Annotated in this window: 97 protein-coding genes and 5 pseudogenes (1 of these 102 running past the window's edge); 41 read left to right on the forward strand and 61 right to left on the reverse strand. The window is 58.5% G+C overall.

What is annotated here, in order from left to right; genetic code table 11:
- Positions 1-1412 carry the 3' portion of an S-type pyocin domain-containing protein gene (locus ACYZT3_RS13920; protein ID WP_462032307.1) on the forward strand. The gene continues 112 nt to the left of window position 1, outside the view, so the window shows 1412 of its 1524 coding nt (coding positions 113-1524); the start codon falls outside the window, past its left edge; its stop codon occupies positions 1410-1412.
- Between the two features lie 72 nt (positions 1413-1484).
- Here the strand turns inward: ACYZT3_RS13920 and ACYZT3_RS13925 are convergent, their stop codons facing one another.
- Positions 1485-1910 carry a YciI family protein gene (locus tag ACYZT3_RS13925; RefSeq protein ID WP_462032308.1) on the reverse strand — a complete coding sequence of 142 codons (426 nt, stop codon included), beginning with the start codon at positions 1908-1910 and terminating at the stop codon, positions 1485-1487.
- A gap of 265 nt (positions 1911-2175) precedes the next feature.
- Between ACYZT3_RS13925 and tpx the strand changes: the two genes are divergently transcribed.
- The 7 genes from tpx to ACYZT3_RS13960 all read left to right on the forward strand — a co-directional run bounded on the left by tpx (position 2176) and on the right by ACYZT3_RS13960 (position 15022).
- Positions 2176-2676 carry a thiol peroxidase gene (gene tpx, locus ACYZT3_RS13930; protein WP_282379507.1) on the forward strand — a complete coding sequence of 167 codons (501 nt, stop codon included), beginning with the start codon at positions 2176-2178 and terminating at the stop codon, positions 2674-2676.
- 179 nt (positions 2677-2855) lie between these two features.
- Positions 2856-4172: an MdtA/MuxA family multidrug efflux RND transporter periplasmic adaptor subunit gene (locus ACYZT3_RS13935; RefSeq protein WP_462032309.1), complete on the forward strand. Its 1317-nt coding sequence runs from the start codon at positions 2856-2858 to the stop codon at positions 4170-4172.
- A complete protein-coding gene (locus ACYZT3_RS13940) occupies positions 4169-7273 on the forward strand; it encodes an MdtB/MuxB family multidrug efflux RND transporter permease subunit (RefSeq protein ID WP_462032310.1) in 3105 nt (1034 codons plus the stop codon). Before ACYZT3_RS13935 ends, ACYZT3_RS13940 begins: the two co-directional genes overlap by 4 nt.
- Positions 7270-10377 carry an efflux RND transporter permease subunit gene (locus ACYZT3_RS13945; protein WP_462032311.1) on the forward strand — a complete coding sequence of 1036 codons (3108 nt, stop codon included), beginning with the start codon at positions 7270-7272 and terminating at the stop codon, positions 10375-10377. The genes ACYZT3_RS13940 and ACYZT3_RS13945 overlap by 4 nt, the downstream gene beginning before the upstream one ends.
- A complete protein-coding gene (locus ACYZT3_RS13950) occupies positions 10374-11855 on the forward strand; it encodes an efflux transporter outer membrane subunit (RefSeq protein ID WP_282379500.1) in 1482 nt (493 codons plus the stop codon). Before ACYZT3_RS13945 ends, ACYZT3_RS13950 begins: the two co-directional genes overlap by 4 nt.
- 245 nt (positions 11856-12100) lie before the next feature.
- Complete coding sequence (locus ACYZT3_RS13955) at positions 12101-14182, forward strand: putative bifunctional diguanylate cyclase/phosphodiesterase (protein ID WP_462032312.1); 2082 nt, start codon at positions 12101-12103, stop codon at positions 14180-14182.
- A 93-nt stretch (positions 14183-14275) separates the two neighbouring features.
- A complete protein-coding gene (locus tag ACYZT3_RS13960; protein ID WP_282379498.1) occupies positions 14276-15022 on the forward strand; it encodes an SDR family oxidoreductase in 747 nt (248 codons plus the stop codon).
- Between the two features lie 102 nt (positions 15023-15124).
- Here the strand turns inward: ACYZT3_RS13960 and ACYZT3_RS13965 are convergent, their stop codons facing one another.
- The 4 genes from ACYZT3_RS13965 to ACYZT3_RS13980 all read right to left on the reverse strand — a co-directional run bounded on the left by ACYZT3_RS13965 (position 15125) and on the right by ACYZT3_RS13980 (position 19129).
- Positions 15125-15568 carry a hypothetical protein gene (locus tag ACYZT3_RS13965; protein ID WP_462032313.1) on the reverse strand — a complete coding sequence of 148 codons (444 nt, stop codon included), beginning with the start codon at positions 15566-15568 and terminating at the stop codon, positions 15125-15127.
- 230 nt (positions 15569-15798) lie between these two features.
- Entirely contained in the window at positions 15799-17208 is a 1410-nt protein-coding gene (mapR, locus tag ACYZT3_RS13970; RefSeq protein WP_282379494.1) for a GntR family transcriptional regulator MpaR, read from the reverse strand.
- 64 nt (positions 17209-17272) lie between these two features.
- Complete coding sequence (gene ccoG / locus ACYZT3_RS13975; RefSeq protein WP_462032314.1) at positions 17273-18703, reverse strand: cytochrome c oxidase accessory protein CcoG; 1431 nt, start codon at positions 18701-18703, stop codon at positions 17273-17275.
- A 192-nt stretch (positions 18704-18895) separates the two neighbouring features.
- Positions 18896-19129 carry a DUF3203 family protein gene (locus tag ACYZT3_RS13980; RefSeq protein ID WP_282379490.1) on the reverse strand — a complete coding sequence of 78 codons (234 nt, stop codon included), beginning with the start codon at positions 19127-19129 and terminating at the stop codon, positions 18896-18898.
- Between the two features lie 137 nt (positions 19130-19266).
- Between ACYZT3_RS13980 and ACYZT3_RS13985 the strand changes: the two genes are divergently transcribed.
- Positions 19267-19767 carry an MgtC/SapB family protein gene (locus tag ACYZT3_RS13985; RefSeq protein ID WP_282379488.1) on the forward strand — a complete coding sequence of 167 codons (501 nt, stop codon included), beginning with the start codon at positions 19267-19269 and terminating at the stop codon, positions 19765-19767.
- A 4-nt stretch (positions 19768-19771) separates the two neighbouring features.
- Here ACYZT3_RS13985 and ACYZT3_RS13990 read toward each other — a convergent pair whose 3' ends face one another.
- Positions 19772-19942 carry a hypothetical protein gene (locus ACYZT3_RS13990; RefSeq protein ID WP_282379486.1) on the reverse strand — a complete coding sequence of 57 codons (171 nt, stop codon included), beginning with the start codon at positions 19940-19942 and terminating at the stop codon, positions 19772-19774.
- A gap of 229 nt (positions 19943-20171) precedes the next feature.
- Between ACYZT3_RS13990 and ACYZT3_RS13995 the strand changes: the two genes are divergently transcribed.
- From ACYZT3_RS13995 to glgB, 3 genes are all read left to right on the forward strand, one after another.
- Positions 20172-22166 carry an alpha-1,4-glucan--maltose-1-phosphate maltosyltransferase gene (locus ACYZT3_RS13995; RefSeq protein WP_282379484.1) on the forward strand — a complete coding sequence of 665 codons (1995 nt, stop codon included), beginning with the start codon at positions 20172-20174 and terminating at the stop codon, positions 22164-22166.
- Between the two features lie 65 nt (positions 22167-22231).
- Positions 22232-25573, forward strand: a complete 3342-nt coding sequence (gene treS, locus ACYZT3_RS14000; protein ID WP_462032315.1) for a maltose alpha-D-glucosyltransferase — start codon at positions 22232-22234, stop codon at positions 25571-25573.
- Positions 25574-25575: 2 nt separating this feature from the next.
- Positions 25576-27807: a 1,4-alpha-glucan branching protein GlgB gene (gene glgB / locus ACYZT3_RS14005; RefSeq protein WP_282379480.1), complete on the forward strand. Its 2232-nt coding sequence runs from the start codon at positions 25576-25578 to the stop codon at positions 27805-27807.
- 65 nt (positions 27808-27872) lie between these two features.
- On the opposite strand, the gene ACYZT3_RS14010 is transcribed toward glgB, so the two are convergent.
- From ACYZT3_RS14010 to ACYZT3_RS14030, 5 genes are all read right to left on the reverse strand, one after another.
- On the reverse strand, positions 27873-28826 hold the full coding sequence (locus ACYZT3_RS14010) for a D-2-hydroxyacid dehydrogenase family protein (protein ID WP_462032316.1): 954 nt from the start codon (positions 28824-28826) through the stop codon (positions 27873-27875).
- Positions 28827-28841: 15 nt separating this feature from the next.
- Positions 28842-29867: an alpha/beta fold hydrolase gene (locus ACYZT3_RS14015; RefSeq protein ID WP_282379476.1), complete on the reverse strand. Its 1026-nt coding sequence runs from the start codon at positions 29865-29867 to the stop codon at positions 28842-28844.
- 85 nt (positions 29868-29952) lie between these two features.
- Complete coding sequence (locus ACYZT3_RS14020) at positions 29953-30387, reverse strand: YqaA family protein (RefSeq protein ID WP_282379474.1); 435 nt, start codon at positions 30385-30387, stop codon at positions 29953-29955.
- A complete protein-coding gene (locus ACYZT3_RS14025; RefSeq protein WP_462032317.1) occupies positions 30387-30833 on the reverse strand; it encodes a DUF411 domain-containing protein in 447 nt (148 codons plus the stop codon). The genes ACYZT3_RS14020 and ACYZT3_RS14025 overlap by 1 nt, the downstream gene beginning before the upstream one ends.
- Positions 30834-31006: 173 nt before the next feature.
- Entirely contained in the window at positions 31007-32998 is a 1992-nt protein-coding gene (locus ACYZT3_RS14030; RefSeq protein WP_462032318.1) for a methyl-accepting chemotaxis protein, read from the reverse strand.
- Positions 32999-33229: 231 nt separating this feature from the next.
- Here ACYZT3_RS14030 and ACYZT3_RS14035 point away from each other — a divergent pair, with 231 nt between their 5' ends.
- On the forward strand, positions 33230-33406 hold the full coding sequence (locus ACYZT3_RS14035; protein WP_462032446.1) for a hypothetical protein: 177 nt from the start codon (positions 33230-33232) through the stop codon (positions 33404-33406).
- Here ACYZT3_RS14035 and ACYZT3_RS14040 read toward each other — a convergent pair.
- From ACYZT3_RS14040 to ACYZT3_RS14060, 5 genes are all read right to left on the reverse strand, one after another.
- Positions 33395-34348 carry a GNAT family N-acetyltransferase gene (locus ACYZT3_RS14040; protein WP_282379466.1) on the reverse strand — a complete coding sequence of 318 codons (954 nt, stop codon included), beginning with the start codon at positions 34346-34348 and terminating at the stop codon, positions 33395-33397. The two genes, ACYZT3_RS14035 and ACYZT3_RS14040, sit on opposite strands and share 12 nt — an antisense overlap.
- Positions 34348-35637, reverse strand: coding sequence for a phenylacetate--CoA ligase family protein (locus tag ACYZT3_RS14045; RefSeq protein WP_462032319.1), 1290 nt, complete (start codon positions 35635-35637; stop codon positions 34348-34350). The genes ACYZT3_RS14040 and ACYZT3_RS14045 overlap by 1 nt, the downstream gene beginning before the upstream one ends.
- 64 nt (positions 35638-35701) lie before the next feature.
- A complete protein-coding gene (locus ACYZT3_RS14050) occupies positions 35702-38104 on the reverse strand; it encodes an aldehyde dehydrogenase family protein (RefSeq protein WP_462032320.1) in 2403 nt (800 codons plus the stop codon).
- 1 nt (position 38105) lies between these two features.
- The gene (locus ACYZT3_RS14055) at positions 38106-39236 is read right to left on the reverse strand and encodes a LuxE/PaaK family acyltransferase (RefSeq protein ID WP_462032321.1); all 1131 of its coding nucleotides are present in this window, start codon (positions 39234-39236) and stop codon (positions 38106-38108) included.
- Between the two features lie 21 nt (positions 39237-39257).
- Positions 39258-40499 carry an MFS transporter gene (locus ACYZT3_RS14060; RefSeq protein ID WP_462032322.1) on the reverse strand — a complete coding sequence of 414 codons (1242 nt, stop codon included), beginning with the start codon at positions 40497-40499 and terminating at the stop codon, positions 39258-39260.
- Positions 40500-41042: 543 nt separating this feature from the next.
- Between ACYZT3_RS14060 and ACYZT3_RS14065 the strand changes: the two genes are divergently transcribed.
- Positions 41043-41231 (forward strand): hypothetical protein, encoded by a 189-nt coding sequence (locus tag ACYZT3_RS14065; RefSeq protein WP_033055104.1) that lies wholly within the window; start codon positions 41043-41045, stop codon positions 41229-41231.
- A gap of 19 nt (positions 41232-41250) precedes the next feature.
- On the opposite strand, the gene ACYZT3_RS14070 is transcribed toward ACYZT3_RS14065, so the two are convergent.
- Positions 41251-41622 carry a fe2+ zn2+ uptake regulation protein gene (locus ACYZT3_RS14070; protein ID WP_282379451.1) on the reverse strand — a complete coding sequence of 124 codons (372 nt, stop codon included), beginning with the start codon at positions 41620-41622 and terminating at the stop codon, positions 41251-41253.
- Positions 41623-41867: 245 nt separating this feature from the next.
- Here ACYZT3_RS14070 and pvdQ point away from each other — a divergent pair, with 245 nt between their 5' ends.
- Positions 41868-44213 (forward strand): bifunctional acylase PvdQ, encoded by a 2346-nt coding sequence (gene pvdQ, locus ACYZT3_RS14075; RefSeq protein WP_462032323.1) that lies wholly within the window; start codon positions 41868-41870, stop codon positions 44211-44213.
- A gap of 55 nt (positions 44214-44268) precedes the next feature.
- Here pvdQ and ACYZT3_RS14080 read toward each other — a convergent pair whose 3' ends face one another.
- On the reverse strand, positions 44269-45270 hold the full coding sequence (locus tag ACYZT3_RS14080) for a FecR family protein (RefSeq protein ID WP_282379446.1): 1002 nt from the start codon (positions 45268-45270) through the stop codon (positions 44269-44271).
- Between the two features lie 97 nt (positions 45271-45367).
- Positions 45368-50197: a dermonecrotic toxin domain-containing protein gene (locus ACYZT3_RS14085; RefSeq protein WP_462032324.1), complete on the reverse strand. Its 4830-nt coding sequence runs from the start codon at positions 50195-50197 to the stop codon at positions 45368-45370.
- 231 nt (positions 50198-50428) lie between these two features.
- Here ACYZT3_RS14085 and ACYZT3_RS14090 point away from each other — a divergent pair, with 231 nt between their 5' ends.
- Entirely contained in the window at positions 50429-51469 is a 1041-nt protein-coding gene (locus ACYZT3_RS14090; protein WP_282379442.1) for an Ldh family oxidoreductase, read from the forward strand.
- Positions 51470-51548: 79 nt separating this feature from the next.
- Here ACYZT3_RS14090 and ACYZT3_RS14095 read toward each other — a convergent pair whose 3' ends face one another.
- Entirely contained in the window at positions 51549-51866 is a 318-nt protein-coding gene (locus ACYZT3_RS14095) for an ElaB/YgaM/YqjD family protein (protein WP_123364977.1), read from the reverse strand.
- Positions 51867-52031: 165 nt separating this feature from the next.
- Between ACYZT3_RS14095 and ACYZT3_RS14100 the strand changes: the two genes are divergently transcribed.
- On the forward strand, positions 52032-52283 hold the full coding sequence (locus ACYZT3_RS14100; protein WP_282379433.1) for a hypothetical protein: 252 nt from the start codon (positions 52032-52034) through the stop codon (positions 52281-52283).
- Here the strand turns inward: ACYZT3_RS14100 and ACYZT3_RS14105 are convergent.
- Positions 52267-53070, reverse strand: a pseudogene (locus tag ACYZT3_RS14105) (LysR substrate-binding domain-containing protein); the annotation flags it as partial. The gene ACYZT3_RS14100 and the pseudogene ACYZT3_RS14105 overlap by 17 nt on opposite strands.
- Between ACYZT3_RS14105 and ACYZT3_RS14110 the strand changes: the two are divergent.
- Positions 53067-53474, forward strand: a pseudogene (locus tag ACYZT3_RS14110) (nitrilase-related carbon-nitrogen hydrolase); the annotation flags it as partial. The pseudogenes ACYZT3_RS14105 and ACYZT3_RS14110 sit on opposite strands and share 4 nt — an antisense overlap.
- Here ACYZT3_RS14110 and ACYZT3_RS14115 read toward each other — a convergent pair.
- The 3 genes from ACYZT3_RS14115 to ACYZT3_RS14125 form a co-directional block, all read right to left on the reverse strand.
- Positions 53464-54030 (reverse strand): GNAT family N-acetyltransferase, encoded by a 567-nt coding sequence (locus ACYZT3_RS14115; protein WP_282379431.1) that lies wholly within the window; start codon positions 54028-54030, stop codon positions 53464-53466. The pseudogene ACYZT3_RS14110 and the gene ACYZT3_RS14115 overlap by 11 nt on opposite strands.
- A gap of 26 nt (positions 54031-54056) precedes the next feature.
- Positions 54057-54530: an LEA/WHy family protein gene (locus tag ACYZT3_RS14120; protein ID WP_282379429.1), complete on the reverse strand. Its 474-nt coding sequence runs from the start codon at positions 54528-54530 to the stop codon at positions 54057-54059.
- Positions 54531-54655: 125 nt separating this feature from the next.
- On the reverse strand, positions 54656-55558 hold the full coding sequence (locus ACYZT3_RS14125; RefSeq protein WP_462032325.1) for a LysR family transcriptional regulator: 903 nt from the start codon (positions 55556-55558) through the stop codon (positions 54656-54658).
- A 102-nt stretch (positions 55559-55660) separates the two neighbouring features.
- Between ACYZT3_RS14125 and ACYZT3_RS14130 the strand changes: the two genes are divergently transcribed.
- From ACYZT3_RS14130 to ACYZT3_RS14160, 7 genes and pseudogenes are all read left to right on the forward strand, one after another.
- The gene (locus ACYZT3_RS14130) at positions 55661-56752 is read left to right on the forward strand and encodes a polyamine ABC transporter substrate-binding protein (RefSeq protein ID WP_282379426.1); all 1092 of its coding nucleotides are present in this window, start codon (positions 55661-55663) and stop codon (positions 56750-56752) included.
- Between the two features lie 13 nt (positions 56753-56765).
- On the forward strand, positions 56766-57725 hold the full coding sequence (gene speB, locus ACYZT3_RS14135) for an agmatinase (RefSeq protein WP_282379425.1): 960 nt from the start codon (positions 56766-56768) through the stop codon (positions 57723-57725).
- A gap of 324 nt (positions 57726-58049) precedes the next feature.
- A complete protein-coding gene (locus tag ACYZT3_RS14140) occupies positions 58050-58766 on the forward strand; it encodes a helix-turn-helix transcriptional regulator (protein WP_282379424.1) in 717 nt (238 codons plus the stop codon).
- 52 nt (positions 58767-58818) lie between these two features.
- Positions 58819-59160: a nuclear transport factor 2 family protein gene (locus ACYZT3_RS14145; RefSeq protein ID WP_282379422.1), complete on the forward strand. Its 342-nt coding sequence runs from the start codon at positions 58819-58821 to the stop codon at positions 59158-59160.
- A gap of 26 nt (positions 59161-59186) precedes the next feature.
- Entirely contained in the window at positions 59187-60305 is a 1119-nt protein-coding gene (gene zapE / locus ACYZT3_RS14150) for a cell division protein ZapE (RefSeq protein ID WP_282379420.1), read from the forward strand.
- Between the two features lie 18 nt (positions 60306-60323).
- Positions 60324-60905, forward strand: a complete 582-nt coding sequence (locus ACYZT3_RS14155; protein ID WP_462032326.1) for a DinB family protein — start codon at positions 60324-60326, stop codon at positions 60903-60905.
- A 100-nt stretch (positions 60906-61005) separates the two neighbouring features.
- Positions 61006-61497: pseudogene (locus ACYZT3_RS14160) on the forward strand (GNAT family N-acetyltransferase).
- 47 nt (positions 61498-61544) lie between these two features.
- Here ACYZT3_RS14160 and ACYZT3_RS14165 read toward each other — a convergent pair.
- The 4 genes from ACYZT3_RS14165 to ACYZT3_RS14180 form a co-directional block, all read right to left on the reverse strand.
- Positions 61545-61760, reverse strand: a complete 216-nt coding sequence (locus ACYZT3_RS14165; RefSeq protein ID WP_282379414.1) for a hypothetical protein — start codon at positions 61758-61760, stop codon at positions 61545-61547.
- Positions 61761-61858: 98 nt separating this feature from the next.
- Entirely contained in the window at positions 61859-64096 is a 2238-nt protein-coding gene (locus ACYZT3_RS14170) for a TonB-dependent siderophore receptor (protein WP_462032327.1), read from the reverse strand.
- Between the two features lie 167 nt (positions 64097-64263).
- Positions 64264-66009: a phosphoethanolamine transferase CptA gene (locus ACYZT3_RS14175; protein WP_282379410.1), complete on the reverse strand. Its 1746-nt coding sequence runs from the start codon at positions 66007-66009 to the stop codon at positions 64264-64266.
- A 201-nt stretch (positions 66010-66210) separates the two neighbouring features.
- Entirely contained in the window at positions 66211-66393 is a 183-nt protein-coding gene (locus tag ACYZT3_RS14180) for a DUF6026 family protein (protein WP_282379408.1), read from the reverse strand.
- A 271-nt stretch (positions 66394-66664) separates the two neighbouring features.
- On the opposite strand from ACYZT3_RS14180, the gene gnd reads away from it, so the two are divergent.
- From gnd to ACYZT3_RS14195, 3 genes are read left to right on the forward strand one after another with little or no spacing between them, the layout of a single operon-like run.
- Positions 66665-67645 carry a phosphogluconate dehydrogenase (NAD(+)-dependent, decarboxylating) gene (gnd, locus tag ACYZT3_RS14185; protein ID WP_462030130.1) on the forward strand — a complete coding sequence of 327 codons (981 nt, stop codon included), beginning with the start codon at positions 66665-66667 and terminating at the stop codon, positions 67643-67645.
- Positions 67642-69165 (forward strand): glucose-6-phosphate dehydrogenase, encoded by a 1524-nt coding sequence (gene zwf / locus ACYZT3_RS14190; RefSeq protein WP_282379404.1) that lies wholly within the window; start codon positions 67642-67644, stop codon positions 69163-69165. The genes gnd and zwf overlap by 4 nt, the downstream gene beginning before the upstream one ends.
- Complete coding sequence (locus ACYZT3_RS14195) at positions 69162-69986, forward strand: HAD family hydrolase (protein WP_282379402.1); 825 nt, start codon at positions 69162-69164, stop codon at positions 69984-69986. The genes zwf and ACYZT3_RS14195 overlap by 4 nt, the downstream gene beginning before the upstream one ends.
- Before the next feature lie 122 nt (positions 69987-70108).
- Here the strand turns inward: ACYZT3_RS14195 and nhaB are convergent, their stop codons facing one another.
- The 3 genes from nhaB to ACYZT3_RS14210 all read right to left on the reverse strand — a co-directional run bounded on the left by nhaB (position 70109) and on the right by ACYZT3_RS14210 (position 73484).
- A complete protein-coding gene (gene nhaB, locus ACYZT3_RS14200; RefSeq protein WP_282379400.1) occupies positions 70109-71611 on the reverse strand; it encodes a sodium/proton antiporter NhaB in 1503 nt (500 codons plus the stop codon).
- A 78-nt stretch (positions 71612-71689) separates the two neighbouring features.
- On the reverse strand, positions 71690-72979 hold the full coding sequence (locus ACYZT3_RS14205; RefSeq protein WP_282379398.1) for an NHL repeat-containing protein: 1290 nt from the start codon (positions 72977-72979) through the stop codon (positions 71690-71692).
- A 238-nt stretch (positions 72980-73217) separates the two neighbouring features.
- A complete protein-coding gene (locus ACYZT3_RS14210; protein ID WP_282379396.1) occupies positions 73218-73484 on the reverse strand; it encodes a hypothetical protein in 267 nt (88 codons plus the stop codon).
- 343 nt (positions 73485-73827) lie between these two features.
- Here ACYZT3_RS14210 and ACYZT3_RS14215 point away from each other — a divergent pair, with 343 nt between their 5' ends.
- Positions 73828-75153: a sigma-54 dependent transcriptional regulator gene (locus tag ACYZT3_RS14215; protein ID WP_282379394.1), complete on the forward strand. Its 1326-nt coding sequence runs from the start codon at positions 73828-73830 to the stop codon at positions 75151-75153.
- Between the two features lie 169 nt (positions 75154-75322).
- On the opposite strand, the gene ACYZT3_RS14220 is transcribed toward ACYZT3_RS14215, so the two are convergent.
- The 9 genes from ACYZT3_RS14220 to ACYZT3_RS14260 form a co-directional block, all read right to left on the reverse strand.
- A complete protein-coding gene (locus ACYZT3_RS14220; RefSeq protein ID WP_282379392.1) occupies positions 75323-76603 on the reverse strand; it encodes a coiled-coil domain-containing protein in 1281 nt (426 codons plus the stop codon).
- Between the two features lie 46 nt (positions 76604-76649).
- Positions 76650-77390 carry a hypothetical protein gene (locus ACYZT3_RS14225; protein WP_462030131.1) on the reverse strand — a complete coding sequence of 247 codons (741 nt, stop codon included), beginning with the start codon at positions 77388-77390 and terminating at the stop codon, positions 76650-76652.
- A gap of 34 nt (positions 77391-77424) precedes the next feature.
- The gene (locus ACYZT3_RS14230; RefSeq protein ID WP_282379388.1) at positions 77425-78105 is read right to left on the reverse strand and encodes a C39 family peptidase; all 681 of its coding nucleotides are present in this window, start codon (positions 78103-78105) and stop codon (positions 77425-77427) included.
- A gap of 63 nt (positions 78106-78168) precedes the next feature.
- Positions 78169-79617: a heme utilization protein gene (locus ACYZT3_RS14235; protein ID WP_282379387.1), complete on the reverse strand. Its 1449-nt coding sequence runs from the start codon at positions 79615-79617 to the stop codon at positions 78169-78171.
- Positions 79618-79668: 51 nt separating this feature from the next.
- Positions 79669-80241, reverse strand: a complete 573-nt coding sequence (locus ACYZT3_RS14240; protein WP_462030132.1) for an adhesin — start codon at positions 80239-80241, stop codon at positions 79669-79671.
- Position 80242: 1 nt separating this feature from the next.
- Entirely contained in the window at positions 80243-80680 is a 438-nt protein-coding gene (locus ACYZT3_RS14245) for a hypothetical protein (protein WP_282379385.1), read from the reverse strand.
- 331 nt (positions 80681-81011) lie between these two features.
- The gene (locus ACYZT3_RS14250) at positions 81012-81536 is read right to left on the reverse strand and encodes an AAA family ATPase (protein WP_282379571.1); all 525 of its coding nucleotides are present in this window, start codon (positions 81534-81536) and stop codon (positions 81012-81014) included.
- Positions 81533-82096, reverse strand: coding sequence for a nicotinamide riboside transporter PnuC (gene pnuC, locus ACYZT3_RS14255; protein ID WP_282379383.1), 564 nt, complete (start codon positions 82094-82096; stop codon positions 81533-81535). Before pnuC ends, ACYZT3_RS14250 begins: the two co-directional genes overlap by 4 nt.
- A 122-nt stretch (positions 82097-82218) precedes the next feature.
- On the reverse strand, positions 82219-83853 hold the full coding sequence (locus ACYZT3_RS14260; RefSeq protein WP_282379381.1) for a methyl-accepting chemotaxis protein: 1635 nt from the start codon (positions 83851-83853) through the stop codon (positions 82219-82221).
- 290 nt (positions 83854-84143) lie between these two features.
- Here ACYZT3_RS14260 and ACYZT3_RS14265 point away from each other — a divergent pair, with 290 nt between their 5' ends.
- Together ACYZT3_RS14265 and ACYZT3_RS14270 are read left to right on the forward strand one after the other, a co-directional pair.
- Positions 84144-84974, forward strand: a complete 831-nt coding sequence (locus ACYZT3_RS14265) for an undecaprenyl-diphosphate phosphatase (RefSeq protein WP_282379378.1) — start codon at positions 84144-84146, stop codon at positions 84972-84974.
- Positions 84971-85399, forward strand: a complete 429-nt coding sequence (locus ACYZT3_RS14270; protein ID WP_462030133.1) for a DUF1294 domain-containing protein — start codon at positions 84971-84973, stop codon at positions 85397-85399. The genes ACYZT3_RS14265 and ACYZT3_RS14270 overlap by 4 nt, the downstream gene beginning before the upstream one ends.
- Here ACYZT3_RS14270 and ACYZT3_RS14275 read toward each other — a convergent pair.
- Positions 85396-85755: an MmcQ/YjbR family DNA-binding protein gene (locus ACYZT3_RS14275; RefSeq protein WP_282379374.1), complete on the reverse strand. Its 360-nt coding sequence runs from the start codon at positions 85753-85755 to the stop codon at positions 85396-85398. The two genes, ACYZT3_RS14270 and ACYZT3_RS14275, sit on opposite strands and share 4 nt — an antisense overlap.
- Positions 85752-86660 (reverse strand): LysR substrate-binding domain-containing protein, encoded by a 909-nt coding sequence (locus tag ACYZT3_RS14280; RefSeq protein WP_462030134.1) that lies wholly within the window; start codon positions 86658-86660, stop codon positions 85752-85754. The genes ACYZT3_RS14275 and ACYZT3_RS14280 overlap by 4 nt, the downstream gene beginning before the upstream one ends.
- Before the next feature lie 128 nt (positions 86661-86788).
- On the opposite strand from ACYZT3_RS14280, the gene ACYZT3_RS14285 reads away from it, so the two are divergent.
- Entirely contained in the window at positions 86789-87400 is a 612-nt protein-coding gene (locus tag ACYZT3_RS14285) for an FMN-dependent NADH-azoreductase (protein ID WP_282379370.1), read from the forward strand.
- Positions 87401-87568: 168 nt separating this feature from the next.
- Complete coding sequence (locus ACYZT3_RS14290; protein WP_282379368.1) at positions 87569-88606, forward strand: alpha/beta hydrolase family protein; 1038 nt, start codon at positions 87569-87571, stop codon at positions 88604-88606.
- On the opposite strand, the gene ACYZT3_RS14295 is transcribed toward ACYZT3_RS14290, so the two are convergent.
- Positions 88607-89797, reverse strand: a complete 1191-nt coding sequence (locus ACYZT3_RS14295; protein WP_282379366.1) for an MFS transporter — start codon at positions 89795-89797, stop codon at positions 88607-88609.
- 147 nt (positions 89798-89944) lie between these two features.
- Positions 89945-91534 carry an ABC-F family ATPase gene (locus ACYZT3_RS14300; protein ID WP_282379364.1) on the reverse strand — a complete coding sequence of 530 codons (1590 nt, stop codon included), beginning with the start codon at positions 91532-91534 and terminating at the stop codon, positions 89945-89947.
- A gap of 401 nt (positions 91535-91935) precedes the next feature.
- Here ACYZT3_RS14300 and lpxO point away from each other — a divergent pair, with 401 nt between their 5' ends.
- Positions 91936-92835 (forward strand): lipid A hydroxylase LpxO, encoded by a 900-nt coding sequence (lpxO, locus tag ACYZT3_RS14305; protein WP_282379362.1) that lies wholly within the window; start codon positions 91936-91938, stop codon positions 92833-92835.
- A 131-nt stretch (positions 92836-92966) separates the two neighbouring features.
- Here lpxO and ku read toward each other — a convergent pair whose 3' ends face one another.
- Positions 92967-93833, reverse strand: a complete 867-nt coding sequence (gene ku / locus ACYZT3_RS14310; RefSeq protein ID WP_462030135.1) for a non-homologous end joining protein Ku — start codon at positions 93831-93833, stop codon at positions 92967-92969.
- Positions 93834-94036: 203 nt separating this feature from the next.
- Between ku and ACYZT3_RS14315 the strand changes: the two genes are divergently transcribed.
- Both ACYZT3_RS14315 and ACYZT3_RS14320 read left to right on the forward strand, forming a co-directional pair.
- Positions 94037-94393, forward strand: a complete 357-nt coding sequence (locus ACYZT3_RS14315; protein WP_282379357.1) for a hypothetical protein — start codon at positions 94037-94039, stop codon at positions 94391-94393.
- A 51-nt stretch (positions 94394-94444) separates the two neighbouring features.
- A complete protein-coding gene (locus ACYZT3_RS14320; RefSeq protein ID WP_462030136.1) occupies positions 94445-95596 on the forward strand; it encodes a PQQ-dependent sugar dehydrogenase in 1152 nt (383 codons plus the stop codon).
- Between the two features lie 145 nt (positions 95597-95741).
- Here the strand turns inward: ACYZT3_RS14320 and rimI are convergent, their stop codons facing one another.
- Positions 95742-96839 (reverse strand): ribosomal protein S18-alanine N-acetyltransferase, encoded by a 1098-nt coding sequence (gene rimI, locus ACYZT3_RS14325; protein ID WP_282379352.1) that lies wholly within the window; start codon positions 96837-96839, stop codon positions 95742-95744.
- Positions 96840-96931: 92 nt separating this feature from the next.
- Between rimI and ACYZT3_RS14330 the strand changes: the two genes are divergently transcribed.
- Positions 96932-98506: a RimK family protein gene (locus ACYZT3_RS14330; RefSeq protein ID WP_462030137.1), complete on the forward strand. Its 1575-nt coding sequence runs from the start codon at positions 96932-96934 to the stop codon at positions 98504-98506.
- 7 nt (positions 98507-98513) lie between these two features.
- Positions 98514-99437, forward strand: coding sequence for a magnesium transporter CorA family protein (locus ACYZT3_RS14335; protein ID WP_462030138.1), 924 nt, complete (start codon positions 98514-98516; stop codon positions 99435-99437).
- On the opposite strand, the gene ACYZT3_RS14340 is transcribed toward ACYZT3_RS14335, so the two are convergent.
- Positions 99418-99750 (reverse strand): DUF2834 domain-containing protein, encoded by a 333-nt coding sequence (locus ACYZT3_RS14340; protein WP_282379349.1) that lies wholly within the window; start codon positions 99748-99750, stop codon positions 99418-99420. The two genes, ACYZT3_RS14335 and ACYZT3_RS14340, sit on opposite strands and share 20 nt — an antisense overlap.
- Positions 99751-99998: 248 nt before the next feature.
- Between ACYZT3_RS14340 and ilvA the strand changes: the two are divergent.
- Positions 99999-100994 (forward strand): annotated as a pseudogene (gene ilvA, locus ACYZT3_RS14345) (threonine ammonia-lyase, biosynthetic); the annotation flags it as partial.
- Between the two features lie 24 nt (positions 100995-101018).
- Here ilvA and ACYZT3_RS14350 read toward each other — a convergent pair.
- A complete protein-coding gene (locus tag ACYZT3_RS14350; RefSeq protein ID WP_282379347.1) occupies positions 101019-101324 on the reverse strand; it encodes an NIPSNAP family protein in 306 nt (101 codons plus the stop codon).
- Positions 101325-101355: 31 nt separating this feature from the next.
- A pseudogene (locus ACYZT3_RS14355) lies at positions 101356-101538 on the reverse strand (ecotin family protein); the annotation flags it as partial.
- Positions 101539-101888: 350 nt separating this feature from the next.
- Between ACYZT3_RS14355 and ACYZT3_RS14360 the strand changes: the two are divergent.
- The gene (locus tag ACYZT3_RS14360; protein WP_282379346.1) at positions 101889-102158 is read left to right on the forward strand and encodes a DUF1652 domain-containing protein; all 270 of its coding nucleotides are present in this window, start codon (positions 101889-101891) and stop codon (positions 102156-102158) included.
- On the opposite strand, the gene ACYZT3_RS14365 is transcribed toward ACYZT3_RS14360, so the two are convergent.
- A complete protein-coding gene (locus tag ACYZT3_RS14365; protein ID WP_282379345.1) occupies positions 102155-102550 on the reverse strand; it encodes a hypothetical protein in 396 nt (131 codons plus the stop codon). The two genes, ACYZT3_RS14360 and ACYZT3_RS14365, sit on opposite strands and share 4 nt — an antisense overlap.
- 91 nt (positions 102551-102641) lie before the next feature.
- A complete protein-coding gene (locus ACYZT3_RS14370; protein ID WP_282379344.1) occupies positions 102642-102908 on the reverse strand; it encodes a DUF2790 domain-containing protein in 267 nt (88 codons plus the stop codon).
- 508 nt (positions 102909-103416) lie between these two features.
- Here ACYZT3_RS14370 and ACYZT3_RS14375 point away from each other — a divergent pair.
- Positions 103417-103713, forward strand: a complete 297-nt coding sequence (locus ACYZT3_RS14375) for a hypothetical protein (RefSeq protein ID WP_282379343.1) — start codon at positions 103417-103419, stop codon at positions 103711-103713.
- A gap of 65 nt (positions 103714-103778) precedes the next feature.
- Here the strand turns inward: ACYZT3_RS14375 and ACYZT3_RS14380 are convergent, their stop codons facing one another.
- The 10 genes from ACYZT3_RS14380 to ACYZT3_RS14425 form a co-directional block, all read right to left on the reverse strand.
- A complete protein-coding gene (locus ACYZT3_RS14380; RefSeq protein ID WP_282379342.1) occupies positions 103779-104717 on the reverse strand; it encodes a carbohydrate kinase family protein in 939 nt (312 codons plus the stop codon).
- Between the two features lie 13 nt (positions 104718-104730).
- A complete protein-coding gene (gene xylB / locus ACYZT3_RS14385; protein WP_462030139.1) occupies positions 104731-106227 on the reverse strand; it encodes a xylulokinase in 1497 nt (498 codons plus the stop codon).
- A 123-nt stretch (positions 106228-106350) separates the two neighbouring features.
- The gene (locus tag ACYZT3_RS14390) at positions 106351-107826 is read right to left on the reverse strand and encodes a mannitol dehydrogenase family protein (protein WP_462030140.1); all 1476 of its coding nucleotides are present in this window, start codon (positions 107824-107826) and stop codon (positions 106351-106353) included.
- 30 nt (positions 107827-107856) lie between these two features.
- The gene (locus ACYZT3_RS14395; RefSeq protein ID WP_462030141.1) at positions 107857-108960 is read right to left on the reverse strand and encodes an ABC transporter ATP-binding protein; all 1104 of its coding nucleotides are present in this window, start codon (positions 108958-108960) and stop codon (positions 107857-107859) included.
- Between the two features lie 145 nt (positions 108961-109105).
- Positions 109106-109936 carry a carbohydrate ABC transporter permease gene (locus ACYZT3_RS14400; protein WP_462030142.1) on the reverse strand — a complete coding sequence of 277 codons (831 nt, stop codon included), beginning with the start codon at positions 109934-109936 and terminating at the stop codon, positions 109106-109108.
- A gap of 10 nt (positions 109937-109946) precedes the next feature.
- Entirely contained in the window at positions 109947-110846 is a 900-nt protein-coding gene (locus tag ACYZT3_RS14405; protein WP_282383457.1) for a carbohydrate ABC transporter permease, read from the reverse strand.
- Between the two features lie 169 nt (positions 110847-111015).
- Positions 111016-112326 (reverse strand): ABC transporter substrate-binding protein, encoded by a 1311-nt coding sequence (locus tag ACYZT3_RS14410; RefSeq protein ID WP_462030143.1) that lies wholly within the window; start codon positions 112324-112326, stop codon positions 111016-111018.
- Between the two features lie 228 nt (positions 112327-112554).
- Positions 112555-113460 (reverse strand): AraC family transcriptional regulator, encoded by a 906-nt coding sequence (locus ACYZT3_RS14415; protein WP_462030144.1) that lies wholly within the window; start codon positions 113458-113460, stop codon positions 112555-112557.
- A 157-nt stretch (positions 113461-113617) separates the two neighbouring features.
- Entirely contained in the window at positions 113618-114913 is a 1296-nt protein-coding gene (locus ACYZT3_RS14420) for a glycosyltransferase (RefSeq protein WP_282377923.1), read from the reverse strand.
- Between the two features lie 66 nt (positions 114914-114979).
- The gene (locus ACYZT3_RS14425; RefSeq protein ID WP_282377925.1) at positions 114980-115339 is read right to left on the reverse strand and encodes a response regulator; all 360 of its coding nucleotides are present in this window, start codon (positions 115337-115339) and stop codon (positions 114980-114982) included.
- Positions 115340-115343 lie beyond the last annotated feature (4 nt).

Here is a 115343-nt window from a genome sequence, read left to right on the forward strand (position 1 = left end):
ATTTCGACCGGATCGTCGGCCACCCCAAAGGTGCGGACCTGTTTTTTTACCCTGACGACCAAGTCAATACGAATGGTGCTGGATCGATTGTCTTTTTCGTCAAGAATTGGCATCGCAAACGGGGTATGGCGGCGTTTAAGGACGAGAATGTTTCCGTATCGGCTCCACCGGTACAGCTAAGCGATGTCGCCCGGAGTCTGGCAGAAGTACAAGAAATCGCCGCTGATGTGGCCGTATCGGAGCGGGCTGTCGAAACGGCCTTCAGCTTTTTCGAGCAAGGTATCAAGCGCTTGCGAAGTCAACAGAGCCTTCGCCTGGATATCCCTGAGCAAGACACGAATATCCGGGCTCTGGAACGTACTCAGCATGAAACACTCATGGCAATCAGTAAGTTCGAATTCTGCAAAATGCGCGTGGAGTTCGCCAAACGCGGTGCTCAGCGCGACATGACCTATGCCCGGTCGGAGCAAGCACGGTGGCAGAGCCTCGTGCAACAGATCAACTCAACACACGACCGGTACATTGCGCGATTGGCCGGCATTACTCAGCGCCATCGCGTTCTACATGACGAGGCTGAAGCGCTGTTGATAGCGGCGCAGGAACAGTTGATTCGGTCACGTAATCTGGCAGGGACCGGTCCGGCTCAAGCTGCCTGCGCGATGACCGCATCATTGGATTTTGCCGATAAACGTCCCGATGTATTGCTGGAGGGTGGGCCATCGGCATTGTTGGTGTCGCAACGGACATATTTACAAAAAGCCATTCGTTCGGCCGTTGCGCAATTCGCTTGGCAGAACACGTCAGGCGAACCGCCCGATGATGTCCAGTGCGCTGCGGTGTTGCGCTTTGAGTTTTCCAGTCGCGCCGATACGCAGGTATACGGTCTCAGTGTTCCCTTGGCTGAGCTTCTACCAATCGAAGGTCAGGATTGGCAAAGTCTGGCGGCGAACAGGGCTGAGGTCGATGTTCCTTTCAGGATGACTACCGCCCTAGTACCTGCCGAACCTGGAACGATGTTTCAGGGATTACGCGAAATCAAAACGCTGTCACAGGTTCACATCACACCGTCCAAAGGCAGTCATCCGGCATCTGGGGTTCGGGTCAGAGCAGCGCAACTCAATGAACGACTGAATACTTTCAGTTTTACGGCTGATGGCGCCGCACCGATCACCGTTTACTGGTCTGCCCCGGTCACTCTTGAAGCTAGCCCGCCCGTGGCCCCGGCCCCTTCGCATCGTTTGGGTTTTGTTCGATCCTTACCGGTGCCAATACTCGAAACCTCGACGGGAGAGGAAGATGCCCGGTTTGACGACTACATCGTTGTCTTCCCCATCGCGGCAGGACTGGACCCGGTGTACGTCACGTTCAGAGATCGGCGCGAATATCCTGATATGACAATTGCTGAAGCATAACCTTAACCCCGACGTCGGACACAACCGGCTGCGCCGAATATTCCAGTCGCGGCACCGCATTCTGTTGCGCGCTCAGCGTTTCTTCACCTGCTCGCGCAGCCGTTCTTCCTGCTCCCGCAGTTCCGGCGTGAACTCAGCCCCAAAATCTTCAGCCTCGAACACCTGGCGAATTTCGATCTCGGCATCGGTGCCTGGCATCGGGTTGGGGCATCGCTTGACCCACTCGATCGCCTCTTGTTTCGACTTCACCTGCCAGAGCCAGTAGCCGGCGATCAGCTCCTTGGTTTCGGCGAACGGGCCGTCGATCACCGTGCGCTGCTCACCCGAGAAACGCACGCGGGCGCCTTTGCTGCTCGGTTGCAGGCCATCGCACTCGATGAGGATGCCGGCCTTGGCCAGTTCCTCGTTGTAGTTGCCCATCGCGGTCATCAGTTCCTCGCTGGGCATCACACCGGCCTCGGAATCCTGGCTGGCTTTCACAATGATCATGAATCGCATGGTCCTTATCTCCGCTGGATTTGAGTGACTCACTTCCTAGTCGAATGGCCGTCATCTGAATCGACAACGTTTCTTACGGAAAATCGCCGAAAAAGCAGATTTGTTTCTCGACAGTAAGCTCGCTATACGGTTGTTGAGACGGGTTGTATCCAATGTGTGCGACGAGACATCACAATTTGTATCTGGGCATAGGTCGTCGGACCATTTCGTGGTTAACTTCGGCCTCTTCAAAATTCTCTACAACAACGTCAGAAGGACTCCGTTCATGGCTCAAGTCACCCTTAAAGGCTCCCCGGTTCAAGTCAACGGCCAACTGCCACAAGCCGGTTCCAAGGCGCCAGCCTTTTCCCTGGTTGCCGGCAATCTGTCCGACGTGACCCTAGCGAGCTTCGCCGGCAAGCGCAAAGTGCTGAACATCTTCCCAAGCGTTGATACCCCGACCTGCGCGACGTCGGTTCGCAAGTTCAACGCCCAGGCCAGTGATTTCGCCAACACTGTCGTGCTGTGCATCTCCGCTGACCTGCCGTTCGCTCAAGCGCGCTTCTGCGGCGCCGAAGGCCTGGAAAACGTACAGAACCTGTCGACCCTGCGCGGTGCCGAGTTCATCGAGAACTACGGTGTTGCCATCGCTGACGGCCCGCTGAAAGGCCTGACTGCCCGTGCCGTCGTGGTGCTGGACGAAAACGACAACGTTCTGCACAGCGAACTGGTCGGTGAAATCGCTGAAGAGCCGAACTACGAAGCGGCACTTGCCGTTCTGAAATAAGCGTACTTTTACAATTGTTAACGGCCTGGCCTTGTCCAGGCCGTTTTCATTTGCGATTCAGTGTCTTGGCCAAACATCCTGTTACGTAAGCCGAAGGTAAATTGCCGGTAAAGGCGCTTTGCTTAATACCCACCAGTGCTTATCGTTCAGCCTCCTGTAGAAAGAAGCTCACGCGCCCAATGGTTGATCATTCCATGCAATCCTCCGTTTCCCGTAGTCCCCGTCGCTGGCTGTTTGGCCTGCTTGTCCTGTTGGTCATCGCTGGCCTGTGCTGGAAATTCTGGCCCACCGGCACTGCCCAAAAAGAGGGCGCAGGGCAAAAAGCCGTTGCCGGACAGACCGGCAGGTCGGGAGGGATGCGTCCGGGTTTTGGCGGGGCGACCGGGCCCGTTCCAGTGCGTGTCGCTCCAGCGGTCAAGGGCGACTTCCCGCTGTACTACAAGGCGCTGGGCACCGTGACGGCGCTGAACACCATTAATGTGCGCAGCCGCGTCGGTGGTGAGCTGATGAAGATCTCCTTCGAGGAAGGGCAGATGGTCAAGGCTGGCGATCTGCTGGCTGAAATCGACCCGCGTCCTTACCAGAACGCCTTGCTTCAGGCCGAAGGCACGTTGTTGCAGAACCAGGCACAACTGAAAAACGCCCAGGTCGATGTGGAGCGCTATCGCGGCTTGTACCGCGAAGACAGTATTGCCAAGCAGACCCTGGACACCGCCGAAGCGCTGGTGGGCCAGTATCAGGGCACGGTCAAAACCAATCAGGCGGCGGTCAACGACGCCAAGCTCAATCTGGAATTCACCAAGATCCGCGCCCCGATTGCCGGGCGTGTGGGCTTGCGTCAGCTGGATGTCGGCAACCTGGTGGCAGCCAACGACACCACGGCGCTGGTGATCATCACCCAGACCCAACCGATCAGCGTTGCCTTCACCTTGCCGGAAAACAGCCTGGAAACCGTGCTGGCCCGTTATCGCACTGGCGCCAAATTGCCCGCCGAAGCCTGGGATCGTGGCGACACCAAGTTGCAGGCCACTGGCGTCTTGCAGAGCCTGGACAACCAGATCGATGTCACCACCGGCACCCTGAAATTCAAGGCTCGTTATGAGAACCGTGATCAGGCGCTGTTCCCGAATCAGTTCGTCAACGTTCATCTGCTGGCCGACACCCTCAAAGACGTGGTGCTCGCACCTTCAGCAGCGATTCAGTTCGGCACCAACGGCACGTTTGTCTACGCCCTGGACGGCGACAAGAAAGTCACGATTCGTCAGTTGAAAGTCGGCGCCAGTGACGGTGAAAACACTGTGATTACCGAAGGCCTGGTCCCTGGGGATCGCGTTGTCCTTGAAGGCACCGACCGCTTGAAGGAAGGCAGCGAAGTGGAAGTGGTCAACGACACCAAGGACGTGCCGACGACCCCGACCGGCCATCTGCAAGGCAAGTCGGCGGCCAACGCGACAGAGCCGGCGACCACCGACAAGGCGAAAAAGGGCGGCGCATGAACATCTCGCGGCTGTTCATCCTTCGCCCGGTAGCCACCACCCTGAGCATGCTGGCCATTATCCTCGCTGGCGTGATCGCCTATCGGCTGCTGCCGGTGTCGGCATTGCCTCAGGTCGATTACCCGACCATCCGCGTCATGACGCTGTATCCCGGCGCCAGCCCGGATGTCATGACCAGCGCCGTGACCGCGCCCCTTGAACGTCAATTCGGGCAGATGCCTGGCCTGACGCAGATGGCGTCGACCAGTTCCGGCGGTGCCTCGGTGCTGACTCTGCGTTTCAGCCTCGACATCAACATGGACGTCGCCGAGCAGCAGGTGCAGGCCGCGATCAATGCCGCGACCAATTTGCTGCCCAAGGACCTGCCGGCGCCGCCGGTGTACAACAAGGTGAACCCGGCGGACACCCCGGTGCTGACCCTGGCCATCACCTCCAAGACCATGCTGCTGCCCAAGCTCAATGACTTGGTCGACACGCGGATGGCGCAGAAAATCGCCCAGATCAGCGGTGTCGGCATGGTCAGCATTGCCGGTGGCCAGCGTCAGGCGGTGCGGATCAAGGTTAACCCTGAAGCCCTGGCGGCCAATGGCTTGAACCTCTCCGACGTGCGAACCCTGATCGGCGCATCCAACGTCAACCAGCCCAAGGGCAACTTCGACGGCCCGACCCGGGTGTCGATGCTCGATGCAAACGATCAACTGACCTCGCCCAAGGACTACGCCAACCTGATTCTCGCCTACGCCAACGGCGCGCCGTTGCGGCTCAAGGATGTGGCGGAAATCGTCGATGGCGCGGAAAACGAACGTCTGGCGGCGTGGGCCAATGAAAACCAGGCGGTGCTGTTGAACATCCAGCGTCAGCCCGGTGCCAACGTCATCGAAGTGGTCGACCGGATCAAAGCCCTGCTGCCAAGCATCACCGACAACCTGCCGGCGGGTCTCGAAGTCACCGTGCTGACCGACCGCACCCAGACCATCCGCGCCTCGGTCACCGACGTGCAACACGAATTGTTGATCGCCATTGCGCTGGTCGTGATGGTGACCTTCCTGTTCCTGCGTCGAGCCAGCGCCACAATTATTCCGTCGGTCGCGGTACCGCTGTCGCTGATCGGCACCTTCGGCGTGATGTACCTCGCGGGTTTCTCGGTCAATAACCTGACCCTGATGGCACTGACCATCGCCACCGGTTTCGTGGTGGACGATGCGATCGTCATGCTGGAGAACATCTCCCGATTTATTGAAGAGGGCGACAGCCCCCTTAATGCGGCGCTCAAGGGCGCCGAACAGATCGGTTTCACTCTTATTTCCCTGACCCTGTCGCTAATCGCCGTGTTGATTCCACTGCTGTTCATGGCCGACGTGGTGGGGCGGCTGTTCCGCGAATTTGCCATCACCCTGGCGGTGGCAATCCTGATTTCCCTTGTCGTCTCCCTGACACTGACGCCAATGATGTGCGCGCGGCTGCTCAAGCGTGAACCCAAGGAAGAAGAACAGGGCCGTTTCTACCGGGCCAGCGGCGCCACAATTGATTGGATGATTGCGGCTTACGGGCGCAAGTTAAAGTGGGTTCTCAAGCATCAACCGTTGACCCTGATGGTGGCCATCGGGACGCTGGCGTTGACCGTGTTCCTTTACATGGTGGTGCCCAAGGGGTTTTTCCCGGTGCAGGATACCGGGGTGATCCAGGGCATATCCGAGGCGCCGCAGTCGATTTCCTTCGCCGCCATGAGCGAGCGTCAGCAGGCATTGGCCAAAGTGATCCTGACGGATCCGGCGGTGGAAAGCCTGTCGTCCTATATCGGTGTGGACGGTGACAACTCGACGCTCAATAGCGGTCGTCTGCTGATCAACCTCAAATCGCACAGCAATCGCGACTTGAGCGCAACCGAGGTGATCGCACGTCTGCAACCGGAACTGGACAAGCTCACCGGCATTCGCCTGTTCATGCAGCCGGTGCAGGACCTGACCATTGAAGACCGCATCAGCCGTACTCAATACCAGTTCAGCATGTCGTCGCCGGACTCGGCGTTGCTGAGTTTGTGGAGCGGTCGTCTGGTGGACGCACTGGCCCAACGGCCTGAGCTGACCGATGTCGCCAGCGATTTGCAGGACAAGGGCTTGCAGGTCTATCTGGTGATTGACCGCGATGCGGCGTCGCGGATCGGTGTGTCGGTGTCGAACATCACCGATGCGCTGTACGACGCCTTCGGTCAGCGGCAGATTTCCACCATCTACACCCAGGCCAGCCAATACCGCGTGGTGCTGCAATCGCAGTCCGGCGAGAAGATCGGCCCGGATGCGCTAAACCAGATTCACGTGAAAACCACCGACGGCGGGCAAGTGCGCCTGACCAGTCTGGCGCACATCGAGGAGCGTCAGGCCCAACTGGCGATCACTCACATCGGTCAGTTCCCGGCGGTGATGATGTCTTTCAACCTCGCACCCAGCGTGGCGCTGGGGCACGCGGTGGAGATCATCGACCAGGTGCAGAAAGACATCGGCATGCCGATTGGCGTGCAGACCCAGTTCCAGGGCGCGGCCGAAGCGTTCCAGGCGTCGCTGTCGAGCACCTTGCTGCTGATTCTGGCGGCGGTGGTCACCATGTACATCGTGCTTGGCGTGCTTTACGAGAGTTATATCCACCCGATCACCATTCTTTCGACCTTGCCCTCGGCGGCGGTCGGCGCCTTGTTGGCGCTGCTGTTGAGCGGCAATGACCTGGGCATGATTGCGATCATCGGCATCATTTTGTTGATCGGTATCGTGAAAAAGAACGCGATCATGATGATCGACTTCGCCCTCGACGCTGAGCGCAATCAGGGCATGGACCCGGAAACGGCGATCTATCAAGCGGCGTTGCTGCGTTTCCGGCCGATTCTGATGACCACACTGGCCGCGTTGTTTGGCGCTGTGCCGCTGATGCTGGCGACCGGTTCCGGTGCAGAACTGCGTCAACCGTTGGGTCTGGTGATGGTGGGTGGCTTGTTGGTGAGTCAGGTGCTGACGCTGTTTACCACTCCGGTCATCTATCTGTACTTCGACCGCCTCGGCCGGCGCTGGGGGCGCAAGACTGAATCCGTGGAAGCGGTAGAACAGCCATGAACCTGTCCAGACCTTTCATCAAGCGCCCGGTCGCGACGATGTTGCTGAGCCTGGCGATCCTGCTGCTGGGCGGCGTGAGCTTCGGCCTGTTGCCGGTGGCGCCGCTGCCGCAGATGGACTTCCCGGTGATCGTGGTCCAGGCGAGTCTGCCCGGTGCAAGCCCTGAGGTCATGGCCTCGACCGTGGCCACGCCGCTGGAGCGCTCCTTCGGCGCCATCGCGGGGGTCAACACCATGAGCAGCCGCTCCAGCCAAGGCTCGACCCGGGTGATTTTGCAGTTCGACCTGGACCGCGACATCAACGGCGCGGCGCGGGAAGTGCAGGCGGCAATCAACGCCTCGCGCAATTTGCTGCCGAGCGGGATGCGCAGCATGCCGACCTACAAGAAGGTCAACCCGTCCCAGGCGCCGGTCATGGTGCTGTCGCTGACCTCCGACGTACTGGAAAAAGGCCAGCTCTACGATTTGGCCTCGACGATTCTGTCCCAGAGCGTGTCTCAGGTGCAGGGTGTCGGCGAAGTGCAGATCGGCGGCAGTTCCTTGCCGGCGGTGCGCATAGAGCTCGAACCGCAGGCGCTCAACCAGTACGGCGTAGCGCTGGACGATGTGCGCAACACCATCGCCAACGCCAACGTGCGCAGGCCAAAAGGGTCGGTCGAAGACGGCCAGCGACTGTGGCAGGTTCAGGCCAACGATCAACTGGAGAAAGCCAAGGATTACGAGTCGCTGATCATTCACTACGCGGACGGCGCGGCCCTGCGCCTGAAGGACGTGGCCAAGGTCAGCGACGGCGTCGAAGACCGCTACAACAGCGGTTTCTTCAACAACGACGCAGCGGTACTGCTGGTGATCAACCGCCAGGCCGGCGCCAACATCATCGAGACGGTCAACGAAATCAAGGCTCAACTGCCGGCGTTGCAGGCCGTGTTGCCGGCCAGCGTGAAGCTGAACGTGGCGATGGACCGGTCGCCGGTGATCAAGGCGACCTTGCACGAAGCGGAAATGACCCTGCTGATTGCCGTGGCGCTGGTGATTCTGGTGGTGTTCCTGTTCCTCGGTAACTTCCGCGCCTCGTTGATTCCTACCCTTGCGGTGCCTGTGTCGCTGGTCGGCACCTTTGCGGTGATGTACCTCTACGGATTCTCCCTGAACAACCTGTCGCTGATGGCGCTGATTCTGGCCACCGGGCTGGTGGTGGACGATGCCATTGTGGTGCTGGAGAACATTTCCCGGCACATCGACAAAGGCGTGCCGCCGATGAAGGCCGCGTACCTGGGGGCGCAGGAAGTCGGCTTCACCTTGCTGTCGATGAACGTCTCGCTGGTGGCGGTGTTCCTGTCGATCCTGTTCATGGGCGGGATTGTCCAAAGCCTGTTTCGCGAGTTTTCCATCACATTGGCGGCGTCTATCGTGGTGTCGCTGGTGGTCTCGCTGACGCTGACGCCGATGCTCTGCGCCCGTTGGCTCAAGCCGCATACGCCGGGTGAGGAAAACCGATTGCAGCGTTGGAGTCAGCGGGCTAACGAGTGGATGGTCGGCAAATACGCAACAAGTCTTGACTGGGTGCTGCGTCACCGCCGGTTGACCTTGCTTAGCCTGATCGTGACAGTTGGCGTGAACATTGCGCTGTATGTCGTTGTTCCTAAGACTTTTATGCCTCAGCAGGACACCGGTCAGCTGATCGGGTTCGTGCGTGGCGATGACGGGTTGTCGTTCAGCGTGATGCAACCAAAAATGGAAACCTTCCGCCGGGCCGTGCTCAAGGATGACGCGGTGCAAAGCGTCGCCGGCTTCATCGGCGGTACCAACGGCACCAACAACGCCTTCATGCTGGTGCGGCTGAAACCAATCAAGGAACGCAACATTTCTGCGCAAAAAGTCATCGAACGTCTGCGCAAGGAAATGCCCAAGGTCGCCGGTGCGCAGTTGATGCTGATGGCCGATCAGGACCTGCAGTTTGGCGGCGGTCGTGAACAAACCACGTCGCAGTATTCCTACATCCTGCAAAGCGCCGATCTTGGCGAGTTGCGCGAGTGGTACCCGAAAGTCGTTATCGCACTCAAGGCTTTGCCGGAATTGACCGCGATTGACGCCCGTGAAGGGCGCGGCGCCCAACAGGTGACGCTGATTGTCGATCGGGATCAGGCCAAGCGCCTGGGTGTAGACATGGACATGGTCACTGCGGTGCTGAACAACGCTTACAGCCAGCGGCAGATTTCGACGATTTACGACAGCCTTAACCAGTATCAAGTGGTCATGGAGGTCAATCCGAAATATGCCCAGGACCCGATCACCCTCAAACAGGTGCAGGTGATCACCGCTGACGGCGCGCGGATTCCGCTGTCGACCATCGCTCATTACGAAAACAGCCTGGAAGACGACCGCGTCAGCCACGAAGGCCAGTTTGCCTCCGAAAGCATTTCCTTCGACATGGCCGAAGGCGTGACGGTGGAGCAGGGCACGGCGGCCATCGAGCGGGCCATTGCCCGACTCGGCATGCCGGAAGACGTGATCGTGAAAATGGCCGGCACCGCCGACGCTTTCGCCGCGACCCAGAAGAGCCAGCCGTGGATGATTCTCGGGGCGCTGGTGGCGGTGTATCTGGTGCTCGGTGTGCTGTATGAAAGCTACATCCATCCGCTGACTATTCTCTCGACCTTACCGTCGGCGGGGGTCGGCGCGTTGCTGTCGATCTATGCGCTGGGCGGTGAGTTCAGCCTGATTTCGTTGCTCGGGCTGTTCCTGCTGATCGGCGTGGTGAAGAAAAACGCCATTCTGATGATCGACTTGGCGCTGCAGCTGGAACGGCATCAAGGCCTGGCGCCGCTGGAGTCGATTCGCAGTGCCTGTTTGCAACGTCTGCGGCCGATTCTGATGACCACCCTGGCGGCGATTCTCGGCGCGTTACCGTTGCTGCTGAGCCGCGCCGAAGGTGCGGAAATGCGTCAGCCGCTGGGCTTGACCATCATCGGCGGGCTGATCTTCAGCCAGGTGCTGACCCTTTACACCACCCCGGTGGTTTACCTCTATCTCGACAAACTGCGCCATCGCTTCAACCACTGGCGTGGGGTGCGTACCGATGCTGCTCTGGAAACTCCGCTATGACTGACCGTTCGCTTATCAATCTGGCTGCACCGCTGGTTACGGCCCGAGGCTCGCGTTTGTTGAGCCTGGCGCTGTGCGTGGCGATGCTCAGCGCCTGCGCCATCGGCCCGGACTATCAGCGCCCGCAAGCCGCCTCGCCGGTGCAATACAAGGAAGCTGCCGGCTGGCGTCAGGCCAACCCAAGTGATTCCCTGGCACGTGGCGCCTGGTGGGAGTTGTATGGCGATCAACAGCTCAATGGCCTGATCGAAAAACTCAACAGCGCCAACCAGACCGTCGCGCAGTCCGAAGCCCAGTACCGTCAGGCTCAGGCTTTGGTGCGCAGTGCCCGAGGTGCGTTTTTCCCGACCGTGGACCTGACCGTCGGGAAAAACCGTTCCAGCCAGGGCACCGGCAGCAGCAGTTCGAGCCTGACCAGTTCTTCCAGCGGTATTCGCGACACCTACACCGCTCAGGCCGGGGTCAGTTGGGAAGCGGATATCTGGGGCAAACTGCGCCGTGGACTTGAGGCCGACACCGCCAACGCCCAGGCCAGTTTTGCCGATCTGGCGGCGATGCGCTTGAGTCAGCAGTCGGAACTGGTGCAGAACTATCTGCAACTGCGGGTGATCGACGAGCAGAAACGCCTGTTGGAAGCGACGGTCGAGGCCTATCAGCGATCGTTGAAAATGACCGAAAACCAGTACCGCGCCGGTGTCTCCGGCAAGGACGCGGTGGCGCAGGCGCAGACTCAGCTCAAGAGCACCGAGGCTGATCTGGTCGATCTGATCTGGCAGCGAGCCCAGTTCGAGAACGCCATTGCCGTGCTGATCGGTTTGCCGCCGGCCGAATTCAGTCTGGCCGAAGCCAAGAACATCCCAGACTTGCCCGAGGTCCCTCTGAGCCTGCCTTCGCAGTTGCTCGAACGCCGCCCGGACATCGCTTCCGCCGAACGTTCGGTGATGGCGGCCAACGCCAACATCGGCGTGGCCAAGGCTGCGTATTATCCAGATTTGACCCTGAGCCTGAACGGGGGTTATAGCAGCAGCACCTATGCCAACTGGATCAGCGTGCCGAACCGCTTTTGGTCGGTCGGGCCACAATTGGCCATGACCTTGTTTGACGGCGGCCAGCGCTCCGCGGAAGTTGACCGCAGCGAAGCGGCCTACGACGAAACGGTGGCCAAGTACCGCCAGACCGTGCTCGACGGCTTCCGTGAAGTGGAAAACTACCTGGTCCAGCTCAAGGTCCTCGAAAACGAAGCGGGCGTGCGCCAGGAAGCACTGGACGCGGCGCGGGAGTCCCTGCGTCTGACCCAGAACCAGTACAAGGCAGGTTTGATTGCTTATCTGGATGTGGTGGCGGTTCAGGCCACGGCGTTGAGCAATGAACGCAGCGTACTGAGCCTGTTGCAGAGCCGGCTGATAGCGAGCGTGCAGTTGATTGCGGCGTTGGGGGGCGGCTGGGATGGTCAGCTACAGGTGAGCGAAAAAGAATAGGCGCCAGCGCAACTGATCGTTCCCATGCTCTGCGTGGGAATGCAGCCCGGGACGCTCCGCGTCCCTTTCGAGAGCTGGAACGCGGAGCGTCCCTAGACATTCCCACGCAGAGCGAGGGAACGATCATATCGGTTTGATGGCCCTTTGCTAATTTTGTCAGTGCGTTCGTTTGCGGAATCAGTACAATCGCCCGATTTGCCCCCCGAGAATGGAAGCAGTACGGAGGGGCTGTCGCGAGTAGTCTCATGCTTATCGGTAGCTTTTCCCCCACGCTAGTTATCATCTCGCTTTTTGTGGCGATTCTCGCCTCCTATACCGCGCTCGACCTGACCGAACGCATCTCCACGGCCAAGGGCCGAGCCGTGCATCTATGGACGGCGGGCGGCGCCTTTGCCATGGGGGTTGGCGTGTGGTCGATGCATTTCATCGGCATGCTCGCGTTTGAATTGCCCATCGACCTGGGTTACGACATCAGCATCACGGTGCTGTCGCTGCTGATTGGCATCCTGTCCTGCGGCTTTGCCCTGTGGCTGGTCAGCCAGCCACAATTACCGGCCTGGAAATTGGCATTTGGCGCGCTGGTCATGGGCGCCGGGATCAGCGCCATGCACTACACCGGCATGGCCGCCATGCACATGCAGCCGGGTATCGATTACGATCCGACGCTATTCGGCGCCTCGCTGCTGATCGCCGTAGTCGCCTCAGGCGCCGCGTTATGGATCGCTTTCCGCCTGCGCCAGCACACACCTTATGTCGGCCTGATCCGTGGCGGTGCGGCGGTGATCATGGGCCTCGCGATTGTCGGCATGCACTACACCGGCATGGCGGCGGCGCGTTTTCCGGACGGCAGCTTCTGTGGGGCTGCCGTCAGCGGCTTGAACGGCAAGGGCCTGGACAATCTGGTGCTGATCACCACCCTGGCGGTGTTGAGTCTTGCCTTACTGACTTCGATCCTCGATGCGCGCCTTGAGGCCCGCACCGCAGAACTCGCCAACTCATTGACCCAGGCCAACCGCGAACTGACCCAACTGGCCCTGCATGACACCCTGACCGGCCTGCCGAATCGCGTGTTGCTGGCTGACCGCATCGATCAGGCGATGTCGAGGGTGCGTGAGCAGGGCGGTTGCTTCGCGTTGATGTTCATCGATCTGGACGGTTTCAAACCGGTTAACGATGCCTTCGGTCACCATATGGGCGATCAGTTGTTGCGTGAGGTCGGCCTGCGCCTGCGCGAGGATTTGCGCAGCCAGGACACCCTCGCGCGGATCGGCGGTGATGAGTTCGTATTGCTGGTGCAGCTCGGCGAGCAGAGCGACGCATTGAATCTGGCTGCCCGTCAGGTCGGGCTGATCGCGCGCGCGTTCCGGGTCGCCGAACATGACTTGCAGATATCCGCCAGCGTTGGCATCGCGATTTATCCGGGTAACGGTGAAACCGCCGAGGAATTGCTGATGAATGCCGACGCGGCGATGTATCACGCCAAGGGCGCCGGGAAAAACGGCTATAGCTTCTTCGATGCCTCGATGAACTGCAACGCGCGCAAACAGCTGCAATTGCTGCAGGACTTGCGTATTGCCCTCGATCAACAGCAATTCAGTCTCTATTACCAACCCAAGTTCGATGCCAGCAATGGCCGGCCGGTCGGCGCCGAGGCGTTGTTGCGCTGGGTGCATCCGACCCAGGGCATGCTGATGCCGGACAGGTTCATTGAACTGGCGGAAAAGACCGGGCTGATCATTCCGATTGGCGAGTGGGTGCTCAACGAAGCCTGCCGTCAGATGCGCGAATGGTATGTGCTCGGGTACACCGACTGGCGCATTGCCGTGAACCTTTCAGCCTTGCAGTTCTGCCACGCGGGTCTGGTCCAGAGTGTCGCGAAAGCCTTGGCCACTCACCATTTGTCGGCCAACAGCCTGACCCTGGAGATCACTGAAACCACCGCCATGAGCGATGCCGATGCGAGCATGACGGTGCTTCAGGAACTTTCGACAATGGGTGTCGACCTGTCGATCGATGACTTTGGCACCGGCTATTCGAGTTTGATGTACCTCAAGCGCTTGCCAGCCAATGAACTGAAAATCGACCGGGGGTTTGTCCGCGATCTGGAACGCGACAGCGATGACGCCGCCATCGTTTCCGCCATCGTCGCCCTCGGCCGGGCGCTGGGGTTGCGGATCGTCGCCGAAGGGGTGGAGACCAACTCGCAGCAAGACTTCCTGACGCAACTCGGTTGCGACTCGTTGCAGGGATACCTGCTAGGGCACCCGCTGCCGGCCGAACGCTTCATGGTGGATATTCACCGCGCAGAGCAATTGGCGGTGTGCTGAGAACAAGCTGATCGATGTGAGCCCATGCAAAAGCCTGCGATGACGGTTATTCTTGCCCCCGACTGCTAACGCTTGGAAAGGGGGAACGCTCGCATGGACAAAGTCATCGTCATCACCGGCGGCAGCCGCGGTATCGGCGCCGCCACAGCGCTGTTGGCCGCTGAACAAGGCTATCGGATCTGTATCAATTACCTGGCCGACGAATCGGCTGCGCAAAAGGTGTTGGAGCAAGTCCGCGCCCTCGGCGCCCAAGCCATCGCAGTACGCGCTGACGTCAGCATCGAAGACGAAGTGATCGCGCTGTTCCACCGTGTGGACATTGAACTGGGCCGGGTCACGGCACTGGTGAATAACGCGGGCACCGTCGGGCACAAGTCCCGGGTCGATGAAATGTCCGAATTCCGCATCCTCAAAATCCTCAGAACCAACGTCCTGGCGCCGATCCTCTGCGCCAAGCACGCGATCCTGCGCATGTCGCCCAAACATGGCGGGCAGGGTGGCAGCATCGTTAACGTGTCCTCGGTGGCCTCACGCTTGGGCGCCCCCGGCGAGTACGTCGACTACGCGGCGTCGAAAGGTGCGCTGGATACGTTCACCATCGGTCTGTCCAAAGAAGTGGCCGGCGAAGGCATTCGCGTCAACGCGGTGCGGCCTGGTTACATTTACACCGACTTTCATGCGTTGAGCGGTGATCCCGATCGGGTCAGCAAGCTGGAGTCGGCGATTCCGATGGCGCGGGGCGGCCGGCCGGATGAAGTGGCTGAGGCAATTGTGTGGTTGCTGTCGGACAAGGCGTCCTATGCGACGGGGACTTTCGTCGATCTCGGGGGCGGGCGGTAGTGCATTTTTGAACTGAAAGTTAATTAAGGAAGCAAGTGAGCGATACAGGGTGATATGCCATTAAGGAATGCTACCAATCCCTGCTCGCTCCTTTATCAGAACCTAGTCTTGCAAAACTTCTATGAAGTCAATCTCTAGATTTTTTCCATTTACGCCATTTGTCGCATCGAAATAAATCCATAGTTGGGGTATTCCGCCAATCTTTGGCGTCCACGTCCATTGGATATCCTGCCAATCCTCCGTATTTGTATCAAATTCTACAGGTACTTCTTCGCCTGCACCCTCGCCGGTAAGGGAAATACCCTGGAGATTAACTTCTTTTGAAGTGCGAAAGCGGAGTTTGACCGTCAGAGGTTTTTTTTCGATATTAAATTTCTTTCTCAGGTCCGCCATAGCTAGGTTGAGTTTTTGAGGGCGGTCAGCGATGGTGCTGTCAGCAAACACTGTTTTGTAGTAGTCATTTTCAACTGTTGGAGGACCCAATGTAGAAAACCAACCTTGCGCGTCGCCGTTATCTTGAAATTTTGAAATGTCCTTAATGTTCATTTTTTTCGCCTCGTAGGAATTTGGTGTTAGTAGAAGATGAAAAGAAGCGAAAAACTTGAGTTAGCAAAGTTGTTTCTCAATTCGCCTCTCGCTTAATTAAATAGTTAAGTCGTAGTGCCGGCTACTGTCAGAAGTAACAGGTTTTCTGAAAAAAAGTGACCATTCGTCGATATTTTCCATATGAAGCTTTGTCGGAAAGGCTTCTTTTTTGGGCCGGGGCGACTCGAGTCTTAGAACGACCGCACAATCCGTCCCAACGTCTCCATCGCTTTCTCGGCAGTCTCATCCCAAGGGCTGCCGTAATTCAGCCGAATACAATTCCTGAACCGCTGGGTCGGTGAAAAAATCGGCCCCGGTGCGATGCTGATCCCTTGCGCCAACGCCATCTGAAACAACTTCAGCGAATCCATCTGCGGTGGCAATTCCAGCCACAGGAAGTAACCGCCGGCGGGTTGACTGACGCGCGTCTGCGCCGGGAAGTAGCGTGCGATGGCGGCGAGCATGGCGCGTTGCTGTTCTTCGAGCGCGTACCGCAGTTTTCGCAGGTGCCGGTCGTAGCCGCCGTGTTGCAGGTAATCGGCGATGGCTGCCTGGGCCGGCATCGACGCGCACAGAGACGTCATGAGTTTCAGGCGTTCGATCTTCTGCGCATAGCGCCCGGCAGCGACCCAGCCGATGCGATAGCCGGGGGCCAGGCTTTTGGCGAACGAACCGCAGTGCATCACCAGCCCTTCGGTATCAAAAGCCTTCGCCGGTTTCGGCGCCTGTTGGCCGTAATAGAGTTCGGCGTAGACGTCGTCTTCGATCAGTGGCACTTGATGGCTGCGCAATAGCTCAACCAGTGCCTGTTTCTTCGCCTCGGGCATCGTCGCGCCCATCGGGTTCTGGAAACTGGTCATGCACCAGCAAGCCTTGATCGGGTGCCGTTCCAGGGTTTGCGCGAGTACGCCAAGGTCGATGCCGTCGCGCGGATGCACAGGAATTTCGACGGCTTTGAGCTTCAGCCGTTCGAGTATTTGCAGACAGGCGTAGAACGCCGGGGCTTCGATGGCCACCAGATCGCCGGGCTCGGTGACCGCTTGCAGGCACAGGTTCAGCGCTTCCAGCGCGCCGTTAGTGATCAGCAGTTCTTCCATGGGCAGCATCAGCCCGCCGACCATGTAGCGCAGGGCGATTTGTCGACGCAGCTGCGGGTTGCCCGGCGACATGTCGGTGACGACCATGCGCGGGTCCATCTCTCGGGCGGCGCTGGCCAGGGAGCGGGACAGACGCTGCAACGGAAAAAGGGTCGGGCTGGGGAAGGCCGAGCCGAAGGGCACGGTGTTCGGGTCTTTGATCGAGTCGAGGACCGAGAACACCAGTTCACTGACGTCGACTTCGGTGGACTCGTTGACCTGGCTGCTGATCACCGGCTCCGAGAACGGGCTCGGCGCGTGCGCGTTGACGAAATAGCCGGAACGCGGGCGAGCGCGGATCAGGCCTCGGCGTTCGAGCAGGTAATAGGCCTGGAACACTGTGGACGGGCTGACCCCATAGGTCTGGCTCGCGTAGCGCACCGACGGCACGCGCTGACCGGGGCCGAGGACGCCGGAGCGGATCAGTTCAGCGATGTCGTCGGCGAATTTTTCGTAGCGTTTCATCTAAAGCCCGGTTTGGAGTAATTCAGAGGACCGTATTCCACAGGAGGATTTGCATCTTAATAGCTCAACGATTCATCGGCGCAACAAACCGGCTCTTCGCCACGCTATAAATCTCCGGTTCATCACTGTCGACAACCTTGAAACTGATGTTCTGCGAACGGCTGCTCGGCCGTTCCGTGGTCATCGCCACCGACACTGGCACATCAACAATCTCTCCGGGCGCGAGGCTCAGTTCGGTCTTGCCTTGCAATTGGAAGCCGTCGCCATCGACCAGGGTCAGACGATAGTCCTGACGTTGCTGGGTCTTGTTGATGACTTTCAGGCTGTAGATGTTTTCGATCTGCCCCTGACTGTTCTCTCGGAACAAGCCACGGTCCTTGCTCACGTCCAGCGAGACCATCGGCCGCTCAACCAGCGCCAGGGCAAGCGCACCGATCATCACCAGCAGCACCGCGGTGTAACCGATCAATCGCGGCCGCAGCAGGTGAGTCTTGCCACCTTGCAACTCATGCTCCGAGGTATAGCTGATCAGCCCACGGGCATAGCCCATTTTGTCCATGATCGAATCACAGGCGTCGATACACGCGGCGCAGCCGATGCATTCCATCTGCAAACCGTCGCGGATGTCGATGCCGGTCGGGCAGACCTGCACGCACAACTGACAGTCGATGCAATCACCGAGGCCGACGTCAACCGGCGCCACGTCACGTTTGCGCGGGCCACGGTTTTCGCCACGGGCGACGTCATAGGAGATGGTCAGGGTGTCCTTGTCGAACATCACGCTTTGGAACCGCGCATACGGGCACATGTGCATGCACACTGCTTCACGCAGCCACCCGGCGTTGACGTAAGTCGCACCGGTGAAAAACAGCACCCAGAACAGACTGACGCCACCCATCTGCAAGGTCAGCAGTTCTTCGGCCAGCGGCCGGATCGGGGTGAAGTAGCCGACAAAGGTCAGGCCGGTCAACAGGCTGATGGCCAGCCACAAGGTGTGCTTGGCCGAGCGGCGGATCAGTTTGTTCAGGCCCCAGGGCGCGGCTTGCAGCTTGATCCGCTGGTTGCGTTCACCTTCGGTGAGCTTCTCGCACCACATGAAAATCCAGGTCCAGGAGCTCTGTGGGCAGGTGTAACCGCACCAGACCCGTCCGGCGAACACGGTGATTGCAAACAGACCGAAGGCAGCGATGATCAGCAACGCCGACAGCAGGATGAAATCCTGCGGCCAGAAGGTCGCGCCGAAAATGTGGAATTTGCTTTCGGACAGGTCCCAGAGCACCGCCTGGCGGCCGCCCCAGTTCAACCACACCGTGCCAAAGAACAGCAGAAACAGAAACCCCGCGCCGCTCATGCGCAGGGTGCGGAATAAACCGGTGAAGCTGCGGGTGTGAATCAGGTTGTCGCTGGACTTGGCCTTCATCTTTGGACGCGAAGGCTCGTAGCTTCGTACTAGTGGAGCACTTTCAACAATTCGGACGGGGATTCTATCGCTCATGGTCTTTCGCTCATCAGCCTCCATCAGGCCTGAGCACTATGAGCGGCGATCTGTTTGCATAACAGACTCACCTATTGCAATAAAAAGCGGATCAGATGGGCGTTGATCCGCTGCCTGCGACAACTTGTTGCACCCGCTGCAGCAGGATGCAAAGGCCTACATCAAGCGTCTGCGAGTGTTGATCCGGGTCAGTCAAATCACCGAATCACTGTCGGTAGCCTTCAAATGCCTACGACCGTCGACTGCGCCTGCAACGGTCAATGCGTCGGCTTCTGCTTCGGTGATGTAAACGCGCTGGCCGTTGAGTTCCACCGCCGACATGGCTTTTTCCGAGTCGGTAATGATGGTGACGTCGGGGCACAGACGAATTTCTTCGCCGTTTTCGGTTATGAAGAAGCAGGTCTGGTTTTCGATGCGCACAGTCATGGAAGTGTCCTTTTTTCTGCGGGGTCTAACGTGTTAGGACACAGCCGAGGATCATCGTTCTGTGCAACCGATTAATGGTCGATGCGGTCCATCCTGAATCGAGCAACTTTCTATCCAGTCATCACAAGGACAACACCATGAACGCTTGGTGGCATGAGGTTTGGGTAACCCTGCAAGCGGAGTTCGCTGACATCGGCGACGCTTCACAACTGACGCGAATTACCGTGCGACTGCTGATGGCGGCGGTGTTGGGCGGGATTCTCGGCTTCGAGCGCGAACACAAAGGCAAGGCCGCTGGCGTGCGCACCCACATGCTGGTGGCCCTCGGCGCCGCGCTGTTTGTGCTGGTGCCGCAAATGTCCGGCTCTCAGGCCGATGCCATGAGCCGTGTGGTGCAGGGTGTGATCGCGGGGATCGGCTTTCTTGGTGCAGGGACTATTCTGAAAAACAACGAGGGCGATGAGGGGCATGTCAAAGGCCTGACCACCGCTGCCGGGTTGTGGATGACCGCGGCCATTGGCGTTTCGGCCGGGTTGGGGCGAGAGGCGACGGCGGTGTTCAGTACGTTCCTGGCGCTGGCGATCTTCAGTGTGATGCCAAGGATCGTACGCATGCTCGATAAGGATCACGCCCCGTAAATTGTCATGACGTCGGCTTCACAATAACCGGCGGCGTGGTGCTCGGTGGCTCTTCCCGAGGTGGCGGGGTGGTGCCGGGCGGCTCTTGCTCAGGCACAGGTTCAGGCTCGGTCGGCGCAATGGTCGGGCTGTCGATGTTTGGATCAGGCGTCTCGGCAGGGATTGGAATGCTCATAAATTTAGCCTCCAGTTGCACATGGCGTAAGTCGTGCTTAAGTGTGTTGACCACCGTGCAAAGGGATTGATTCCCCCAAAGGCTCAGGCCAATGCTCGTGAACTTTACCGGTGCCTGTCGCTCGGAACCTAAGTGAGTTCATTCCGGGGCGGACGGTCCTGCGGGATGGCTATCCAGTGACAAGCCACAGACACAAGAGCGTCCCTGGGGCGTAAAGGAGAGATGCTCGATGACTGCTGAAAAACCGACAGAGCTGAACTACAACCCTCATATGCCGCTGTCGCAGGCTTTACTGCTACCGCGCATCGCAATCGAAAACACCATGCCGACACTCGATGGCGGGCAGTTCGCCGTCAAAGCCGTGGTGGGTCAGGACGTGGTGGTGACCAGCAAAGTGTTTGCCGACGGTCACGACACGTTGGCCGTGCGAGTGCGCTCGCGTGCCGAGGGCGACGAAACCTGGCAGAGCGAAGTCATGACTGACTTGGGCAATAACGGGTGGCAGGGCCAATTCCGGGTCGCGCGCCAGGGCCGTTATATGTTTTGCATCGAAGCCTGGATCGATCAGTTCGCCAGCTTCTGTTATGAGCTGGAGAAAAAACACGCGGCCAGGGTGCCGGTCAGCCTGGAATTGCAGGAAGGGCGAACGCTGGTCCAGCAAGCCGCCGAACGCATGGGAGGGCTGCTGAGTGAACAACTGGCGGCACTGCACCATGAATTGTCGGGTCTGCTCGAAACCGAGCAGGTCGAGCTGTTTCTGCACCAGCGTAGCGCCGAGCTGATGTCGCAGGCCGATCATCGGGCCTATTTGAGCATCAGCCCTGAGTACCCGCTCGACGTCGAACGGGAGCTGGCGCAGTTCGCCAGTTGGTATGAACTGTTCCCGCGTTCGATCACTGACGATCCGGCCCGTCATGGCACTTTCAACGATGTGCATTCGCGGCTGCCGATGATCCAGGACATGGGCTTCGATGTGCTGTACTTTCCGCCGATCCACCCGATCGGCCGCAGTTACCGCAAAGGCCCGAACAACTCCCTCACCGCCGGGCCGGACGATCCGGGCAGTCCGTATGCCATCGGCAGCGAAGAGGGGGGGCATGAGGCGATTCATTCCGAGCTGGGCACTCGCGAAGACTTTCGGCGTCTTGTCGCGGCAGCCGCTGACCATGGGCTGGAAATCGCCCTCGACTTCGCGATTCAGTGTTCCCAGGATCACCCGTGGCTGGAGCAGCATCCGGGCTGGTTCAACTGGCGGCCGGACGGCACGATCAAATACGCCGAGAACCCGCCGAAGAAATACCAGGACATCGTCAACGTCGACTTCTATGCCGCCGATGCGATTCCGAGTCTGTGGGTTGAGTTGCGCGACATCGTGGTGGGGTGGGTCGAGGAGGGCGTGAAGCTGTTTCGCGTCGACAACCCTCACACCAAACCGCTGCCGTTCTGGCAGTGGCTGATCGCTGATGTGCGGGCGCTGTACCCGGAGGTGATCTTCCTGGCCGAAGCCTTCACCACCCCGGCGATGATGGCGCGGTTGGGCAAGGTCGGTTACTCCCAGAGCTACACCTACTTCACCTGGCGCAACAACAAGTCCGAACTGGCGACCTACTTCACCGAACTCAACGAGTCGCCGTGGCGTGAATGCTTCCGGCCGAATTTCTTCGTTAACACCCCGGACATCAACCCGGCGTTTTTGCATGAGTCGGGGCGCGCCGGTTTTCTGATCCGCGCGGCGTTGGCAACCATGGGCTCTGGTCTGTGGGGCATGTATTCCGGCTTCGAACTGTGCGAAGCGGCACCGGTGCCGGGCAAGGAGGAGTACCTCAATTCCGAGAAGTATGAAATCCGCCCACGAGGCTTCAACGCGCCGGGCAACATCATTGCCGAGATCGCCCAGCTCAATCGCATCCGTCGGCAGAACCCAGCGCTGCAGACGCATCTGGGCTTGAAGGTCTACAACGCCTGGAACGACAACATTCTGTATTTCGGTAAACGCAGCACGGATGGCAGCAATTTCATTCTGGTGGCCGTCAGCCTTGATCCGCATAACGTCCAGGAAGCGAATTTCGAATTGCCGCTGTGGGAAATGGGCTTGTCCGACGACGCCAGCACCCAGGGCGAAGACTTGATGAACGGTCATCGCTGGACCTGGCACGGCAAGTATCAATTCATGCGGATCGACCCGGCGAATCAACCGTTCGGGATCTGGCGAATCACCGTTTAGCACTGACGCAGAGCGTGGGAACGATCTGGGCCGAGGCGCTTTCCAGTTTTCAACAGGAGCTTCAAATGGCGAAGAAACCCAAGGCAGCCACCTTTATCAAAGACCCGCTCTGGTACAAGGATGCGGTGATCTACCAGGTACACGTTAAGTCTTTTTTCGACTCCAACAATGACGGAATCGGCGACTTCCCCGGCCTTATTGCCAAACTCGATTACATTGCCGATCTGGGCGTCAACACCATTTGGCTGTTGCCGTTCTATCCCTCGCCACGGCGCGACGACGGCTACGACATTGCCGAATACCGTGGCGTGCATTCCGACTACGGCACCATGGCCGACGCCAAGCGTTTCATCTCTGAAGCCCACAAACGTGGCCTGCGGGTGATTACCGAACTGGTCATCAACCACACCTCGGACCAGCACGCGTGGTTTCAGCGTGCGCGCAAAGCCAAACCGGGCTCGGCGGCGCGCGACTTCTATGTCTGGTCCGATGACGATCAAAAATACGACGGCACTCGCATCATCTTTCTCGACACCGAAAAGTCCAACTGGACCTGGGATCCCGTGGCGGGCCAGTACTTCTGGCACCGCTTCTATTCCCACCAACCCGACCTGAATTTCGATAACCCGCAAGTCATGAAAGCGGTGCTGTCGGTGATGCGCTACTGGCTCGACATGGGCATCGACGGTCTCCGGCTGGACGCCATTCCGTACCTGATCGAACGCGACGGCACCAACAACGAAAATCTGCCCGAGACCCACGACGTCCTCAAGCAGATCCGCGCCGAAATCGACGCCAATTACCCCGACCGCATGCTGCTGGCCGAGGCCAACCAATGGCCGGAAGACACGCAACTGTACTTCGGCGATACCGATGCCAAAGGCCTGAACGGCGACGAATGCCATATGGCGTTCCACTTTCCGCTGATGCCGCGCATGTACATGGCGTTGGCTCAGGAGGATCGCTTTCCGATCACCGACATCCTGCGCCAGACCCCGGAAATCCCGGCCAACTGTCAGTGGGCAATTTTCCTGCGCAACCACGATGAGTTGACCCTGGAAATGGTCACCGACAAGGAGCGCGATTACCTGTGGAATTACTACGCGGCCGACCGTCGGGCGCGGATCAACCTGGGGATTCGTCGGCGTCTGGCGCCGTTGATGGAGCGCGATCGTCGCCGCGTGGAATTGCTCAACAGCTTGCTGCTGTCGATGCCCGGCACGCCGACCCTGTATTACGGCGACGAAATCGGCATGGGTGACAACATCTACCTCGGCGACCGTGACGGTGTGCGTACGCCGATGCAATGGTCGATTGACCGTAACGGCGGCTTCTCCCGCGCCGATCCGGCGAGCCTGGTGCTGCCACCGATCATGGACCCGCAATACGGCTACCTGTCGGTCAACGTCGAAACCCAGGCCGGCGACCCGCATTCGCTGTTGAACTGGACCCGGCGCATGCTCGCCGTGCGCAAGCAGTCCAAGGCCTTCGGTCGCGGCACGCTGAAAATGCTGTCGCCGAGTAACCGGCGGATTCTGGCCTACACCCGGGAATTCACCGGGGCCGACGGCAAGCACGAGATCATTTTGTGCGTGGCCAACGTGTCGCGTAGCGCACAAGCGGCGGAGCTGGACCTGTCAGCCTACGTCGGCATGGTGCCGGTGGAGATGCTCGGCGGTAACGCCTTCCCGCCGATCGGCCAGTTGAATTTCCTGCTGACCCTGGCGCCTTACGGTTTCTACTGGTTCGTGCTCGCGGCGGAAAACCAGATGCCGAGTTGGCACGTGGAACCGGCGCAAAGCCTGCCGGACTTCACCACGCTGGTGCTGAAGAAACGCATGGAGGAGCTGCTTGAGGCGCCGTCCCGCGGCACGCTGGAGCAGGGCATCTTGCCGAGCTGGCTGCAGAATCGCCGCTGGTTCGCCGGCAAGGACGCGGCCATCGAGCAGGTCAACATTGCTTACGGTGTGCGTTTCGGCGATCCGCAACATCCGATGCTGTTGAGTGAAATCAACGTCACCAGCGGCGGCCAGACCAGTCGCTATCAGTTGCCGTTCGGCTTTATCTCCGAAGATCAGGTCGGTGCCGCGTTGCCTCAGCAACTGGCCTTGTCTCGGGTCCGGCGCGTGCGTCAGGTCGGTTTGATCACCGACGCCTTCAGCCTCGACACCTTTGTGCATACGGTCTTGCACAGCATACAAAGCAATTCCGTATTGCCATCCAGCGCGGGCGAGATCCACTTCGAGCCGACGGCGGAGCTGGCGAAACTCGGTCTGACCGGGGAATCGGAAGTGCGTTACCTGTCCGCCGAACAGTCCAACAGTTCGGTGGTGATCGGCAACAGCCTGGTGCTGAAACTGATCCGCAAGGTCGCGTCTGGCGTGCACCCGGAACTGGAAATGAGCGCGTACCTGACCAACGCCGGTTTCCGCAATATTTCGCCACTGCTGGGTTCGGTGGTGCGCCGTGATCCAGTGGGCGAGGACAATCTGCTGATGATTGCCCAAGGCTACTTGAGCAATCAGGGCGACGCCTGGGAATGGACCCAGAACAACCTCGAACGGGCACTGCGCGACGAACTGGCCGACGCCATGTCCGAGCAGGATCAACACTACAACGCCTTGGGTGAATTGAGAGACTTCGCCGGCATGCTCGGTCAGCGTCTGGGCGAAATGCACCAGCTGCTGGCGGCGCCCAGCGACAACCCGGACTTCGCCCCGCAGGTCACCTCCCAGAAAGATGCCCTGGCATCGGCCAAGGACGTGGCGGCGCAACTGGAGTACGCGCTGAAGTTACTCAAGCAGCATCAAAGCGAATTGAATCCGGCAGACAACGCCTTGGTCAGTCGTTTACTGGACAACAAAAAAACCATCCTCAGCCATGTTCAGGAACTGGGTAAAAAAGCCACCGGTGGTCTGCGGATTCGCGTCCACGGCGACTTGCACTTGGGCCAGGTGCTGGTCATCAAGGGCGACGCTTACCTGATCGACTTCGAAGGCGAGCCGGCGCGACCGCTGCACGAACGTCGGGGCAAACACAGCCCGTACAAAGACGTCAGTGGCGTATTGCGTTCCTTTGACTACGCTGCGGCAATGGCGATCAACGTGCACAACGTCGACAACACGGCCGATGCCCAAGCTGCTCGTCAACGTGTTGCCGATCGCTATTTAAATGAAGCAAGACAAGCATTTGTCGACGCTTATCGGCTGGCGGCAGCTAGTCTTGCTCATGCATGGCAAGATCCGGAAGGCGAGGACGCCGCGCTGGCGTTGTTCGGCCTGGAGAAGGCAGCGTATGAAGTGGCCTATGAGGCAGAAAATCGCCCCACCTGGTTGCCCGTGCCGTTGCACGGTTTGTATGGGTTATTGAGTGGGCTTAAACCCTTTTCCGATCTTGGTGGAGAGTAGTCATGAGTTTCTCGAACAAGGAACAGGGTCACGCTAAAGAAGCGTTGCTGCCCAGATCGCGGGACATCGACGCATTGGTACGCGCCGAACATCACGACCCCTTTGCAATTCTCGGCCCCCACGGCGATGGTGCCGGCGGGCAATTCATTCGGGCCTATTTGCCGGACGCCTTGAGCGTACAGGTACTGGCCAAGAACTCCGGGGAAGAACTCGGCAACCTTGAGGCCACCCAGACACCGGGCCTGTTCGTCGGGCATTTCGATCGGGAGCAGCCCTATCTGCTGCGAACCCGGTGGGCCGGCGGCGAACAAGTTTCCGAGGATCCTTACAGCTTCGGCCCGTTACTCGGCGAGATGGACTTGTACCTGTTCGCCGAAGGCAATCACCGCGATCTCAGCGCTTGCCTCGGTGCGCAGCTGAAGACGGTAGAGGGTGTCGATGGCGTGCGGTTCGCCGTGTGGGCACCGAATGCCAAAAGGGTGTCGGTGGTGGGTGACTTCAACAACTGGGACGGTCGCCGGCACCCGATGCGCCTGCGCCATCCCACCGGAGTCTGGGAGGTGTTTATCCCGCGACTGCAGGCGGGGGAAACGTACAAATACGAAATCCTCGGTGCCCAAGGCATTCTGCCGCTGAAGGCTGACCCGATGGCGCTGGCCACCTCGCTGCCGCCGGATACCGCGTCAAAAGTCGCTTCACCGCTGAACATCGATTGGCAGGACCACGAGTGGATGCAATCGCGTGGGGACCGTCATCAGCGGAGCGCACCCCTGTCGATCTACGAATTGCATGCCGGGTCCTGGCAATGCGAGCTGGATGATCTGGGCGAAGTGGCGCGCCAGTACACCTGGCACGAGTTGGGCGAACGACTGATTCCGTATGTGAAGGAACTGGGCTTCACCCACATCGAACTGATGCCCATCATGGAACACCCGTTCGGTGGTTCATGGGGTTATCAGCTGCTGTCGCAATTCGCCCCGAGCGCCCGCTACGGTTCGCCGGATGATTTCGCCGCGTTCGTCAATGCCTGCCACCAGGCCGGCATCGGCGTGATCCTCGACTGGGTGCCGGCGCATTTTCCGACCGATACCCACGGCCTGGCGCAATTCGACGGCACTGCGCTGTACGAATACGGCAACCCGCAGGAAGGCTTCCATCAAGACTGGGACACGCTGATCTACAACCTGGGTCGCACCGAAGTGCACGGCTACATGCTGGCCTCGGCGCTGCACTGGCTCAAACATTTCCACGTCGACGGCCTGCGGGTCGATGCCGTGGCATCGATGCTGTATCGAGACTACTCACGCAAGGCTGGCGAGTGGGTGCCGAACCGTCACGGTGGTCGGGAAAACCTCGAAGCCATCGACTTTCTGCGCCATCTCAATGATGTGGTAGATCTCGAAGCCCCCGGCGCGCTGGTGATTGCTGAAGAATCCACGGCGTGGCCGGGTGTCAGCCAGGGCACGCAACAGGGCGGACTGGGTTTTGACTACAAGTGGAACATGGGCTGGATGCACGATTCGCTGCACTACATCCAGCAGGACCCGGTGTACCGCGCCCATCACCACAACGAACTGAGCTTCGGCCTGGTGTATGCCTGGTCCGAGCGCTTTATCCTGCCGATCTCCCATGACGAAGTAGTGCACGGCAAGCACTCGCTGATCGACAAGATGCCGGGCGATCGCTGGCAGAAATTCGCCAACCTGCGCGCCTACCTGAGTTTCATGTGGGCGCACCCGGGCAAGAAGCTGTTGTTCATGGGCTGCGAGTTTGGTCAATGGCGTGAGTGGAACCACGATCAGCAACTGGACTGGTACTTGCTGCAGTACTCGGAACACAAAGGGGTGCAGAAACTCGTCGGCGATCTTAATCGGCTGTATCGCGAAGAGCCGGCGCTGCATGATCAGGACGACGCGCCGCAAGGCTTCCAGTGGTTGATTGGTGATGATGCGATCAACAGCGTCTACGCCTTCATGCGCTGGAGCAAGGACGGGCGTCCGGTGTTAGTGGTGGCTAACTTCACTCCGGTGCCGCGCGGGGGGTATCGCGTCGGCGTGCCGTTTGCCGGGCGTTGGACCGAGGTGATCAACAGCGATGCTGCCACCTACGCCGGTTCGAACTATGGCAACAGCGGCGGGGCGTTTACCGAGGAAGAGCCGAGCCATGGGCAGGAACTGTCGTTGGTGTTGAACTTGCCGCCGCTGGCGGTGTTGATGCTGCGTCCGGAGGGTTGATCTAACGACCGAGTCGCCGGCATCACGCGAGCAGGCTCCTGCTCGCGATGTGCAATGACGCGGAGTCAGCTCAACAGGCGAATCGGTTCTCCGACCGACCAGGCTTGAATGTCCTCGATCATCTGCGAGAAGAACTGCTGGTAGTTGTGCTGGCTGACATACCCGACGTGGGGCGTGGCCAGCACATTGTCCAGGGTTCTGAACGGATGATGAGCAGGCAAGGGTTCCTGCTCGAAGACGTCCAGCGCCGCGCCTGCCAGTCGCTGTTTCTGCAGCGCCTTGATCAACGCCACCTCATCGATAATCGGCCCGCGGGCGGTGTTGACCAGCAGCGCCGTGGGTTTCATCCAGTCCAGCGCTTGGGCGTCGACCAAACCTCGGCTCCGATCACTGAGCACCAGATGGACCGACAGCACATCAGCCTGTTCAAACAGCTCCTGCTTGCTGACATAGGTCACTCCGGCTTCGGCTGCACGTTCGGCGGTCAGGTTTTCGCTCCAGGCGATCACCCGCATACCGAACACCTGGCCGAACTGGGCAACGCGAGTGCCGATGCTGCCTAAACCGAGAATCGCCAAGGTCTTGCCATGCAGGTCGCCGCCCAGCGCTTGCTGCCATTTGCCTGCGCGCAGGGCATTGGCTTCGGCCATCAGGTTGCGGGTCGCGGCCATGATCAGTGCCCAGGTCAGTTCCGGGGCGGCGTGCTTGTAACTGTCGGTGCCACAGACCTGGATACCCAGCGCGGTGGCGGCTTTCAGGTCCAGGGCGGCGTTGCGCATGCCGCCGGTGACCAGCAGCTTGAGTTTCGGTAAGCGGCGCAGCAGGTCTTCATCGAACCGGCTGCGTTCGCGCATCACGCAGATCACCTCAAACTCACCCAGCCGTGCCGCCAGGGTGTCGTTGTCGGCCGGGTAGTCATGGATGAAGTTCACCTGACCGATGGCGTCCAGCACCGACCAGTCCACCACGCCACGGGCCACATCCTGCCAGTCATCAATCACCGCAATCTGCACAGCCATCAGAGCCTTACCTCATCAATGAGCGGGGTTGGTTTTGTTCAGCCAGGCGAGCAGGGACTGGTGGAATTGCGCCGGTTCTTCCATTTGCGGCGCGTGGCCCATGCCGGGGAATTCAACCAGCGTCGACCGGGGAATCAGTTTCGCCACTTGTTTGCCGAGGACGTCGTAATGACCGATTTTCGCCTTGACCTCGGGCGGTGCGATGTCCTTGTTGATGGCCGTGGTGTCAGAGGTGCCGATCAGCAGCAGCGTCGGCACTTTCAGGTCTTTGAATTCGTAGTACACCGGTTGGGTGAAGATCATGTCGTAGATCAGCGCCGAGTTCCACGCCACTTGGGTTTTACCCGGGCCTTTGGCCATGCCCGCGTACATGTCCACCCAGCGGTCAAACTCGGGTTTCCAGCGACCGTCGTAATAAGTGCTGCGCTGGTAGTCGTGGATGCGTTGCGCGGTCACCTTCAGCTCGCGTTCATACCATTGATCCACTGTGAGATACGGCACGCCGAGGGCTTTCCAGTCCTCAAGACCGATAGGGTTGACCAGGGCCAGTTGTTCGACCTGTTCGGGGTATTGCAACGCATAGCGGGTGGCAAGCATGCCGCCAGTGGAATGCCCGAGCAGACTGGCCTTCTGGATGCCGAGAGCTTTGAGCAGTTGTTGGGTGTTGGCGGCCAGTTGCTGGAAGCTGTACTGATAGTTGTCCGGTTTGCTGGAGGTGCAGAAACCGATCTGGTCCGGGGCGATGACCCGGTAACCGGCTTCGCTCAGGGCCTTGATCGAGGTTTCCCAGGTTGCACCGCAGAAATTCTTGCCGTGCATCAGTACGATACTGCGCCCGTTGGCCTTGCCAGACGCGGCAACATCCATGTAACCCATTTGCAGTGATTTGCCCTGGGACTCAAAGGCGAAATGCTTGACCGTGTAGGGATACTCGAAACCCTGCAGTTCCTGACCATATTCCGGGCCTTCGGCGTGAGCAATGACGGGCAGTGCAGCGGTCAGTAGCAGGCCGGGCAGCCATCGGGAAAGGGTGAGGGACATGGGTGAACTCCGTTGGAAATCGGCCGATGCTGGATCGGCACGATTAGGGCGACATTAAACACAGGCAATCACGGTGCATGATTGTTCACCCCATCCAGCCCAATGTCGCGAAGGCCAACACGCCATAACGGGCGCCTTTGGCGAGGGTCACGATCAGAAGGAAGCGCCCGAGCGGTTCGCGCATCACGCCGGCCACCAGGGTTAGTGGATCACCGATGACGGGCACCCAACTCAGCAGCAACGACCAATGACCATAGCGCTGATAATGGACTCGGGCTTTTTCCAGATGACGCGGGCTGACCGGAAACCAGCGCCGATCGCGAAACCGCTCGATACTGCGGCCCAGCCACCAGTTCACCAGCGACCCCAGAACATTGCCCAACGTCGCCACGGCGAGCAGCGACCAGAGCCCATACTTGCCGCTGAGCAACAGGCCCACCAACACCGCTTCGGACTGCAAGGGCAGCAGGGTTGCCGCACCGAATGCCGCGAAAAACAGCCCGAAGTACGCACCGAACATCAATGGGCGGGGTAGTCCGCCACCACCACATCAGTGCCGTCCTTTTTCAGGCCGATCACCTGATATGCGTCGCTCATGCCGTCCATTTCCATGCCGGGCGAACCCATGGGCATGCCGGGGGCGGCAACGCCCAATAGATCGTCGCGCTTGCTCAAGGCCAACACCTGATCGGCCGGAACATGGCCTTCAACGAATTTCCCGTTGATCAAGCCGGTGTGGCACGACGCCAGGCGCGGAGGCACGCCGTGCTGTTGCTTGAATTCGCTCATGTTGGTTTCGACGTAATCGTCGACTTTGAAGCCGTTGGCCTCCAGATGGCTGATCCATTTTTTGCAGCAACCGCAATTGGCATCACGGTGAACCTCGATCGGGATCAGGTCAGCGGCCTGGGCCAGGGAGGAAATCAACAGGGCGCTCAGGGCGACCAGTCGCAGATGGGTTCGCATGGGGAATCTCGTCTCGAATTGCGGCCAAAAAAAGCATTCTGACCCGTTTAGCCAACATCGAGGCAGGAGATTGTTTCGAAGTAATACCGAATAATTAGCTGCGCTCCAAATCTTTGTAGCAGCTGCCGAAGGCTGCGTCCGGCAGCTGCTACAGGTCGTGCGTCAGCTGAAAATCAGCGGACCTTGAACCGCCCCATAATCGCGCTCACGCGGCTGTTGGCTTCCAGCAGTTGTTGGGTGTTGAGCTCGCTGGCCTGACCGCTTTTCACCAGTTCATCGACCATGTGGCGGATCTGCACCATGCTGCGGTTGATCTCTTCGGTCACCGCACTTTGCTGCTCGGCGGCGGTGGCGATCTGGGTGCTGAGGCTGTTGATATGGCTGACGGAACCGGCCATTTCATCCAGACCGGTGTTGACCCGTGCCGTGGCATCGGCGGCCGATTGGCAGCTGGCCTGGGTGTTTTCCATGGCGCTTACCGACGAACTCACGCCCTGAGTCAGGCGGGTCAGCATTTCGTTGATTTCCGAGGTGCTGGCCTGAGTGCGGGCGGCAAGGGCACGCACTTCATCCGCCACCACCGCAAAACCGCGGCCTTGTTCGCCGGCACGGGCCGCTTCGATGGCAGCGTTGAGTGCCAACAAGTTGGTTTGCCCGGCAATGGCGCCGATCACTCCGAGAATCTCAGTGATGCGTTGCGCGTCCTGCTGCATGCTTTCGACCTTATGAGTGGCGCTGGCCACTTCGTCGATCAGCGCAATCACACTGCTGGACGCTTCGCCCACCACGACCCGCGAACGGTCGGCGTTTTCGTTGGCGCGCTGGGTGAAGGCAGCGGTTTCGGCGGCGTTCTGCGCGACGCTCTCGGCGGTGGAACTCATCTCGGTGATGGCGGTGACGGTCTGATCGGTTTCCGAAGCGTGACGCACCAGAATCTGGTTGGTGTGGGCGGACGTGCGTTGCAGGTTATCCAGGCTGGATGCCATGGCGCCAGTGGCCTGGGTGACTTCGCCGATCATGTTCTGCAAGTAGGCGATGAAGGCGTTGACCGAGTGGCCGATGGCGCCCAGTTCGTCTTCGGCGCGAATGGTGATGCGTTTGGTCAGGTCGGCGTCACCGGCAGACAGTGCGTCGATGTTGGCCTTCAGGGCTTTCATTCGCTGGATCAGTTGGCGAATCGCGTAGATCTGCAACAACACCAGCAGGATCACCATCGGGATTTGCAGCAGGCTCAGCGTGCTGAGCACGTCGTCGCGCTGGGCGGTGATCAGCTTGGTCGGCAAGGCCGTGGCAAGGAACCAGGGTGTGCCTTCAATCGGACGCATGAAGAAAGTATTGGGTTCGCCGTTGTCGTCGAATTCGACACGCTGCGACTGGTCACGGTTTTGCAGGCCGGCCTTCACCTGAGTGGCGAATGGCGAGTTGCCGGCCAGTTCACTGATGTTCTTCAGTACGATCGGCCCGCTGATGCGCGAGCTGTTGCTGATGATCTTGCCGTCGGCCTCGACGATCAGCATTTCGGCGCCGAGGTCTTTTTCCTTGCGCGCGATCAGGTCATTGAAGAAGCCCAGGGTCACGTCGATGGTCGAGACACCATAGGCCGCGCCATTCTTCTGGATTGCCATGGCGCAGTTGGTGCGCGGCTCGGCGCTGGCGTCATCTTTATAAGCAGCTGCCCAGGCGCATTGGCCGCGTGGGGTCTGCATGCCACCCTTGTACCAGGTCTGGTCGTAATAGTTGGGCGCGGCGTCGCTGTTCCAGAACATGTTAACGGCCAATTTTCCCGAGGCATCGCGGTGCCAGAAGGTGCTGAACTTGTTGCGTCCGGCTTCACGCTGACCGGGCAGTGGCCAGATGCCGCCGCCGAAGACTTTCAATTCACCGTACTGGTCGACTAACCCCGGCAGAACGCTGTCGATGGCCGCACTGTCGAGCAGGGGAATGGTCTGGGTGATGCTGCGCTGTTGCGCCTGAACCTTGTTTAATTCGCCCTGGATTTGCTCGGCGACTTCGGCGATGCGGTTGAGGGCCACTTGTTCTTCAGTGTGGCGCAGCTTGGGTGCGACCAACTGGCTGATGCCGACCACTGTCAGCACGGACAACAGCAGAATGAACAGGACCAGAAATAGCGTGTAACGAGCCTGAATGGTACGGAATGCGGGCATGGGACCGGTCCTTGTGCAGCGTTCTTGTTGTGATTATTGGTATGGAAAATTGGCGCTTTCAAGGGCTATCGGCTTGGGAAAGCCGAGCTTTAGGTACGATAGTGCAAGAACGGCGTGAGGTGACGGGTGGCGCGCGTGAAAGGTGTCGTAGTGGATACTAACTAACGCAGCCAGCGTGTACTTAGTACTTGTTCAGTTACCTATGCCCATTTCTAATTAATGTCTAGACCAATGAAACAGGGCACTTTCCAGATGCTGGCATTGGTGGGAAGCAATCCCATCGTGCTGAACATGAAGATAATGGATGAGCAGAAACTGCACAGGAACATCAAAGGCTTCGATCCGGAAAATGTCACCCCCAAGCAAGAACCGGGTAATGACTTTCATCGAAAAGACTCAAGCGGCTGAGCAAGCGCTGTCCTGTGCAGCGTTGCTGCTGAGGGTGTTGCCGTTTTGCTGTAAGTCGTCATGCAACCGTTGCATGTACGGGCAATGCAGTTCGAGGTGCCGAGGCTCGGCCCCTCGGTGAAACAGCGCGAACCACCCTTGACTGTATTGCGTGGGCATCAGCCCGGTGAAGGTGAAGCCGAGGGCCGACAAATTGCTTAAATCCTCGGCAAAGTGCCAGGACAGTTCGAGTTTGGCCGAGATCAACCAGCGCCTGGGCAGGTGCCGGATTTGATCCAGCAGATGTTTGTTCAAGCGATGAATGAGTATTTCGAACCGTTCATGGTGTTGTTCGATTTGCACAGGCAGAGGGAGGCAAGGCGCCATGCCCTGGTGAGTGCCGAATACTGAACAAAGGTACTCCATGAACGCTCGGCAACTCTCGGGCCATGGGGTATCGGGGAGCGGGCGTTCATGTCCTTCATTCATGTGACAACCCAGCACCATGGTTTCCCGCAACGGTTCAGTGAGTGGCGACGCGATGTAGTCGGGAAGCAAGCCAGTGCTATGGAAGCCGATTTTTTCTGCCATGCGTTGAGTGTACGGATGGTGAGTCACTTGCTTGATCGAGAGGCTTTTGAGTTTCAAGAATTCTGAAAGCTCGATGAGTTGCGAGCCAAGAAGCGTCGCGACGTTTTGCCCCTGAGCGGCGGGATGCACTGCCATGAGCGCCAGTTCAGCGGTTAATGAAAGCGCATCGAGGCACAACGCGGCGTGTCCCAGGACGTGCTTGTCGTCCACCGCAACGACGGATTGCCAGCGGCCCTCGGCATTGTGCTGACTGATCATGGCCGGCAAGTAAATATCTGGCCTGGCGTAATGATCGCCGTAGATCTCGCGAAATAACTGGCTCACGGCCTGTGCGTCGGAAGGCTGGTAGCGCCGAAAAATCAATTGGCTCATCACGCGGGCTCCGGCGAGGGGGCGTCATACACTCGTAAGTCCAGGACCCGCGGTTGTTTGCCGGAGCGGGGATGCAGGCTCAGGTCTGTGACTGCGCAGGGCAGGACTCGCAATTCGAGCAGCCCATCGCGACTCAGGTCGTCGATGTCGGGGTATTGGGTGACCAGCGCTTCCTGTAATGCCCGGAGCATTGGCTCGACACTCTGTTGCTGGGGCCCGGGTACCCATTTCACACTCAGAATGTCCTTGTAACCGGTATTTTCGATGAGCAACTGCCATTGGTTACTGTTGGCAATCCGCTCGACGATCTCGCTTATTTCGGCGGGAAACAGCGACATCACACCAACTCGTACCCGCTGGCTGTACGCACTTCGCCCCTTTAGCGCAAATTTACGCCTCGGGGTCGCGCCGGGTTCACGCCAGCAGGCAAGGTCACCCACCGGGTAACGTAGCAAGGGCATGAGCCGACGAGCCAGATTGGTCACCACTAACAGCCCGGTGCGATCGCATTCTTCGATGACCTCACCGGTGAGTTCATCGACGATTTCCAACAGGGTATGGTGTTCGAACACCCGATGTTCGCCCAATGCACAGTCGCGGTCGGAAGCCCCGATGAGACCGGCGTCCACGCTGGCATAGCCAATCGAAGCGATGCGGGCGTTGGGGAACACTTCGGCGAAGATTGCCAGTTGCGCAGCAAACAGGCTTTCTCCTGCATAAAGTAGCGTTTCGACCCCGCATAGCACTTGCCGATGCTGTGCCAGGTAAGCAGCGAATCGCAGTAACTGTGCCGGGATCCCGGCCAGAACATTGATTCGATGTCGGGCAATGGCCTCTGCCAGTCCATCCAGTTCGACTTGCCCGGTGAACGGAAATTCACAGATGGATTTCCCGACGTGTGCCAAAGAGTGATGCGTAAACAGAAAGCTGGCGTAAAGATCCCCGGAAAAAAACAGATTCGCCACCCGGTCGCCATGGTTCAGTTGAGTCGTGAGGCTTTGACCAAACGTACTGACCATGGCGTGCCATTCGTCGCGGGAGTAAACCGAGAGTTTGCCCTGGCCGGTCGATCCTCCAGTTTTAAACACCAGAGCATCATCGACGGTGCCTGTCAGGACCGGCCAGTGATGCAGGTCATCGCTGTCAGCCCAATAGTCGGTCAAGTTGATCAGTGGTAAATCTTTTAAATCAGTACTGTTTAACGGCAAGTGTTTCAGGTGTGTGCGATAGAAGTTGGAATGTTGCCGTACATAAGGCACAAGTTGCTCAAGCGAATAGGGTGATTTCACTGGATTCTCGTTTGCTATCAGGCGTCTGGTTAAATAACAAGGTCACGGAATAAACAGTCTGTTTTTATTTTCTTTGATCGATGACCAGGGGTGTCTTGCCACTGTGTTTGTTTCGGCTGAACTCATGTTCGGCACACACTTCAATGTCCACTATTAACAACGCGGCGCTCACGGCGTTCGCCACGGCTATGTGTGTCATTAGTTGGTCGTGAACTCGGTCGGCGTCAGCATCCACTCGGATCCGCATGCGTTCGACGCCGTTGGCGGCGTGGTCCAGAAGAACTTGAATGGGCAAACCCAGACTTTGTTGCAGAGCGGAAGGCGAAATGAATTCCGTGCCAATTCGCACCAGCTTGCCGTGCCGCTGCAGTAGCTCGAACCGCGGTGAGTCCAGTCCACAGGGACAGGCGTCGGGTATCCAGCGACCGGTATCTCCTACTTCATATCGACGTACGGTTTGATCTTGCCGAGCGAGGGAAGTAAAGAGCAGGCGACCCCTCTCGTTGTTCTGCACCGGTACGTCCTGTTCGAGCTGCACGATTTCCAGGTGCTGGATGTCGCTCATCAAGTGAAACACGCCATCCGCTGTTGCCGCGCAAGCATGCCCCAGGGGACCTGCGTCAACGGAGCCGTAGAGTGCAGAGCGAATTGTCGAGACCCCACAGCTTTCCATCAGGCGCCGACTGGCCTCTCCCGGATGCTCTCCGCCGAGGAACACTTTGCCAATGCCCGCGTACGCGCGAAGTCGGGCCTGCTCGGTGAAAAACAGTCGGTGCAAGGTACTCGGCATGCCGATCAACACGGTGATGCCCTGGTCTACGATCAATTGGGCGATTTCGCTGAAGTCATCCTCCTGGGGCGCCCCCATGGGGAAATGCGTAACGGCCATCTGTTCAAGGATTGTGGAAAAACTGAAGAACCCGCCGTACAGGTTGCCGCTGTAGAACAGGTTCATGACCCGGTCTTGTGACGGATCTAGCCCCGCAGCGAACATGCCATCAGCCGCGGCACGCATCTCTCGTTGATAAACGCGATAGCTTAAACCGGCCAGGGCCGGGATCCCGCTGCTGCCTCCAGAGCGGAAATACAATTGTGCCGCAGGGCCAATCGACTGGGCCGTGAAGGTGTCTTTGTCCATGATCGGATCATTGGCGGTGTCGGGGGCGGGTGGAGCCGGGTCGAGCGTTGCTCGGCCCGTCGAGACATCGGGAGCCAGACTTACGGAGAGACGGCGACTCAGGCGCGACAGTGCATAGACACCATCGTGGGGCTCACCGGCGTAGCCGTCATGAATCGACGCGCAAGGCGCAATGCGGGTGACGCCGGCGTTGACCAGTGTTCGAACGAGCTCGGGTGTTTCTACCGGGGTGCACATCAGCGCGCAGCTTTGCAACACCGTGCGCCAGGGCAACAGCGTCTCGGCGATCAGGTGCCGGGGTACTGGCTTCAACACAATCGTTCGAAACAGCGGCGACGGTGCGAGCGTCTGATGGTGCTCCCAGATCACACGCCATCCGAGGCCGTTCCAGACCTGGCCAGTCTGGTTCGTAAAGCAGTGTTCCAGCCGCGCCATGGTCGTGCAGGTAGTGATCTCGCAAGCTTCCGGGTCTGTGGGAACCCGCGCTGGCCAATGGGCAGCGCGACGTTTGAAGGCTTCGGCCAGGCGCTCCCCCAGATCTTGCAGGACTACCGGATCGTTGCTGTCCACCAACACCCATTGCGGGCTGGAGCACGCCTGCTGATCGAAACGACAGACCTCATCCACCAACGCATCCATCGTCGAAAGACTCGCCGCGTCGGGCAGTAGATAGGCAAAGCTGATCCTGTGCCCCCAGTCGATCCAGCGGCATCCGGCCGGGATCTGCTGTCGAATCGATTTGAGCGCCTTTTCCCCACCCCAGGCTGACACGCCGTCGGCCTGAGCGCAGAGCTGAGGTATGCGAGAGGTGCTCACAGGCAAAACTGCGACGAATTCGGCAAGCCTGCCGCTGATGTCGCAGCGCACAAGGGCGGCCAGCAACTTAGCGGTGAAACCCTCATCACTTGAGCTAGGGCGTAGCCAATTGATGTTACCGGCCAGCAGGCCTTCGATGACTGCGCAGAATGCCAGCATTGGCGCATTGCCCGGTGTGACATGTACCACCAACCCTAAGGGGTGCCAACTTTCGAAACTCGGCTGTTGGTAGTCAATTCGCCTCAGCGAACGAGGGTGCACGCCCAGTTCCCGCTCCAGCTTTGTGCTCAGATTGCCGGGCTGGCAGAAATCGATAAGTCCCTGACGTTGATCGTCTTCGAGGGACAGATCCAGACTGCGAGTCTGTAATTGCGTGGCGAAACGAGCCGCCGAATCGATGACGGTATCGCTGTCGATCGGCGCAGAAAGCAACTGAGGCAATTGATTCTGAAGGAGGTCGAGGGCGCTTTCCAGGGTAATGTCGTCACGCAATTGGCCATTGATCAAGTACATATCAAACTCCTTCGAGCAGTTCTGAGGCAGCCATGGCACAGCTGCGACTCGCGGTGGTGCCGGCACGACCATGCAGCTCGAACCAATCGGTCGCCAGGCCGCATCCGCAACTTGCTCCGGGGTGCAATGTCGCCAGATCGCCCATGACCACGGCATGCGCCGGGCTTGATGATATGTACGGGGAGACAAATTCCAGCAAGCCGCGCTGGCCATATGGCTGGACAGTGAAATCGGATGGGTTGCGCACGAAAACCTTCGAGTAAACCGGTACATGGAAATGATGGTGGGCACACTGGAGGTAAGGCACGGCATGCTCTACTGCGCCGTAGCCGTCCCGGCAGCGGGGCAGGTCGACACCTAATTGCCGATTGGTTCGGGCATACAACTCAAGCAACGGTATTTCCTGCGCTGCCTGGGTTTTCCAGCCGCCGCCCAGAAGCACCAGGGACTGGGCAGGTAACTTGAGATTCGGCGCAGTGGTGTCTTCCATGTGCTGTAGCGCATGCGAAAGGAATGCTGGAAATCCGAGAATTCGAACGGGTAAGCCTTCGTCGGCAAACGCCTGCAAGGCGCGAATAACACCAAACAGGTCGAACTCGTGACCTTTACGGGTCAGGCGCAATCCGTAGACAACTCGATTGACGGGCGCATAGCTGCAGAGAAACTGGTCGGTATAAGCGGTGCCCAAGGTGTTGCTGGGCTCGGGTTCGTAGCTCAGGAGCAAGTAATTGCAAGGGCTGTCCTGGGTATCCCAGCCGTAGTGGCGGAAAATGTGGCTCACCATGCCTTGGGCCGCCGCCATGCTGCGAGGGTCATAGCGCATGCGACTCTTCTGGCCGCTGGTACCCGACGATGTCAGCTCCAGCGCGCCTTCGCCGGTGGGACTGAACAACACGTGACGTTTGAAATAGTTGGCGAAGATCGGCGGCAGTCTTGACCAGTCATCCAGTGTTTCAAGGTCTCGGGCATCGAGCCCATTGGCGTTTAGCCAGCGTTCGTAACCCGGCGTGTGGTGACAATGAAACAGGCTGATTTCCCCCATCGCCTGGTCGAACAGGCCTTCGGGCACGGAATCCAGGCAATAGGGTTGCGTTAACGCGCAGAGCGCATCGGTGTGGGGTAAATGGATCATCAAAAGACCTACGTTGTGGTGTCAGACGGCAAGCACGATGTGGGAACGCCGCAGAAACAGGCGTAGGGGCGCCAGGCACAGAAGCCCCGCAATACCCGCCATCAGAGCAAAGGATTCGTGGCTATTACCGGCCCCGGCCGCAGCGATAATCGAGCCGCCACCGCCCATGACGGCGATCGACATCATGCCGATCATCGCCGAGACCAAGCCTTTGCTGTCGTCGCTTGCAAACAGCGCAAGCCGGTACAGCGCGGCATTGCTCATGCCTAGCCCAACGGCGTAAAGCGCCAGGCAGCTGATCAGCACTGCTGTCGAAGCGCCGTAGAAGCTGACGGCGACTAGCGCGATGAGGCCGCCGCAAAACGGCCAAAGCGCGTATCGAATCAACTGTGGTAATTGAGTGTGGGGAATCAGTCGGTTGAGAATCAGGTTGCCGAGAATGACCGCCGCAAACACCGGGACTTGCCACAGGCCGTACTGCAAAGGTGAAAGTCTCTGGTTCTGGATCAGCAAGAGCGGCGCCAGCCCGATCCACGCAATCAACGGCAGGCTCATCACGCCCAACGCGACAGTTGCACTCAGGAATCGCGGGTTAGCCAGCAACGCCAGATAGCGGCACACGGTGCTGCGCCATTCAAAATGCACCGCTTGCAGTCGCTGACCGTCGTGGCGCAGGGTGCCCACGGTTTCCGGCATGAACAGGTACAGCCCAAGCCAGACCATCACGCCGCCGATACCCAGCAGTAAAAACAGCTCCCGCCATGACAGCCATTCCAGCAGCAGGCTCCCGAGCAACGGCCCCAGAAGTGGGGAGAGCAACGCAACGTTCCCCAGCAACGCCATGATTTTTACCGCGTCGGCTTCGCAGAAAACTTCTTGCAGGGCTGGATAGCTGACCGCAATGACAAACCCCAACCCCATGCCCTGAATCAGTCGCAAGCTGTTGAACGCATAAATACTTTGCACGTTGAACGCTGCGGCACAGGCCAGCGCAAAAACCGCACAACCGATGAGCAATATCTTGCGACGACCGAAGTGATCAGACAACGGACCAACAAGCCATTGCAGAAGAATGCCGCCGGCCAGATAAAGATTGAAAGCGTAGGGGACATGGCCGGGGCTGGCATCCAGTTGACGGGTGACGGTCAGCATGGCCGGCATGATCATGTCGCTGGCCATATAGGTCAGAAGTTCGAAAAAAGTGATCGCAAGGCAAAAGCCAAATAAATAATGGGGGCTGATATTGATTAAAGGCGTGTGCATGGCATCCCTGTTCTTTACTCGAAGTTTGATAGCGGGTTTTATTGCGATGCGCCGAGAGTAATCATCGAATATGAATAGCTCAAGTGGACGATTAAGACCAAAAGCTTCAATGGTTATCGCTATGTTTCGATGGGTGCCGGGAACGAAATAAGAAGTGAATATGCATGTACGAAAAATGCCCGCGACACGCGGGCATTTATTCAGAAGTTATTGGGTGGGGTAATTAGCTTACGAATGAAAGTTCAATTACTCACGTTATCGATGCGGGTAACAACCCGGCCCGCCACGGTCGTAATGATGACCGCCGTGCCAGCCACCGTGGGGGAAAATGATGCAGCCGCTCAGGGAAAGTATGGCAAGCAGCGGAATCAGCAGTGTGATTCGACGGAATATTTCAAAACCCTCATGGGGCAATAAAGCCAAAACGCTTCATCGGCTGTAACATGAGACCCCGCTTGTAGCGTCCCATCCCCGGAGAAAGGTAGGGGCTTGGCATGCATCTGGATACAAATCGGATACATTTTTCAGGTTCAGGAACTCGCAATGACTCAGTCGCAACGTTTGAAATACTCGATTCTGATCTCCCTCGTGGTGTTGGGGATCATGTTCGGCCTTTCGTATCTGCAAAACGCAGGCGTCATCAGCGAGAAGCTGTTTCAGTACATCGCCATCGGTGTGGCGGTCATCGTGGTGGTAATCAATGGCATGATGCGTCGCAAGGTCAAACCCTGAGCGACGCACCTTGAGCTGATCACTCGTGTTGGAGCATGGCTGCAGCGTGCGGATGCAGGCTGTAGCTTTTGTCTGAATTGAGTGTGATCACGCCTTCGCTGCACAAGCGTTTCAACACTTCCCGCACACTGAGAAAGGACAGGGGAATATCCAGGTCCAGCAAGTGACTGTGCACGCCGCGCACGCCGAGGCTGCGGTCGCTTTCGGCGGCAGTCAGCAACGCATCGATGACTTTGAGTCGGATCAGACTGGTGCGCAGACCAAAGCTTTTGAGCAGCGACCTGATCCGCTCGTTGCCATTGCGCTCACTCCGTTGACTGAAAACACCGGAGCCCATGGCAGAGCCCTTTGGCGCGTTGCTACCGTCCGTTGGCAGTTGCGAGTTGTACATGCAAAAACTCCTTATCCGAGCCGGCCAGGAAATGTGATGGGTGCTCTCAATCTATAAGACGTATGAGCAGGGCAAATAATGAAGCCCTGAATGTAGAAATTTTGTCGCCATCACGTCAGCAGCCCGTGAGATGGCTGTGAAAAGCGCCTTTCAGGGCCTAAATTTTTTGTCATTTCTTTCGTTTGTAGGGGAAGGCGCAGTGCGTGTGTGACGCAGGGTGTTTGTCTGTTCGATCAGGAGCGAGCGTGATTATTTCCAGGCAGTTAACCAGGTTGAGCCTTGCGGGTGTGTTTGTGGGCTTGAGTCTTGCGGCAAACGCACGCAGTCAGCCAGAGCAGGCGAGCGCTGAGATTCGCCGGACCAGTTTCGGCGTGCCGCATATCCGTGCTGACAACGAGCGCGGGCTCGGTTATGGCATTGGTTACGCCTACGCTCAGGACAACCTGTGCCTGCTGGCCAATGAGATCACCACCGTGAACGGCGAACGTTCACGGTATTTCGGCCCGGATCAGTTCACGGTCGAAGAGCGCGAAAATCTGGTCAGCGATCTGTTCTTCAATTGGCTGAACACCCCGCAGGCCGTCTCCGCTTTCTGGCAGGCGCAAACCCCGCCGATACGCGATCTCATCGAAGGTTATGTGGCGGGCTATAACCGTTCGCTGGCAGAGCATCGGGCGCAGGGTTTGCCGCAGCAGTGTCAGGGCGACTGGGTGCGTGAGATTACCATCCAGGACCTGGTCAAGTTGACGCGGCGTCTGCTGGTCGAAGGCGGAGTAGGGCAGTTTGCCGAAGCCTTGGCCGGCGCGACGCCACCCAAAGCCGTTGCTCAGACGGCAGGCAACCCCGAGGCGTTTCAGGTGGCCGCCTCACGCCTGCAGCGTTTTGCCCTGGATCGCGGCAGCAATGCCGTGGCGGTCGGCAGTGAACGTTCTTTCAACGGCCGCGGAATGTTGTTGGCCAATCCGCATTTCCCTTGGGTAGGCGGGATGCGTTTCTATCAAATGCACCTGACCATTCCCGGCAAACTGGACGTCATGGGCGCGGCACTGCCAGGACTGCCGATGATCAATATCGGTTTCAACCAGCACCTTGCATGGACCCACACCGTGGACTCGTCCAAGCATTTCACCTTATATCGCCTGCAACTCGATCCCAAGGATTCGACCCGTTACCTGCTCGACGGCAAGTCCTTGCCCATGAAGAAACAGACCCTGACCGTGAACGTGAAACAACCTGATGGCCAGACCCATCCGGCCTCTCATGTGATCTACAGCTCGCAGTTCGGCCCGATCGTGCAGTGGCCCGGAAAACTCGACTGGGACAACCAGTTCGCCTACAGCCTGCGCGATGCCAATCTGGAAAACGACCGAGTCTTGCAGCAGTGGTATGCAATGAACCGTGCGGTCAGCCTCAAGGACTTGCAGGCGTCGGTGCACAAGATTCAGGGGATCCCGTGGGTCAACACCCTGGCGACGGATGATCAGGGGCAGACGCTGTACATGAACCTCTCGGTCGTGCCGAACGTCGGTGCCGACAAATTGGCCAAGTGCAGTGATCCTCGCGCCGGGTTGCAGATGATCGTCCTCGACGGTTCCAACAGCGCGTGTGCCTGGGACATCGACCCGCAGGCTGCGCAAAAAGGGATCTATGCGGCAGACAAGTTGCCGCAGCTGTTGCGCAAGGACTTTGTGCAGCACTCCAACGATTCGGCCTGGATGGCCAACCCGGCGCAACCGCTCAGCGGTTTTTCGCCCCTGATCAGTCAGGACGACCAGCCATTGGGGCTGCGCACACGCTTTGCACTGGATCGCCTGAATACGTTGAACAAGACCGGACCTATTGCGGCGGTGGATTTACAACACATGGTGATGGACGACCAGGTGTATCTGGCAGCTCAAGTGATGCCGGACCTGCTGCAGTTTTGTGCTGCGGCCCTGGGTTCCGATGCGCCAACGCTCACGCCGCTGTGTGCCAGTCTCAAGGCCTGGGACCGCAGTGCGAATCTGGACAGTGGTCTGGGTTTTGTGCATTTCCAGAATGTCATGGAGTCGCTAGAGGAAACACCTGATCCCTGGCGTGTGGCGTTCGATCCGAAAGACCCGCAACACACCCCGCGTGGCCTGGCGGTCGATCACCCGGAAGTCGCAAAGGCGGTTCGCGACGCGATGCTGGCGTCGGTAGCGCAGATCAATAAGAGGGGGCTCAAGGCTGATAATCGCTGGGGTGATATCCAGGTGGTCAGCGGTGGTGGCCAACAGACGCCGATTCACGGTGGACCTGGCGCTCTGGGGATTTATAACGCCATTCAGAGTGTGCCGAGAGCCGACGGTAAACTCGAAGTCGTCAGCGGTACCAGCTATTTGCAGGTGGTAACCTTCGATGACAAGGGACCGCAGGCCCAGGGGCTGCTGGCTTTCTCGCTATCCAGTGACCCGGCCTCGAAGTATTCCAGAGATCAGACCCTGGCATTTTCCAGGAAGCAGTTGAGTGTGTTGCCGTTCACCGAGCAGCAGATCGCGTCCGATCCGCAGTACCAGGTTCAGACAATCCGCGAGCAGGATGAAAAAGCCGGGAAGGTGGCTGCACATTAACGCTGATGGCGCTTGAATCAGGAATGAAGGCCGCACCCCGCAAGGCTCGCGGCCTTCAGCTTTTTGGGGCTTGTTGCGGAATGGAGTTGAGGACCGGATTGCCATCCTTGTTGCGGGTCAGGTAGACCGGCAATACCTTGGGCAAGGACGCCACCAGGTTGTTGAGGTCCTTGATGTTGTAGATGCCGCCGATGCGAATCGAGCCGGTACTGTGGTCGGCCACCATCACCGGTTTGCTCAAGTAGCGATTGATCAATGGCAGTGCGTCGGCCAGCGCCAGATCATCGAGCACCAGTTTTCCGCTGCGCCACGCCAGTGAGTTGTCATTGTCGTAGGTCTGACTGATCTGGGAAGTGAAGTCGCCGCGTCTATAGCTTGCCTGCATCGCTGGCTCGAGACGCAAGCCGTCACCCGCAAGGGCATCATTGCTGCTGACCAGCACCGAACCTTCAATCAGGTTCACGCGTACCTGATCTTCATACATCCAGACATTGAATTTGGTTCCGGTTACCCGAATCCTGCCTTCGGCCGCTTTGACAATGAAGGGGTGCCGAGTGTCGTGGCGGACGCTGAAGAAGGCTTCGCCTTTTTCCAAAGTGATCCGGCGCTGGTCCTTGTAGTTGCTGAACGTCAGCTCACTGCCCAGGTTCAGTTCCACCTGACTGCCATCGCTCAGGGTGACCTGACGGACAGTATCGCTCGCCTCGAAATGTTGGTACGAATTGGGTAACCAGCCCAGGTTCCAGCCGCTATAGGCCGCCAATGGAAGCGCCATGGCGCAAACCGCGGCGGCGATACCGAAGGTGCGCCAAGGCGTTTCACGCTTGGCGCGAGCCACCGGTATCACGGTTTCGGGACGTGGCAGGTCCCCCGCGACATCCCAGATTTCCAGCATGGCTTCGTACTCGAACGCGTGAAGCGGATGAGCGTCATGCCATTGCTCGAACGCCAGCCGCTCTTCAGCCGTGCAATCGATGGCGTGCAGACGCATGCACCAATGCGCAGCGGCATCGGTGATTGCGTCATATTGGGCTTGCGAGAGAGGGTTTTCGGTCATTGACTCATCCTGATTTCCTGCATTCTAACCTTGTGAGGAAGTCTGCGAGAACAACCGTCATGGCAATTACCCATCAAAGTGGTGTTTATTTTCTGATTCATGGGGTGCTGGTGTGCAATTGGCGCCCCAGATGGGTGATCAGCCAGGTAACGCTGTCAGCGTTAGCGAGTTGCACCGCCAGTCTGATCAGTGGATCTTTTTTGAAGGTTGTGCGGGCACCGCTCAGGTTGTCCTCGCCGGTCAAGGTCAAGATATGTTCCTTTATCCGATCGGTATTTTCATCAGTAGTACTGCCCAGGTCCTCCCATTCACCGGCATCAGGGTTCTGGATTTTGAACAGCTGTGTATAAGGCGTCTTGATTGACAGTGCGCTGTCCTGAAGTTCGCTCAAGGCTGTTTTGAGATCAGTGGCGAAAGCACTGGCCGTTCCTATCAGGTCGACGAACGGTCTGCTGGAGTCGAGATAAGAAATGTCCTCGGTTTTGCCGGCAATGTGCGAAATCTCATGGATCAGGGTTGCCGCCCGAGCATGAGCGTTGATGGGGAAGGCGGCGTCGGACAGATGATCGCGGTAGTGGTCGAAATGGGGGAAGAAAAATTTATCTGTCAGGTAAATTTTCCCTTTTACGTCCTTTGGAAGGGTGAAGCCGAACGTATTTTCCGCGTGACTGAGGATCTTGCCGACTACAAACCGCCTGGAGTTCGGCTTTCTGAGTGTGGGGTCCAACAGGGCCGCAAAAATGTCGCCCACGACTTTTTCGAGCTTCTGCACATGCGCGTCCGACACGGTAGACACATCGATAAAATCCATGATGAGCTGGTGCACGGGCGTGACCGTACCGTCAGAAGTCTTGAGCATTTGCAGGTTGCGGAAGCTGTTCCAGGCATAGGTGGTTGCCAGATCCAGCGCCTCGTCAATCTGACGAGCCTTTCGCGGAAAAATTTGACGGACTTGAGGCATTCCATGTGCTTCGACATTCATGCTTTCCCAAACCGTTATCGCGTTCTGTAACCGGTTGATGAGGCTGAAGCGGGGCGCCGGTTTTTCCCTGTCCAGAACCCATTGTTTCGATTCGTTTTGACGCAGATAAGGGACGCGAGCGGGGGTGTCGGCGATGCGCCAACGGGTGCCAGGTTTTGCGACCGGATACACTTTTCCTTCAACCGGCCCGTAAAGTTGTTTTGTCGTTGGATGAGAGTAGAGCCCAAGCTTGGCGTTGTGTGTCAGCGAACCCAGATCGACGTCGATGCTCTCATGACGCTTCAATTGCGTGCGCTCGGGTGCAGTGATGTCGATGTCCTGCCATTTGAGTCGAGTGTCGGGCGTTTCTGGCGCGGGCGCGCGGGTCGTCGAAGGCTCCTCCATCGATTGCTGCAACGAGGCCAGTTGTGCAATGCCGCTGATGAACTCTTTTATTGCGGCTCCCCATTTATGTGTTTGAAGGTCTTCGGCGGATTGCTTGATATCGCGGTAACTGCGCCATACCGTGATGGGGTACGCGAGTTTGCCTATACAAAACGAAAATGCCGCGTGCAAATCTTCGCCCAACACCTGTTTGATGGTCGCCCACTCGCCCTGTTTTCTGTCATCGGACTGACAACCGAGCAATCGGGTCAGCAACGCAGCGTTGTCATTGAGTAAATGGTTGAACAGGTTCCCCTTGATCGGATTGGATGCCAGTGTGGTCTCGGTGAAGCGATGACCGGTGCTCGTCGGCGTGGCTCTGGTGACGCGGTGATCAGTGATCGCCATCCGGGTTTCCAGGAGTATCCGATCAGGCTGCGGCAGATTCAGGAGTAGCCAGTCGAGCAGCGGTCCGCGGGTCTTCAGTTCTGTTAGCAGTTGTGCTTCATTTTCATATTCTTTCACCCCATGCCGAGGGCTGTGAGGCGCAATAAGCACCTGTGGTGCAGAGCGATCAGCCGTTGAGCCGATTAGATAAACACCGGGCACTTTGATCGTCTGTGCACTCTTGATACCCAAGAACTCAAGCGGGCGGATGATCGCATGGGCACCGGCGACTGCAGCGCGGGCGATGGCGTCTGGCATGTCCATGACTTGCCGGATCAGATCAAACCCCGAATCGCTCAGACGTTCCTGCAGTTTTTCCGCGTGAGCGTAATGCATCAACTGCCAGGGCAATTGTGTGTAAAACCGCGTCCTGCGGCCCGCATTCGCCTGGGTATCTGCCAAGGCGTCGCTCAGTATTTTCTGCTGATGTTCGCCCGGTTTCAGGTTTCGTATCAGGTCTGTGATGTAGCGTTCGTCCATCCCCTCGGGAATCACGGTGGTATCAAGCGATACCAGTTTGAAATGGACCTGATCCAGATCCTTCAGGTGAGTCAACGCAAAGTCGGTCAGCGTTTGAGTGTTGGCTGCAGATGTCGCGTGGGCACTGATTTGGACCTGGACGTTGTCCGGGTTGATGTTGAAGGTGTCTGCCTTGAGTTGTTTTTCAAGTTCAAGGTGTGCCGTGCGTTGCAGTGATCGTATGCCGGTCAGGTAATCCTGGTCGTCTTTAACGTTATTGAGGTATTGCTGAAGCAGCTCGGCATGCAGCATCAGATCGTTAACGGACGCTTTGGCCAGCCATGCCGGCAGTTTTTGTTGAGTCGTCAGTGACCGCGCAATGTCCATCGCACGGTCGAGCCCCGACCTCGGCTTACGCAGCGCCACGAGATTCAGGAGATGGGTCAGCGGCGTGGTGGAGAGTTTCGTCGCCAGCGCGCTGGTCAGGCACGACGGGTCCAGATGCACAGAGGGTTTTTGTAGATGATCAAGAAAATGCCCATCTACCCGCTGCAGGGGCGCCAACGTGTAAGTCTTGCCAGGCAATCGTTCGCTGCGGCCAAGGTTCTCCAGAAGCGTTGAGCGATGGTTGACGTCTGCGAGGCGTTGACCGAGTTCGGTCAGCAACGGTGTCAATGCTTTGAAGGCTTCAAACCCTAACGCGGGTGTCCACAAAATGGCCCTGCCCGAATGCACCGGGTCCAGGCCTCCTCGTTCAGTCAGCACAAAACAACTGGCCAGTTTCAACGGATCCGTAGCGTCGCCTGCCTTCAACGCCAGGGAAAATACGTCCGGCAGAAAACCGTTCAACGCGCCCCGGTGCAACCGTATCGGTGAATCGAGCACCGTTTTGATGATCGCCTGTTCCGTCACACCCAGCGTGCGGGCAACCGTCTGCAGTTTGAGCTCGCTGCGCAATGCTGTGGACAGGGTGTGGGTGAAACTTGATTGCAAGCCTTCCAGCGACGAACCGACGAAACGTTGGGCGTCGGTGATCGTGCGGGTGGCGGCAGGAATGACGGGGTGGTTTAGAAGGTTTTGTTCAAGCGCCGCGGTGGAGAGCAGTGCCCATTGTTCTTTGACCGATTCGGCGCGCACGGTGGCCGGTTGTGCACTCCAGCGCTGGTCCACGTGTGTACTCCAGCGCCCGTTGGCATCGACGGCCAACAGGCGGTCATCGATCAGTCCCCGAACATCAAGCGCCTTGTCGAGCAATGCATGCGGGTCCAGCGAACCTTCACTTTCGCGGTAGCGGCTCAAGGCGTAAGTCAGGTTCTGCAATTGCTTGTCGAGGATGTCTGCCATCAATTGTTCGAACGCCGGGCCAACGATCGGTTCTCCGATAATCATGCGTTCATCCGGTTCCATTGAAAGCAGCGTACGGCGCTCGTCCAGCGACATGTAGTTAAGCAGCGTGTCCTCATGCCCTTCGCTTTTGATCATCGCCAGCACGATTGTTCTGGCCGCGGGCAGGTTGCTCGTGGCTTCGATACCTCTGGACCGGGTATACAGAAAGCCGAGGGCGTCGCTGCTGCCGATCATCAAGGTGCAGGCCAGTTCCGCGTAGTGCTTGAAGGGCGCGGTGATACGTACTTTTTCGATGCGCAGGGAATCGTTGGAGGCAGGCGCGAGGCTCACATTCATCAAGCGCAGGTATTGCTGCGAGGTTAAAACACCTTGCTGGCGCTTCAATAAAAGATTGACGTGAAAGGTATCGCGAATACCTTCGGTAAGAAACTCCGAGGGTGACTGGCCAGCGCGTGTGGGGGAGTTCCAGTACGTTTTCAGCAGGTTTCGCAAGTGAGGTGTAAAGCGTTGCGCGATCTCTATGATTGAGCTTTCCCATGCCTGGTTATCGGCGTCGCTGCTCACGCCGTGTGCAGGATTGGAAAAGACCCTGGAATCACCCGTTGGCCACTGATGGGTCAGGTAGTACTGCAAGAGGACGTCGCTCAGTGGCTGCGAGGACATCGTGTACCGGGACTCGCGGGTGTCGAAGGTGGAAACCGTGCTGATGAAGCTTTCCAGCCTTGTCTGGCGCTGGTCCAGCCTGGGGAATCGCTTGGCCAACGCAATCTTGAGGATTTCGTCCAGCATCGACTGCAGTGTCGGCATCTTGACCAGTTTGGCCATCATCGACTGGATGTTGTGTGTCTGATTGAGTTCGAGTGTGAGCGCCTGGTCCTGGAATACCGCACCTTCGATGGTTGTTGTAGAAATCTCAGGCATGGCAGCTGCCTGCACAGCGTTACGTTGTTCAATGGAAAGATAACGCAGTAATTCCCGTTTTCCGGTCTCTTGCGCCAACCATGCCTTGAGTGTGCTTTTGAGGTCGACCTTGTCCGCGAATTTGACCAGACCTTTCCACGGCGTGTAGAGCATGACTTCTCCATTATTGGGCCGGCTCATGGCGAAAGCACCGGCCAATGGAATGTCCGTCGGGCCCAGAAGCAATCGTTCGATATGTATGGGCTTGGTAGTGGCCACACGGGCGACATGGGTCGGTAGATAAACACCCTGCAACCAATTCAGGTCATCAAGGGTGAAGGTCAGCGCTTTCTCGCGATCACCGGGCTGTTTGGCATTGGATGCACGTTCTGCTTCGTCAAAAAAATACGGCAGTGGAGAAGCAATCATGATTTTTCCTCGATGTGCTGCGATTGGTGGGTAATCGCAGGCCTTTGGATTGAGGAAAAACAGTACGGCCAGGGGCAGGCTCGAGTGCGGTACATATTGCTTGATCCGAACAGGCTGTCGAGACTTGACAGGACGCTGGTAAAACAGCGCTTAATCGACAACTGTTTTTGGTTGCCGTGCAACCTCGTTTCACCCTGTTGCCCGTACTCAATAATAAAACTGGAGCTTCAGATGACCGCAACGCCCGAAATGACCGTCAGTTCGAACACTCAAACGCTCGATTTCGACGCGCTCGTTCTTTTGCTTGAGCAGATTTTCCAGCGTCATGGCACCAGCGCCGATGTCGCCAAAACACTGGCCCTCAACTGCGCCGGCGCCGAGCGCGATGGCGCCCATAGCCACGGCGTGTTTCGTATTCCCGGTTACGTGTCGACGCTCAAGAGCAGCTGGGTCAATGGCCAGGCCGTGCCGGTGGTCGAGGACGTCGCTTCGGGTTTTGTCCGGGTCGACGCCTGCAATGGATTCGCCCAGCCGGCCTTGGCGGCAGCACGCGCACTGCTGGTTGAAAAGGCCCGCAGTGCCGGCATTGCGGTGCTGGCGATTCGTAATTCCCACCATTTCGCAGCCTTGTGGCCGGATGTCGAGCCCTTCGCTTATGAAGGGCTGGTGGCGCTGAGCATGGTCAACAGCATGACCTGCGTGGTGCCGCACGGTGCCGATCGCCCGTTGTTCGGGACCAACCCGATTGCGTTCGCCGCCCCTCGGGCTGATGGCGAACCGATTGTCTTCGACCTGGCGACCAGCGCCATTGCCCATGGTGATGTGCAGATCGCCGCACGCAAAGGTGAGCGTTTGCCGCCAGGCATGGGTGTGGACGGTCTCGGCCAGCCGACCGAGGACCCGAAAGCGATTCTGGAGGGCGGCGCGTTGTTGCCGTTTGGCGGACATAAAGGTTCGGCGCTGTCGATGATGGTCGAGCTGTTGGCGGCGGCGTTGACCGGGGGGAATTTTTCCTTCGAGTTCGATTGGTCGAACCATCCGGGGGCCAAGACGCCGTGGACTGGCCAACTGCTGATCGTGATCGACCCGAGCAAGGCGGCGGGGCAGAGTTTTGCCGAGCGCAGCCAGGAGCTGGTCCGGCAGATGCACGGTGTGGGGCTCAAGCGTCTGCCGGGTGATCGACGTCACCAACAGCGGGCCAAGGCCAGCGCCGAAGGCATTAAGCTCGATGCTCAGACATTGGCGAATTTGCGGGAATTGGCCGGGCTCTGAGGTCTGCCTAAACCCCGGGCATGAAAAAGGCGAGCGAAAGGCTCGCCTTTTTGCTGAGTGCCCATTAAAGCGGTACCGCTTAACGCCGGCCCAGCAACAACCCGACCACCAGGCCAAAACCGGCAGAGATGGCCACGGTTTGCCACGGATGACCACCAATGTAGGTTTCAGTGGCTTCGACTGCAGGTTTGGTCCGGTCACGAACGCTGGTGACGGAGTCCCGAGCCTGCTGAAGTTTCTGGGCGATTTGCCCACGAAGTGTGTCCGCTTCTTCACCGACGAGTGAGGCACTGCTTTTCAACAGTTTCTCCGACTCTTCGATCAGAGCCTGAAGTTCACTGAAGGCCTGATCCTTGATCTGGTCTTCGGCGACTTGTGCGGCTGTTTTCCGGGCCATTGGGGTACTCCTTGCAGGTAAATGGACAGTGAACAATGGAGTCTGTCGTCAGCGAAAAAGTTGCAGTGAATTTTCGCGTTGACCCTACCCTGAAGAAAAATCCTGAGTCGGACATTTCCTCCTACAGTGTAAGATGTCGCCTAATTTACGCAGCAGGTAACTCCCATGAGCTTCAATCTGGCCGACAAACCCCTTGCCGAGCGCGCGGCGCTTGAAGATGAGAAATCCCGTCTGTTCGATCTCTGGCAAAGCAACCTGGGCAAGTCCAAGGGCGAGGCCGCAAGGTTGTTCGGTGAGCGCGCCAAGCGCAAAGGCAAATGGTCCGAGTGGGTCCGTGCCGAACTTGACGGCATGTCGCCCCCGGAATTCGCGAACATGGTGCGCAGCGAGATCAATCGCCTCATGGCTGCCAAATAGAACATGCGAAACTCGCGACAATGGCCTCACGTACTTTCAACACCAGCGGATCGAGCTGCGTACTGGTGCGCCAACCCAGTTCGATCGGGTAACGCGGCAACGCCAGGGGGCAGGGCAGCAGCGCCAGGCCGCTGAGCGCAGCAATGCTTTGGGCCGCATGGGCCGGAATGGTCGCCACGGCCTGGCTGCCCTTGAGCAAGTGCGGCAATGCCGCAAAGTGTGTGGTCGACGCCCATACCCGCCGACTCAACCCCAGCGCCGCCAGCCCCTCATCGGTGATCCCGATAAAACCACCCGACGACACCAGGATGTGCTCGCGGGCGACGAACTCCTCAAGACTGATGGTTTGCTGTCCCTGGGCCAGGCTCATCGGGTTTGCCAGGCACAGATAGCCTCCTTCTCCCAGCACCTGACGGCTGAGCAAGCGCTCGGCAAATCCGCCTGCAGTAATCGCCAGATCGATACTGCGTTCCATCAACGCCTGGGCGACGATCTGGCTGTGGGTCTGACGGAAGATCAGCCGCAGCTTCGGCGCGACGCGGGCGATTTCCTCGATCAGCCGGCGACCATAAGCAATTTCGAAATCATCTGACATACCCCCGGTGACTGAGCGCCCGTCGTCATGGTGGGCGGCCGGATCGACCATCGCCAGGCTCTGCCGGCATTTGTTCAGGGCATCGCTGACCACCGGTTTCAACTGGTTGGCCTTGAGTGTGGGCGCGAGGCCTCGGCCGGTGCGCACGAACAACTGATCGCCATACACCTCGCGCAGCCTTCGCAGTGCTGCGCACCGCGATGTACGCCAAAGGCGTGGAGGTCTGGTGCGCGCCAACGGTGGACGAGCGGGAAATGTGGCAGGTCAGCATGCGCCATATCGCCCATGAAGGACGTTGCTTTGTGGTCAGCGCCTGTCAGGTTCAGGATTCACCGCACGCCTTGGGCGTTGAGATCGCCAACTGGCCGGCGGACCGGCCATTGATTGCCGGCGGCAGCGTGATCGTCGGGCCGATGGGCGACATTCTGGCGGGGCCGTTGCGCGATGGCACCGGTTTGCTCAGCGCAGAAATCGACACCGATGACCTGATCCGCGCCCGTTACGACTGCGACGTGGTGGGGCACTACGCGCGCCCGGATGTGTTTGAGTTGTCGGTGGATGAGCGCGCCAAACCGGGTGTCCGCTTCAACGCATAACCCCTGGATCTCTAGGTTGAGTTAACCACTCTTCACGGGTGATTTCCCAGAGGTCTCTGGGGAATCGCCCGCTGACGAAGTCGCCCTCATCGCTGCGGATCAAGCGCATGCCGGTGCGTTCCGAGAGTTTGCGCGAGCCGATGTTGGGCGCCGCTTTCGGTACACGCAGCACTGACCGGCCGAGGGCTTTGAACCAATACTCGGTGACGGCCGCACTGGCTTCGGTCATCAAGCCCTGGCCTTGCCATTTTGGCCCTAGCCAGAAGCCGCGGTTGTTGTCCTGTTCATTCATCAGGCTGACAGTGCCAATTAACTGATCGGGCGCGGACTTTAAGCGGATCGACCAATGCCACTCATCACCGCGCGCAATCGCTGGCAGGGCATTGTCACGCAGATAGGTCAGTGCGCCGTCAGCAGGGTACGGCCAAGGGACGAGGGCGTTCAGGTAACGCACCACTTCCCAGTGCGGGAACTGTTGCTGGATGGCTTCGGCATCGGCCAACTCCAGCGGGTGCAGGATCAAGCGTTCGGTGTCGAGCGTGGGTGTGACTTCCATGTTCTTTGTCGCTCCTTGAGTCGCAATTACCAGGTGCCGGTCGTCGACGCTGGCAGGCTGAGTTTGCCACTTTCCACGAAACGCAGGGTGCCGAACAAGCCACCGGCCAGTTTGCCTCGCAGCACGTAGGGCAGGTTGTTCAGGGTTTGTGTCTGGCTCAGGCCCAAGGTCTGACGCAGCACCGAGAACGCCGAAACGCTCACCGGCACCGTCAGCACGGTTTCGGAAAAGCGTGCAATCGAGCCCGCTTGATCGCTGACGCCGGAGGCGAGTGGCTGGCCATTGACCTCCAGGTCCAGGGCCACGCCGTTGTAGTCGATCGCGGTCTCATTGGGATTTTGCACGCGTATTTTCACGGCAAAGCGTACTTCCATGTCCTGGCTTTGCAACGGCTCGAAGCCGACCACGTTGATGTTCAGCGGGTCGCGATTGGGCAGCAGGGCGCAGGCGCTAAGGGAGAGCAAAAGAAGGGAAAGCAAAACGGCGTGGACACTGCGCATGGACATGCTCTCTTAAAGAAAAGGCCGAACCACCCGTGGCTCGGCCTCGAGCATTTTCTAGCGGTTCAAGGGTGCGACAGCTGCAGGCGAGACGGGTTCAGTTCAGAGCATGGGAACGATCATTATCAAACGGGTGCCGCAAATGCCGCCAGCAAATCCTCTTCAAATGCCCTTTGCGCATCCCCCGGCACCTGCGCGCGATGGCGGGCCAGATGGAATGCCACGTCAAAACTCATATCGCCTCGGCGCACGGCCCGCAGCAATCCTTTGTCTTCCCAGCTGCGGGCAAAGTGATTGGGCAAATAGCCAACGTGTTTACCGGAAAGAATGAAGGCGAGGGTGCCTTCGACTTGCTCCGAACGCGCCGAACACATCGTCCCCTGGAAGGGTTCGTCGCTGCGCAGGAAACGGTAAGGGTGATCGACTCGATCACACGCCTGTAGCGCGTGATCGTCAGGCGCATCGTCGGTGAACAGCGGATGTCCGGCGGCGCAATACAGGTGCTGGGTTTCGGTAAACAGTTCGCGGTAGTCAAAGGCGCTTTGCACTTGTGAGAAATAGCCGATCGCCAGGTCCAGTCGTTGTTGCAGCAGCAACCGTTCCATTTCACCGGGCATGGCGCTGATCAATTCGATGCGCACCGATTCGTCCCGTTCACGAAAGCGCCGGATCGCATCGGCCACCCGTTGCAACACGGATTGATCGAGCGCTTCGGACAGCCCCAGACGAACTTCGCCGATCAAGCGCCCGGCCACACCATTGGATTGATGGCGGAAGGCTTCGATGGACTCGAACAGGCTGCGAGTCGCGTTGAGCAGTTGTTCGCCCTTGGGCGTGATTTTGAAACCACCCTTGCCGCGACTGCACAGACGATAGCCGAGCCGGGTTTCCAGTTTGGCCATTTGCTGGCTGATGCTCGACTGGCTCAGACCCAATTCACCCTGAGCCGCGCTGAAGCCGCCGCACTCCACCACGTTGACGAACAGCCGCAGCAGTTGCAGATCGAGATCATGGAGTTGGCCGAGCATCAAACATTACTCCGAGATAAAGTCAGGATAACTACCTTGGTATTTTTCCAATGTATCTGACGACGCATTCTGCATCCACTTCCTCTGGTCAGGTGTTTCGTCATGGCTCCCACGTTCAAGCTGTGTTTGCCCGCACTGTTTCTCGCCATGGCCGTATCGGCCCAGGCCGAGGAAAAAGTAGTCAACCTCTACAGTTGGGCTGATTACGTCGCTCCCGAGACCTTGCAGCGTTTCGAACAGGAAACTGGCATCCATGTGCGGTACGACACCTTCGATTCTTCGGAGGTACTCGAAACCAAGTTGCTCACCGGAGGCAGCGGTTACGACGTGGTCGTGCCGTCTTCCAGTGTGCTGGCCCGCGGACTGGCAGCCGGTGCGTTGAAAGAGATCCCTCACGAAGGCCTCAAGGGGTACGCCAACCTCGATCCGGACTTGCTGGAAAAACTCGCCGCCGTCGATCCTGGCAACCGCTATGGCGTGCCCTACACCTGGGGCACCCTGGGATTGGGGATGAACGTCGAAGCCGTGAAGCAGCGTTTGCCGAATGTGCCGCTCAACAGCCTGGACCTGCTGTTCAAGCCGGAATACGCCAGCAAACTGAAAGACTGCGGCATTGCCATTCTCGATTCACCCCAGGAAGTGGTCGGCCTGGCGCTGCATTACCTGGGTAAAAATCCTTACAGCACCGACAAGGCGGATCTGTCAGCCGCCGAAGCGCTGCTGCATCAGCTGCAACCCAATGTGTTGTACGTCGCCACCGGTCGGCAGATCAGCGATCTGGCCAATGGCAGCGTATGCCTGGCGTTGACCTATAACGGTGACGCCAGCATGGCCGCTGATCAGGCGCGCAAGGCCAACAAGCCGTTCGAAGTGGCGTACCGGATTCCGAAAGAGGGCACGCTGGTCTGGCAGGACAACCTGGCGATCCCCAAGGATGCGCCTCACCCTGAAGCGGCCCACGCCTTTATCGAGTTCATGCTGCGCCCGGAATCCGTCGCGGCACTGACCAACACACTTTTCTTCGCGACGGCCAACCAGGCCGCAACACCGCTGGTGGATGAGGCGGTGCGCACCGACCCGGACATTTACCCGCTGGCTGACGTGCGTGACCGGTTGTACGCCGACCGCAGCATGAGCCTCAAGGACATGCGTCAACGCACGCGCTTGTGGACCACTTTCCGTAGCCGCCACTAAAAAGGAATACCTGATGGACGTCCCGATGCAAAACGATCAGGCCATGACCCGCGACAGCCTCTATGGCACTGCCGCAGAAAGTACCTACGCCGGAATCACCAGTTTCATGCGTCGTCGCTACAGTCGCGACTTGCGTGGCGTTGATGTAGCGGTCAGCGGTGTCCCGTTCGACACCGCCACCAGCAACCGCCCCGGAGCGCGTTTCGGACCACGCGGCATTCGTGCCGCGTCCACCGGGATTGCCTGGGAACGCCACTGGCCATGGACCTTCGACCCGTTCGACCATCTGGCGGTCATCGACTACGGTGATTGCGACTTCGATTACGGCACACCGCAGTCGGTGCCCGAAAGCATCGAAGCCCACGCCGAACACATTCTCAACGCCGGTAGCGCGATGCTGACGTTCGGCGGGGATCACTTCATCACGTATCCGCTGCTCAAGGCCCATGCGCGTAAACATGGTCCGCTGTCGTTGATCCACTTCGACGCCCACAGCGACACCTGGCCGGACGAAGACGGCAAGCGCGTCGATCACGGCACGATGTTCTGGCACGCGGCCAAGGAAGGGCTGGTGGATCCGTCGCGTTCGGTTCAGATCGGGTTGCGCACCACCAATGACGATCACCAGGGCTTTCAAGTGCTGGATGCGCGGCAAGTGCATCGACGTGGTGTTGATGCAATTGTCGAAGCGATTCGGGCGAGGGTCGGCGATCACCCGGTGTACCTGACGTTCGACATTGATTGCCTCGACCCGGCATTCGCTCCGGGCACCGGAACGCCGGTGTGCGGCGGCTTGAGCACGGTGCAGGCGCTGGAAATCCTGGGTGGCTTGCGCGGGATTAATCTGGTGGGGATGGACGTCGTGGAAGTGGCGCCGGCCTACGACAGTGCGGACATTACCTCACTGGCGGCGGCGACGTTGGCGATGGAAATGCTGTGTTTGTATGCGGCTAAACATAAGGTCGACCGGTAACACCGACCTGCGGTGACTCCTCCGACACCATCGCGGGCAAGTCGGATCGCCGCACCGCCACTCCCACAAGTACAGCGCAGTACCTGTGGGCGCGGGCTTGGTCCGGCCGGCGATCCGACGATGCTTTTTCAGGCGACCGGGATGATTGGCAGATCCAGGGTTTCAGCCCTGCTTCCGACTGGCCAGCCTGATAACCGTTGGCGGTGTCGATGAAATTGCCGCCAGCTTCAGAGAAGGGCCGACCCCCGGCCCATCGCTCCTGCCACTTTCTGACAGGATGCTCTGCTAAGCTTCGACAACTTTTCCGGACAGAGCCTGCCGATCGTGTCGCGTACCACTCGTTTACTGACCTTGTTGCAAGTGCTGCGCGGCAAAAGTCGTCCGGTGACCGCGGCGACGCTTGCCGGCGAATTGGAGATTTCCGAGCGCACGCTGTACCGCGACATCGCTGAACTCACCGCACTCGGCGCACCGATTTACGGTGAAGCGGGAATCGGCTACGTGCTGCGCAGCGGTTTGTTTCTGCCGCCATTGATGCTCAACGCCGATGAAACCGAAGCCATCGTGTTGGGCTTGCGCTATGTGGATCAGCGCGGGGATGAGGTATTGAGCAAGGCCGCGGCGGATGCGCTGGCCAAGATTGCCGCGGTATTGGCGCCTGAAGCGCTCGACGCGTTACGCAACCCGACAGTCCTGCCGGGCCCGCGCGGTTATGGCTTTGCGCCCAACGCGGTGCCACTGACTGTGTTTCGCCAGGCCATCCGCGATCAGGCCAAGCTGCACATCGACTACGCGGACGCCCATCAGGTGCCGAGTCAGCGGCTGATCTGGCCACTGGCCCTGGGGTTTCTGAACGAGGCGCGAATCATCGTCGCCTGGTGTGAGTTGCGCAGCGCCTATCGCACCTTTCGCACCGACCGGATCTCGGCCGCCAGTGCGCAGGGCGAGCGGTATCCGGGGCGGCGCAGCGACCTGTTGCGGACCTGGCGCAAGCAGATGCAACTGGATGAAGCCGGGCGTTTCACTCCTGACAAGAACTGACACAGGCCTGTTTTAGCATGGGGCCAGAATCAACAAACAAGGAGCCGTAAACATGCCCAATCCAGACGCTTCACTGGCACCCGCCATCGCCGCCTATATTGCTGCGGCCAATGCCCGCGACACCTCGCGGGTCGCTAGTTTTTTCGCTGAGGATGCCAATGTGTTCGATGAAGGCCAGCACCAGGTCGGCACTCACGCCATCGCGCAGTGGATGCAAGACACCGCCCAGCGTTACCAGCCACGGGTTGAAGTGCTCGACGTGCAACTGCGCACCGGCAAAGTGTTGGTGCACAACCTGATCTCCGGGACGTTTCCTGGCAGCCCTCTGGAATTGCGCTACATGTTTCGCCTGAACGAGCAGGGCAAGATCGCCCGGCTAGACATCTCCCTCTAACCAAGCCGCGTGGCATACTGCCGCGCATGAATGTCGACTCTCCCTTAAGCGCCTGGCAACACGCCATCGAACAGAAGGGCTTCGTCCAGGACGAAGCTCAGGAACATGCCGTCTGGGCGCTGCAAAAATGCTACGAAGCGCTGCATGAAGGGCGCGCGCCGATCACCGGCGTGTACCTCTGGGGGCCGGTCGGACGCGGTAAAACCTGGTTGATGGACCAGTTTTACCAAAGCCTGAAGGTCCCGGCCCGTCGCCAACACTTTCACCACTTTATGGGCTGGGTGCATCAACGCTCGTTTCAGCTGACCGGCACCGCCGACCCTTTGAAGGCACTGGCTCGCGAACTGAGCGAGGAAGTTCGGGTGCTGTGCTTTGACGAACTGTTCGTCAACGACATCGGCGACGCCATCATTCTTGGCCGTTTGTTTCAGGTGATGTTCGAGCAGGGCGTGGTTGTAGTTTGCACCTCCAATCAGCCCCCGGATCAACTGTACGCCGAGGGCTTCAACCGCGACCGGTTCGTGCCCGCCATCGAGGCCATCAAGAAACATATGCAGGTGATTGCGGTGGACGGTGGTGAAGATCATCGTCTCCACCCCGGCATAGGTTTGCAACGTTACTGGGTGGCCGCATCGGGACAGCCCAGTGCGCTGGGTGAAGTGTTCAAGGCACTGACCGTCGGCCAGTCGGTGGCCAGTGACCCGATCAAGGTAGGCTATCGCTCACTCAATGTCGTGCAGGCCAGCGAAACCGTGCTCTGGAGTCGTTACGCCGATCTCTGTGAACAGCCTTTTGCCGCCATGGATTTCATCGCCCTGTGCGACACCTTCAGCGCTATTCTGTTGAGTGACGTGCCCAACCTCAGCGCGCAAAAGCGCGAAGGGCGCATCGCCCGGGGCACTGAAGACGGCGTCGAGCGGGTGGTGGCGGGTGATCGCGAGTTGCCGCAATTGTCGGTGCATGACGACGGTGTACGGCGTTTCATCGCCCTGGTGGACGAGTGCTATGACCGCAAGGTGCCGCTGTGCCTTGAAGCGCAGGTGCCCATGGAATCGTTGTACACCGAGGGTTATCTGGAGTTTCCATTCCGCCGCACCCTCAGCCGATTACAGGAAATGCAGCTGCAACGTTTCGCCGAAGCTTGAACCCAAGGAGCCGCGAACATGAATCAGCCTCTGTCGCACCATTTGCTGACCATGGCCTACCAGAACGCCTGGGCCAATCATCGACTCGCCAAGACCTGGAGCCAGTTGAACCCGGCCGAGCTGGCGGCACCGCGGGTCAGCTTCTTTCCCAGTCTGCGCGCTACCCTCAATCACATCCTGACCTGTGACTGGTTTTACGTGGATGCGCTGGAGCGGGAGTTGCGCGGCGATGATCCGCATCCCGATTGCTACGTGTTTTTCAACCAGGACGAGCCGTTTACGCACGCGGTCGACCTCGAGCGCGAACAAGCGCTGGTAGACCGGCGACTGATCGCCTACTGCGAGCAAATGCGCGATGCCGACCTCGGGAAGATCGTGACCATCGCCCGGGACACGCCGCAATATGAGAGCCGCGTACGTATGCTCTCCCATTTGTTCGAGCACCAGATTCATCATCGCGGGCAGGTTCACGCCATGCTCAGCGGTACCTCGGTCAAACCGCCGCAACTGGACGAGTTTTTCTGTGCCGGAGAGTCAGGCTTGAGGGCCGAGGATTTTGCCGAGCTGGGGTGGACCGAAACGCTGATCTGGGGCGCTTGATCGTAAAGATTGCAGCATGAGCAGCGCTCGCGATATTGTCGTTCGGCTTTCCAGTACGAGCTGCGTGCTGGGGCTACTTCATGTGTAATCGAGGGTGGAAATGGAATCCGCAGAAATTCTTGTGCTTCAGGCCAGCTACACCAATGCGGTGCATGCCGAGGCTATTGGTCTGGTGCTGAATGCTTACGCCGAAGACCCGATGGGCGGGGGCCACTCATTGCCTGCCGACAGGCTGGAACAACTGCCGGCGTAACTGGCGAAGCGTCCCTATGCGTTCAGCGTGCTGGCCTTCGTCGGTGGCGAGCCGGCGGGGCTGGTCAATTGCTTTGAAGGTTTCTCGACCTTCGCCTGTCGACCGTTGGTCAATGTGCACGATGTGATGGTGGTGAAGAAGTTTCGCGGCTTGGGGTTGAGCCAGAAAATGCTGCAAAAGGTCGAGGACATCGCTCGCCAACGCGGCTGCTGCAAAATCACGCTGGAGGTGTTGGAAGGTAATGCAATCGCCCAAGCGTCCTATGGCAAGTTCGGTTTTGCCGCGGGCATGTTCGACCCGGCGCACGGTCGGATGCTGTTCTGGACCAAGGCGCTTTAATCACTTGCGGGCATAAAAAAAAGGGCGTCCATCAGGACGCCCTTTGTTTATTTCGGTCTGTAGGACTCGGTCACCTGTGCGGTTTGATCGTCCGGAACCCGGAGTTCAGAACTTTTGCCTTCGGTGGTGTTACCCAGCGCCTGCTGTTGGTTGTACCGCAGGGTGTCGAAGTAATACCGCATGCGTTCGGCGCCGCCTTCGGCCAATGCGCTTGCCGAGACGAACGTCATCAGGCCGGCGATGATCAGGGGTGTACGTTTCATGGTTTGCCTCCCACTACGATTGTCGGGTGCCTTTCGTCCATGAGCCAGTGTCGAAGGCACAGTTTTCGACGATTCGGTTAAGCGAGAGTTAACAACGCTTAGAGCTTCCAATCCAGGCTCAGGGTCACCGTGCGCGGGTCGCCCCAAAAGACGCCGTTGTAAAACCCGATGTTGTCGTAATACTTCTTGTCGAACAGGTTATTGACGTTCAGCGAGGCCGACAGGTGCTTGTCGAACTCATAACGCGACATCAACTTGACCACGGTGTAAGCCTCCTGGCGGATGTTCGCGCTGGCGGTGATCACCTCGCCACCGGCGCCACGTCCGACCGGGCGCCTGGCGGCGCGGTAGACGTCGCTTTGCCAATTCACCGCACCACCCACGGTCAGTGCCTGCCAGTCGCCGGGCAGGCGATAGGCCGTGGAGAAGCGCAACATATTCAACGGCTGGTTGGTGTTGTTGCGCTGCTTCTCGCCATTGGCTGAATGGGTGTAGGTGTAACCGGCTGTCATGTTCCAGCCCGCCGTGACCTCGCCGGAGACGTCGGCTTCGAAACCCTGAACCTTGTTACCTTTGCCGCCCGATTTGAAGAATTCCTCCCCGGTGACCGGGTCCGGTGGCACCGAGTCGTCGAGCTCCGCGACGTTGTCCTGCTTGCTCCAGAACAATGCGGTGGCGAGGTTGAGGCGCTCTTCCAGGAGGCTGCCCTTGAGCCCCAGCTCATAGTTGCTGCCGACCACCGGTTCCAGGTATTTATGATGGCTGTCACGGTCTTCTTGCGGTTTGAAAATATCGGTGTAGCTGACGTAAGCCGTGTACTCAGGCGTGATGTCGTAGAGCAGCCCGGCGTAAGGGGTCCACATGTCGTTGTGCTGTTGGCGAGTGATTTCGACATCGGTCAGTTGCAGGTTGTTGTCGTATTTGTTGGTCTTCTTCGACATTTCCCAGCTGCCATAACGACTGCCGAGTACCGCGTGCAGGTCGTCGGTCAGGGTCAAGCGAGTGGCCAGGTAACCGGCTTTTTGCCGGGTACTTTCATTGGAACCTTGCAGGCTGGTGACGGTGTCGGGGAATTTGGGGATGCCACCCATGTACTTCCAATCGGGGACGTTTTCGTAATCCGACGGCCGTGCGCCGTCTACCGTGTAAGGGTTTTCTTCGCTGCGTTCGGCTTCGCCATAGCCGATCATCATTTCGTGCTCACGCCCGAACAGCGAGTAAGGTCCCGACACGTTGAAGTCATAGGCCTTCATTTTTTGCGTGCCGATCATGTGGCTGACGTTGGCGCTCATGCCGCTGCGATCGGCATTCGGGAAGCCGCCACCGCCGTAGTAGATCTTGCCGTCGGTGTCACTTTCCCGGTGAGTGTAGGCAGCCTTGAGGTGCCAACCGCCTCCCAGTTGATGGTCCAGATTGGCGAACGCGGTTTTGTCCTTCAGCGGCCAGGAACTCCAGGACGTGGCCATGTTGGTCGAGCGTCCCAGGTTGGCTTTGCCGCCGTCAGAGTTCCAGTACGGTACGGTGCCCCAGGATGTGCCCTGCACATGTTTGTTCTGATAGTCGTAACCCACAGCCAACACAGTGTCATCGGTCAGGTCGGCTTCGAGAATCCCGTAACCGACTTCCCGTTGTTGCTGGTACTTGTCGCGGAATGAATGGCTGTCGCGATAGGCCAGCACGCTGCGTCCGCGCAGGCGTCCGTCGAAAGCCAGTGGGCCGCCGACGTCCAGATAACTGTAGTAGTCGTCATAACGGCCGCCGCTGACGCCGGATTGGGCTTGCCACTGCGCCGTCGGCCGTTTGCGCACCATGTTGATGGTGGCCGAAGGGTCGCCCGCGCCCGTGGTCAGGCCGGTCGCGCCGCGAACCACTTCGATGCGGTCGTAGATGATGGTGTCGGAATCGGACTTCATGTAGCTGAAGGTATTCAGCATGCCATCGATCTGGAAATTGTTGATCGTGTAACCCCGGGACGAATAGCTGACCCGGTCCGAATCGTTGTGCTGAACCACCACGCCGGTGGTCTGGCTCATGGCTTCGGAAAGTGTACCGAGTTTGAAATCGTCCATTTGCTGGCGCGTGACCACGGAAACCGATTGCGGCGTTTCCTTGATCGACAGGTCCAAGCGCGTCGCAGTGCTCATGGCGCCGGTGGTGTACGACTCGGTGTTTTCGGTGGTGCTGCCCAAACTTTGGGCGGTGACATGGGTAGCACCCAGTTCGAGGGTGCGGCCGGGCTCCTGCTCAGGGCTGGTTTCAGCCAGCAAATCGGGGCACAGGGCGGCACTGCACAGGCCCAGGGTAAAAGTCATGGAACGGGTAATAGGCGCGAACATCGCGGCCGACTCCTTGTCGTCGATGGAAAAATTCCGTTTGTTCAAAGACGAAGGGGAGAGGCGGGATTTAGCACTAAACGAGAATAATTACTATCTCTGCGAGGATTCGGGCAGAGTTGTCGCGCAATGGCGTAGGAAAAAGGGGCCGGAGCTGGCCCCTGAAAAGATTACTTCTGAACGACTGCCGGATTGGCAGGCGTGGCCTTGGGTTTCATCAGGCTGAAGTCGATCAGTGCCTTTTGCTCGCGCTCATAAGGATTGCCGATCATCAATGGCCGGGGCTTGAAACTGTCGCTGACCAGGCTCTTGCTGCGATCCAGTTCATCAAAACTCAAGCCTGCCAGATCAGCCCAGGTATGGATCAGATGCGAGCTGCTGTAAGGCCGCCCCAGATCACCGGCAAAACTCCAGTCATGGTTTTCGCGCCATTTCGGTGACGCCCAGGCCATGAACGGGATGGTGTACATCGGCGCCGTCGGTTTGCTCTCGTTGCGACCCAGTGTGCTATGACCAGGCGAATCGAATACGTCCTCACCATGGTCGGAGAGGTACAGCAGGAACCCATTCGGATCAGACTTGGCGTAGTCCTTGATCAGGCTCGAGACCACAAAATCGTTGTACAGCACCGCGTTGTCATAGCTGTTGTACGTCGGCACCTGATCGTCGCGCACACCGTCCGGAACGCCTTTGCGGTCCTTGAACTTATCGAAGGACGACGGATAACGGTATTGGTAGCTCATGTGCGTGCCGAGCAAATGCACGACGATCAGCTTGCGCGGCGCAGCGTCGGCCAATGCCTTGTTGAACGGCTCGATCACGTCGCCATCGTACTGGGCGGCATTCTGGTTGCGGTTGTTGTTCAGGTACACCTGCTCGTCGGCCTGTTGGGAGAAGGTCGTCAGCATGGTGTTGCGCTTTGTCATGGTCTGCTGGTTGGTGATCCAGAAAGTCTTGTAGCCCGCCTGCTTCATCATGCTCACCAGCGATGGGGTCGACAGGTACAGATCCGGGTTTTCTTCGTCGGCGAAGGTCAGCACCTGCTGCAGCGCCTCGATGGTGTAAGGGCGCGGGGTGATGACGTTATCGAAGACCGCCAGTTGTTCCTTGAGCTTGTCCAGCTCCGGGGTGGTTTCCCGAGGGTAGCCATACAGGCTCATGCGCTGACGGTTGGTGGACTCGCCGATCACCAGCACCAGGGTCGCCGGCTGATTGGCCGTCGTATCTTTAAGATTGTGCAGGGGTGGAATCTTGCTGGCGCTATGGAGCATGTCTTGCATACCGGCCAGGGTATCGAGGTAGCGGTGATAGGCCACGGCCATCTGCCAAGGCACGGCGGGCTCGATGCGCGTTTCGAATTTTTCGAAACCGCCGGCGAGGCTGCCGGTACGCGCGGTTTGCTTGATCAGCGGATAACCGACGACAGCGACCACAATGGCCGTTGCAGCCACCAGTGCCCGACCGCGAGGCATGTACACCGGGCGCAAGCGAGTCCAGAGGACGTAAGCGAAAGCGGTGTGAGCGAGGAACGCCGCCACCATCCACCAGGCAAAGTACTGAGTCATGTACTCGCCCGCTTCAGAGATGTTCGATTCGAACATAATGAAGATGACGCTTTGGGAAAATTCCTGCTGATAGATGAAGAAATAACCCAGGCTGGCCATCGAGCAGGCCCACAGCACCACGCCGATCAGCGCGGCCATGACACGTGTTTGTTTGGGGAACAGCAGCATCGGCGCGAGCCAGATGGCGCTCATCACAAAGGCCTGGCGAAACCCGGTAAAACCAGAGGTGCCCGTCAGTTGGATCAGCAGTTGGGTAATGCCCGAAAAATACCAGAAGAACAGGAACAGCCAGAGAAATCCTGTCCAGTCGAAACCTTTCGCAGACGTATTGCTGCGTTTAAACAAAGCCATTGGCGCTCCAGCCTAGTAATCACTTCGACCGCCGAGGCCTTCCATGTCGCCGACGAACGGATGCCGCACGGATACCGAGCGGCCATAATGAACCGGAGTATCAACAGGCCGATGTGAAAACTTTGTGAGATGCCAGGATTGGCGAGGCGTCGAAGCGTTGTCGGAAACAGCAGAGGGCTGTTTCCGACTCAAGCGAGGGGATCAGGCGTGAGGGGCATGGTGGGCGACAGGTAAGGGCTGGGTCTGAGTGCCTTGTGTCAACAAGCGCAATTGCGCGAGCTCCTGCCTCAACTGGTCGCGCTCGTCTTTCAATTGGCGCAATTCATCACGACGGATCGTGACGTAAAGGGTTTGTGCTGGCCGTGCTGCATGTACTGTGCCCATTGCTCACCTCGCAAATGGCTGCCTCAACTGTAAAACCGCCCCGAGATCGGGTGCTGAATTACTATCGGCGCCAATTTTGATTTCTTTTGCCTCAGAAGGGAACTTTTTTATTTTTCACGGTCGTTGTGTCGTCAGCGCGATTACCGACGTTATCGGTCTGGATCGGGCACAATGCCCGGAAACTATGTGCCAACGCTCTGGACTAACCCACATTAGTCGCGTTGGGCTATAACCTTTGACACACATTATTTGTAGTAGGGAGCATCAGTACATGCAACTCGGGATTATTGGACTGGGCCGCATGGGCGGCAATATTGCGCGGCGCCTGATGCTCAACGGGCATACCACCGTTGTTTACGACCGCAATACCGCCTTTGTCGACACCCTGGCCGCAGAAGGCGCCTCTGGCGTCATCGACCTGCCGGCGCTGGTCGCTGGCCTGGCCAAACCACGTGCGGTGTGGGTCATGCTGCCGGCCGGCGCACCGACCGAAGACACCATCGACACCCTGAGCACCTTGCTTGAAGCCGGCGATACCATTATCGACGGCGGCAACACCTTCTATAAGGACGACATCCGCCGGGCGAAAAACCTATCGGAGAAAGGCCTGCACTACATCGACGTCGGCACCTCCGGCGGCGTCTGGGGCCTGGAGCGTGGTTACTGCATGATGATCGGCGGCGAAGCCGAGGTGGTTAAACGCCTTGATCCGCTGTTCGAGAGCCTTGCACCGGGCCTGGGCGACATCCCGCGGACGAAGGACCGCAAGTCCGAAGACGATCGTGCCGAGCGCGGTTACATCCACGCCGGCCCGGCCGGTTCTGGCCATTTCGTGAAAATGATCCACAACGGCATCGAATACGGAATGATGCAGGCCTTCGCCGAAGGCTTCGACATTCTCAAGACCAAGGCCAGCACTAACCTGCCGGAAGATCAGCGTTTTGACCTGAACGTGGCCGACATCGCCGAAGTCTGGCGCCGTGGCAGCGTCGTGTCTTCGTGGTTGCTCGACCTGACCGCCGACGCTCTGGCCAGTGATCCGAAACTCGAAGGCTACTCCGGTTCGGTGGCTGACAGCGGTGAAGGTCGCTGGACCATCGAAGCCGCCATGGAGCAATCGGTGCCCGTACCGGTGCTGTCGAACTCGCTGTTCTCGCGCTACCGTTCGCGCGGGCAAGGCACCTTTGGCGACAAGATTCTCTCGGCCCAGCGCTTCGGCTTCGGCGGCCACGTGGAGACTGCGAAAAAATGACCCGCTTGATCCGCAATAAATCCAAGGCAGAACCCGCACCACCGACCACGCTGTTCCTGTTCGGTGCCCATGGTGACCTGGTCAAGCGTCTGCTGATGCCGGCGCTGTACAACCTGAGTCGTGACGGTCTGCTTGGGGATGGACTGCGGATCATCGGCGTTGACCACAACGCCATCACCGACGAAGCCTTTGCGAAAAAACTCGAAGATTTCATTCGAGCCGAAGTGGCCGCCAAGGTCGGCAAGGGCGATCAAGCCCTTGACCCGGACTTGTGGGCCAAACTGGCCAAAGGCATCAGCTACGTCCAGGGTGACTTCCTGGACGACAGCACCTATCAAGCACTGGCGGCGAAAATCGCCGCCAGCGGCACCGGCAACGCCGTCTTCTACCTGGCCACCGCGCCACGCTTTTTCAGCGAGGTGGTGCGCCGTCTCGGTGCCGCCGGGTTGCTTGCGGAAACCCCTGAAGCGTTCAGACGGGTGGTGATCGAAAAACCTTTCGGTTCCGATCTGCACACCGCCGAAGCCTTGAACGCTTGCTTGCTGAAGGTGATGACGGAAAACCAGATCTACCGAATCGATCACTATCTGGGCAAGGAAACCGTGCAGAACATTCTGATCAGCCGGTTCTCCAATAGCCTGTTCGAAGCGTTCTGGAACAATCACTACATCGACCACGTACAAATCACCGCCGCCGAAACCGTCGGCGTGGAAACCCGCGGCAGTTTTTATGAACACACCGGCGCCTTGCGGGACATGGTGCCCAATCACCTGTTCCAATTGCTGGCGATGGTCGCGATGGAGCCGCCGGCCGCCTTCGGCGCTGATGCCGTACGCGGCGAGAAAGCCAAGGTGGTCGGTGCGATTCGCCCCTGGTCGGTGGAGGAAGCGCTGGCCAACTCGGTGCGCGGCCAATACGCAGCCGGCGAGGTCGACGGCAAGGTGTTGCCGGGTTATCGCCAGGAAAACAACGTGGCGCCCGACAGCAACACCGAAACCTATGTCGCGCTGAAAGTCATGATCGACAACTGGCGCTGGGTCGGCGTGCCGTTCTACCTGCGCACCGGCAAGCGCATGAGCGTGCGCGATACCGAGATTGTCATCTGCTTCAAACCGGCGCCGTATGCGCAGTTCCGCGATACCGAGGTCGATGAGCTGCAACCGACCTACCTGCGGATCCAGATTCAGCCCAACGAAGGCATGTGGTTCGATCTGCTGGCCAAACGACCCGGTCCGGCCTTGAAGATGGCCAATATCGAACTGGGCTTTGCCTACAAGGATTTCTTTGAAATGCAGCCGTCCACCGGCTACGAAACGCTGATCTACGATTGCCTGACGGGCGATCAGACGCTGTTCCAGCGCGCCGACAACATCGAGAATGGCTGGCGCGCCGTGCAGCCGTTCCTCGATGCCTGGCAGCAGGACGCGAGCGTACAGAGGTATGCCGCTGGCGAAGACGGGCCGAAGGCTGGGGAAGAATTGCTGACCCGCGACGGTCGCGTTTGGCACAGCCTCGGATGAGTGATGCAACGCAACATCCCATCCGTTTTCTGCTCAGCGACATGGACGGCACCTTGCTACTGCCCGATCACAGCCTCAGCCAGCGCACCATTGAAGCGGTTCGTTCCTTGCGCGAGGCCGGCGTGCTGTTCAGCCTGGCCACTGGCCGTCCGCCGAAAGCCATGTTGCAGCAGATCGAAGCCTTGGGCGTCGACCTGCCGACAGCCGCCTTCAACGGTGGCACCATCGTCAATCCGGACGGCAGTTTACTGGTCGCGCATTACTTGCCGGCGACGGCTGCGCTGACGGCATTGGCGCTGTTTTCCGATCAACAAGACGTTGAAGTCTGGGTGTTCAGCGGGGGCGACTGGCTGTTGAAGGATCCGAACGGGCCGATGGTCCCTCGCGAACAGCACGGGCTGGGCTATCCGCCGGTGGTGGTCGAGAGCTTCGAGCCTTTTCTTGAGCGTATCGACAAGATCGTCGCCACCAGCAATAACACTCAGTTGTTGATCGAACTGGAAGCGCAGCTGCTGCCCAAGGTTGAGAGCCAGGCGCAGGTCTCGCGTTCACAGCCGGTGTACCTGGACGTGACCGCGATGCAGGCGAATAAGGGCGCAGCGCTGGCGACACTGGCCAAATTTCTCGGTGTGCCGCTGGAGCAGACCGCGGCGCTGGGCGACGGCGGTAACGACCCGGCGATGTTTCATCGCGCAGGCTTGTCGATCGCCATGGGGCAGTCGGAAGAGGCGGTGAAGCGCCAGGCCGATGTGGTGACTGGCGCCAATACCGAGGACGGCGCGGCGCAGGCAATCGAGCGCTATATCCTCAACGCAGGTTAACCGCGTTATCGTTCTTCGCGGGCAAGTCGGATCGCCGCACCGCTCGCTCCTACAGATTCACCCCTGTAGGGGCGAGCGGTGCGGCGATCCGACTTGCCCGCGAAGGCGTCAAACCTGCTGACTCAAAGCCAGAAACTCACTGCATACCACCCCAACACACCCATCACCACGGTGTACGGCAACGCCATCCACACCATCCGCCCGTACGACAGGCGAATCAGCGGTGCAATCGCCGAGGTCAGCAGGAACAGAAACGCAGCCTGACCATTGGGTGTCGCCACGCTCGGCAGGTTGGTGCCGGTGTTGATCGCAATCGCCAGCGTCTCGAAATGCTCACGGCTCATGTGGCCGGAGAGGAAGGCCTGTTTCACTTCGGTGATGTAAATGGTCGCCACGAACACGTTGTCGCTGATGGCCGACAGCAAACCGTTGGCAATAAACAGCATGCCCGGCTGTTGATCCGCCGGCAGGGCCAGCACCCACTGGATCAAAGGCGTGAACAGTTGCTGATCGTGAATCACCGCCACCACCGCGAAAAACACCACCAACAGCGCTGTGAACGGCATGGCATCTTTGAACGCGTTGCCGATTCGGTGCTCGTCGGTGATGCCAGTGAACGCGGTGATCAGCACGATCACCATCAAGCCGATCAGGCCGACCTCGGCAATGTGGAACGCCAGCCCCGCAATCAGAATCAGCGCTGCCAATGCCTGCACGATGAGCGCTGCACGTTGGCGTGAGGTGCGTTCGGCATTGTCTTCGGCGGCGTAATTGGCCAGTACCACACGCACGTTGTCCGGTAACAGCGTGCCGTAACCGAACCAGCGCAACTTCTCCAGCAGGACGCAGGTCACCAGACCTGCCACCAGGACCGGCAATGAAACCGGGGCGACTTTCAGAAAGAACTCAGCGAAGTGCCAGCCCATCTCGTGGCCGATCAACAGGTTCTGCGGCTCACCGACCAATGTGCAAACACCGCCCAGCGCGGTACCCACGGCGCCGTGCATCAGCAGACTGCGCAGAAAGGCACGGAATTGTTCGAGGTCGGCGTGATGGAGTTTGGGCAGGTGCTGGTCATCGCCAAACTCGCTGTCCTGACGCGGATCATTGCCCGAGGCAACGCGGTGATATACCGAGTAAAACCCGACGGACGCACTGATGATCACAGCGGTTACCGTCAAGGCATCAAGAAACGCCGACAGAAACGCCGACAGGAAGCAGAACATCAACGCCAGCAGCGCCTTGGAGCGAACCCCGAGCAGCAGCCGTGAGAACAGAAACAACAGCAGGTCTTTCATGAAGTAGATGCCGGCGACCATGAACATCAGCAGCAGAATCACCGGGAAGTTGTGCACCAGTTCGTCGTAGAGTGCCTGGGGCGTGGTCATCTTCAGCAGCAGCGCTTCGACCAGCAGCAAGCCGCCGGGCATCAACGGATAACACTTGAGCGCCATGGCCAGGGTGAAGATGAATTCCAGCACCAGCAGCCAACCGGCCGCCACTGGGCCTACGGTCCACAACACCAGTGCGTTGAGAATCAGGAAGCCAACAATGCTTGCCTTGTACCAGCGGGGTGAATGCCCGAGAAAATTGTGCGCGAACGCCTGAGCCATTGAACCGGGCATCGGCTACTCCTTGCATTAAGAAGCGCGCAACTTGCCGTAAGCGGAAGAGAAGATCAAGTGTAGGAAAACTATGCAGGCCTACCCCCGATAGCGGGCGACGACCGCCCGATAATTGCCATCCTGTGAATAGCCACCTACGACAATGTTTCCATCGGTCTGGATGATCACTGAAGTCGCGGTATCCAGGCTGCGGCTCAGGTGAGTGCAAACCCAACCGGCGCCATTGCCGAAGCTGTGATCGAGTTGCCCGTCAGGCAGATGCCGGGCCAGAATGAAATCCGCCTCGACAGCGCCGATCGTTGCCCCGACCGTCAGCACACAACCGTCCGGCAATGCCTGCGCGGCAGTCCACTGGCAGCCACTGTGGCCGATCTGCAGCAACTGGGCGTGGCCTCCATTGCAATGAATGTCCGGGCGACCGTTGCTGTTTACTCTCAGTGCCAGGCAGTGCATCGGGTCGCGGCTGCTGCCAAAACACTGCACATCGCCATTTTCCTGTTGGACGACCTGGCTGACCTGAGCGCTATACCCCCGTGCCTTGAAGGTCATAAAACCATCCACGGCGAAACAATTGTCGAGCCTGCCGTCGGTGTGATAGCGGGCCAGCAGACCCTCTTCAGGGAAGTTGATCGACCCGCCCACCAGGATTCGACCGTCTTGTTGCACCCTCAGGCTGCTGAGCCAGGTGTTCATCAGCAAGTGCCTGACAATCACGAAGCCACGACCGTTGAAGGTATCGTCCAGCGAGCCATCGGTGTTGAGTCGTATCAGGATGCCAACATGATCGGCCAGTTCGAAGTGATGATTGGCCTGCAGCAGGATTCGACCGTCCTCCTGCACGCACACATCACAGGCTTCTGCTCCCGGTACGCCGGGTGGTAGCCAGGCGTTACGCACACCCCGGGAAAGACCGCCTGGCAGACGCACGACGCAGCGGCCATTGTCGCCAAAACATTGGACCGGCTGGCCATGCTGATCAAACAGGGCGAGGGCGGGCAGTGTCCGGCGAGCATCTTCGTAGTGCAGGCCGGCGACCAGAATGTGCCCATCGGGCAAAACCTGGACGCTGCCGGCCATGGCCTCGAAGCCGTGTTCAAATTGCCCGATGACGCTGCCTTTACTGCCGAACGCCAGATCTGCCGAGCCGTCCTCAAGCAGGCGAGCCAGACCAAAGCGGTTGCCGCCCCGCGTTTCGACCTTCGCCGCGACCAACAACCTGCCACGTGAATCAATCGCCACGCCGTTGGCCATGCTTGAGAGGCTGCCAGCAAAATACACTTGGGTTTTGCCGGTGCCGGCAAAGGTTGTATCGAGCGTTCCGGCGTCGTTCAGTGCTGCAGGTGAGGCAACCGCTGTCTGGAGTGACATGCACGCAGCTCCTTGCGAGTCGTCCTGATCCAGGAGGTGGGGTGGCGACTGTATAAGGAAATCATTCAATCCTTGAATGATTAGATGCACAACTGTCAAAACTAATAAACGGAGGGTCGCTGTGTGCCAGAACAGTGTCTTTTCGAACCACTGGCAAGCCTGCCAAGTAGTTCACTGCGTGCAACTTCGAAAAATAATCGGGGAGGTGCGGGTTACCGATAAGTAACCCGCAACATGCTTAGTGTGGCATCGACCACGATTGCAGTTGATAACCGTCCTGACTTAACTCGGCGCGTGCCTGTTCGAGCAAGCTTTCAAGTTGTGCAGGATCGGAATACGCACTGCTTGGGATCTGTGTGCGACTGATGCGGGTGTTGGTGCGATCGATAACGGTCAGGCTGAGTTCGCCATTGCCGTCTTGTGGGGCCCAGGCCACGCATTGAAATGGCTTGAACGCGCGGTCGGCAATCAAAAGAGCTTCGTTGATACGGAGCGGGGCGGTCATGGGATTTTCTCTCTGTGTGCCCAATCAAGTGATGTGCCGTCGGTTGGGCTTACCGTTCGGCTGGTTACTTGTACTGATGCCCGCAACCAGGGCTTGGGTCACACACAATCAAAAGAAATTTCAATTTTCTTTCTTGTCCTCGGGAATGAGGCTCGCTTTGAAAGCGCAATGTAAGGAAACACTCGTCAGGTAGCTGGAAAAACCGCTTCTTATAACTCAATACGCAGCAGGCCTATAGTCAAACGGTACAAGCTCCCGTCAAATTCTTGCTAATGTTACAGCCAGATCCGCCAAATGACTGTTTTTAATAAAAATTCCTAAAGTTTGGCGCCAAGGAACTTTCATGAACGAAGCGCCTGCCTTACGACGTTTATTAGTGGTGGATCCCTGCGACGACTGCCATCGTCTGTTACCGGGATTACGCTCCGTAGGTTGGGACGTTGACAGCTGTTCGCTGGAAAACGCCGCCGACCGGGCCTGTGACGTGGGTTTGTTACGTTTGCAGCCCTGTCATCTCGATCACCCGGATGCCGTCAAAGAGGTGATCAGCCGCAGCGGTACCGAGTGGATCGCCGTGCTCAACCAGGAAGTCCTGCGGCTACAGAACGTCGGGGACTTTGTCTGCGAGTGGTTTTTCGATTTTCATACGTTGCCGTTCGATGTCTCCAGGGTCCAGGTCACACTGGGTCGGGCCTTTGGCATGGCGCGCCTGCGCGGGCAGGGCACGGTTCATATCGATCAGCCCGAGCACGAACTGCTGGGCGACAGCAAGCCTATACGCGAACTGCGCAAGCTATTAAGCAAACTGGCGCCCACCGAGTCGCCGGTGTTGATTCGCGGCGAAAGCGGGACAGGTAAAGAACTGGTCGCCCGCACGCTGCATCGACAATCCCTGCGCCACAGTAAACCCTTTGTCGCGATCAACTGCGGGGCTATTCCCGAGCACCTGATCCAGTCCGAACTGTTCGGCCACGAGAAGGGTGCCTTTACTGGCGCCCATCAACGCAAGGTCGGACGGATCGAAGCGGCCAACGGCGGCACGCTGTTTCTCGACGAGATCGGTGATCTGCCCCTGGAGCTGCAGGCGAACCTGTTGCGTTTCCTCCAGGAAAAACACATCGAGCGGGTGGGCGGCAGTCAGCCGATTCCCGTGGATGTGCGGGTGTTGGCCGCGACCCATGTCGATCTTGAGGCCGCGATCGAGAAGAAACGCTTTCGCGAAGATCTGTATTATCGCCTGAACGTGTTGCAGGTCGCGACCGCGCCCCTGCGTGAGCGCAATGGCGATCTGTCGATGCTGGCCAACCATTTTTCCCATTTCTACAGCCATGAAACCGGCCGCCGTCCGCGCAGCTTCAGTGAAGACGCCTTGATTGCCATGGGCAAGCATGACTGGCCGGGCAATGTTCGCGAGCTGGCCAACCGGGTACGTCGCGGGTTGGTACTGGCCGAAGGCCGGCAGATCGAAGCGCGAGACCTGGGGCTGATCAGCCATCAGGCCCTTGCCGCGCCGATGGGCACGCTGGAAGACTACAAGCACCGGGCAGAGCGCCAGGCCTTATGCGATGTACTTAACCGCCACAGCGATAATTTGAGCATCGCCGCCAGGGTGCTGGGGATATCCAGGCCTACCTTCTACCGTTTGTTGCACAAGCATCAGATACGTTGAGCGATTGCAGACCCGTAGGAGCGAGCGGTGCGGCGATCCGACTTGCCCGCGAAGAACGCTACGCGGTTTAACTGAATCACCGCGCTATCGTTCTTCGCGGGCAAGCCTCGCTCCTACAGAATCAACAAAAAAACCCGCCGAAAAAGCGGGCTTTTTCGTGGGGTCCGGATTAGAAGTAGTACGGGAATTTCAGGCTGAAGGAAAAGTCTGGCGAGTCGTCGGTCAGGCCGATGGCCAGGTTGGGAACGATCGTCAGGTTATCGGTTGCTGCCAGGGTCATGCCGATGTTGAAGTTGGCCGAGTTGTAATCGCTGTTGGAAATCGATTGCCAATCACCACCGTCCGGCTTGATCTTGCTCTTGCGGGCGAACTGATCGGTGAATGAGAACGACATACTCATCTTCTCGTTCAAGGCGAATGCAATGCCGGCGCCAACCTGCCAGGAATTGCCCAGTTTCACGTCCCCGGGCACCTTGGAGTTGATCTGAGGGCTGATGTCGCTGAAAGAGTCTTCCATGTTGTAGGTGTAGGCCAGGCTGCCGAACAGCACGGCCGGGTCGAAGGTCTTGACCAGCGAGATACCCGGGGTGATCGACCAGACACCATTGCCGGTAGGCAAGTCCTCGGGTACCGAGAGGTTATCGTTGTTTGGGTCATTGACCAGCTTGATGCCGTAAGGGTCTTTACCGGTCGGCGCCTTGACGCGCAGTGTAACGACCGCGTCGGGCAGGTTGGCCGACTCATCCAGAAACTTGTAAGCAACGCCAACGTTCACATCGCCGATGGTCGGGTCGCGGGTAACGGTTGCGTCCGACGTCACCGGGCCCGCGCCACCGGCGCCACCGGAGGAATACGTTGATTCGCGATAAACCACGGGGACGTTAATATCGAACTGCCAGCGTTGTGCCACGTTGTAGCGGGCGGTCAGGTCCAGGGTCCAGTTATCCGCCTTGATACGGTCGAGGTTGATGTTACCGAGGAAAATCGAGTCCAGTGCCAGGAAGCCATTGAGCGTCAGCGCACGGGTATCGTAGTGCGTGTAGGTCAGGCCGGTTTCGAGGCTGAACTTGCCGCCACCGAAGAAGCCGCTGGCTTCGTCATACAGGTTGGAAACGCTTTGCGCAGGCTCCGAATCATCCTTGAGCGATTGGCCGTATGAACTGCCTGTGGTTCCCGGCGCACCGGCGGCCACCGTCTGGCCACCCTTGGTCGTTTCGGCGGGGGATTTGGTCAGGCGTTTGGGAGCAGGTGTCGCAGGTGTTTCTTCGACTTGGCGAACGCGTTGCTCGAGTACCATCAGCGCGTTCTGTTGTGCTTCGTAACGCTGTTTCAACTCCATGAGTTCTTGTTTTAGTATTTCGACCTGGGGGTCCGGTGCTGCGTATAGCAGTGTGACCGGGGCCAGGCTACTCAAACAAACGATAGCTCTGAACGTTAACGATCGGTGCATGGGTTAGCCGTCCCTTCTGATTACATCTGATGAGACTGAGCGTAGATCAGAATCCGAGAGTGCGAAGGCCTTTGAGCTGGTCCAGGTTGCCGTTCAGCGACCCGGCTGTCGGCACGTTGTCACGCAGCACGACATTGAAGGACGTGAGGTTGCTGACCTGGTTGCCACCGCCGAGCAACGTCGTGTTCTGCATCAGCCCACCCTGGGCCAGGCGTTGTACGGTACTGCCCTGGTTGTTGTTGGCCACGATGTTGAGTTGCACACCAGCACCGGTCGAGGAAATGCTCAGCGAGCCCGCGCCGTTGGCGCCGACCATCGTCTCGCCTGCGGCCAATGCCTGGCCCTGCTGTTGCGTTGCTGGCGCTTGGTTAGCCTTTGTGACGTTGATATCAACGTTGTTGTAGGCAGCGTTATGGTCGCCGGCAACACGCACGACTTGAGTGACGCCTTCGGTGCTGTTGAGGCCGCTGCCGCCAGTGACGGTACCGGTGCCTTGCGAACGCGCTGAGCCATTACCTTTTTCGTTGATTATCGACACATAGAACTGTGGCTTGATGGTCGATTGTTGAATGTGCATCGAGGAAGTTGCCCCGATCACTTCACCGTTGGCATTTTGCCAAGTGCTGGTCATGACAATGCCGAAACTGATGATCCGTCCCGGCATGACATAGCGGCCTCGCAGGGTCGCCAATTCCTGATCATTCAGCTCAATGGGTTTGAACGTCTGTGCAGGGGTCGGCAGGCTGGCGGCCAGGCAAACCACGGCCAGCCAGATTGGAGTCTTCATTGGAATGCTCCCGGAGCGTCGTGCTCCCTTGTTATTAGAAGAAGTCGCTTTGGATGAATCCGAAATCCATCAACTCTGCGTCTTGCACCGGGCTGAAGGTGTTGATGCGGTTCTTGGCGGTCAGTGGCAGGGGTGGGTCGAGCAACGCATTGGTTTTGTCGTAGCCTTGGCCGATGACGGCAAAGATGATGCCGTTCCAGCCTTTGACAAAGTCGTCGACTTTGTAACGTTTATGACCGAGTACCGGATCTCCGATATAGACCCAGCCCTTATCGACTCTTTGCATGACCACAAAATGTTTGTAGCCACGGATATCCAAGAGGACCACAACCGGAATTCTGATTTCGCTCAACGTTTCCGGCGCTACCCGGTAGCCACGGGCCCGCATGCCGATACTTTCCACGTAACGCTTCATGTCGAGCATGGAGAAGCCCTGGACGCGGACAAGATCCTGGTCGGAGTGTGACAGCATGCCTTCGATGATTTGTTCTTCGTTTACGTCCAGCCAATAGGCCTGGCGCAATACGGTCGCCAGCGCAGCTGCGCCGCAACTGAAGTCGGTTTTCTGTTGCACCAGGTCGGAAAACTTGCGCTCACGCACGCTTTGGATCGGCTTGAACACCACCGCGCCACCCGGCAGGACGGAAAGCGGTATTTGTGCAGCCTCGCTCACACTGGTCACACAAAGCAAAAATGCCAAGGCGATAATGCGCATAGTGGGATGCCTTCTGGTTGTGTTGAAAAAAGGCCCCCATAAGGGGGCCTCCAGAGACAGCAATTAGAACGATTGGTTGGCAATGGCCAGCGAGTTGCTTTGTTGGTTACCCACACCGGCAGCCACGTTGACGCCCAGGTTGCCACTGCCACCATTCACCGAACCGCTCAGGGTTGCAGTGTTGGTCACAGGGTTAGCCCAGCCAGTTGGAGTCAGCACTTGATAGGAATAGGTGTTGCTCAAATCAAATGAACTGCTCTCACTGAAGCTTCCCGCTTTTGCGAACTCGGATTCGGACGATTGACTGGCCGATTTTTCGAACGAGGAGGCGTTCGATTTCTCGAACGACTTATCGAACGATTTTTCGAACGAGGAATTGCGCGATTTGTCGTACGAGGATTCATGCGATTTGTCGTACGAGGAGTCGCGAGAAATGTCGAACGAGGATTCGCGCGATTTTTCGAACGATTTGTCTACCGCTACGTCAAGCGTTGCGTCAAGCGATGCGCTAAGCGATGACTCGGAACTCCTGCTGCGGGTGCGATCGCCAAAGCCATTGTTGACGGTAGTGGAACTGGAAGCCGCCTTATCAATGTCCAAAGTAGCGCCCAAGGAAGCGCTCAAGGATGCACTCGAAGAACCGCTCGCAGAACTGCTGTTGGAACCGCTCGCAGAACTGCTATTGGAACCGCTCGCAGCGCTGCTGTTGGAACCACTCGCATTGCTGGCGGAAGAACCGCTTACATCAATGCTTAGGGAACCGCTGCTATTAGAGCTGTTGGAACCGGCCGCGGCCCAGCTCGAAGAAGCGCTTTCACTGCCGCTAACCTCGAATGACTTATCTTTAGAGAAACTACCGCTGGCCGTGTTGGTAACCGTAATCGTATCCACACGGTACGTCCGATCGGCGTTGTTATTCACTGTCAGGCCAGGACCGTTTTGATTGGCAGAGGCGGTGGCTCTTGCGCTACCCAGCGGGGAGTTGGAGTTGGCAATTGCCATGGTGTTTTTCTGTTGGTTAAGGTCGCCGCCAGCAATGTTGATCCCCATATTGCCGTTGCTGCCATCGGCCGATCCGCTCATAACGGCAGAGTTTGTGGTGCCGTGGTTGTAGACCTTGTTGTTGTTGCTGTGTTGCTGGACTCTAGCGCTGGCGTTGGCATGGCCGAACACGAAGCTGTTATCGAGACTGGAGTCGGAGCCAGCGTTTGCGATGGCGGCCGCGTTGTCTTGTTGGTTGCCCGCGCCTGCTGCCACGTTGATGCCGACGTTGCCGCTCGAACCTGAGCCAGAGCTGCTCATCTCGGCTGAGTTCTGAGTCCCTTCGTTGTAGATGCGGTTGCCGGTACTGTTCTGCCTATCGCTCGCATTGGCAGTCGCGTCGGTTTGGATCCATATTGGACGAGGGGTGTGGTTGCCACCACGTCGATCGTTCTGACCAGCTTGTGCAGCAACAGCCAATACCGCGGCGATTGCAAAAACCAGAGGCTTTATTGCCATCGAAGGTTTCATGGTGATTCTCCGTACTTATTTTAGGTTAAGTGTTGTACCTACCTGTTTGGGTCAATCCATGACCCGTACGCTCAGGGTGTTGGCAGTTCGGTTTCCCACCCCGGCGCTCTGATTCAACTGGATCACCCCACGGCTACCGGTGAAGGCCTGATCGCTGGTAGCGACCTGGCGATAGCCTGGTGCAGAGTCAGTTGGATCGGAGTTGGTGATCAGCGTCACGTTCTGTTGCCTGAGGACGCTGTCGTCGATACTTTGCGGCTGAGCACTGACGCTGATACGCAGTGCGTTGGCTTGCTGGTTGCTGGCGCCCGCGCTCTGGTTGACGCCCAGTACGCCGTTGCCGTGGCTGAAGGAATCGCCTTGAATGCTGGAATGGGCATCGATCCTGGGGTCGACCCGCGTCCGCAACCGTTGGCGAATCTGTGTGGTCGCGCTGGCTCCATGGCCAATGGCGATGGCCCGGGCGTTGGCCTGTTGCTGTTGATCGCCCGCAGCCTGGTTGACCGTGAGGTTGCCGTGGTACTGCATGCCCGAACTGTCGATTTCGGCGTTATTGATGACGGGAGGTTGGGCAAAGGTCGTTGCACTGCAAAACATGGCGATAATCAGCAGCGTACGATTCATCTTAACGGTCTCCCGTTATGACTTTCAGAGCACCCAGGCCTTGCTGGATGTTTGAATTGACCATGTTGGCAATACCGTTACCCGAATTTCCCGAACGTCCAGCGGGGAGGTTGGAAAGCTGGGTCTGGTTGGTGATATTGCCGCCCAGGTTGTTGGAACCTTGAGCGACCAGGCGGGAGATGCCTGCACCACTGGCGACGTTGGCAAAGTCACCGTCGCTCAACTCGTTCGTTTGGCTGAGGATGTGTTTGGACGGGTTGGCATTGGCGGTCGTGGGGTTAGGGTCGGGCATTACCGGCGGACGGGTTGCCATGCGCGGTTGGACATCACGTTTGATAATGATAATGCCGTTATCAGCCTGTACAGGCAGGCAAACACTTGAGCCCAGTGCGCATCCGATCAGCAGGAGGCTATAGATTTTTTTATCAAATTTCCCCACAGCGGCAATTCCTTCTGTAAGTGGAACGCTGGCCCTTATCAGCGTTACGAGGAAGAGAGCAGAAGGTGTGCCGGTTTTTGTTTTTCTTTTAAAAACAGTTGATTGGCGTTAATTGTCGAGGTAGTCAAAAAATTTTTGTAACGCCACTGATACAGAGCCGCGCAAAACCGTCGTCCATGCTGGCGGCATTGCTCGCTAGGGGCGTTGAAGGCAGGTTGTATCAGTGGCTTAACATTTTTTTGCTGGAGTGCTCGGGCCGCTTTAGCTCGCGGGTTTTCGCAGGGGAGGGTGTTTCAGGAATGGACATTTGCGGCAGGGCGGGGTACCCCTGTCAGGCCTTGAGCAAGCGCGTCACAGCTTCGAAGGCCACGTCCTTGCGCTGTTTCCAATCACCTTGCAGCACCTGGCAAGGCTGGCGGTGCAGGTCAAGCCATTGGCGGCTGGCCTGGAAAAACGCCTGGCGTTCTGCCAGTTGCGGTTGGCAACGCTGCCCGTCGTCATGCCAGGCCACGGTTTCAGGGCTCAGCAGCAAATGCAGGTCGTAGTGCCGTGCCAGCAATGCTTGCTCGATCCACGTCGGGCAAGCGCCAAACAAAGTGCGACTCCAAAGGATATTGCTTAAGAGGTGCGTATCGAGAATCAACAGTGACGGTTGTTTGGCGCGTGCTTCATCTTCCCAATTCAGTTGGCCATGCGCTATGGATGTAATGTCTTCATAGCAGGTTACGCGGGCTTCACTTTCGATGAAATGCCGAACGTACTCACCGACCAATATGCCGCCAAAATTGCCGTAAATCTCGCTCGAAAGCCAGCTTTTGCCGCTGGATTCCGGCCCTGCCAGCACCAACACCTTCATGGGCACAGCAGCGGATCGCTGCGCCATGTGCGCCAGCCTTTAATGGCCAGCAGGGTGAACAGACCATACAGGGCAGCAGTCAGGTACATTCCCTTGTACAGGAACAGGCCGACGAAAATACAGTCCAGGACGATCCACAGCGGCCAGCACTGCACGCGTTTTTGCGCCATCCATAATTGCGCCACCAGGCTGAACCCCGTCAGCGCGGCATCGAGCCAGGGTTGGGCGGCATCGGTCCAGTTCGCCATAGCAGCACCCAACAACAAACTGCCGACCGCTCCAATGACCAGGCCGAAAGCGACCGATTTACCGTCGAGCAGGCTGACTTGCCGACCCTGCTGCGCATCCCCCGCACGCGTCCACTGCCACCAGCCATAGAGCTGCAACGCGGCGTAAATCACCTGCAGCAGCATGTCCGAGTACAGCTTCACCTCAAAAAAGATCCAGCTATAAAGCAGCACCATGACCAGGCCGATCGGCCAGCACCAGGGGTTCTGTTTGACCGTCAACCAAACGGCAATGACACCGAGGGTGGCGGCAAACAGTTCAAGCCCGGACATGGCGGTTCCTTGGGGGAAGTTTAAGAGGGGGGGCGGATTGTAACGGCAGACGCTACCGAGTAGAACCGGCGTGCGCTGTCCTTTGTAGCAGCTGCCGAGCTAGGCAACTGCCACAAAGGCGGTTACACCCGGAACTGCTTGAGCAGACCGTTCAACTGCTCACTCAATTCCTTCAGGTGAACGCTGGCCACGCTCGACTGTTCGGCCGCCAGCGCCGTGCTGTGGGACAAACCGGCTGCCTGGGTGACGTTCTGGTTGATGTCCTCGACCACATGCGCCTGTTGCAAGGTCGCGCTGGCGATGGAGGCGTTCAGCCCGTTGAGGTTGCGCAACGCCTGGCCAATGGCATTCAGGCTTGCACCGGCCAGACCGGCCTGCTCGATGGTCAACTGCGATGCACGGCTGCTGTCGCCGATCACTTTGACCGCCGCTTCGGAATGACTTTGCAGGCGCTCGATCATCGACTGGATCTCCGCTGTGGATTTCTGGGTGCGCTGGGCCAGCAGTCGCACTTCATCGGCCACCACCGCAAAACCGCGACCTTGCTCGCCAGCCCGGGCGGCTTCGATGGCCGCGTTGAGGGCCAGCAGGTTGGTTTGCTCGGCGATGGAGCGGATCACTTCGAGGACGCTGCCAATCTGCGTGCTTTCGGCGGCCAGGGTACGAATCACTTCCACCGCCTGATCGATGGTGGACGACAATTTGTCGATCTGTTGCAGGCTGCCATCGATATTGACCTGACCTTGCTGCGCCTGAGACTCGGCATCGCGCATTTCGCTGGCGGCGTGCTCGGCGTTTTTCGCAACATCGTGCACGCCATACGTCACTTCATTGATGGCAGTGGCCACCAGTTCCATTTGCTGGGACTGTTGCTGGCTGCGTTGCTGGGCCTGGGCAGCGTCGTTGCCCAGTTCGCTGGACGACTGGCCCAGGGCACTGGCGGACACTTGCAGTTCTTTGATCACCAGTCGCAGCTTGGCGGTGAAGGCGTTGAAGTGCCGTGCCAGTTGCGTGACTTCATCCTGGCCATGGGTGTCGAGGCTGCGGGTCAGGTCGCTCTCGCCGCTGGCGATGTTAGCCATGGCGTTCACGGTTTCCTGCAGTGGACGCACGATGCTGCGGGCAATCAGGATCACCAGCAGCGCCATGATCAGGGCAATCACCAGCCCCACGAACGAGGCCTTCCAGACCTGGGCATAGAATTCGGCCTGCATGTCATCGATGTACACGCCCGAACCGATCACCCAACCCCAAGGCTCGAACAGTTTGACGTAGGACGTTTTTTCTACCGGCGCACTGGCCCCCGGTTTAGGCCAGCGATAGTCGATCGTGCCGGCACCCTTGCTCTTGGCGACGGCGACCATTTCGTTAAACAAGGCAAAACCATCCGGGTCGCGGATTGCCGAGAGGTTCTGGCCATCGAGCTTCGGGTTGGCCGGGTGCATGATCATCACCGGCGTCAGGTCATTGATCCAGAAGTAGTCATTCTGGTCATAGCGCAGACCGCGAACGGCTGTCAGTGCCTGCTTCTGCGCAGCATCGCGGGTGAGCGTGCCGGCGGTTTCGAGGTCGTGGTAATAGGTCAGAATGCCACTGGCGGTTTGCACCACATGCTGGGTTTTCTGAGCCTTGGCGTGGTACAGGTCATCGTGAATCTGCTTGAGCATCAAAACGCCCAACGTCATTAGCATCATCACGGCCACGATCAAGATGAGCCACAAACGTCGGCTGATCGACATACTGCGCAAGCTGTTCATAACGCTGCCACTCCGGTTTTTTTCTTGTAATAAATGATCGCCAGCATCCAACCACACTTTGCCTATCGGTCATATCCGACCCAAGTCCAATAACGCGGCAGCGTTAATCAGACTTGTCTGATAGGATTTCGGCCCCGCACGGAAAAACCTGAATCCAAGTTGATTTTTCACGGAATTTTTACGGTTTTGTCTGGATCCTGCGCGCGCGGCACTTCAGCTACGCTGATCGCAGTTAACGCTCTGACACCTATTAACGGGGCATGCTTTTGCGCATCGCCTTTGGGGGATTGATGGATCTTTGGACCGCCTTGCAGGCATTGATTTTAGGCGTTGTAGAAGGGCTGACGGAGTTTTTGCCCATTTCCAGTACCGGTCACCAAATCATCGTGGCGGACTTGCTCAACTTCGGTGGCGAGAGGGCCATTGCGTTCAACATCATTATTCAGCTGGGGGCGATTCTGGCGGTGGTGTGGGAGTTTCGCCGCAAGATATTCGATGTGGTTATCGGTTTGCCGACGCAGCCGAGCGCTCGACGCTTTACCGCGAACCTGCTGATCGCCTTCCTGCCAGCCGTGGTATTGGGGGTGATTTTCGCTGATCTGATCCACGAGTATCTGTTCAACCCGATCACCGTGGCCACGGCGTTGGTCGTGGGCGGTATCGTCATGCTGTGGGCTGAGAAGCGTCAGCATGAAGTGCATGCCCACACCGTCGACGAAATCACCTGGAAAGACGCGCTGAAAGTTGGTTTTGCCCAGTGCCTGGCAATGATTCCCGGGACCTCGCGCTCCGGCTCGACGATCATTGGCGGTTTGCTGTTCGGCTTGTCGCGCAAGACCGCCACCGAGTTTTCTTTCTTCCTGGCGATGCCGACCATGGTCGGCGCGGCGGTGTACTCAGGCTACAAGTATCGCGACCTGTTCGTTCCGGCTGATTTTCCGGTGTTCGCGATCGGTTTCGTGACGGCGTTCATCTTCGCGATGATTGCCGTCAGAGCCTTGCTCGTGTTCATCGGCAGCCACAGCTATGCGGCGTTTGCCTGGTATCGCATCGCGTTCGGCCTGGTCATCCTGGCCACCTGGCAGTTCGGCTGGATCGACTGGACCGCGGTTAAGCCATGAATGATGGCAGCTCGCGCAACAAGCCCGGACGCAAGCCTGGAGGAGAGATCCAGCAACCACGGCTGAAACTGCTGGTGTTCGCGGTGCTGTGCGCGCTGCCGCTGTTCGGCGCGATGTCGTTGTGGCTGCGCGGGGTTTCGGTAATTCCCCTGGCGGCGTACGGGATCGTCAGCGTGCTGGCGTTCTTTCTGTACTGGAGCGACAAGCGCAAGGCGCGTGCCGACCATTGGCGCACGCCGGAAAACGTGCTGCATGCGGTGGAACTCGCCGGCGGCTGGCCGGGCGCCTTGCTGGCACAGCAGCTGTTTCGGCACAAGACGCGCAAAGTGTCGTTTCAGCTGATCTTCTGGGTGATCGTGCTGCTGCACCAAGTGTTCTGGATCGATCAATTGTTCATGGGGGCCAATCTGCTGGCGCTGTTTTAAAGCAGCAGTCCGACCTGGGTACGCTTGGGCAACTTGCTCACCACCAATTGATGGGAACGCTGCAACAAGCCTTGCAGCTCTTCAGGGCCCAACGGGTAGGGCGTTTCCATGATGATCCACTGAGCTCGCGCCAGATACGGCGCCGGGCGGATTCCCGGGCGGTCGCAATGACCGAGAAACACGTCCTTGTCGACCTTGAAGGCCAGGGAGTCGCCCCGCAGATTCTGCAAGGCGAACATCTTGTTCCCCGCAATCGAAAACACCCGCACGCCACCCCACTTGTAATCTTCCCGCGCACCCGGCAGTGCGAGACAGAATTGCACGACGTCCTCTTCGCTCATACGTCCAGCCTTCATATCAGTTGGTCCCCACAGGCATTGAATGATTCGATCAAATGGTCGAGCCAGGCGCGTACGGCCGGCATCACCCCGCGCCGATGAGGGTAGACCGCTTGCAGCCAGCCGCCAGGCAACGACCAATCGGGCAGCAACTGCACCAGCGAGCCGTTTTCCAGTTCCTGCTCGCAATACATCATCGGCAGCATGGTAAAACCCTGGCCGGCGAGGGTGCAGGCCTTGCGCACGATAAAGTCATCGATGCCCAATCGCGCTTCGAGGCTCAACTCAAAGCTTTTACCCTGTTGGTTGAGCATGCGTATATGCACCATGCGGTCGGCTTCCAGGGCGCCGAGCACGGGCAGGTTTTTCAGGTCTTCGGGGTGGTTGATTTCACGTCCGTGCAAGAACGCGGGGCTGGCGACCATCGCCATCTGTGCCTGGCGCAAACGTCGAGTGACCAGCAGCGGATCCTCATCGCCCAACTCACGCACCCGCAGCGCGACATCGACGCCCTCGGTCACCAGGTCGACGCGGCGATTGAGCAGCATGACTTCCAGTTGAACCTGAGGAAACTTTTCAAGGAAATCGCTAATCACTGTCGGCAGAATTTGGTGGGCCAGCCCGACGGGGCAGGACACCCGCAAACGCCCGCGAGGTTCGCTGGACATGCTGGCAACGGCTTCATCCGCCATCTCGGCTTCCAGCAGCATCGCCTGACAGTGCCGCAGATAACGTTCACCCACGGCAGTCAGCTTCAGTTGTCGAGTGGTGCGTTGCAGCAGGCGCGCACCCAGACGTTCTTCCAGCTCGGCGATGCGCCGTGATAATCGCGACTTGGGAATCCCGAGCAAACGTCCGGCCGCAGCGAAGCCACCGGCTTCAACCACCTTGGCGAAGTAGTAAAGATCATTGAGGTCTTGCATAGTTGAACTCGATTGTTCTATCAGTGGGACGAACTATCGCATTGTTGCGGTCTAATCATCTATTGGTTTCGCCTGTAGGATTCACTCCATCAGATCGCCGCGTAGCGATCCTTACCTGGAGATCCCACATGAAACTGCTGCATATCGATTCGAGCATTCTTGGTGACAACTCGGCTTCCCGTCAGCTGAGCAGCGAAGTCGTTAAAGCCTGGCAAACGGCCGCGCCGGCTGCCGTGGTGACCTACCGCGACCTGGCCGCCGATGCGATCAGCCATTTTTCCGCCACCACCCTGGTTGCCGCCGGTACTACCGCTGAATTGCGCAACGCCGCCCAGCAGCACGAAGCCGAGCTGAGCGCCTCGACGCTGGCCGAATTCCTCGCCGCCGATGCCGTGGTGATTGCAGCCCCGATGTACAACTTCACTATCCCGACACAACTCAAAGCCTGGATCGACCGCATCGCCGTTGCCGGTCAGACCTTCCGTTACACCGAAGCCGGCCCTGAAGGCCTGTGCGGCGGCAAGAAAGTCGTGATCGTATCGACTGCCGGTGGTCTGCATGCCGGTCAAGCGACGGGTGTTGCTCACGAAGATTACTTGAAACTGCTGTTCGGCTTCCTCGGTATCACGGACATCGAGTTCGTCCGTGCCCATGGCCTTGCTTACGGTGACGATGTCCGCACCAAAGCCATGAGCGACGCTCACACGCAAATCAGCGAGCAGTTGTTCGCCGCGGCGTAAGGCTGATGTAAAGAAAATCAAACAGCTCGGGCAATACCCAGAAAACTCTGTATTCTGATCACGCAAGTGCCAGAAGCGGAGTTTTTGTTTCTGGCTGTTTCATCGCCTGGCCCGGGTTATGCAGTCGAGGGTTACCGTCTCCGGTCAAGTAACAAGGTGGGGCATCCCATGGCGCGTCTTTGTGCAACGTTACTGATTTGCCTGCTCAGCAGCTTGAATTCAGTGCACGCCGCGCCTGCGCCGCATCCTCACTGGAGCGCCGGCTTCCATGAGATGAGCTTTCTCGACCCTCTGGACTTGCAGCCGATGCGCGCCATCGCCTTCTATCCCTCCATCGACAAGGAGCACTCCAGCAAAATAGAGGGCTACACGGTCGAAGCAGGCGAGGACACCCCAGTCGCCATCGGCCGTTTCCCGCTGCTGATGCTGTCCCACGGCAACACAGGAACCCCGCTGGCCTTGCACGACCTCGCCACATCGCTGGCCCGCAAAGGTTTTGTGGTGGTGGCGGTGATCCACCCCGGTGACAACTCCAAAGACCACAGCCGCCTCGGTACTTTGAGTAACCTTTACGGTCGGCCCATCCAGATTTCTGAAGCCATTACCGCGACGCTCGGCGATCGTATGCTCGCGCCCTTCGTCAATGCCAATCAGGTCGGTGTGATCGGCTATTCGGCGGGTGGGGAGACGGCGCTGATTCTGTCCGGCGCGACGCCAGACCTGGACCGCCTGCGCCGCTATTGCCAGGAGCGCCCGGACGACCGCGATGCCTGCAACACCCAAGGTGAATTGATTGTCGACCGTGATGACTTGCAACCGGTGGCTGACCCTCGGGTTCGCGCCTTGCTGCTAATGGCGCCGCTGAGCCTGAAGTTTGGCCGCCATACCCTGGCCGACGTACATGTGCCGGTGCTGCTATACAGCGGCGACGGCGACAAACTGGTGGCGTTCGACAAGAATGCCGCCGCCCTGGCGCGCAAACTGCCGATAGCACCGGACTTCAAGTTGCTGGCCGGGGCAGGGCACTTCGTGTTCATGGCGCCTTGCAACGAAGAGCAGATCATTGCCATGCCGGCGCTGTGCACCGATGCCGATGGCGTCGACCGCAAAGACATTCACCGCACCCTGGTGTCCGAAGCCGGACGTTTCTTCTCCCACGCTCTGGGCAAACCGAGCAGGGCCGGGATGCAGACTGCTGATCAGTAATCAGGCGCTCATCGCACGGCGTTTCAACAACAGTGTCAGGCCCAATCCTGCTACCGACAGCAACGCCGCGCTGAAGAAAATCCACGTATACCCCAGGTTCAACGCCACCGCGCCCATCAACGGCCCGGCAATCGCCAGCGCCAGATCGAAAAACACCGCGTAAGCACTCAGTCCCGCCCCGCGACTGGAGTTGGGCACTTGCTTGATCGCTTCGACCCCCAACGCCGGATAGACCAGCGACAGACCGAACCCGGTCAGGCCTGCGCCGATCAGCGCATAACCGGTCGAAGGCGCGAGCCACAGCAGCACCAAGCCCACTGTTTCAATGCTCATGCAGGCAATGGCTGAGGTAAATCCACCGAAACGGCTGATGCTGGAGATGAACAACAGCCGCGCCAGAATGAAACAGACGCCGAACACCGTCAGGCAATAGGCCGCGCCGACCCAGCCGCGGCTGACGTAATACAGGGTAATGAAGGTGGTCAAGGTGCCGTAGCCAATGGACGCGAGGCTCAGGCTCGCGCCGAACGGTGCAATACGCCCGAACACTGCCCAGAACGGCAGGCGCTCGCCGCGTATCACCGGCACCGAAGGCTTGTTGCGGATCAGCAACAACGCCGCCAGCGCCAGCACCGACAGCGCGATCCCAAGACTGGCGAATCCCAGCTCACCCACCATCACCACCCCCAGCGGCGCACCAATGGCGATGGCGCCGTAGGAGGCGATGCCGTTCCAGGAGATTGATCGCGCGGTATGTTCAGCGCCCACCTGACCCATGCACCAACTGATGGTGCCGACCCCGATCAAACCTTGAGCAATCCCCAGCAACAAGCGGCCAGCGATCAGGATCAACAGGCTCAGCAATGGAACGCTTTGCAGCAGCGTTGAAATCAACGTCAGCACGCCGCTCAACACAATCCCCGATAACCCGTAAACAATCGCTCGCTTGGTGCCGATGCTGTCCGACATACGCCCGGCCATCGGGCGGCTGAGCAGGGTGGCCAGGTATTGCGAGCCGATGGTCAGCCCCGCGATGATTGCGCTGAAACCCAGCTGTTCGTGGACATACCCCGGCAACACCGCAATCGGCAGGCCGATGCAGAGGAAGGCAATAAAGGTATAGAAGACGATGGAGACGATCTGCAGGGTGATCGCCGTGGAGCTTTGTGGTGGCAGTTGCTGCGCAGACATGAGGGCTCGTTCGCGGGCGGCGGTGGGAGAACTGCATCATGGCGGGGGCTGCAAATAAAAGGAAGCAGGCTAACTACTTTCTCAAGGTCGATCCGCGCATAAAAAAGCCCCGTCACCAGGACAGGGCTTTTCAGTTGCAGCAGACGCTTAGAAAACAACGCCTTGGCTACGCAGGTAGTCGTCATAGGTGCCGCTGAAGTCGATCACGCCGCTGGCGCTCAACTCGATGATGCGGGTGGCCAGGGACGATACGAACTCACGGTCGTGGCTGACGAAGATCAGCGTGCCCGGGTAGTTCTCCAGCGCCAGGTTCAACGCTTCGATGGATTCCATGTCCAAGTGGTTGGTCGGTTCGTCCATGATCAGCACGTTCGGCTTTTGCAGGATCAGCTTGCCGAACAGCATGCGACCTTGCTCACCACCGGAGATGACCTTGACCGACTTGAGAATCTCGTCGTTGGAGAACAGCATCCGGCCGAGGGTGCCGCGAACCAGTTGCTCGCCGCCCAGGGTCCATTGGCCCATCCAGTCGAACAGGTTGCAGTCGTCTTCGAAGTCGTGCGCGTGGTCCTGGGCGTAGTAGCCCAGTTCCGCGGCGTCGGTCCACTTCACGGTGCCGGCATCCGGGGTCAGTTCGTTGACCAGGGTGCGCAGCAGGGTGGTTTTGCCGATACCGTTCGGGCCGATGATCGCCACGCGCTCACCAGCTTCAACCTGGAAGCTGAAGTCCTTGAACAGCGGCTTGCCGTCGAAGCCTTTGGCCATGCGCTCGACGATGACCGCCTGGCGGTGCAGCTTCTTGGTTTGTTCGAAACGGATGAACGGGCTCACACGGCTCGAAGGCTTGACCTCGGCCAGCTGGATCTTGTCAATCGCCTTGGCGCGGGAAGTGGCCTGCTTGGCTTTCGAGGCGTTGGCCGAGAAACGGCTGACGAACGATTGCAGTTCCGAGATCTGCGCTTTCTTCTTGGCGTTGTCCGACAGCAGTTGCTCGCGGGATTGGGTCGCCACGGTCATGTATTCGTCGTAGTTGCCCGGGAACAGGCGCAGTTCGCCGTAATCCAGGTCAGCCATGTGGGTGCACACGCTGTTCAGGAAGTGACGGTCGTGAGAGATGATGATCATCAGGCTGGAGCGCTGGGTCAGAATGTTTTCCAGCCAGCGGATGGTGTTGATGTCCAGGTGGTTGGTCGGTTCGTCGAGCAACAGCACTTCAGGATCGGAGAACAGCGCCTGCGCCAGCAATACGCGCAGTTTCCAGCCTGGGGACACTTCGCTCATCGGGCCGAAGTGCTGCTCGATGCCGATACCCAGGCCCAGCAACAGTTCGCCAGCACGGGATTCGGCGGTGTAGCCGTCCATTTCAGCGAACTCGGTTTCCAGTTCTGCCACGGCCATGCCGTCTTCTTCGGTCATTTCCGGCAGCGAGTAGATGCGGTCGCGCTCGGCCTTGACCTTCCACAGCTCTTCGTGGCCCATGATCACGGTGTCGAGCACGGTGAATTCTTCGTAGGCGAACTGGTCCTGGCGCAATTTACCCAGACGCACGTTCGGCTCCAGCATGACCTGGCCGCCGGATGGCTCGAGGTCGCCGCCGAGGATTTTCATGAAGGTCGACTTGCCGCAACCGTTGGCGCCGATCAGACCGTAGCGGTTGCCCGCGCCGAATTTGACCGAAACGTTTTCGAATAGCGGCTTGGCGCCGAACTGCATCGTGATGTTAGCTGTAGAGATCAAAGGTTTTTCCTGCGAAGCATTCAGAGTAGCTAGGGTTGCGGCAGTACCGATTCAGTACCCGTTTCCGGTATTCGAACCACAGGAATTGCATCCCGGTCAGAAGCGGAAGGTCCATCTGGCAATAAGTGGACAGCAGCATATGGAGCGCTTGGCCCGAGTCGACGTGCGCTGAGACGGGGTTCATTCCCGTCATCAACCAAGGGGGGCGCGTAATGTTTGGCGGCGATTGTACTGGTCTGGCTCTTTAAACGATAGGGTGTTAGGGCCGCACGGCCGCTTTGGCAGCATCAGCGGACAGATTTTTACCGTTGAAGGTTAACTATTGGTTACAAACTGTGGCTAGAATGCAGGCCCTTGGGCCGATGGGTCGGCAAGGGACGTTCTGACGTGTGACGAATTCTGTGAAACTGATCATTGCCGCTATTTACGTCGTATCCATTGCGTACGTCCACTTGCGCGGACGCGTGCGCCACAAGCTGGGCCGCCAACTGAGCGACCACTCAACGTTTCTGGCGCCGATCAACTGCTTCCTTTATCTGTTCTCGAAAATCCCCAACAAGCCTTATCTCAACCCGGCCGACTTCCCTGATTTGAGTCCGCTGCAGGACCATTGGGAAGAAATTCGCGCCGAGGGCCAGGACCTGCTCAAGGCCGGAGAGATCAAGCGCTCGAATCAATACGACGACGTCGGCTTCAACTCGTTCTTCAAGACTGGCTGGAAACGTTTCTACCTGAAGTGGTACGGCGACAGCCATCCTTCGGCCCTGAAACTCTGCCCGCGTACCACCGAACTGGTGCAAAGCATCGGCTCGATCAAAGCCGCGATGTTCGCCGAGTTGCCACCGGGTTCGAAACTGGTCCGTCACCGCGATCCTTATGCCGGTTCCTACCGTTATCACCTGGGCCTGGAAACACCGAACGATGCCGGTTGCTACATCAACGTCGATGGCGAGAACTACCACTGGCGCGACGGTGAAGCGGTCATGTTCGACGAGACCTTCATTCATTACGCCGAAAACGCCACCCAGCAGAACCGCATTATTCTGTTCTGTGACGTTGAGCGTCCGATGAAGTATCGCTGGGCGGCGGTGTTCAATGGCTGGTTCAGCCGAAACGTGATGTCGGCGGCAGGCGCGCCTAACGATGTGGGTGACAAGACTGGCGGTATCAACCGATTGTTTGCCAAAATCTACAAGATTCGCCTGCGCGGCAAGGCGCTGAAGAAGCGCAACCGCAAGCTCTATTACCTGGAGAAGTGGGCGATTTTCGGTGGCCTGTTGGCGATTATCGTTCTGATCTGAAGACGCCTTCGCTGGCAAGCCATGCTCCTACAGGGGGCGTGTGATCAACAGCGTTTGTTGTGAACAACACAAAACCCGTAGGAGCATGGCTTGCCCGCGAAGAGGCCATAAAACTCACCGCAACTCTTCAATCAACCGCTAGACCGTTTGGTAGCCTTCTTCGCTGTTGTTGCTTTGGCTGCCGGCTTACTCGGGGTTTTGCCCGCACTCTTGCCACCGAGGCTGCGTTTAAGCAGCTCGGTCAAATCAATAACATCCGCAGTTTTACGCTCCTCTTCGCCCGTCGCCGTTTCCACATCCTCGATCTTGCCTTCATTAGCCTTCCTCTCAACCAGCGCCATGATCTTGTCTTCAAAACTGTCGCGATAATCCTCTGGCTTCCAGTCGGCGCTCATGTCTTCAACCAGTCGTTTGGCCATGTCCAGTTCGCCCTTGGCCAGTTCGGGCTTGGTGACTTCACTGCCCAACTCTAGCGTATCCAGACTTCGCACTTCGGCAGGCCAGCGCAGCATCACCAGCACCATCGCCGACTCCAGTGGCATCAGCGCCGCCAGATGCTGGCGGGTATGCAAGACCACGTGGGCGAGGGCGACCTTATTGGTTTTGCTGAGGGTTTCGCGCAACAACGCATACACCTTGCCACCGCGTTTATCCGGCGCCAGGTAATACGGCGTATCGATGTTTTGCAGTGGGATCTGTTCGCTGTCGACAAAGGAAAAGATGTCGATGGTCTGAGTGGACAGTGGGTGCGCCGACTTGATTTCCTCTTCGCTGAGGACCACATACCGACCCTTTTCGTACTGCACACCTTTAACGATGTGTTCCTTGGTGACTTCCTTGCCGGTGACCTTGTTGACGCGCTTATAGCCCACCGGATCCATGCTGCGGCTGTCGAGCCAGTCGAAATCCACCCCTTGAGAAGACGTCGCCGAGACCAGCGCGACAGGGATATGCACCAGACCGAAACTGATTGCGCCTTTCCAGATTGCCCGTGCCATTGTCGTCTTCTCGCGAGTGATGTTCAGGTGACCGGTGACGCTGTGCAAAAGTTTCAGCGGGTGGCGGCCCGGTCCTGGGGGCGGATTGGCGGTGGGGTCAACTCGTGTTACATCTTGTGAAGGAGGTTTTAGTTAACAAATCCGAGCCTCGGGCGTAGCGTGCTAGCGAAGACCCTATCCACGCTGATGTCGAGAGGCTCCCCATGAACAGATTTGTGCTCGGCTGCACCGCGTTGGCGTTGAGTGGCGTGCTGAGCAATGTGGCCCAGGCTGACACCGCAGCGCCACCTTCTTCATTGCTGTTGGCCCAGAGCCCGACGGGCAACACCAGCAATCCTTACAACAGCCCGATCCGCCGGGCCAATCCCAACAGCATGCAAGGCACGCAACCCAGCGCGCCGGCCAACCGTGGGCCGAACACAGTGCCTGTGCCACGCCCCCCGACGCTTGACAATGGTGGCGTCGGCAACCGATATCCCCAAGACCGGCCGCCTCCCGCCACCCCACCGACATTCATCCCCAATCCACCTCATCGAGACGCAGACACCAGCAACCGTTGAACAACAGGACAGCGTTCTTTCAAGCCATTCGAACGACAAAAGGAATCGTGCATGTTGCGTAAGACCTTTCTGGCCACGCTGTGTGCCAGCGCACTGATCACCGCCACGGCACCCGTTTTCGCGGCGCCGACCCAGAATTTTAAAAGCGAACAGGGCACCCTTGAGGTGACGCCGATTACCAAGGGGCTCGAACATCCCTGGGCCTTGGCGTTTCTGCCCGATCGTCAAGGGATGCTGGTGACCGAACGGCCCGGCAACCTGCGGGTGGTCAGCGCCGACGGTAAACTTTCCACTCCTCTCAGTGGCGTACCAAAGGTCTGGGCCAAGGGCCAGGGCGGTCTGCTGGATGTGGTGTTGTCGCCTGACTTCAAGCAAGACCGCACGGTCTATCTGTCTTATGCCGAAGGTGGCGGTGAGGGCGACAAGGCCGGGACGGCGGTCGGTCGCGGACGTTTGTCTGACGACCTGACGGCCATCAAGGATTTCAAAGTGATCTTTCGCCAGGAGCCCAAGCTTTCGGTCGGTAACCACTTTGGTTCGCGCCTGGTGTTCGACCGCGACGGCTATCTGTTCATCACCCTTGGCGAGAACAACGACCGGCCGACTGCTCAGGACCTCGACAAGCTGCAAGGCAAGATCGTGCGGATTTATCCGGACGGCAAGGTGCCAGATGACAACCCCTTTGTCGGTCAGGCCGGCGTACGCCCGGAAATCTGGTCCTACGGCCAGCGCAATCCGCAAGGCGCGGCGCTCAATCCCTGGACCGGCACCCTCTGGGAAAACGAGCACGGTCCCCTGGGTGGCGACGAAATCAATATCATCGAGCGTGGCAAGAACTACGGCTGGCCGATGGCAACCCACGGTATCAACTATTCCGGCCAGCCGATTCCGGAAGCCAAGGGCAAATCCGCCGAAGGCGCCGTTGCACCGCACCATGTCTGGGAAAAGTCCCCCGGCCTCAGCGGCATGGTGTTCTACGATGCTGACCGCTTCAAGGCCTGGCAGCACAACGTGTTTATCGGCGCGCTGGTGAGTCAGGAGTTGATCCGCTTGCAGTTTGACGGCGACAAAGTGGTGCACGAAGAGCGTTTGCTCGGCGAACTCAACAAGCGCATTCGCGATGTGCGGCAAGGGCCGGACGGGTATTTGTATGTGTTGACCGATGAAGACGACGGGGCACTGTACAAGATCGGCCTCAAATAAACCCATACCCTGTAATTGGATGGACTCGCCCAAGCCGAGGCGTCAATTCTGTCAACTCGGTACAGCTCAATACCCGCGCTGGCTGATTTACGGCCGCTTCGCAGCCGGACGCAGGCTTCGCCAGCTGCTACAGGGATTGTGAAACTCATGATCGGGCATAGAGGATGACCGCAGCCCGAAGCTTGCCCCGGCCGAAGCTGCACATCTTGTCGAACTCCCCATGACTGACCGGCAAATGCTGGCAGTCCATGGGCTGACGATGCTGGCTGTGGTCGACATCCGGGTCGTGCAGGTACACGAACTCTTCATCGCAATCGGTGACGATCACCCAATGTGGTGACTTCGAGCGGGTGAGTCTATAACAGCTGATCAGCACCAACGGCTGGCCGCCAGTGTCCAGCAGCCGGCGCAGATCCAGTGGCCCCCCAATCACCCGTTCGACGTTAGTGGCTTGCAACTGCTGCGTAAACTCCTCGTGCACCAGACGCATTACGTCTTTTTTATGCTCATCGCGCACGCCATCGAGAAACAACGGCCCGGCCATGCTCAGTTGCAGGCCCACCCGAAACCCCCGTCGTGATGCCGCCAATGCAAGGCCTTGAGGGCTGCAGCCACCGTGACCGGAGGTCATGAACACGGTGGTCGCCTCGCGCCAGATCTGCAACTCTTCGCGGCGCTCCAGCACTCGATCCTGTTGCAGTGCACCCATAGCCATCAGCAGGCAGGCCGGGCCACAGGTGAAATCGGTGGTCTGCGGGTAATAAGGCACCTTGATATTGCGTGAGTCGCGATGCTCAAGGATGCGCTTTTCCAGCCGCAGCGCGTCGGCATGGTCCTGGTAATAGTCGTGAATCAGTGCAAAGCGTCGGTAACCATTGCGCTCATACAGGGCAATCGCCGCTGGATTGTCGATGCGCACTTCCAGCCGCAGGTAGGCGCAGTCGTGCTCGAGGGCGCTGGCCTCGATGCGTTCGAGCAATCGCCTGCCCAGCCCGCTGCCGCGCGCCTCGGTCGCGATTGCAATTGAATAAAGCCGAGCCAACGAGGTGCCGCGGTGAAACAGCACGACCGCGTAACCCACCAGATGCTCGCCACGCTGGGCTACCAGCAATTGCCCGTGCGCTCGAGTGATCATCCATAAAAAACTGCGGCTGTTGAGCCGATCCGTGGTGAAGCATTGCTGTTCAAGTTCCAGCAATGCGGGCAAGTCTTCAACGACCGCCAAGCGAAAAACCAGATTCATATGACCACCGTAAAAGTTGCGTAACGAAACGCGACTTTCTAAAAAGTTCGTGCTTAATAGGAAAGGTCTTGTTCTCCAACGGATCAATCACTATGTCAGCGGTACAAGGTCATTGGCGCGAAGTATCCGAGCAAACTTTGCCGGCAGCAACGTATTTAAATGATGGAGTTAGAACTTCCAGCCAATTGATTATCATCGTCGAACGCAAGGAAGACTGGACCTCCTACTTCCCCAGTGAAGACATCGTCAGCGCCCAGGAGTACCTCGAACAAACCCGCGCCAATGAGCAGGGCAAACGGGTCCAGGTGATTAATCTGTGCCGCAGCTACAAGTACCTGGGGCACGGTTACTACTGTTCGCTGCTGGCCGAAGCCCGTGGGCACAAGGTGATTCCGTCGGTGCGTACCATCAGCGAACTGACTCGAAAATCCTTGTACGGCCTGGCCCTGGATGATCTGGATAAAACCCTGGAAAAAGCCCTCAGTCATCATCTTTACAGTGATACCGAAGGCTTTACCCTGACACTGTACTTTGGCAAAACTAATATCGAGCCGTTGCAGGATCTGGCGCGACAGTTGTTCGAAGTCTTTCCGTGTCCGATATTGTTAGTTGAGTTTCGTCGAACGAATGGTTGGCACATCGAAGGCATAAAGTCCGGTGCCTTACATAAGTTGCGCGAAGATCAGGAAGACCAGTTCGCCAACTCACTCGACAGTTTCAGCCGCAAGATCTGGCGCGTGCCGCGTTCCCGGCGTTTGGCCCGTTATGACTTGGCAATCCTCCACGATCCCCAGGAAGCGTTGCCGCCGTCGAATGCCAAGGCGCTGGACAACTTCGTCAGGGTTGGCAAGACGTTGGGCATCGACGTCGAGCTGATTGAGCGCAAGGACTACGCGCGTATCGCCGAATACGACGGGCTGCTGATCCGCGAGACGACAAGCGTCGACAACCATACCTACCGCTTTGCCAAGAAAGCCGAGAGCGAAGGGCTGGTGGTGATGGACGACCCGGCGTCGATTCTGCGTTGCACCAACAAGGTGTACCTGACCGATCTGCTCAAGAGCCATCAACTGGGCATGCCCGCCACCGAGATTCTCTACAAAGAGCGACCGGAAGACTTTGAGCGGGTGGGCGAGCGCCTCGGTTTCCCGTTGGTACTGAAGATTCCCGACGGCTGTTTTTCTCGGGGTGTGATCAAGGTCGAAAGCCAGCAAGCCTTGCTCGAAGCCACGGCCGAACTGTTTGAACATTCCGTGCTGTTGCTGGCCCAGGAGTTCTTCTACACCGAATACGACTGGCGCATCGGCGTACTCAACCGAAAACCGATCTTTGCCTGCCAGTACTTTATGTCCAAGGGCCATTGGCAGATCTACAACCACAAGGCCAAGGGCCAGGACATCAACGGCGAATGCCGCACCCTGGCCGTTCACGAAGCCCCGCGGGCGGTGGTGGAACTGGCGGTGAAGACTGCGAACCTGATCGGCGATGGCCTCTACGGTGTCGATCTCAAGCAGTCCGGCGACAAAGTGGTGGTGATCGAGGTCAACGACAACCCGAACATGGACGCCGGCATCGAAGACGCTTACTTGCAGGACGATCTGTATTCGCTGGTGTTGGAAGAGTTCGTTCGTCGCCTGGAACTCAAGCGCCGCGGCCAGGCGTGGTGAGCGGCGGATGATCAAGAGCTTTCAACTGATTCACGGCGCCCTGAAAGCGGTCGAACGGCTGGACGCCGAAGTGATGCTGTTCAATAACCCCGATGCGGCCGAGCGGGACTTGCTGCACAGCCATTTCAAAGTCGATGAACACGCCCTGGCCTCGGCCCTGGACCCCGACGAGGTGTCACGCATCGAGTTTCACCCCGACAACCTGTTCCTGATCTGGAAACGCCCGGAAAACTATTCCGGTGACGGCAGCCTGGCCTTCGAAGTGTCGTCCTGCGGTTTGCTGTTTTCCGAGCATCGTTTGCTGGTGATCGCCACCGACGACTCGCCGCTCAGTGGCCTCGGCATGCGCCAGCCTCTGAACACGCCGCTGGATGTGTTGCTCGACCTGCTGTTCAACAACATCCATCACTATTTGGGCCACCTGAAGGTGATCAAGCTGGTTGCCCGGGAATTGCAGCAGAAGTTCAACGCGTCGATGCAGAACCAGCACCTGATCCAGATGTTCAACCTCAGCGAAAGCCTGATCTATTACATCAACGCGATTCACAGCAACGGCGCAGTCCTGACCCGGTTGCGCAATCACGCCGCAAAGGAACATTTCAGCGCCGAAGCCATTGGGCTGATCGACGACCTGATCATCGAAAACAACCAGTGCTACAAACAGGCGGAAATTTACTCCACGGTGTTCTCTGGCCTCATCGACGCCCGGGGCAACCTGATGAACAACAGCATGAACAACCTGCTGCGCAAACTGACGTTGATCAATGTGGTGTTTCTGCCGCTGAACCTGATTGCAAGTATTGGCGGCATGTCCGAGTTCAGCATGATGACGGCGGGCGTGCCGTGGTGGGTTTCATATCCGCTGTTTCTGACCGCGATGATGATTGGAGCTGGAGTGATGGTGCTCGGGCTCAGGCGGTTGGCAAAGTGACGGCCTTTCTCCGATCCTGCAAGCCACGGACGACGAGGTACAACAACGGCCCAACGGACACAAAAATCGCCGTGATCAGCCAGTAGGGCATCACCGACAACGCTGACTGCCCGCGCTTGCGTGCATCCTTGTACATCCACACGCCGGCTAATGTCGCCAGCAGGTACAAATCAATCACCACCTGCGCAGTATCAGGTCGCAACATCAGGCTGATGCCGAAATCGATTAACGACTGCTCGGCCTGGAGCATCACCGAAACGGTGTAACCCGCGAAGGCAATAAGGGCAATGAGGGGCAGGGCGACAGACTTCATGGTTTCCTTCCTTGGGACGATGAGCAGAATCGTCAGCCTACAGCGGCCGAGGAAAATTGGCCATTGACTTGCCATCAGCGCCCGGCTAATTTCCAGCCATGACTTCCACCGTATTGCGCTGCCAGCCAAGCATTATTACCGCCATTCCTTATTTGGCGGGCTAGCTCACGATTGCAGCACCCAACCCGCCCTAGAGGCGGGTTTTTACTTTCTGTCTCTTGGGCTCCGATCAAAGTCAGGAGACCACCATGAGCAGCATCCCCGCCCAGCAGGCCTTGCTTGAGCAATACGTGAAAAAGATCCTTGCCGCGCCAGTGTATGAACTTGCGGTGCGTACGCCGCTGCAAATGGCACCGGCGCTGTCCGAGGCCCTCGGCAATCAGATCTTGCTCAAGCGCGAAGACTTGCAGCCGACCTTTTCCTTCAAGATTCGCGGTGCCTACAACAAACTGGTGCAACTGAGCGATGAGCAAAAGGCTCGCGGCGTGATCACGGCTTCGGCAGGCAATCATGCCCAGGGCGTGGCGCTGGCGGCGCGTGAATTGGGGATCGCCGCAACGATTGTGATGCCATGCACGACGCCGGAGTTGAAGGTGCTCGGTGTGCGCAGTCGGGGCGCCGACGCGGTGCTGTATGGCGAGAGTTTTCAGTTTGCGCTGGAACATGCACTGAGCCTGGCGCGGCAAACCGGTCGCACCTTTGTCTCGCCCTTCGATGACCCGGACGTGATCGCCGGGCAGGGCACCGTCGCCATGGAAATCCTGCGTCAGCATCAAGGTCCGCTGGACGCGATCTTCGTCCCAGTGGGGGGTGGTGGCCTGATCGCTGGCATTGCGGCGTACGTCAAATACCTGCGACCTGAAGTCCGCATCATCGGCGTCGAGTCAGAACATTCCGCCTGTCTGTACGCCGCATTACAGGCAGGTGAGCGAGTTGTCCTGCCCAGTGTAGGAAACTTCGCCGATGGCGTGGCAGTGGCGAAGATCGGCGCTTATGGCTACGAAGTCTGCCGGTTCTGCGTCGATGAAGTGATCACAGTGAGCAACGATGAACTCTGCGCCGCCATCAAGAACATCTACGACGATACCCGCTCGATCACCGAACCTTCTGGTGCATTGGCCGTGGCCGGAATCAAAAAATATGTGGCGCAAACCGGTAGCCGAGGTCAGACCCTGGTCGCCATCGACTCGGGGGCGAACATCAATTTTGATAGTTTGCGGCATGTGGCCGAACGCGCCGCATTGAGCGGCGCCCCGGTATAAGGGATGTCAGGCCAGCAGTGGGCGCAGGAAGGTCCGCTCATAACTGACGATAAACTGTTTATCGACCAGCGAAGCCACGAGCGCGGTGCTTTCGGCGTCAGTCATCGCGATATGCCGGTAGCTTTCGTAGTCCGCCAGCGAAGGAAAACTGAACAGGCAGTAGGCGATATTGCTCGCGCCCTCCGAAGGCAGGAAGTACCCGTGGTGCGTACCGCCCAACCGCTCGACGATGCCGAGCCAGGCCTTGGCGTAGGCTTCGAATTCACTGAGTTGATACGGGTCGATCACATATTTGACGTGGCAGGTAATCAAAATAGTGCTCCTGTGGCGAGTTATTCCTGGATGCTTTCTCGACCTTGCTCGACGCCGACCCTATCGGGTAGCGGACTTCGACGTCTTTAGGCACGTAGAGCACGATCGGCAGTTTGCTGTTGTAGCGGAGCATGAACCCGTCGCCGACCACGGGCACGAAGTTCTTTTTGCTCGTGCCCTCCGGGCAGGCCAGCAGCGTGCTCATCGGGTCGATAGTTCAGCAACAATCAGCCCAACGGTAGTGATTAAGGTCAACGAACCCATCGTGCCTCCTTGCGTGTGTGTGGGGGCGGCGGATACTGAATGTCTGGCCGCATTCTTACTGCCGTCAGCTGCGAATGCAAACTCAGAGATGTGTGCAAATTGCAGGGGCACAACCGGCCTTTCTTGCAGACTGCATGAGGCCATTTAGCGGTGGTTTCGCTAAATCTTTGATTTACCGATGAGCTGCAGGGCGAAATCCTGGGCATGTTTTATGCTGTAGTTGGTCTTGAGCTGACCGGGGATTTCATTGAGTCAGTGTCGATAGTTGATTGGCAGTCTCACATTAAGGAGAGGGTCGCCATGTTTCTTTCTGCCTTGGAACTTCGCAATATCATTGAAAGCAGTTTTCTGCCGAAACGTTGTCAATGCACGCTGTCGCCGGACCTGTCGATGACCGTTAAGGTGTATTCCGATCGTGAAACCGATCACCTCGATCTAATGAAGACAGGAATAAATGCCAAACAGCTAAATGGTTGTCGAGAAATCAATGACCTGATTGCTGGACTGCGTTCTGACATGCAGCGTCAGGCCGATGCCCGGCCCCTGCATCCAGACAGGAAAGCGCTTTAACCCACGGTTTCGAGTTCTACCGACACGCGCTTGGCCTGGAAAAACGCCAGGCCCAGCGCCAGCTCGACCACCACTGCAAGCAATATGCCCGGACCGGCATGGCCATTGAGCCATTCGCCGAAGCCCAGTACTGCCAACCCCCAACAGCCGACCATGAAGCCATTGCTCAACGCATGGCGGGTAATCGAAGGCGGCTCGTTTCGAACCAGATAAAACATCACGCCCAACGCCGCGAACAGCACCGCGCTGCGCCGCGCGACTACGCCCACCGCCAACGAGTATTCGATGCTCCAGGTTGACAGCAACCCGTCTGGTATCAAACCCCAGACCAGGGCCAGCAAAAAACACAGAAAGGACGTGAAGGTCGACAAGGTACGAAACGATAACTGCATGGCGAATCCTTGCGGCAGTGGGGGTAGGCGCAGAGCATAGCGCCAGAACCCCTTAAAGGAATACCGCAACGTGTTGAATCAGACCTTTCAGTCAGTTTTGATAACTGCAAGCGTCGGAAAACTTCAGGTAGGTGATTTCTGCAGGTTTGCCCGAGGTGTCGATGTACTTCATCTCCGCCGTTATCACTTTGCACTCCAGCGTATTCGGTTCAGTCATGGCAACGACCTTACCCACGTGAAGCGGCATGCCATAGTGATAGGGCACGGCCTGGGAAGTTGAAGTGTCATTGGCCTGAGCCAGGCCGGCGAACGCGGTGCAGGCGAGGGCGGTGGTCATCAGCAAAGTGTGCATGTTCATGAAGGGTCTCCGGTGCAGGCGTAAAGTCAGCTCGGCGTGTGAGGCGCCGAACCTGCCGCACTGGGCGTCAGAAGAGTCTGAAGGCGTGCGGTCCAGTAAAGGTTTGGACCGCGGGGTTAAGCGATGGTTAACCCCGCTGAATGCCGTCTGTCGCGATGATGTTTCTGACAGAGAATTCATACAGGTAAAAAAACTGAGGGAGCTTCGGCCCGGTCCTACACGCTCGGGCGCTTTGTCGTCTTTCGCCGGCAAGCCACCAGCGTTTACTGTTTGGCGTCGCTGCAAAATCAGCGAACAGGTTTGGTCACCTGATTAACACTGCACATATATGTGCCATCATTCGCGCTGCGGACTTCTACGTCTCGTAGTGCGTTGCAATGGTGGCTGTGTGCAGGACGCTTTCGGGCGAGCCGTTTTGAGTGTTAGCGGTTGACCAAGCCTGTACACAGCCGCCTCCATCGTTTGGTCACGGCGCTGGCGATTACTAATTAATACTCGAGTAATTACTATGCCAACGCTAAATCCGTTTCCCGATCGCTATCGCTCAATCAAAAGCAGCGTTACCGACTCAAACCCAATGGTCATCGATACAGAGGCCGATCCCCAAGACATACTCGAAGCCGCTTTACAGCGCATCCGAGCCTCCAGCCAGTTACTTGAAACGCTCCATTGCCAGTGTTTCAGGAACGGTGATGTTCAAGACATTCCGCACATTACGCATGCGCTTTATCTGCTGACGCAGGATGGGTGCGATTTGCTGAAGGTTGCTCAGCAGCGGATGATGGGGTGGAAGGCGCCGGTCTGACGCTATACCTCAACGAACAAGCCAGGCTCCTGTGGAGCCGGCTTGTCTGGGAGGGGAATGATCAGTCAGATTAGCTGATGACGATACGGCAAATCCGGCCCGGTCTTGCTGCAGGTCAGCGCCGCGGCCTGCACTGCAAACTTCAGCATCCCGTCGATCTGCTCGCGGCCGAGCGATTGCACGCCCTCAACCGAGTCCAGCTGCTGCTCGGTCAGCCAGGTAATCAGCGCCGCCTGAAACGTATCGCCAGCCCCCACGGTATCGGCAATCTTCACCGAACACGCCGACACCGACCACGAACCATGGCCCTTGCTGAACACCGTCGCCCCCTCGCCACCACGGGTCAGAAACACCAACTGACAGCGATGCCGCAGCCAGCCTTCAATCACCCGTTGCGGATCCTGCTCGGGGTACAACAGGCTCAAATCCTCATCGCTGACTTTGATCAGGTCAGCCAGCTCAACCAAGGTGGCAACACGCGAACGCCACAGGTCGATATTCGGCTCAGGGTTGAGCCGTACGTTCGGATCAAGACTGATCAAACGTTTGCCGCTTTCCCGGCGTACCAGTGCCAGCAGCGTGTCAGCAATCGGCTGAACAACCAGCGAAAACGAGCCAATGTGCAGGCCGCGCACGTCAGGTCCCAGTTCCGGCAGATGCTCGGTTTTTAGCTGACGATCAGCGCAGCCTTCGCCCCGGAAGCTGTAATGAGGTGAACCATTGGCACCGACGGCAACCATCGCCAGGGTCGTAGGCGCAGCGAAATCCACCAGGTAATCCGGGCGCACACCTTCATCCTGCAACACCTGCTGCAAGCGCCGGCCGAGGTAGTCGGTGGACAGGCCGGCAAACAGCGCAGCCTCCACCCCCAAACGGCGCAAACCGACCGCCACGTTGAACGGCGAACCACCGGCAATCGCCTTGAAATTCACCTTTGAAGCCAGGCCGCTGGCGTCGTCTTCACTGAAGAAATCGAACAGCGCTTCGCCACACACCAGGTACATAGTTATTCACTCTTTAAAGGGTTGCGACATGCTGTTGATAGCGTTCGTAGGCCTGCTGACAGGCTGCCACATTGTCGGCGATCGGCAAGGTTTCGCTGGCCGGATCGAGCTTCACGCAACGCTCGCAAAGATCCGCCAGGCTGTGTTCATGCCCGTTTGCCCAGGACGTGCACCACGCCGCCTGAATCGCCGCGCCGAGGGCTGCGGCTTCGCTTTGTTCGGTGCAGATCACCGGAGTGTTCATGATGTCAGCGACGATCTGCCGCCACACCGGGCTTTTCGAGCCGCCGCCAATCAGGCAGATGCGCAGGCTTTGTAAGCCATTCTGGCGCAGCAGGTCCAGTCCATAACGCAACCCGAAGGTGGTGCCTTCCACCACAGCGCGGCACAGGTTGGCCTGGGTCAGGTTGGTCATCGTCAATCCCAGTAAGCTACCGGTGGCATGGGGCAGGGCGGGGACACGCTCGCCGTTGAGGAACGGCATCATGCACACGCCTTCGGCACCGATTGGCGCTTGCTCAACGAGGGCGTTGAACGGCGCGATATCCAGCTCGAACAACTCGCGAATCACACCGGTGGCATTGGTCAGGTTCATGGTGCAGATCAGCGGCAGCCAGCCACCACTGGAGGAGCAGAACGTTGCGACTGAAGCGTCCGGACTGACGGTCGGTTGATCAGCATAGGCGTACACCGTCCCCGAAGAACCGAGGCTCATGGTGATTGCGCCGGGTTTGATGTTGCCCGTGCCGATGGCGCCCATCATGTTGTCGCCACCGCCGCTGGAGACCAGCGCCTGCGGGTTGATGCCCAGGTGTTCAGCGATGCTGGGCAGGATCGTACCGAGCGCTTGATGGGCATCGATCAACTCTGGCAGCGCGGCTTGCAGACGCCCGGTGGAATCAATGTCGCGCAGCAGTTGCAAGTCCCACTGGCGGGTGCGTACGTTGAAATACCCGGTGCCCGAGGCGTCGCCGTACTCACTGCAACTGCGGCCGGTGAGCCAATAGTTGAGGTAGTCATGGGGCAGCAGGGTGCGCGCGATGCGAGCGAAAATCTGCGGGTGCTGTTCTTTGGTCCAGAGCAGTTTGGACACGGTGTAGCCCGGCGCGATGACCACGCCGAGGCGTTCCAGCGAACCTTTTTCGCCACCCAGATGGGCAAGCAGACGGTCGTTTTCCGGGGTGGATTCGGTGTCACACCAAAGCTTGGCCGGACGCAGCACCTGGCCTTGGTCGTCGAGCAGCACCAGCCCATGTTGCTGGCCGGAGACGCCGATGCCGAGGATGTCCTGGCCGTCGACCTTCGCCGCGAGCAATGCACGGCGCGTGGCAAGCGCGAAGGCTTCCAGCCATTGGGAAGTGTCTTGCTCGCGGCGGCCGTTGGCGCCGGTGATCAAGGTATGGGCGGCGGCACCCTGGCCCAGCACCTGACCGCTGATGGCGTCGAGGACGATGGCTTTGGTGCCTTGGGTGCCGCAGTCGATGCCGAGGAATAGTTGTTGGTTTGTCATGTGTGCCCCGCACAGATCGTTCCCACGCTCTGCGTGGGAATGCCCCAATGGACGCTCTGCGTCCGTTTCTGAATGGGACGCGGAGCGTCCCGGGCTGCATTCCCACGCAGAGCGTGGGAACGATCAAGCGGCGAGGATTTTTTCCAACGTCCGCGTCACACCCACATCCCGCAAGCTGTTACAGCACCACTCAAACGCCGCCACAAACTCGGGTGAATGAGGAATCGCCGTGCCAAAGATCTCCTCGACTTCCAGCATCCGCTGAGTGATCAACGCGTCATCCGCCACCAGCGCCTGACAAAACGCCGCGCGCGGATCAGGAATCGCGTAGGTATCGCCATTCTCGTCCACGCCCTTCAAATACAGGGCCCAAGCCGCTACCACCAAGGCCGCACGTTTGGTCTCCTGCCCATCAACAATCAATCGATTGATCGTCGGCACGGTGAACTTCGGAAACTTCGACGAACCGTCCGAACACACACGCTCCAGCTGATCGGCAATCGCCTGATTGGAGAAACGCGCCACCAGGGTGTTCTTGTACTCGGTCAGGTCAATCCCCGGCATGGGTGACAGTTGTGGGGTCACGTCCAGGTCCATGTAGGCACGCATGTAGCGCACGAACAGCGGGTCGTTCATGGTTTCGTGAACGAAGCGGTAACCCTTCAAAAAACCCAGATAAGTGAGTGCCAAGTGACTGCCGTTAAGCAGTTTGATCTTCATCTCTTCGTAAGGCGTGACGTCGTCGGTGAACTGCACGCCGACCTTTTCCCAGGCCGGACGGCCGTTGACGAACTTGTCTTCCAGCACCCATTGCACGAAGGGTTCGCAGACCACCGGCCAGGCATCGTCGAGCGCATGTTTGTCGGCCAGTTGCAGGCGATGTTCGGTGCTGGTCATCGGCGTGATGCGGTCGACCATCGCGTTCGGAAAACTGACATTGCTGGCGATCCAGTCCCGCAGATCGGCATCGCGCAGGGCGGCAAACGCAAGCAACGCTTTACGGGTGACTGCGCCGTTGTGCGGCAGGTTATCGCAGGACATCAAGGTGAACGCAGGCGTGCCGTCTGCTCGGCGTTTGGCCAACGCGGCGCAGAGAAAACCGAACACGGTTTTCGGTGCGTCCGGGTGTGCCAGGTCGTGCTGGATCTGCGGCAGCTGGGCCATGAACTCGCCGTTGCTGTCGTCGATGCAGTAGCCGCCCTCGGTGATGGTCAGCGAAACGATACGGATCTCGGGGCTGGCGAGTTTGTCGATCAGCGCTGCCGCGCCGTCTTCGGCCAGCAGCATGTCGCGAATCGCGCCGATCACCCGGACTTCGGTGTCGTCGGTATCGCCCAGCTCGAACAGGGTGAAGAGGTAATCCTGTTCTTTGAGATCGCTTTGGGCGCGGCGGTCTTCGGCGCGCAGGCCGACACCGCAGATGGCCCAGTCCAGGCCTTCGCCGGTATTCATCAACGCATCGGTGTAATACGCCTGATGCGCCCGGTGGAAACCGCCGACGCCGATGTGCGCGATGCCTTGGCGGGTGTCGCTCAGGGCGTAGGCGGGCAGGGCTACCTCAGGGTCGAGGCGGTTGAGGTTCTGTTTATTGAGTTTCATCACATGCTCTCTGAAATCAGGCCGCGACAATCAGGCGGCAACGCGCAACGGGCGGGTCAGCGCCACGCCGTCGGCATCGAATAAATGGCAGTGTTCGGCGTCCAGGTGCAGGCTCAGCGTCTCGCCATAACGGCTGGCCAGATCGCCGCGAACGCGCATGGTCAAGGCTTCGTCGGACGAGGTCACGACGTGGCAGAAGGTGTCGCTGCCCAGCCGTTCGCTGACGTCCGCCGTGACCTGCAAGGTGCAGTCGCCGGTTTGCGCGAGGTTCAGGTGTTCTGGGCGAATGCCCAGGGTGACCGCGCCACCGATGCTCAGGTTGACACCGCTCAGCGGCAACGTGATGCGGGTGCCGGCGTCCAGCAGCACTTCGCAGCTCTGGCTGTCGACGCGGGTGACGTTGCCCTTGAGGAAGCCCATTTTCGGCGTACCAAGGAACCCGGCGACAAACAGGTTGGCGGGCTGGTGATACAAATCCAGCGGCGAGCCGACTTGTTCGACTTTGCCGCCATTGAGTACGACCACCTTGTCGGCCATGGTCATGGCTTCGACCTGGTCGTGGGTCACGTAGATCATCGTGGCTTGCAGTTCCTTGTGCAGGCGCAACAGTTCCAGACGCATCTGTACCCGCAGGGCGGCGTCAAGGTTGGACAGCGGTTCGTCGAACAGGAAGATTTTCGGATTGCGCACGATGGCGCGGCCGATGGCGACTCGCTGACGTTGACCGCCCGAGAGTTGCTTCGGCTTGCGCTCCAGCATCGGCCCGAGTTCGAGGATGCGCGCCGCTTCGCCGACTTTCTTCTCAACCTCGGCTTTCGGTACGCCGGCCAGGTCGAGGGCAAACGACATGTTTTTGCGCACGCTCATGTGCGGGTACAGGGCGTAGGTCTGAAACACCATCGCCAGGTCGCGCTTGGCCGGGCTGACTTCAGTGATATCGCGCCCATCGAGCTCGATGGTGCCGCCGCTGACTTCTTCCAGGCCGGCGATCAGGCGCAGCAACGTGGATTTGCCGCAGCCCGACGGGCCTACGAACACCACGAATTCTTTGTCGTTCACCTCCAGGTCGATGCCCTTGATGATGGAAAAGCCTTCGAAGCCTTTTTGCAGATTCTTGATTGTCAGGTTGGCCATGGTGATGGGCCTCCGCTTGTTTTTATTCATTTGAGCCGGACGGGCTTTTTGTAGGAGCCAGCGGTGCGGCGATCCGACTTGCCGGCGAAGGCGTCCGGGAGATCGCCTTCGCCGGCAAGCCGTGCTCCTACAGGGGTTGGGGCGTTTATTTCACGGCGCCGAACGACAGGCCGCGGACCAATTGTTTCTGGCTGATCCAGCCGAAGATCAGGATCGGCGCGCAGGCCAGCGTCGACACCGCCGACAACTTGGCCCAGAACAGACCTTCGGGACTTGAGTAGGAGGCGATCAACGCGGTCAGTGGCGCGGCTTTCGACGAGGTCAAATTCAGCGACCAGAACGCCTCGTTCCAGCACAGGATCAGCGACAGCAGCACCGTGGACGCCAGGCCACCCTTGGCGATCGGCAACAGCACCCGGAGCATTTCCTGCCACAGCGTGGCGCCGTCGAGGCGCGCGGCTTCGAGGATGTCTTTGGGGATGTCTTTGAAGTAGGTGTAAATCATCCAGACCACGATCGGCAGGTTGATCAGCGTATAGATCACGATCAGCGCGATGCGCGTGTCGAGCAGGCCCAAACTCTTGGCCAGCAGGTAGATCGGCATCAGCACGCCCACCGGTGGCAGCATTTTGGTGGAGAGCATCCACAGCAGCGTGCCTTTGGTACGCTGGGTTTCGTAGAACGCCATCGAGTACGCCGCCGGCACCGCGATCAGCAGGCACAGGGCCGTGGCGCTGAAGGAAATCACCACCGAGTTCCAGGCGAAGCTGAAGTAATCGCTGCGCTCGTTGATGTGCAGGTAATTCTCCAGCGTCGGGGTGAAGATGAACTGCGGTGGCGTGGCGAACGCGTCGATTTCGGTTTTGAAACTGGTCATCACCATCCAGAAGATCGGAAAGAAGATCAGGATCGCGATGGCCCAGGCCAGGGTGCCGAGCAGCAGGCTTTGCAGACGGCGGGATTGTTGAAGGGTCATGGCGCAGGCCTCAGGCTTTGTCAGTCAGGTTTTTGCCGATCATCCGCACCAGCACGATGGCCGCGATGTTGGCGATCACCACCGCGATCAAGCCGCCGGCGGACGCCATGCCGACGTCGAACTGCACCAGCGCCTGGTTGTAGATCAGGTAGGCCAGGTTGGTCGAGGCGTAGCCGGGGCCACCGTTGGTGGTGGTGAAGATTTCGGCGAACACCGAGAGCAGGAAGATGGTTTCGATCATCACCACCACCGCAATCGGCCGCGCCAGGTGCGGCAGGGTCAGGTGCCAGAAAATCGCGATCGGGCCGGCACCGTCCAGGCGCGCGGCTTCCTTCTGTTCCTGGTCGAGCGACTGCATGGCGGTCATCAGGATCAGGATCGCAAAGGGCAGCCATTGCCAGGAGACAATGATGATGATCGACAGCAGCGGGTAATGCGCCAGCCAGTCCACCGGCTGCGCGCCGAACAGTTTCCAGACGTAGGCGAGGATCCCCGAGACCGGGTGGAAAATCAGGTTCTTCCAGATCAGCGCCCCGACGGTGGGCATGATGAAAAACGGCGAGATCAGCATCACCCGCACGATGCCGCGACCGAGAAACTCACTGGCCTCCAGCAGCGCACTGATCAGCACCCCGAACACCACACTGATCAACAGCACGCTGCCGACCAGCAACAAGGTGTTGGTGGCGCCGGGCAGGAACCCCGAGTCGCTGAGGAAGTAGCTGAAGTTCTCCAGCCCGACGAACTGGTTTTCACCGGGGTAAAGCAGGTTGTAGCGGATCAGCGAGAAGTAAACGGTCATGCCCAGCGGCACGATCATCCACAGCAGCAACAACGCCACCGAGGGGCTGACCAGGAACCAGCCGGGGTTGGCCAACCGGCTTTTACGCACCGGCTGGGGAATGTCCATGTGAGCGTTGGTAGTTGAAATATTCATGGTGTAAAACCGATTGAGAACAGGTAGATGAAGATCAACTGTAGGAGCGAGGCTTGCCCGCGAAGAGGCCGTCAGATTCACCATCTTTATCGACTGACAGAACGCTTTCGCGGGCAAGCCTCGCTCCTACAAGGGCTCAAGGTTACTTGGGATAACCGGCGCGCTTCATTTCACGTTCGGTGGTTTGCTGGGCAGCGGTCAGGGCCTGGTCGACCGTGGTCTGACCGATCAGCGCTGCCGAGAACAATTTGCCGACCTGGGTGCCCACGGCCTGGAACTCCGGAATGGTCACCAACTGGATGCCGATGTAGGGCACGGGTTTGAGGGTCGGTTTGCTCGGGTCCGCAGCTTTCAGCGACTCAAGGGTCACCTTGGCGAACGGCGCAGCCTTCATGTACTCATCGCTGTACGTCGAAGCGCGGGTACCTGGTGGTACGTTGGCAATGCCGTCTTTCTCTGCAACCAACGCTCCATACTCCTTGGAAGTGGCCCAGGCGCTGAAGGTTTTCGCGGCGTCCTTGGCCTTGGAACTGGTCGGAATCGCCAGCGCCCAGGAATACAACCAGGCTGAGCCCTTGTCGGTGGTTTCGTGCGGTGCGTAGGTGAAGCCGACGTGGTCGCTGACCTTGCTTTGGGTCTTGTCGGTGACGAAGGAGCCAGCGACGCTGGCATCCACCCAAATTGCGCATTTGCCACTGTTGAACAGCGCCAGGTTTTCGTTGAAACCGTTGCTGGAGGCGCCGGGTGGACCGGAGTCTTTCATGGTCTTGACATAAAAGTTCAGCGCATTTTTCCACTCGGGGCCGGTGAATTCCGGTTGCCACTTCTCATCGAACCAGCGCGCACCATAGGCATTGGCGACGGTGGTGATCAGCGCCATGTTCTCGCCCCAGCCGGCCTTGCCGCGCAGGCAGATGCCGTACTGTTCTTTATCCTTATGGGTGAGTTTGCTGGCGAATTCGCTGATCTGGGTCCAGGTCGGGTGCTCGGGCATGGTCAGCCCGGCATCCTTGAACAGATCGGTGCGGTAATAGGTGATGGAGCTTTCGGCGTAGAACGGCAACGCATACAGCGAACCCTTGACCGACAGGCCTTCACGCACCGACGGGAACACGTCGTCGAGGGCGTAGCTGGCCGGCAAGTCCTTCATCGGCTCCAGCCAACCCTTGGCACCCCAGAGTGCGGCTTCGTACATGCCGATGGTCAGCACATCGAACTGTCCGCCCTGAGTGGCGATGTCAGTGGTCAGGCGTTGGCGCAAGACATTTTCTTCCAGCACCACCCAATTGAGCTTGATGTCCGGATGCTCGGTCTCGAAGGTTTTCGAGAGTTTTTGCATGCGGATCATGTCGCTGTTGTTGACGGTGGCGATGGTCAGGGTTTGGGCGCCGAGGCTGACGCTGCTAAGGGTCATGCAGGTGAGGGCAAGCAGAGCTTTTACAGAAGGTTGCATCGTGCACTCCTTTTCTGCACCCCGCGGGTTACAGAAGGACAGTTATTGTTTTTGTGTCTTCCTGCGGAGGGAAGAATGTGCACTGATTACAGCCTTCTATTGATGACGTGACAAATCATCCATCGCACTTCGATCGATACTAATTTGCACTGATGTTTGGAGGGAGAGGTGCAGGGAACGGCTTTTCAGCAGTTGCACCCTATGGTATCCGTATAGGTTTTCAGGCGTTTAACCCAGGTTCTGCTCAGTCAGCCGCTGCACGGCCAATCGCCGGTAATGCGACGGCGTCATGCCCTTGAGCTGCTGAAAACGCCGATTGAAGTTGGAAATATTGTTGAAGCCCGATTCGAAACACACATCGGTCACCGGTTTGTCGCCATCGGCCAGCAGCTCACAGGATTTACTGATGCGCAGGCGATTGACGAACTCGATGAAACAGCGGCCGGTGGCTTGCTTGAACACTCGACTGAAATAAGTCGGCTTCATGCCAAGGTGCTCGGCGACTTCCTCCAGCGGCAGGTCCCGGGCGTAATGCGCGAAGATGTAATCCACCGCCCGATTGGTGCGATCGATGTTGTGCTCGTCGGCCAATTGCGGCGTCGTGGCCCCGGACAGCAGCTGATAGTCGTCAGAGGCCGCCAGCAACTCCAGCAAAATGAAAAAGTGCCCGAGGCGGGTCACGCCTTTGGTGTCGGCAATACGTTGCATCAACGTCATGGCCTGGCGAATGGTGCGCTTGCAGCGAAACTCGATACCGTACTGGGCGCGCTCCAACAGCGGCGCCAGCGTCTTGAGCTCGGCAAATACCAAGTGGCCGCTGTCGAACAACTCGTCCGTAAAGTTGACCAACATGTCGCGTTTGGGCACCACTTCGTTTTCGGCCACCTGGCTGATCCAGTTGTGGGGCAGGTTGGGGCCGGTGAGGAACAGCGTTTCAGGATAGAAGTTGCCGATGTAGTCGCCGATGAACACTTTGCCGGCGCTGGCGACGATCAGGTGCAGCTCGTATTCCTTGTGAAAATGCCAGCGCACCAACGGGCAGGGAAAACCGTGCTGACGATAGATGATGGACAACCCGTTATGGTCGTCCATCAGTTCGTAAGAGGGGTCTGTCACGCGGGCTGTTCGAGTCATGTCAGGGCGCTTTTCTTGTTTTCGCTATCGGATCATGCCTCTTTTGGCGACTGCTGTGCCAGCCTGCCACGATTTTCGCTTATGCCGTCTCATGCAATCTGCGCCCGTAAACCGCCTTCATGCTGGTGGCGCTCCAGCAGTAGCGGACTAGTCAGTTCTATAGCGGGTTTCGATTTTTAGCTTCAATCCATTGCGCCATGTATTGCGTACTTTTGTGGTGGTGATGACGCAACATGCTGCCGGTAAAGTTATCGCTTCTAAGGTGTGCCAAGTGTTGTTGGCAGTGCAGCAACTTTTCAATCAATGCCGGGCCATGTACAGACTGTCGATAACGATCGGCCAGCAACGTCTGTCCCAAGGATTGGGCGTCGGTCCAAAGTGCTTCATCCTTGTACAGCCGAACCGCGCAATCGGCGAACGCCTGTGCTGTCCGGGCCACGGCGCCGGGCCAGAGATGTTCGCCGTGCATCGCTTCGGCGCCGATGGGCGTTGTGATCGTGGGTGTGCCACACAACATGGCGTCGACAATCTTGCCTTTGATACCGGCACCGAAACGGAGAGGCGCCAGACAAATCCGCGCGCCAGACATGACGTCTAACGCATCTTCCGCCCAATTCATGACATGGAACCCCTGGCCGGGATTGTGCAATGCAGTCGCCTTGGGCGGTGTGTACGCGCCGTAAATGTGTAACTGAGCGTCGGGCAGTTGCGCACGGATCAGCGGCCAGATCGCGGTTTTCATCCAGAGCACCGCATCCCAGTTCGGCGCATGTCGAAAGTTACCGATACTGAGAAAGTGCGCCCGGTCTTCAAAAGCCGCCGGCGGCACGCTCGGTAGATCGACCATGAGTGGACACCAGTGCAGCAAATTACGCGGCAGCTTGAATTGTTCGACCAGCAATTCGATCTCCACTTCGGAGATCATCAGATTCAAGTCGCAACGATAAATCGCTGCGATTTCCCGTTTGGCCAGATCGGTCTCGGCCATGTGCTCAAACTCTTCACGCAACGCCGAGGCGAACACTTCATTGAAGTCATTGGCGTCGTCGCTGGCCTTCAAACGCTCCTTGAGGCGTTGATGGCGGGCATCTCGCAGGCTTCGCAGATCGGAGGTCTCAAGCACGCGCAAGGCAGCGGGGCAGTATTGTTCAACGCGCCAGCCGAACTGTTCTTCCATCATGAACTGATCGAACAGAACGATATCCGGGGCCAGTTCACTGATAAAGGTGTCGAAACGGCTGTTGTTCAATTCGATCGGGACTTCGCGAATGCCCAAAGTGCCGAGATCTGCCCGGTGTTCGCCGGTGCCGGCCGGGCTACTGAATGTAATGTCCCAGCCCTGCTGCAAAAAAGTCTCGAGAATTTGCATCATGTGCCCGCCGGCCGCAGAAGAGCGGGGCTCGGGCCAGACGTAACCAATAACCAGGACTTTGGTTGCGTGGGGCTGAGTCATGAACGGGTATTCCTTGGTGCGGGTAGAGGGCCGGGGGGAGAAAACGGGGGAGCGAAGATACCAGTCTCAGGCAAGCATGCCTTTGACCTTGTCGCGCAGCTGATCAATGGAAAACGGCTTGCCGATCACCTGCATGCCTTCAGGCACATCGATGCTCTCGGCATAGCCGCTGGCGAACAGGATCAGCAATTTAGGGCGAACCATTCGGGCCTGGGTGGCCAGTTCACGGCCATCCATCACCGGCAACCCGACGTCGGTCATCATCAGATCGATGTATTGATCCTCGTCGTTGAGAAACTCCAGCGCCTGCTCGCACCCGTCGGCCTCCAACACCTTGAATTCCAGCTCCTCAAGGACATCGACTATCAGCATACGCACGATGTCGTCGTCTTCGACTACCAGGATGATGGATTTTTCGGCGGACATAGTG

Source organism: Pseudomonas sp. MDT1-16 (assembly GCF_054898115.1).

Coding starts and splice junctions, on each gene's coding strand:
- ACYZT3_RS13990 (WP_282379486.1), bottom strand. CDS start 19,942: ATGAGCATTCCAATCCCTGCCGAGACGCCTGATCCAAACATCGACAGC.
- speB (WP_282379425.1), top strand. CDS start 56,766: ATGGACGTCCCGATGCAAAACGATCAGGCCATGACCCGCGACAGCCTC.
- ACYZT3_RS14400 (WP_462030142.1), bottom strand. CDS start 109,936: ATGACCCTTCAACAATCCCGCCGTCTGCAAAGCCTGCTGCTCGGCACC.
- treS (WP_462032315.1), top strand. CDS start 22,232: ATGGCGAAGAAACCCAAGGCAGCCACCTTTATCAAAGACCCGCTCTGG.
- ACYZT3_RS14390 (WP_462030140.1), bottom strand. CDS start 107,826: ATGAAACTCAATAAACAGAACCTCAACCGCCTCGACCCTGAGGTAGCC.
- gnd (WP_462030130.1), top strand. CDS start 66,665: ATGCAACTCGGGATTATTGGACTGGGCCGCATGGGCGGCAATATTGCG.
- ACYZT3_RS14410 (WP_462030143.1), bottom strand. CDS start 112,326: ATGCAACCTTCTGTAAAAGCTCTGCTTGCCCTCACCTGCATGACCCTT.
- ACYZT3_RS13985 (WP_282379488.1), top strand. CDS start 19,267: ATGAACGCTTGGTGGCATGAGGTTTGGGTAACCCTGCAAGCGGAGTTC.
- ACYZT3_RS14375 (WP_282379343.1), top strand. CDS start 103,417: ATGCCAACGCTAAATCCGTTTCCCGATCGCTATCGCTCAATCAAAAGC.
- ACYZT3_RS13925 (WP_462032308.1), bottom strand. CDS start 1,910: ATGCGATTCATGATCATTGTGAAAGCCAGCCAGGATTCCGAGGCCGGT.
- ACYZT3_RS14330 (WP_462030137.1), top strand. CDS start 96,932: ATGTCAGCGGTACAAGGTCATTGGCGCGAAGTATCCGAGCAAACTTTG.
- ACYZT3_RS13950 (WP_282379500.1), top strand. CDS start 10,374: ATGACTGACCGTTCGCTTATCAATCTGGCTGCACCGCTGGTTACGGCC.
- ACYZT3_RS14290 (WP_282379368.1), top strand. CDS start 87,569: ATGGCGCGTCTTTGTGCAACGTTACTGATTTGCCTGCTCAGCAGCTTG.
- ACYZT3_RS14035 (WP_462032446.1), top strand. CDS start 33,230: ATGAAACAGGGCACTTTCCAGATGCTGGCATTGGTGGGAAGCAATCCC.
- ACYZT3_RS14250 (WP_282379571.1), bottom strand. CDS start 81,536: ATGAAGGTGTTGGTGCTGGCAGGGCCGGAATCCAGCGGCAAAAGCTGG.
- ACYZT3_RS14420 (WP_282377923.1), bottom strand. CDS start 114,913: ATGACTCAGCCCCACGCAACCAAAGTCCTGGTTATTGGTTACGTCTGG.
- ACYZT3_RS13945 (WP_462032311.1), top strand. CDS start 7,270: ATGAACCTGTCCAGACCTTTCATCAAGCGCCCGGTCGCGACGATGTTG.
- ACYZT3_RS14070 (WP_282379451.1), bottom strand. CDS start 41,622: ATGTACAACTCGCAACTGCCAACGGACGGTAGCAACGCGCCAAAGGGC.
- ACYZT3_RS14295 (WP_282379366.1), bottom strand. CDS start 89,797: ATGTCTGCGCAGCAACTGCCACCACAAAGCTCCACGGCGATCACCCTG.
- ACYZT3_RS14370 (WP_282379344.1), bottom strand. CDS start 102,908: ATGAACATGCACACTTTGCTGATGACCACCGCCCTCGCCTGCACCGCG.
- zapE (WP_282379420.1), top strand. CDS start 59,187: ATGAATGTCGACTCTCCCTTAAGCGCCTGGCAACACGCCATCGAACAG.
- ACYZT3_RS14365 (WP_282379345.1), bottom strand. CDS start 102,550: ATGCAGTTATCGTTTCGTACCTTGTCGACCTTCACGTCCTTTCTGTGT.
- ACYZT3_RS14060 (WP_462032322.1), bottom strand. CDS start 40,499: ATGCACACGCCTTTAATCAATATCAGCCCCCATTATTTATTTGGCTTT.
- ACYZT3_RS14265 (WP_282379378.1), top strand. CDS start 84,144: ATGGATCTTTGGACCGCCTTGCAGGCATTGATTTTAGGCGTTGTAGAA.
- ccoG (WP_462032314.1), bottom strand. CDS start 18,703: ATGAGCGATAGAATCCCCGTCCGAATTGTTGAAAGTGCTCCACTAGTA.
- ACYZT3_RS14270 (WP_462030133.1), top strand. CDS start 84,971: ATGAATGATGGCAGCTCGCGCAACAAGCCCGGACGCAAGCCTGGAGGA.
- ACYZT3_RS14340 (WP_282379349.1), bottom strand. CDS start 99,750: ATGAAGTCTGTCGCCCTGCCCCTCATTGCCCTTATTGCCTTCGCGGGT.
- ACYZT3_RS13965 (WP_462032313.1), bottom strand. CDS start 15,568: ATGAACATTAAGGACATTTCAAAATTTCAAGATAACGGCGACGCGCAA.
- ACYZT3_RS14335 (WP_462030138.1), top strand. CDS start 98,514: ATGATCAAGAGCTTTCAACTGATTCACGGCGCCCTGAAAGCGGTCGAA.
- ACYZT3_RS14120 (WP_282379429.1), bottom strand. CDS start 54,530: ATGCGCAGTGTCCACGCCGTTTTGCTTTCCCTTCTTTTGCTCTCCCTT.
- ACYZT3_RS14360 (WP_282379346.1), top strand. CDS start 101,889: ATGTTTCTTTCTGCCTTGGAACTTCGCAATATCATTGAAAGCAGTTTT.
- ACYZT3_RS14020 (WP_282379474.1), bottom strand. CDS start 30,387: ATGTTCGGTGCGTACTTCGGGCTGTTTTTCGCGGCATTCGGTGCGGCA.
- zwf (WP_282379404.1), top strand. CDS start 67,642: ATGACCCGCTTGATCCGCAATAAATCCAAGGCAGAACCCGCACCACCG.
- ACYZT3_RS14010 (WP_462032316.1), bottom strand. CDS start 28,826: ATGGCTGTGCAGATTGCGGTGATTGATGACTGGCAGGATGTGGCCCGT.
- ACYZT3_RS14080 (WP_282379446.1), bottom strand. CDS start 45,270: ATGACCGAAAACCCTCTCTCGCAAGCCCAATATGACGCAATCACCGAT.
- ACYZT3_RS14175 (WP_282379410.1), bottom strand. CDS start 66,009: ATGGCTTTGTTTAAACGCAGCAATACGTCTGCGAAAGGTTTCGACTGG.
- ACYZT3_RS14205 (WP_282379398.1), bottom strand. CDS start 72,979: ATGTCACTCCAGACAGCGGTTGCCTCACCTGCAGCACTGAACGACGCC.
- ACYZT3_RS14165 (WP_282379414.1), bottom strand. CDS start 61,760: ATGAAACGTACACCCCTGATCATCGCCGGCCTGATGACGTTCGTCTCG.
- ACYZT3_RS14180 (WP_282379408.1), bottom strand. CDS start 66,393: ATGGGCACAGTACATGCAGCACGGCCAGCACAAACCCTTTACGTCACG.
- ACYZT3_RS14240 (WP_462030132.1), bottom strand. CDS start 80,241: ATGAATCGTACGCTGCTGATTATCGCCATGTTTTGCAGTGCAACGACC.
- tpx (WP_282379507.1), top strand. CDS start 2,176: ATGGCTCAAGTCACCCTTAAAGGCTCCCCGGTTCAAGTCAACGGCCAA.
- ACYZT3_RS14090 (WP_282379442.1), top strand. CDS start 50,429: ATGACCGCAACGCCCGAAATGACCGTCAGTTCGAACACTCAAACGCTC.
- ACYZT3_RS14040 (WP_282379466.1), bottom strand. CDS start 34,348: ATGAGCCAATTGATTTTTCGGCGCTACCAGCCTTCCGACGCACAGGCC.
- ACYZT3_RS14025 (WP_462032317.1), bottom strand. CDS start 30,833: ATGCGAACCCATCTGCGACTGGTCGCCCTGAGCGCCCTGTTGATTTCC.
- ACYZT3_RS14055 (WP_462032321.1), bottom strand. CDS start 39,236: ATGATCCATTTACCCCACACCGATGCGCTCTGCGCGTTAACGCAACCC.
- ACYZT3_RS14065 (WP_033055104.1), top strand. CDS start 41,043: ATGACTCAGTCGCAACGTTTGAAATACTCGATTCTGATCTCCCTCGTG.
- ACYZT3_RS14170 (WP_462032327.1), bottom strand. CDS start 64,096: ATGTTCGCGCCTATTACCCGTTCCATGACTTTTACCCTGGGCCTGTGC.
- rimI (WP_282379352.1), bottom strand. CDS start 96,839: ATGAATCTGGTTTTTCGCTTGGCGGTCGTTGAAGACTTGCCCGCATTG.
- xylB (WP_462030139.1), bottom strand. CDS start 106,227: ATGACAAACCAACAACTATTCCTCGGCATCGACTGCGGCACCCAAGGC.
- ACYZT3_RS14275 (WP_282379374.1), bottom strand. CDS start 85,755: ATGAAGGCTGGACGTATGAGCGAAGAGGACGTCGTGCAATTCTGTCTC.
- ACYZT3_RS14260 (WP_282379381.1), bottom strand. CDS start 83,853: ATGAACAGCTTGCGCAGTATGTCGATCAGCCGACGTTTGTGGCTCATC.
- ACYZT3_RS14220 (WP_282379392.1), bottom strand. CDS start 76,603: ATGCACCGATCGTTAACGTTCAGAGCTATCGTTTGTTTGAGTAGCCTG.
- ACYZT3_RS14100 (WP_282379433.1), top strand. CDS start 52,032: ATGAGCTTCAATCTGGCCGACAAACCCCTTGCCGAGCGCGCGGCGCTT.
- ACYZT3_RS13980 (WP_282379490.1), bottom strand. CDS start 19,129: ATGACTGTGCGCATCGAAAACCAGACCTGCTTCTTCATAACCGAAAAC.
- ACYZT3_RS14195 (WP_282379402.1), top strand. CDS start 69,162: ATGAGTGATGCAACGCAACATCCCATCCGTTTTCTGCTCAGCGACATG.
- ACYZT3_RS14030 (WP_462032318.1), bottom strand. CDS start 32,998: ATGCCCGCATTCCGTACCATTCAGGCTCGTTACACGCTATTTCTGGTC.
- ACYZT3_RS14395 (WP_462030141.1), bottom strand. CDS start 108,960: ATGGCCAACCTGACAATCAAGAATCTGCAAAAAGGCTTCGAAGGCTTT.
- ACYZT3_RS14415 (WP_462030144.1), bottom strand. CDS start 113,460: ATGACTCGAACAGCCCGCGTGACAGACCCCTCTTACGAACTGATGGAC.
- ACYZT3_RS13995 (WP_282379484.1), top strand. CDS start 20,172: ATGACTGCTGAAAAACCGACAGAGCTGAACTACAACCCTCATATGCCG.
- ACYZT3_RS14085 (WP_462032324.1), bottom strand. CDS start 50,197: ATGATTGCTTCTCCACTGCCGTATTTTTTTGACGAAGCAGAACGTGCA.
- ku (WP_462030135.1), bottom strand. CDS start 93,833: ATGGCACGGGCAATCTGGAAAGGCGCAATCAGTTTCGGTCTGGTGCAT.
- ACYZT3_RS14230 (WP_282379388.1), bottom strand. CDS start 78,105: ATGCGCATTATCGCCTTGGCATTTTTGCTTTGTGTGACCAGTGTGAGC.
- ACYZT3_RS14315 (WP_282379357.1), top strand. CDS start 94,037: ATGAACAGATTTGTGCTCGGCTGCACCGCGTTGGCGTTGAGTGGCGTG.
- ACYZT3_RS14280 (WP_462030134.1), bottom strand. CDS start 86,660: ATGCAAGACCTCAATGATCTTTACTACTTCGCCAAGGTGGTTGAAGCC.
- ACYZT3_RS13935 (WP_462032309.1), top strand. CDS start 2,856: ATGGTTGATCATTCCATGCAATCCTCCGTTTCCCGTAGTCCCCGTCGC.
- ACYZT3_RS14145 (WP_282379422.1), top strand. CDS start 58,819: ATGCCCAATCCAGACGCTTCACTGGCACCCGCCATCGCCGCCTATATT.
- ACYZT3_RS14125 (WP_462032325.1), bottom strand. CDS start 55,558: ATGCTCGGCCAACTCCATGATCTCGATCTGCAACTGCTGCGGCTGTTC.
- ACYZT3_RS14235 (WP_282379387.1), bottom strand. CDS start 79,617: ATGAAACCTTCGATGGCAATAAAGCCTCTGGTTTTTGCAATCGCCGCG.
- pnuC (WP_282379383.1), bottom strand. CDS start 82,096: ATGTCCGGGCTTGAACTGTTTGCCGCCACCCTCGGTGTCATTGCCGTT.
- ACYZT3_RS13955 (WP_462032312.1), top strand. CDS start 12,101: ATGCTTATCGGTAGCTTTTCCCCCACGCTAGTTATCATCTCGCTTTTT.
- ACYZT3_RS14155 (WP_462032326.1), top strand. CDS start 60,324: ATGAATCAGCCTCTGTCGCACCATTTGCTGACCATGGCCTACCAGAAC.
- ACYZT3_RS14225 (WP_462030131.1), bottom strand. CDS start 77,390: ATGAAGACTCCAATCTGGCTGGCCGTGGTTTGCCTGGCCGCCAGCCTG.
- ACYZT3_RS14380 (WP_282379342.1), bottom strand. CDS start 104,717: ATGTACCTGGTGTGTGGCGAAGCGCTGTTCGATTTCTTCAGTGAAGAC.
- ACYZT3_RS14115 (WP_282379431.1), bottom strand. CDS start 54,030: ATGGAAGTCACACCCACGCTCGACACCGAACGCTTGATCCTGCACCCG.
- ACYZT3_RS14050 (WP_462032320.1), bottom strand. CDS start 38,104: ATGTACTTGATCAATGGCCAATTGCGTGACGACATTACCCTGGAAAGC.
- ACYZT3_RS14425 (WP_282377925.1), bottom strand. CDS start 115,339: ATGTCCGCCGAAAAATCCATCATCCTGGTAGTCGAAGACGACGACATC.
- ACYZT3_RS14095 (WP_123364977.1), bottom strand. CDS start 51,866: ATGGCCCGGAAAACAGCCGCACAAGTCGCCGAAGACCAGATCAAGGAT.
- ACYZT3_RS13940 (WP_462032310.1), top strand. CDS start 4,169: ATGAACATCTCGCGGCTGTTCATCCTTCGCCCGGTAGCCACCACCCTG.
- ACYZT3_RS14285 (WP_282379370.1), top strand. CDS start 86,789: ATGAAACTGCTGCATATCGATTCGAGCATTCTTGGTGACAACTCGGCT.
- ACYZT3_RS14015 (WP_282379476.1), bottom strand. CDS start 29,867: ATGTCCCTCACCCTTTCCCGATGGCTGCCCGGCCTGCTACTGACCGCT.
- nhaB (WP_282379400.1), bottom strand. CDS start 71,611: ATGCCCGGTTCAATGGCTCAGGCGTTCGCGCACAATTTTCTCGGGCAT.
- ACYZT3_RS14130 (WP_282379426.1), top strand. CDS start 55,661: ATGGCTCCCACGTTCAAGCTGTGTTTGCCCGCACTGTTTCTCGCCATG.
- ACYZT3_RS14210 (WP_282379396.1), bottom strand. CDS start 73,484: ATGACCGCCCCGCTCCGTATCAACGAAGCTCTTTTGATTGCCGACCGC.
- ACYZT3_RS13960 (WP_282379498.1), top strand. CDS start 14,276: ATGGACAAAGTCATCGTCATCACCGGCGGCAGCCGCGGTATCGGCGCC.
- ACYZT3_RS14215 (WP_282379394.1), top strand. CDS start 73,828: ATGAACGAAGCGCCTGCCTTACGACGTTTATTAGTGGTGGATCCCTGC.
- glgB (WP_282379480.1), top strand. CDS start 25,576: ATGAGTTTCTCGAACAAGGAACAGGGTCACGCTAAAGAAGCGTTGCTG.
- ACYZT3_RS14320 (WP_462030136.1), top strand. CDS start 94,445: ATGTTGCGTAAGACCTTTCTGGCCACGCTGTGTGCCAGCGCACTGATC.
- ACYZT3_RS14405 (WP_282383457.1), bottom strand. CDS start 110,846: ATGGACATTCCCCAGCCGGTGCGTAAAAGCCGGTTGGCCAACCCCGGC.
- mapR (WP_282379494.1), bottom strand. CDS start 17,208: ATGAAACGCTACGAAAAATTCGCCGACGACATCGCTGAACTGATCCGC.